At 31.0% G+C, this 115,343-nt stretch carries 110 protein-coding genes, 2 tRNA genes, 3 pseudogenes and 1 CRISPR repeat array (1 of these 116 cut by a window edge); of the genes and pseudogenes, 66 read left to right on the top strand and 49 right to left on the bottom strand.

The window, feature by feature from the left end; translation table 11 throughout:
• Positions 1–940, bottom strand: the 5' portion of a protein-coding gene (gene purT / locus SYO3AOP1_RS08090) for a formate-dependent phosphoribosylglycinamide formyltransferase (protein WP_012460232.1). It extends 239 nt beyond the left edge of the window; the window shows 940 of its 1,179 coding nt (coding positions 1–940); it begins with the start codon at positions 938–940; its stop codon lies beyond the left edge, outside the window.
• Between the two features lie 59 nt (positions 941–999).
• Here purT and SYO3AOP1_RS08085 point away from each other — a divergent pair, with 59 nt between their 5' ends.
• The 10 genes from SYO3AOP1_RS08085 (at position 1,000) to SYO3AOP1_RS08040 (ending at position 13,411) form a co-directional block, all read left to right on the top strand.
• Complete coding sequence (locus SYO3AOP1_RS08085) at positions 1,000–2,205, top strand: ABC transporter permease (RefSeq protein ID WP_012460231.1); 1,206 nt, start codon at positions 1,000–1,002, stop codon at positions 2,203–2,205.
• Complete coding sequence (locus SYO3AOP1_RS08080) at positions 2,198–2,869, top strand: ABC transporter ATP-binding protein (RefSeq protein ID WP_012460230.1); 672 nt, start codon at positions 2,198–2,200, stop codon at positions 2,867–2,869. The genes SYO3AOP1_RS08085 and SYO3AOP1_RS08080 overlap by 8 nt, the downstream gene beginning before the upstream one ends.
• Positions 2,870–2,915: 46 nt before the next feature.
• A complete protein-coding gene (locus SYO3AOP1_RS08075; protein WP_012460229.1) occupies positions 2,916–5,360 on the top strand; it encodes an ATP-dependent Clp protease ATP-binding subunit in 2,445 nt (814 codons plus the stop codon).
• A 5-nt stretch (positions 5,361–5,365) separates the two neighbouring features.
• Positions 5,366–7,726 carry an outer membrane protein assembly factor BamA gene (bamA, locus tag SYO3AOP1_RS08070; RefSeq protein ID WP_012460228.1) on the top strand — a complete coding sequence of 787 codons (2,361 nt, stop codon included), beginning with the start codon at positions 5,366–5,368 and terminating at the stop codon, positions 7,724–7,726.
• A gap of 245 nt (positions 7,727–7,971) precedes the next feature.
• Positions 7,972–8,469 (top strand): OmpH family outer membrane protein, encoded by a 498-nt coding sequence (locus SYO3AOP1_RS08065; protein ID WP_012460227.1) that lies wholly within the window; start codon positions 7,972–7,974, stop codon positions 8,467–8,469.
• Between the two features lie 10 nt (positions 8,470–8,479).
• Positions 8,480–9,415, top strand: a complete 936-nt coding sequence (locus SYO3AOP1_RS08060) for an Rpn family recombination-promoting nuclease/putative transposase (protein WP_012460226.1) — start codon at positions 8,480–8,482, stop codon at positions 9,413–9,415.
• Positions 9,416–9,462: 47 nt separating this feature from the next.
• Positions 9,463–10,443 carry a UDP-3-O-(3-hydroxymyristoyl)glucosamine N-acyltransferase gene (lpxD, locus tag SYO3AOP1_RS08055; RefSeq protein ID WP_012460225.1) on the top strand — a complete coding sequence of 327 codons (981 nt, stop codon included), beginning with the start codon at positions 9,463–9,465 and terminating at the stop codon, positions 10,441–10,443.
• Positions 10,444–10,752, top strand: coding sequence for a nucleotidyltransferase domain-containing protein (locus tag SYO3AOP1_RS08050; RefSeq protein ID WP_012460224.1), 309 nt, complete (start codon positions 10,444–10,446; stop codon positions 10,750–10,752).
• Entirely contained in the window at positions 10,749–11,123 is a 375-nt protein-coding gene (locus SYO3AOP1_RS08045; protein WP_012460223.1) for an HI0074 family nucleotidyltransferase substrate-binding subunit, read from the top strand. Before SYO3AOP1_RS08050 ends, SYO3AOP1_RS08045 begins: the two co-directional genes overlap by 4 nt.
• Positions 11,120–13,411, top strand: a complete 2,292-nt coding sequence (locus SYO3AOP1_RS08040; protein ID WP_012460222.1) for an endonuclease MutS2 — start codon at positions 11,120–11,122, stop codon at positions 13,409–13,411. Before SYO3AOP1_RS08045 ends, SYO3AOP1_RS08040 begins: the two co-directional genes overlap by 4 nt.
• Before the next feature lie 198 nt (positions 13,412–13,609).
• Here the strand turns inward: SYO3AOP1_RS08040 and SYO3AOP1_RS08035 are convergent, their stop codons facing one another.
• Genes SYO3AOP1_RS08035 through SYO3AOP1_RS08025 form a run of 3 tightly spaced genes read right to left on the bottom strand, consistent with a single transcriptional unit; the run spans position 13,610 to position 18,697 of the window.
• On the bottom strand, positions 13,610–14,638 hold the full coding sequence (locus SYO3AOP1_RS08035; RefSeq protein WP_012460221.1) for a hypothetical protein: 1,029 nt from the start codon (positions 14,636–14,638) through the stop codon (positions 13,610–13,612).
• Positions 14,635–15,783: a UDP-galactopyranose mutase gene (glf, locus tag SYO3AOP1_RS08030; protein ID WP_012460220.1), complete on the bottom strand. Its 1,149-nt coding sequence runs from the start codon at positions 15,781–15,783 to the stop codon at positions 14,635–14,637. The genes SYO3AOP1_RS08035 and glf overlap by 4 nt, the downstream gene beginning before the upstream one ends.
• A gap of 1 nt (position 15,784) precedes the next feature.
• A complete protein-coding gene (locus tag SYO3AOP1_RS08025) occupies positions 15,785–18,697 on the bottom strand; it encodes a glycosyltransferase (protein ID WP_012460219.1) in 2,913 nt (970 codons plus the stop codon).
• A 67-nt stretch (positions 18,698–18,764) separates the two neighbouring features.
• On the opposite strand from SYO3AOP1_RS08025, the gene SYO3AOP1_RS08020 reads away from it, so the two are divergent.
• The gene (locus SYO3AOP1_RS08020) at positions 18,765–19,994 is read left to right on the top strand and encodes a glycosyltransferase family 2 protein (RefSeq protein ID WP_012460218.1); all 1,230 of its coding nucleotides are present in this window, start codon (positions 18,765–18,767) and stop codon (positions 19,992–19,994) included.
• Positions 19,995–20,379: 385 nt separating this feature from the next.
• Here the strand turns inward: SYO3AOP1_RS08020 and atpC are convergent, their stop codons facing one another.
• On the bottom strand, positions 20,380–20,784 hold the full coding sequence (gene atpC, locus SYO3AOP1_RS08015) for an ATP synthase F1 subunit epsilon (RefSeq protein ID WP_012460217.1): 405 nt from the start codon (positions 20,782–20,784) through the stop codon (positions 20,380–20,382).
• Positions 20,785–20,904: 120 nt separating this feature from the next.
• On the bottom strand, positions 20,905–22,506 hold the full coding sequence (locus SYO3AOP1_RS08010) for a PEGA domain-containing protein (RefSeq protein ID WP_012460216.1): 1,602 nt from the start codon (positions 22,504–22,506) through the stop codon (positions 20,905–20,907).
• A 101-nt stretch (positions 22,507–22,607) separates the two neighbouring features.
• On the opposite strand from SYO3AOP1_RS08010, the gene SYO3AOP1_RS08005 reads away from it, so the two are divergent.
• Positions 22,608–23,957, top strand: a complete 1,350-nt coding sequence (locus SYO3AOP1_RS08005) for a glucose-6-phosphate isomerase (protein ID WP_012460215.1) — start codon at positions 22,608–22,610, stop codon at positions 23,955–23,957.
• Between the two features lie 345 nt (positions 23,958–24,302).
• On the opposite strand, the gene SYO3AOP1_RS08000 is transcribed toward SYO3AOP1_RS08005, so the two are convergent.
• A complete protein-coding gene (locus SYO3AOP1_RS08000; protein WP_012460214.1) occupies positions 24,303–26,705 on the bottom strand; it encodes a GGDEF and EAL domain-containing protein in 2,403 nt (800 codons plus the stop codon).
• An 87-nt stretch (positions 26,706–26,792) separates the two neighbouring features.
• Here SYO3AOP1_RS08000 and metG point away from each other — a divergent pair, with 87 nt between their 5' ends.
• From metG to SYO3AOP1_RS07980, 4 genes are all read left to right on the top strand, one after another.
• Positions 26,793–28,700, top strand: a complete 1,908-nt coding sequence (metG, locus tag SYO3AOP1_RS07995) for a methionine--tRNA ligase (protein WP_281340841.1) — start codon at positions 26,793–26,795, stop codon at positions 28,698–28,700.
• 25 nt (positions 28,701–28,725) lie between these two features.
• Positions 28,726–30,447 carry an NAD+ synthase gene (locus SYO3AOP1_RS07990; RefSeq protein ID WP_012460212.1) on the top strand — a complete coding sequence of 574 codons (1,722 nt, stop codon included), beginning with the start codon at positions 28,726–28,728 and terminating at the stop codon, positions 30,445–30,447.
• A 1-nt stretch (position 30,448) separates the two neighbouring features.
• Positions 30,449–31,663, top strand: coding sequence for a cation:proton antiporter (locus tag SYO3AOP1_RS07985; protein WP_012460211.1), 1,215 nt, complete (start codon positions 30,449–30,451; stop codon positions 31,661–31,663).
• Between the two features lie 570 nt (positions 31,664–32,233).
• Positions 32,234–33,220: an IS110 family transposase gene (locus SYO3AOP1_RS07980; RefSeq protein ID WP_012460210.1), complete on the top strand. Its 987-nt coding sequence runs from the start codon at positions 32,234–32,236 to the stop codon at positions 33,218–33,220.
• A 129-nt stretch (positions 33,221–33,349) separates the two neighbouring features.
• On the opposite strand, the gene SYO3AOP1_RS07975 is transcribed toward SYO3AOP1_RS07980, so the two are convergent.
• Positions 33,350–34,525 (bottom strand): cation:proton antiporter, encoded by a 1,176-nt coding sequence (locus SYO3AOP1_RS07975; RefSeq protein WP_012460209.1) that lies wholly within the window; start codon positions 34,523–34,525, stop codon positions 33,350–33,352.
• Positions 34,525–35,022: a cation:proton antiporter regulatory subunit gene (locus SYO3AOP1_RS07970; protein ID WP_012460208.1), complete on the bottom strand. Its 498-nt coding sequence runs from the start codon at positions 35,020–35,022 to the stop codon at positions 34,525–34,527. The genes SYO3AOP1_RS07975 and SYO3AOP1_RS07970 overlap by 1 nt, the downstream gene beginning before the upstream one ends.
• A 97-nt stretch (positions 35,023–35,119) precedes the next feature.
• Between SYO3AOP1_RS07970 and SYO3AOP1_RS07965 the strand changes: the two genes are divergently transcribed.
• Positions 35,120–36,442: a hypothetical protein gene (locus SYO3AOP1_RS07965; protein ID WP_012460207.1), complete on the top strand. Its 1,323-nt coding sequence runs from the start codon at positions 35,120–35,122 to the stop codon at positions 36,440–36,442.
• Between the two features lie 427 nt (positions 36,443–36,869).
• Here SYO3AOP1_RS07965 and SYO3AOP1_RS07960 read toward each other — a convergent pair whose 3' ends face one another.
• Genes SYO3AOP1_RS07960 through SYO3AOP1_RS07950 form a run of 3 tightly spaced genes read right to left on the bottom strand, consistent with a single transcriptional unit; the run spans position 36,870 to position 39,613 of the window.
• Entirely contained in the window at positions 36,870–37,748 is an 879-nt protein-coding gene (locus SYO3AOP1_RS07960) for a lysylphosphatidylglycerol synthase transmembrane domain-containing protein (RefSeq protein ID WP_012460206.1), read from the bottom strand.
• Positions 37,749–38,723 (bottom strand): glycosyltransferase family 2 protein, encoded by a 975-nt coding sequence (locus SYO3AOP1_RS07955; protein ID WP_012460205.1) that lies wholly within the window; start codon positions 38,721–38,723, stop codon positions 37,749–37,751. It lies immediately after the preceding gene.
• Positions 38,720–39,613, bottom strand: coding sequence for a tetratricopeptide repeat protein (locus tag SYO3AOP1_RS07950; protein ID WP_012460204.1), 894 nt, complete (start codon positions 39,611–39,613; stop codon positions 38,720–38,722). Before SYO3AOP1_RS07950 ends, SYO3AOP1_RS07955 begins: the two co-directional genes overlap by 4 nt.
• A 310-nt stretch (positions 39,614–39,923) precedes the next feature.
• Between SYO3AOP1_RS07950 and SYO3AOP1_RS09390 the strand changes: the two genes are divergently transcribed.
• The 4 genes from SYO3AOP1_RS09390 to SYO3AOP1_RS07935 are packed head-to-tail and all read left to right on the top strand — an operon-like array spanning position 39,924 to position 43,326.
• Positions 39,924–40,205: a hypothetical protein gene (locus tag SYO3AOP1_RS09390; RefSeq protein ID WP_156769263.1), complete on the top strand. Its 282-nt coding sequence runs from the start codon at positions 39,924–39,926 to the stop codon at positions 40,203–40,205.
• Between the two features lie 53 nt (positions 40,206–40,258).
• Entirely contained in the window at positions 40,259–41,680 is a 1,422-nt protein-coding gene (locus SYO3AOP1_RS07945) for a hypothetical protein (protein ID WP_012460203.1), read from the top strand.
• Between the two features lie 15 nt (positions 41,681–41,695).
• Positions 41,696–42,580 (top strand): zinc ABC transporter substrate-binding protein, encoded by an 885-nt coding sequence (locus SYO3AOP1_RS07940; RefSeq protein WP_012460202.1) that lies wholly within the window; start codon positions 41,696–41,698, stop codon positions 42,578–42,580.
• Positions 42,577–43,326 (top strand): metal ABC transporter permease, encoded by a 750-nt coding sequence (locus tag SYO3AOP1_RS07935; RefSeq protein ID WP_012460201.1) that lies wholly within the window; start codon positions 42,577–42,579, stop codon positions 43,324–43,326. Before SYO3AOP1_RS07940 ends, SYO3AOP1_RS07935 begins: the two co-directional genes overlap by 4 nt.
• 68 nt (positions 43,327–43,394) lie before the next feature.
• On the opposite strand, the gene SYO3AOP1_RS07930 is transcribed toward SYO3AOP1_RS07935, so the two are convergent.
• From SYO3AOP1_RS07930 to acs, 8 genes and pseudogenes are all read right to left on the bottom strand, one after another.
• Positions 43,395–43,673, bottom strand: a complete 279-nt coding sequence (locus SYO3AOP1_RS07930) for an HU family DNA-binding protein (protein ID WP_012460200.1) — start codon at positions 43,671–43,673, stop codon at positions 43,395–43,397.
• 407 nt (positions 43,674–44,080) lie between these two features.
• The gene (locus SYO3AOP1_RS07925) at positions 44,081–44,461 is read right to left on the bottom strand and encodes a PaaI family thioesterase (RefSeq protein WP_012460199.1); all 381 of its coding nucleotides are present in this window, start codon (positions 44,459–44,461) and stop codon (positions 44,081–44,083) included.
• 15 nt (positions 44,462–44,476) lie between these two features.
• Positions 44,477–45,088, bottom strand: a complete 612-nt coding sequence (locus SYO3AOP1_RS07920; protein ID WP_012460198.1) for a 3'-5' exonuclease — start codon at positions 45,086–45,088, stop codon at positions 44,477–44,479.
• Entirely contained in the window at positions 45,085–46,887 is a 1,803-nt protein-coding gene (locus SYO3AOP1_RS07915) for a putative nucleotidyltransferase substrate binding domain-containing protein (RefSeq protein ID WP_012460197.1), read from the bottom strand. The genes SYO3AOP1_RS07920 and SYO3AOP1_RS07915 overlap by 4 nt, the downstream gene beginning before the upstream one ends.
• Positions 46,888–46,940: 53 nt before the next feature.
• Positions 46,941–48,674 carry a cation acetate symporter gene (locus SYO3AOP1_RS07910; protein ID WP_012460196.1) on the bottom strand — a complete coding sequence of 578 codons (1,734 nt, stop codon included), beginning with the start codon at positions 48,672–48,674 and terminating at the stop codon, positions 46,941–46,943.
• Between the two features lie 3 nt (positions 48,675–48,677).
• Positions 48,678–48,992, bottom strand: a complete 315-nt coding sequence (locus SYO3AOP1_RS07905) for a DUF485 domain-containing protein (protein WP_012460195.1) — start codon at positions 48,990–48,992, stop codon at positions 48,678–48,680.
• Between the two features lie 24 nt (positions 48,993–49,016).
• Entirely contained in the window at positions 49,017–50,387 is a 1,371-nt protein-coding gene (locus SYO3AOP1_RS07900) for an OprD family outer membrane porin (RefSeq protein WP_012460194.1), read from the bottom strand.
• Positions 50,388–50,517: 130 nt separating this feature from the next.
• Positions 50,518–52,080: pseudogene (gene acs / locus SYO3AOP1_RS07895) on the bottom strand (acetate--CoA ligase); the annotation flags it as partial.
• A gap of 52 nt (positions 52,081–52,132) precedes the next feature.
• On the opposite strand from acs, the gene SYO3AOP1_RS07890 reads away from it, so the two are divergent.
• On the top strand, positions 52,133–53,368 hold the full coding sequence (locus tag SYO3AOP1_RS07890) for an IS256 family transposase (protein WP_012459106.1): 1,236 nt from the start codon (positions 52,133–52,135) through the stop codon (positions 53,366–53,368).
• Positions 53,369–53,377: 9 nt separating this feature from the next.
• On the opposite strand, the pseudogene SYO3AOP1_RS07885 reads toward SYO3AOP1_RS07890, so the two are convergent.
• A pseudogene (locus SYO3AOP1_RS07885) lies at positions 53,378–53,713 on the bottom strand (acetyl-coenzyme A synthetase N-terminal domain-containing protein); the annotation flags it as partial.
• A gap of 429 nt (positions 53,714–54,142) precedes the next feature.
• A pseudogene (locus tag SYO3AOP1_RS07880) lies at positions 54,143–54,409 on the bottom strand (transposase); the annotation flags it as partial.
• A gap of 46 nt (positions 54,410–54,455) precedes the next feature.
• Between SYO3AOP1_RS07880 and SYO3AOP1_RS09790 the strand changes: the two are divergent.
• The 8 genes from SYO3AOP1_RS09790 (at position 54,456) to SYO3AOP1_RS07840 (ending at position 59,664) form a co-directional block, all read left to right on the top strand.
• The gene (locus tag SYO3AOP1_RS09790; protein WP_041674605.1) at positions 54,456–54,668 is read left to right on the top strand and encodes a hypothetical protein; all 213 of its coding nucleotides are present in this window, start codon (positions 54,456–54,458) and stop codon (positions 54,666–54,668) included.
• Positions 54,575–55,690 (top strand): IS256 family transposase, encoded by a 1,116-nt coding sequence (locus SYO3AOP1_RS07870; protein WP_281340840.1) that lies wholly within the window; start codon positions 54,575–54,577, stop codon positions 55,688–55,690. Before SYO3AOP1_RS09790 ends, SYO3AOP1_RS07870 begins: the two co-directional genes overlap by 94 nt.
• A 435-nt stretch (positions 55,691–56,125) precedes the next feature.
• Complete coding sequence (gene trxA / locus SYO3AOP1_RS07865; RefSeq protein ID WP_012460193.1) at positions 56,126–56,935, top strand: thioredoxin; 810 nt, start codon at positions 56,126–56,128, stop codon at positions 56,933–56,935.
• Complete coding sequence (locus SYO3AOP1_RS07860; protein WP_012460192.1) at positions 56,935–57,546, top strand: outer membrane lipoprotein carrier protein LolA; 612 nt, start codon at positions 56,935–56,937, stop codon at positions 57,544–57,546. The genes trxA and SYO3AOP1_RS07860 overlap by 1 nt, the downstream gene beginning before the upstream one ends.
• A 10-nt stretch (positions 57,547–57,556) precedes the next feature.
• Positions 57,557–57,997, top strand: coding sequence for a hypothetical protein (locus SYO3AOP1_RS07855; protein WP_012460191.1), 441 nt, complete (start codon positions 57,557–57,559; stop codon positions 57,995–57,997).
• A 122-nt stretch (positions 57,998–58,119) separates the two neighbouring features.
• The gene (locus SYO3AOP1_RS07850; RefSeq protein ID WP_012460190.1) at positions 58,120–58,716 is read left to right on the top strand and encodes a serine/threonine protein kinase; all 597 of its coding nucleotides are present in this window, start codon (positions 58,120–58,122) and stop codon (positions 58,714–58,716) included.
• A gap of 2 nt (positions 58,717–58,718) precedes the next feature.
• The gene (gene rfbD, locus SYO3AOP1_RS07845) at positions 58,719–59,573 is read left to right on the top strand and encodes a dTDP-4-dehydrorhamnose reductase (protein WP_012460189.1); all 855 of its coding nucleotides are present in this window, start codon (positions 58,719–58,721) and stop codon (positions 59,571–59,573) included.
• Positions 59,574–59,592: 19 nt separating this feature from the next.
• Positions 59,593–59,664, top strand: a tRNA-Cys gene (locus SYO3AOP1_RS07840).
• A 71-nt stretch (positions 59,665–59,735) separates the two neighbouring features.
• Here SYO3AOP1_RS07840 and SYO3AOP1_RS07835 read toward each other — a convergent pair.
• Positions 59,736–60,149 (bottom strand): NUDIX hydrolase, encoded by a 414-nt coding sequence (locus tag SYO3AOP1_RS07835; RefSeq protein ID WP_012460188.1) that lies wholly within the window; start codon positions 60,147–60,149, stop codon positions 59,736–59,738.
• A gap of 322 nt (positions 60,150–60,471) precedes the next feature.
• Between SYO3AOP1_RS07835 and SYO3AOP1_RS07830 the strand changes: the two genes are divergently transcribed.
• The 9 genes from SYO3AOP1_RS07830 (at position 60,472) to SYO3AOP1_RS07790 (ending at position 69,769) form a co-directional block, all read left to right on the top strand.
• Positions 60,472–61,641 (top strand): FAD-dependent oxidoreductase, encoded by a 1,170-nt coding sequence (locus SYO3AOP1_RS07830; RefSeq protein WP_012460187.1) that lies wholly within the window; start codon positions 60,472–60,474, stop codon positions 61,639–61,641.
• A gap of 288 nt (positions 61,642–61,929) precedes the next feature.
• Positions 61,930–62,928: an NAD(P)H-dependent glycerol-3-phosphate dehydrogenase gene (locus SYO3AOP1_RS07825; RefSeq protein ID WP_012460186.1), complete on the top strand. Its 999-nt coding sequence runs from the start codon at positions 61,930–61,932 to the stop codon at positions 62,926–62,928.
• On the top strand, positions 62,925–64,148 hold the full coding sequence (locus SYO3AOP1_RS07820) for an MFS transporter (protein WP_012460185.1): 1,224 nt from the start codon (positions 62,925–62,927) through the stop codon (positions 64,146–64,148). Before SYO3AOP1_RS07825 ends, SYO3AOP1_RS07820 begins: the two co-directional genes overlap by 4 nt.
• Positions 64,135–64,800, top strand: coding sequence for a rhomboid family intramembrane serine protease (locus tag SYO3AOP1_RS07815; protein WP_012460184.1), 666 nt, complete (start codon positions 64,135–64,137; stop codon positions 64,798–64,800). Before SYO3AOP1_RS07820 ends, SYO3AOP1_RS07815 begins: the two co-directional genes overlap by 14 nt.
• Positions 64,801–64,805: 5 nt before the next feature.
• Positions 64,806–65,243, top strand: a complete 438-nt coding sequence (locus tag SYO3AOP1_RS07810) for a hypothetical protein (RefSeq protein WP_012460183.1) — start codon at positions 64,806–64,808, stop codon at positions 65,241–65,243.
• The gene (gene panC, locus SYO3AOP1_RS07805) at positions 65,243–66,085 is read left to right on the top strand and encodes a pantoate--beta-alanine ligase (protein ID WP_012460182.1); all 843 of its coding nucleotides are present in this window, start codon (positions 65,243–65,245) and stop codon (positions 66,083–66,085) included. Before SYO3AOP1_RS07810 ends, panC begins: the two co-directional genes overlap by 1 nt.
• A 9-nt stretch (positions 66,086–66,094) precedes the next feature.
• Positions 66,095–67,012: a MoxR family ATPase gene (locus tag SYO3AOP1_RS07800; RefSeq protein WP_012460181.1), complete on the top strand. Its 918-nt coding sequence runs from the start codon at positions 66,095–66,097 to the stop codon at positions 67,010–67,012.
• Positions 67,009–67,890, top strand: a complete 882-nt coding sequence (locus SYO3AOP1_RS07795; RefSeq protein WP_012460180.1) for a DUF58 domain-containing protein — start codon at positions 67,009–67,011, stop codon at positions 67,888–67,890. The genes SYO3AOP1_RS07800 and SYO3AOP1_RS07795 overlap by 4 nt, the downstream gene beginning before the upstream one ends.
• A complete protein-coding gene (locus SYO3AOP1_RS07790) occupies positions 67,874–69,769 on the top strand; it encodes a transglutaminaseTgpA domain-containing protein (RefSeq protein WP_012460179.1) in 1,896 nt (631 codons plus the stop codon). Before SYO3AOP1_RS07795 ends, SYO3AOP1_RS07790 begins: the two co-directional genes overlap by 17 nt.
• 226 nt (positions 69,770–69,995) lie before the next feature.
• Here the strand turns inward: SYO3AOP1_RS07790 and SYO3AOP1_RS07785 are convergent, their stop codons facing one another.
• The 17 genes from SYO3AOP1_RS07785 to SYO3AOP1_RS07710 all read right to left on the bottom strand — a co-directional run bounded on the left by SYO3AOP1_RS07785 (position 69,996) and on the right by SYO3AOP1_RS07710 (position 82,796).
• Entirely contained in the window at positions 69,996–70,205 is a 210-nt protein-coding gene (locus SYO3AOP1_RS07785; RefSeq protein WP_012460178.1) for a hypothetical protein, read from the bottom strand.
• A 223-nt stretch (positions 70,206–70,428) separates the two neighbouring features.
• Positions 70,429–70,974, bottom strand: a complete 546-nt coding sequence (locus SYO3AOP1_RS07780) for a hypothetical protein (protein WP_012460177.1) — start codon at positions 70,972–70,974, stop codon at positions 70,429–70,431.
• A gap of 100 nt (positions 70,975–71,074) precedes the next feature.
• Positions 71,075–71,372: a CRISPR direct-repeat array (repeat unit 30 nt; unit sequence CTTTATAACCCACACGGTTCAGATGTAACC).
• Positions 71,373–71,446: 74 nt separating this feature from the next.
• A complete protein-coding gene (locus SYO3AOP1_RS07775) occupies positions 71,447–72,304 on the bottom strand; it encodes a DDE-type integrase/transposase/recombinase (protein ID WP_281340681.1) in 858 nt (285 codons plus the stop codon).
• On the bottom strand, positions 72,301–72,582 hold the full coding sequence (locus SYO3AOP1_RS09785; RefSeq protein ID WP_281340680.1) for a helix-turn-helix domain-containing protein: 282 nt from the start codon (positions 72,580–72,582) through the stop codon (positions 72,301–72,303). Before SYO3AOP1_RS09785 ends, SYO3AOP1_RS07775 begins: the two co-directional genes overlap by 4 nt.
• A 235-nt stretch (positions 72,583–72,817) precedes the next feature.
• Entirely contained in the window at positions 72,818–74,101 is a 1,284-nt protein-coding gene (locus tag SYO3AOP1_RS07770) for an NADH-ubiquinone oxidoreductase-F iron-sulfur binding region domain-containing protein (protein ID WP_012460176.1), read from the bottom strand.
• Positions 74,076–74,558 carry an NAD(P)H-dependent oxidoreductase subunit E gene (locus SYO3AOP1_RS07765; RefSeq protein WP_012460175.1) on the bottom strand — a complete coding sequence of 161 codons (483 nt, stop codon included), beginning with the start codon at positions 74,556–74,558 and terminating at the stop codon, positions 74,076–74,078. Before SYO3AOP1_RS07765 ends, SYO3AOP1_RS07770 begins: the two co-directional genes overlap by 26 nt.
• A gap of 34 nt (positions 74,559–74,592) precedes the next feature.
• Entirely contained in the window at positions 74,593–75,540 is a 948-nt protein-coding gene (locus tag SYO3AOP1_RS07760) for a glycosyltransferase family 9 protein (protein WP_012460174.1), read from the bottom strand.
• Between the two features lie 11 nt (positions 75,541–75,551).
• On the bottom strand, positions 75,552–75,869 hold the full coding sequence (locus SYO3AOP1_RS07755; RefSeq protein WP_012460173.1) for a tetratricopeptide repeat protein: 318 nt from the start codon (positions 75,867–75,869) through the stop codon (positions 75,552–75,554).
• Positions 75,857–76,177 carry a helix-hairpin-helix domain-containing protein gene (locus tag SYO3AOP1_RS07750; protein ID WP_012460172.1) on the bottom strand — a complete coding sequence of 107 codons (321 nt, stop codon included), beginning with the start codon at positions 76,175–76,177 and terminating at the stop codon, positions 75,857–75,859. The genes SYO3AOP1_RS07755 and SYO3AOP1_RS07750 overlap by 13 nt, the downstream gene beginning before the upstream one ends.
• Positions 76,174–77,310, bottom strand: coding sequence for a DNA double-strand break repair nuclease NurA (locus tag SYO3AOP1_RS07745; protein WP_012460171.1), 1,137 nt, complete (start codon positions 77,308–77,310; stop codon positions 76,174–76,176). Before SYO3AOP1_RS07745 ends, SYO3AOP1_RS07750 begins: the two co-directional genes overlap by 4 nt.
• Positions 77,311–77,628: 318 nt before the next feature.
• Complete coding sequence (gene truB, locus SYO3AOP1_RS07740) at positions 77,629–78,480, bottom strand: tRNA pseudouridine(55) synthase TruB (protein WP_012460170.1); 852 nt, start codon at positions 78,478–78,480, stop codon at positions 77,629–77,631.
• Complete coding sequence (locus SYO3AOP1_RS07735; RefSeq protein ID WP_012460169.1) at positions 78,455–79,696, bottom strand: folylpolyglutamate synthase/dihydrofolate synthase family protein; 1,242 nt, start codon at positions 79,694–79,696, stop codon at positions 78,455–78,457. Before SYO3AOP1_RS07735 ends, truB begins: the two co-directional genes overlap by 26 nt.
• Positions 79,680–80,462, bottom strand: coding sequence for a prolipoprotein diacylglyceryl transferase (lgt, locus tag SYO3AOP1_RS07730; protein ID WP_012460168.1), 783 nt, complete (start codon positions 80,460–80,462; stop codon positions 79,680–79,682). Before lgt ends, SYO3AOP1_RS07735 begins: the two co-directional genes overlap by 17 nt.
• A gap of 9 nt (positions 80,463–80,471) precedes the next feature.
• Positions 80,472–81,005 (bottom strand): peptide deformylase, encoded by a 534-nt coding sequence (gene def / locus SYO3AOP1_RS07725; RefSeq protein ID WP_012460167.1) that lies wholly within the window; start codon positions 81,003–81,005, stop codon positions 80,472–80,474.
• Positions 81,006–81,016: 11 nt separating this feature from the next.
• Positions 81,017–81,679, bottom strand: coding sequence for a ribulose-phosphate 3-epimerase (rpe, locus tag SYO3AOP1_RS07720; protein ID WP_012460166.1), 663 nt, complete (start codon positions 81,677–81,679; stop codon positions 81,017–81,019).
• Positions 81,676–82,590 (bottom strand): TIGR00269 family protein, encoded by a 915-nt coding sequence (locus tag SYO3AOP1_RS07715; protein ID WP_012460165.1) that lies wholly within the window; start codon positions 82,588–82,590, stop codon positions 81,676–81,678. Before SYO3AOP1_RS07715 ends, rpe begins: the two co-directional genes overlap by 4 nt.
• Positions 82,587–82,796 carry a MoaD/ThiS family protein gene (locus SYO3AOP1_RS07710; RefSeq protein ID WP_012460164.1) on the bottom strand — a complete coding sequence of 70 codons (210 nt, stop codon included), beginning with the start codon at positions 82,794–82,796 and terminating at the stop codon, positions 82,587–82,589. The genes SYO3AOP1_RS07715 and SYO3AOP1_RS07710 overlap by 4 nt, the downstream gene beginning before the upstream one ends.
• A gap of 356 nt (positions 82,797–83,152) precedes the next feature.
• On the opposite strand from SYO3AOP1_RS07710, the gene SYO3AOP1_RS07705 reads away from it, so the two are divergent.
• The 5 genes from SYO3AOP1_RS07705 to SYO3AOP1_RS09385 all read left to right on the top strand — a co-directional run bounded on the left by SYO3AOP1_RS07705 (position 83,153) and on the right by SYO3AOP1_RS09385 (position 87,179).
• The gene (locus tag SYO3AOP1_RS07705) at positions 83,153–84,292 is read left to right on the top strand and encodes an alanine--glyoxylate aminotransferase family protein (protein WP_012460163.1); all 1,140 of its coding nucleotides are present in this window, start codon (positions 83,153–83,155) and stop codon (positions 84,290–84,292) included.
• A 15-nt stretch (positions 84,293–84,307) separates the two neighbouring features.
• Complete coding sequence (locus SYO3AOP1_RS07700) at positions 84,308–84,943, top strand: phosphoserine phosphatase PspA (RefSeq protein ID WP_012460162.1); 636 nt, start codon at positions 84,308–84,310, stop codon at positions 84,941–84,943.
• 18 nt (positions 84,944–84,961) lie between these two features.
• Positions 84,962–86,209: an ATP phosphoribosyltransferase regulatory subunit gene (gene hisZ, locus SYO3AOP1_RS07695; protein ID WP_012460161.1), complete on the top strand. Its 1,248-nt coding sequence runs from the start codon at positions 84,962–84,964 to the stop codon at positions 86,207–86,209.
• 87 nt (positions 86,210–86,296) lie between these two features.
• A complete protein-coding gene (locus SYO3AOP1_RS07690; protein WP_012460160.1) occupies positions 86,297–86,779 on the top strand; it encodes a peptidylprolyl isomerase in 483 nt (160 codons plus the stop codon).
• Between the two features lie 244 nt (positions 86,780–87,023).
• Positions 87,024–87,179 (top strand): hypothetical protein, encoded by a 156-nt coding sequence (locus tag SYO3AOP1_RS09385; protein ID WP_156769261.1) that lies wholly within the window; start codon positions 87,024–87,026, stop codon positions 87,177–87,179.
• 18 nt (positions 87,180–87,197) lie between these two features.
• Here the strand turns inward: SYO3AOP1_RS09385 and mqnE are convergent, their stop codons facing one another.
• Positions 87,198–88,319 carry an aminofutalosine synthase MqnE gene (gene mqnE / locus SYO3AOP1_RS07680; protein ID WP_012460158.1) on the bottom strand — a complete coding sequence of 374 codons (1,122 nt, stop codon included), beginning with the start codon at positions 88,317–88,319 and terminating at the stop codon, positions 87,198–87,200.
• A gap of 688 nt (positions 88,320–89,007) precedes the next feature.
• Between mqnE and SYO3AOP1_RS07675 the strand changes: the two genes are divergently transcribed.
• The 7 genes from SYO3AOP1_RS07675 to SYO3AOP1_RS07645 all read left to right on the top strand — a co-directional run bounded on the left by SYO3AOP1_RS07675 (position 89,008) and on the right by SYO3AOP1_RS07645 (position 95,230).
• A complete protein-coding gene (locus tag SYO3AOP1_RS07675) occupies positions 89,008–90,177 on the top strand; it encodes a nucleotide sugar dehydrogenase (protein WP_012460157.1) in 1,170 nt (389 codons plus the stop codon).
• A 387-nt stretch (positions 90,178–90,564) separates the two neighbouring features.
• A complete protein-coding gene (locus SYO3AOP1_RS07670) occupies positions 90,565–91,275 on the top strand; it encodes a 16S rRNA (uracil(1498)-N(3))-methyltransferase (RefSeq protein WP_012460156.1) in 711 nt (236 codons plus the stop codon).
• A gap of 17 nt (positions 91,276–91,292) precedes the next feature.
• Positions 91,293–91,721 (top strand): YMGG-like glycine zipper-containing protein, encoded by a 429-nt coding sequence (locus SYO3AOP1_RS07665; RefSeq protein WP_012460155.1) that lies wholly within the window; start codon positions 91,293–91,295, stop codon positions 91,719–91,721.
• Between the two features lie 12 nt (positions 91,722–91,733).
• Positions 91,734–92,711: a porphobilinogen synthase gene (hemB, locus tag SYO3AOP1_RS07660; RefSeq protein WP_012460154.1), complete on the top strand. Its 978-nt coding sequence runs from the start codon at positions 91,734–91,736 to the stop codon at positions 92,709–92,711.
• On the top strand, positions 92,701–93,600 hold the full coding sequence (locus SYO3AOP1_RS07655; protein WP_012460153.1) for a 5'-3' exonuclease H3TH domain-containing protein: 900 nt from the start codon (positions 92,701–92,703) through the stop codon (positions 93,598–93,600). The genes hemB and SYO3AOP1_RS07655 overlap by 11 nt, the downstream gene beginning before the upstream one ends.
• Positions 93,600–94,229, top strand: coding sequence for an endonuclease III (gene nth / locus SYO3AOP1_RS07650; protein WP_012460152.1), 630 nt, complete (start codon positions 93,600–93,602; stop codon positions 94,227–94,229). The genes SYO3AOP1_RS07655 and nth overlap by 1 nt, the downstream gene beginning before the upstream one ends.
• Positions 94,230–94,237: 8 nt before the next feature.
• On the top strand, positions 94,238–95,230 hold the full coding sequence (locus tag SYO3AOP1_RS07645; protein ID WP_012460151.1) for a bifunctional oligoribonuclease/PAP phosphatase NrnA: 993 nt from the start codon (positions 94,238–94,240) through the stop codon (positions 95,228–95,230).
• 376 nt (positions 95,231–95,606) lie between these two features.
• Here SYO3AOP1_RS07645 and fabZ read toward each other — a convergent pair whose 3' ends face one another.
• Both fabZ and SYO3AOP1_RS07635 read right to left on the bottom strand, forming a co-directional pair.
• Positions 95,607–96,038, bottom strand: coding sequence for a 3-hydroxyacyl-ACP dehydratase FabZ (gene fabZ / locus SYO3AOP1_RS07640; RefSeq protein ID WP_012460150.1), 432 nt, complete (start codon positions 96,036–96,038; stop codon positions 95,607–95,609).
• Between the two features lie 2 nt (positions 96,039–96,040).
• Positions 96,041–96,898: a UbiA-like polyprenyltransferase gene (locus SYO3AOP1_RS07635; RefSeq protein ID WP_012460149.1), complete on the bottom strand. Its 858-nt coding sequence runs from the start codon at positions 96,896–96,898 to the stop codon at positions 96,041–96,043.
• Between the two features lie 74 nt (positions 96,899–96,972).
• Here SYO3AOP1_RS07635 and SYO3AOP1_RS07630 point away from each other — a divergent pair, with 74 nt between their 5' ends.
• The 8 genes from SYO3AOP1_RS07630 to SYO3AOP1_RS07600 all read left to right on the top strand — a co-directional run bounded on the left by SYO3AOP1_RS07630 (position 96,973) and on the right by SYO3AOP1_RS07600 (position 102,742).
• Positions 96,973–97,464: a phosphate-starvation-inducible PsiE family protein gene (locus tag SYO3AOP1_RS07630; protein WP_012460148.1), complete on the top strand. Its 492-nt coding sequence runs from the start codon at positions 96,973–96,975 to the stop codon at positions 97,462–97,464.
• 39 nt (positions 97,465–97,503) lie between these two features.
• Positions 97,504–97,671 carry a hypothetical protein gene (locus SYO3AOP1_RS09450; protein ID WP_012460147.1) on the top strand — a complete coding sequence of 56 codons (168 nt, stop codon included), beginning with the start codon at positions 97,504–97,506 and terminating at the stop codon, positions 97,669–97,671.
• Positions 97,646–98,149, top strand: coding sequence for a hypothetical protein (locus SYO3AOP1_RS07625; RefSeq protein ID WP_012460146.1), 504 nt, complete (start codon positions 97,646–97,648; stop codon positions 98,147–98,149). Before SYO3AOP1_RS09450 ends, SYO3AOP1_RS07625 begins: the two co-directional genes overlap by 26 nt.
• A gap of 10 nt (positions 98,150–98,159) precedes the next feature.
• Positions 98,160–99,533, top strand: a complete 1,374-nt coding sequence (locus SYO3AOP1_RS07620; protein ID WP_012460145.1) for a phosphoglucomutase/phosphomannomutase family protein — start codon at positions 98,160–98,162, stop codon at positions 99,531–99,533.
• Positions 99,534–99,545: 12 nt separating this feature from the next.
• Positions 99,546–99,968, top strand: a complete 423-nt coding sequence (locus tag SYO3AOP1_RS07615) for a hypothetical protein (RefSeq protein WP_012460144.1) — start codon at positions 99,546–99,548, stop codon at positions 99,966–99,968.
• A 144-nt stretch (positions 99,969–100,112) separates the two neighbouring features.
• Positions 100,113–100,526 carry a hypothetical protein gene (locus SYO3AOP1_RS07610; protein ID WP_012460143.1) on the top strand — a complete coding sequence of 138 codons (414 nt, stop codon included), beginning with the start codon at positions 100,113–100,115 and terminating at the stop codon, positions 100,524–100,526.
• Positions 100,519–100,914 carry a thioesterase family protein gene (locus SYO3AOP1_RS07605; RefSeq protein ID WP_041674789.1) on the top strand — a complete coding sequence of 132 codons (396 nt, stop codon included), beginning with the start codon at positions 100,519–100,521 and terminating at the stop codon, positions 100,912–100,914. The genes SYO3AOP1_RS07610 and SYO3AOP1_RS07605 overlap by 8 nt, the downstream gene beginning before the upstream one ends.
• Positions 100,915–101,413: 499 nt before the next feature.
• Complete coding sequence (locus tag SYO3AOP1_RS07600) at positions 101,414–102,742, top strand: TldD/PmbA family protein (protein WP_012460141.1); 1,329 nt, start codon at positions 101,414–101,416, stop codon at positions 102,740–102,742.
• Between the two features lie 7 nt (positions 102,743–102,749).
• Here SYO3AOP1_RS07600 and SYO3AOP1_RS07595 read toward each other — a convergent pair.
• A tRNA-Leu gene (locus SYO3AOP1_RS07595) sits at positions 102,750–102,833 on the bottom strand.
• A 37-nt stretch (positions 102,834–102,870) separates the two neighbouring features.
• Between SYO3AOP1_RS07595 and SYO3AOP1_RS07590 the strand changes: the two genes are divergently transcribed.
• From SYO3AOP1_RS07590 to SYO3AOP1_RS07575, 4 genes are read left to right on the top strand one after another with little or no spacing between them, the layout of a single operon-like run.
• Complete coding sequence (locus tag SYO3AOP1_RS07590; protein ID WP_012460140.1) at positions 102,871–105,414, top strand: DHHA1 domain-containing protein; 2,544 nt, start codon at positions 102,871–102,873, stop codon at positions 105,412–105,414.
• Entirely contained in the window at positions 105,411–106,070 is a 660-nt protein-coding gene (locus tag SYO3AOP1_RS07585; RefSeq protein WP_012460139.1) for a response regulator transcription factor, read from the top strand. The genes SYO3AOP1_RS07590 and SYO3AOP1_RS07585 overlap by 4 nt, the downstream gene beginning before the upstream one ends.
• A complete protein-coding gene (locus tag SYO3AOP1_RS09780) occupies positions 106,063–106,383 on the top strand; it encodes a hypothetical protein (RefSeq protein WP_012460138.1) in 321 nt (106 codons plus the stop codon). The genes SYO3AOP1_RS07585 and SYO3AOP1_RS09780 overlap by 8 nt, the downstream gene beginning before the upstream one ends.
• Positions 106,384–106,436: 53 nt before the next feature.
• Positions 106,437–107,249, top strand: coding sequence for a HAMP domain-containing sensor histidine kinase (locus SYO3AOP1_RS07575; RefSeq protein ID WP_012460137.1), 813 nt, complete (start codon positions 106,437–106,439; stop codon positions 107,247–107,249).
• Positions 107,250–107,513: 264 nt separating this feature from the next.
• Here the strand turns inward: SYO3AOP1_RS07575 and SYO3AOP1_RS07570 are convergent, their stop codons facing one another.
• From SYO3AOP1_RS07570 to SYO3AOP1_RS07550, 5 genes are read right to left on the bottom strand one after another with little or no spacing between them, the layout of a single operon-like run.
• A complete protein-coding gene (locus SYO3AOP1_RS07570) occupies positions 107,514–108,749 on the bottom strand; it encodes a sensor domain-containing diguanylate cyclase (RefSeq protein ID WP_012460136.1) in 1,236 nt (411 codons plus the stop codon).
• A 10-nt stretch (positions 108,750–108,759) separates the two neighbouring features.
• Positions 108,760–109,971 (bottom strand): HDOD domain-containing protein, encoded by a 1,212-nt coding sequence (locus SYO3AOP1_RS07565; protein WP_012460135.1) that lies wholly within the window; start codon positions 109,969–109,971, stop codon positions 108,760–108,762.
• Positions 109,972–109,987: 16 nt separating this feature from the next.
• The gene (tatC, locus tag SYO3AOP1_RS07560) at positions 109,988–110,767 is read right to left on the bottom strand and encodes a twin-arginine translocase subunit TatC (RefSeq protein ID WP_012460134.1); all 780 of its coding nucleotides are present in this window, start codon (positions 110,765–110,767) and stop codon (positions 109,988–109,990) included.
• A complete protein-coding gene (tatB, locus tag SYO3AOP1_RS07555; protein ID WP_012460133.1) occupies positions 110,760–111,110 on the bottom strand; it encodes a Sec-independent protein translocase protein TatB in 351 nt (116 codons plus the stop codon). Before tatB ends, tatC begins: the two co-directional genes overlap by 8 nt.
• A 23-nt stretch (positions 111,111–111,133) precedes the next feature.
• Positions 111,134–113,704 (bottom strand): BamA/TamA family outer membrane protein, encoded by a 2,571-nt coding sequence (locus SYO3AOP1_RS07550; protein ID WP_012460132.1) that lies wholly within the window; start codon positions 113,702–113,704, stop codon positions 111,134–111,136.
• A gap of 88 nt (positions 113,705–113,792) precedes the next feature.
• On the opposite strand from SYO3AOP1_RS07550, the gene SYO3AOP1_RS07545 reads away from it, so the two are divergent.
• The 3 genes from SYO3AOP1_RS07545 to SYO3AOP1_RS07535 are packed head-to-tail and all read left to right on the top strand — an operon-like array spanning position 113,793 to position 115,065.
• Entirely contained in the window at positions 113,793–114,188 is a 396-nt protein-coding gene (locus tag SYO3AOP1_RS07545) for a transcriptional repressor (RefSeq protein ID WP_012460131.1), read from the top strand.
• A complete protein-coding gene (locus SYO3AOP1_RS07540; protein ID WP_012460130.1) occupies positions 114,172–114,762 on the top strand; it encodes a sulfite oxidase-like oxidoreductase in 591 nt (196 codons plus the stop codon). The genes SYO3AOP1_RS07545 and SYO3AOP1_RS07540 overlap by 17 nt, the downstream gene beginning before the upstream one ends.
• 12 nt (positions 114,763–114,774) lie before the next feature.
• Positions 114,775–115,065 (top strand): ferredoxin, encoded by a 291-nt coding sequence (locus tag SYO3AOP1_RS07535; protein ID WP_012460129.1) that lies wholly within the window; start codon positions 114,775–114,777, stop codon positions 115,063–115,065.
• Positions 115,066–115,343 lie beyond the last annotated feature (278 nt).

Below are 115,343 nucleotides of genomic sequence, written 5' to 3'. Positions count from 1 at the left end.
TATCTATCGGCAGTCCAAGTATAGCTCTTAAATGAATCTCAAACTCTGACATATTTTGAGTTATCATGGTCACCATTCCAGTATCATGTGGTCTTGGTGATATTTCGTTAAACCAAACCTCATCTTCTTTTACAAACATCTCACATCCAAAAATTCCATAACCACCAAGCTCATCTGTTATTTTTTTAGCAATCTCTTTTGCTTTGTTTAAAGCTGTTTGACTCATTGGATGTGGTTGCCAACTTTCCCAGTAATCTCCATCAACTTGCATGTGTCCTATCGGCTCGCAAAATAATGTTCCTTGATTTTTTGTTCTGACAGTTAAAAGAGTTATTTCATAATCAAAATTGATAAATTCTTCAATGATTACTTCGCCACTTTTTCCTCTTGCATTTTCTTGTGCATAATACCATGCTCTGTCAATCTCATCCAAGCTTCTAACAATTGATTGCCCCTTCCCTGATGAACTCATAATGGGTTTAACTACACACGGTAGTCCAATCTCTTTTACTTTTTGTCTGTATGTTTCTATATCTGATGCAAAAGCATATTTAGAAGTTTTTAAGCCCACTTTTTCAGCAGCAAGTCTTCTTATGCTTATTCTGTTCATTGTATGTTTTACTGCATTAGCACAAGGAACTATACTAAATCCTTTTTTCTCTAACTCTATCAAGGCATCTGTGTCTATTGCTTCAATCTCTGGAACGATAAAATCTGGTTTTTCTCTGTATGCTATATCTTTTATTAAATCACCATTTTTCATATCAATAACATAGTATCTATGGGCTATTTGTTGAGCTGGTGCGTTTTGATAACTATCTACAGCTATAACTTCTATACCGAGTCTCATAGCTTCAATGACAAACTCTTTTCCAAGCTCACCGCTTCCAAGAAGTAAAATTTTTGTAGCATTTGAAGATAAAGGAGTACCTATAATCATGACTTTCTCCTATGCTATAATTTTTTGATATAAAAAATATTTTAACATTAAGGAGCTGTATGCCGCTTTATCTGAAGATAGCACTAAGATATTTGTTTTCTACAAAATCTAAACTTTTATCTTTTATGTCTATTATTTCTATCATCGGAATAACTCTTGGAGTTGCTGCTTTAATCATAACTATGGCTGTGATGGGTGGTTTTATGTATGGAATAAAGTCTAAACTTCTTGAGACTGCACCACACATTATGATAGTAAAAGCCGACGGTAAATTCCAAGAGTATCAAGAAGTAGTACAAAAAATAAAAGATGTTGAAGGTGTTATTGATTATGAACCTTTTGTTTATTCTCAAGCTATAGCCGGAAAATCTTCCAATCTAATTCCTGTATATGTAAGAGGCGTGATTTCAGAAAAAGATAAGAATTTTATGGCTCTTGATAAAAAATTGATTTCTGGTAGGTATGATTTAACAGATGATAACATTATTCTTGGTAAGGATGTTGCTCTTGCTTTGAATGTTTGGGTTGGAGATAGCGTAAATATCGTGTCTCCGGTTGGAAGAAAAACGCCCATTGGCTTTTTACCAAAGCTTAAAGAGTTTAAGGTAGCAGGAATTGTTGAATTTGGTATTTATGAGTATGACTCAACGTTTGTATGTATGAGTTTAGAAAATGCTCAAAGCTTTTTTGATTTAAACGGTGCAATAACAGGTATTCAGCTAAAAATTAAAGACCCATTTAATCCAAGCATAGTAAAAGAAAAATTAGAAAAAAGATTAGATTTTCCTTACATCGTCAGGTCATGGACTGATATGAATAAAAGCTTATTCCAAGCTCTACAGCTTGAAAAGTTTGCAATGTTTCTTGTGATAGCTTTAATTGTAGTTGTTGCATCTTTTAACATTTCAAGCTTAATAGCAACAAAAAGCAGGGAAAAAAGAAAAGAAATTGCGATCTTAAAAACCATCGGAGCAGACAGCAATTTTATAAAAAAGATATTTATTTCACAAGGCTTGATAATAGGATTTATTGGAACATCTCTGGGTCTTATTATTGGTTTATCCGTAGTATACATAGGTGATACATTCCATTTAGTAAAACTAAATCCGGAGGTTTATTTAATAAATTATCTTCCAATGAAGATTTCAATTTTAGAAGTCTTTATAATTGCTTTATCTTCTATGCTTATATGCTTTTTATCTTCTTTATTTCCGGCTATTTCTGCATCTAAGGAAGTGCCTGCTGAGGTTTTAAGATATGATTAAGGCAGAAAATATTAAAAAGATTTATCAGACAAACGGCGATAGGGTTTTAGCTTTAAGAGGTATTTCTCTAAACATAGAAAAAGGTTCAATGGTTGCAATAATAGGGCCATCCGGGTCGGGAAAAAGTACGCTGTTGCACATACTTGGTGGTATAGATTATCCAACAGAGGGAAAAGTTGAGATTGACAGTGTAGATATTACAAATCTAAAAGATAAACAGCTTGCAGAATTTAGAAATAAAAACATTGGCTTTGTTTTTCAGTTTCATTATTTACTTCCGGAGTTTACTGCTTTAGAAAATGTCTCTTTGCCGGCTTATTTAGCAGGAGATAAAAATGCAGAAAGTAAAGCGGTAGATATACTGACAAAACTAAATCTAAAAGATAGAATAAATCATAAACCTTCTCAGCTTTCAGGCGGAGAACAGCAGAGAGTGGCTATTGCAAGAGCTATAATCAACAATCCAAAGGTTTTGATAGCAGATGAGCCAACAGGCAATCTCGATTCTCAAAATGCTAAGAATGTTATAATGTTAATCAAAGAGCTAAATGAGAGTTTTGATATGACTGTTATCATCGCAACCCATGATGTTGAAATAGCAAAATATTGTGATTATATTTACCATATAAAAGATGGTATGATTGAAAGAATTGAAAAAATATAAATTTGCATAAATTTAAAAGGCATAAATAAAAACGAGGTAAAAAGCGATGTTTGAAAAATTTACAGAAAAGGCAAGAAAAGTAATATTAACAGCAAGGGAGCATGCGTTAAAATACAAAAATAACTACTTAGGAAGTGAACATCTTCTCTTAGGGTTGATTGATGAAGATGATATTGTAGTTTTAGTATTATCTAAATTTGGTCTTTCCCCGGAAAAGGTAAAGAAAACTTTACTTTCTCAAATTCCAAGAGGTACACATACAGGAGAGATACTATTTTCTCCGGACGCTAAAAGAATATTAGAGTATGCAGTAGAAGAAGCAAGAATTTTACACCATCCATTTGTTGGTCCAGAACATTTGTTAATTGGGGTTGTTAGAGAAAAGTCCGGGCTTGGTGGAAGGGTGTTAAGAGGCTTTGGAATTGATGAGTATTCGGTAAGAAGAGAAATATTGTCAGTTTTAGGTGAAATACCACCACAAGAGCAGGTAAAACAAATACCTACACCAAACTTAGATAGATACGGAAGAGACCTTACTGCACTTGCAAAAGAAGGAAAGCTTGACCCAGTAATTGGTAGAGATAGAGAAATAGAGAGAGTTATTCAAATACTTTCAAGAAGAAGAAAAAACAATCCTGTTTTGATAGGTGAACCTGGGGTTGGAAAAACCGCAATCGTAGAAGGATTAGCACAAAGGATAGTAAGCAAAAAAGCACCAGAAATTCTCTGGAACAAAAGAATAATAGCTTTAGATTTAGCATCCTTAGTAGCAGGCACAAAATACAGAGGACAGTTTGAAGAAAGACTAAAAACAATTTTAAAAGAGTTAGAAAAAACACCTAACATTATACTATTTATAGATGAGCTTCACACAATGGTTGGAGCAGGTTCAGCTGAAGGTTCTCTTGATGCTTCCAACATGTTAAAACCAGCGTTGGCAAGAGGTGAGGTTCAAGTAATAGGTGCTACAACTTTAGATGAATACAGAAAGTATATAGAAAAAGACGGAGCATTAGAAAGAAGATTCCAGCCGGTCATTGTAGACCCACCAACTCCAGAAAATACAATATTGATTTTAGAAGGTTTAAAGCATAAGTTTGAAGAATTTCATAACGTTGAATACACAAAAGAAGCAATAGAAAAAGCTGTTGAGTATTCTGTTAAATACATACCTGACAGATACTTGCCAGACAAAGCTATAGACTTATTGGATGAAGCAGGAGCGTTAGTAAGATTAAGAGAGCTTGAATTGCCACAAGACCTTAAACAATTGGAAGAAGAAATAAAAAAGATAGAAGACGAAAAGACAAAAGCTATAAAAGAAGAAGATTTTGATAAAGCATCAAAGCTAAGAGATGAAGAGGTTAAATTAAGAGCTAAATTTGAGACACTTAAACTTAAATGGAAAGAAGAGCAAAAGGAAACCAAACCTAAGGTTACTGTTAGAGATATCGCAGAAGTTATAGCAAGATGGACAGGTATTCCAGTTGCAAGACTAACAGAAACTGATAAAGAAAAACTTCTGCATATAGAAGAAGAATTACATAAGAGAGTTGTTGGACAAGATGAAGCAATTACGGCTATAGCAAAAGCTATAAGAAGAAACAGCGTTGGCTTAAAAGGTAGACATAGACCTATCGGAGTATTCTTATTCTTAGGGCCAACAGGTGTTGGAAAAACAGAAACAGCAAAAGCTTTAGCTGAATATTTGTTTGGTAGAGAAGATGCTTTAATAAGATTTGATATGAGTGAATATATGGAAAAACATACAGTATCAAGACTTATCGGTGCACCTCCGGGATACGTAGGTTATGAAGAAGGAGGTCAGCTTACTGAAGCGGTAAGAAGAAAACCATACTCTGTCATTCTTTTTGATGAGATAGAAAAAGCTCATCCGGATGTATTTAATATATTCTTACAGATATTTGACGATGGAAGGCTAACAGACTCTCTTGGCAGGGTGGTTGATTTTAGCAACACTATCATTATTATGACATCTAACCTTGGTGCAAGAATGATTTTGGAAAGTGGTAAAATGGGATTTGAAACAAAATCTTCAATGCTAGACTATAAAGACTTAAAGAAAAACGTTTTAGAACAAGTTAAGAAAGCATTTAACCCAGAGTTTATAAATAGACTTGACGAAATCATAGTATTTAAACCATTAGACAAATCTGTAATTCAAGGTATAATAGATAAGCAAATTAAAGAGATAAACGAAAGGTTAAAAGAATGGGAAATAGAAGTGAAACTCTCTCCAGAGTTTGTAGAGTACTTAATAGAGAAGGAATTCAAACCAGAGTATGGAGCAAGAAGTATCAAAAGAGCTTTACAATCACAAGTGGAAGACTTATTAGCAGAGGAGATTTTAGCAGGAAAACTACACCCTGGCTCAGTAGTAGAAGTTGGTATGAAAGATGGCAAAGTAGTTTTAAATCCTGTAAAACAGAAGAAAAAATCCAAAAAGAAAAAAGAACTTCAGACAGCATAAAAAAAGTGGCGGCGCTTTCAGCCGCCGCCTTACTTTCATTATCTTACCTCTCAGACGCAGCAGAGCTAGAAACAATAACCCCACAGGTCAAAACACCATCCTTACAAGAAGAAGCATTCAAGGTTTATAAAATAGAAAAAATAGAAATTAAAGGTCTAAAATTTTTCAATGAAGAGATAATTAAACCTTTAATTCCATTTGGAAAGGGTGCTATAGTCACACGGGATAAAATAGAAAGCACAATAAGAGACCTTTATAAGCTTGGATACTTTCAAAATGTTGAAGCATATACAAGATACACCGAAAACGGAATTGATATAACCTTTGTTTTCACAGAGCTGCCAGTTGTTCAAAGAATTGATTTTGAAGGAAATAAGGCAGTTTCAAAAGATGATTTGATCAAAGAACTTGGTCTTGATTTAACAGAAAAATTAGAATCTGGCAGACCTTTACCGTTTTCAACTCTGGGACCAGAGCTACAAGAAAAGCTTTCATCGATAAAAAAAGGACTTGGTAGAGTTTTATCTAACGATGAAATAGGGCAGATGATAAAAAAGATTGAAAAACTTTATGAAAAGAAGGGTTATTACAGTCCAAAGATATCTTACTACTACAAAGGAAACACCTTAGTTTTTAAAATAGAAGAAGGAACTAAGGCTTACGTTGAAAAAATAAATATAGTAGGAAATAAAAACGTTAAAACAAAAGAAATTCTTTCTGTCATGGAAACATCTGAAAGAAATATATTAAAACTTAAGCTGCATCCAGCTTTAATAAAAGAGACTCTTTATGAGGATATAGACAGAATAAAAGACTTGTACATTAGTAAAGGTTTTTTAGATGTACAAGTATCAGAGCCTGAAATTACATTAGTAGATGGGAAAAAATACATCATCACAATAAAAATAGACGAAGGAGAAAGATATAAAGTAGGGTCTGTTAAGGTTGAAAACAATGACTTATTCACCACCAAGGAATTATTAGACCTACCAGATAGAAAAAGCATCAAGCCCGGTGAGTATTACAACTCTGAGAAAGTTGAGTTTATTAAGAAGCATATTTTAGATAATTATAACGACCTTGGCTATATATTTGCTAACGTTGAAGTAAACAAAATTGTAGATAAAGAGAAAAAACAGGTTGATGTAGTTTTTAACATAAACAAAGGAAATATTTATTATGTTGATAAAATCAAAATCTCTGGTAATTATGAATCAAGAGACTCCACTATCAGAAGAGAACTTAGATTGGCACCTGGAGATGTATTTAAAAAAGACAAACTTTTAAGGTCTCAAGCAAGATTATACAGACTTGGTTATTACGATATGATTGGGTTTGACCCACAGGTAAAGTCTGACAATGAGATGGATTTAGAGACAAAAGTAAATGAAAGATTTACAGGTCAAATGTCTATAGGTGCAGGATACAGCCAACAAACAAGCTTATCATTCTTTGCATCAATTAGAAAAGGAAACTTCTTAGGTACCGGCGATACTGCAGGGTTATCATTAACAGTTGGTTCAAAATACAGAAATAACTCTCTAAACTATCTACATAAATGGGCGTTTTATAAGCCGTTAGACCTTGGATTAAACTTATATGATTCATATGTAGACTATACAACGTTCATCTCTACAAAAAGAGGATTTTCTCCTACCTTATCTTATGAATTTAAAGAGTTTTGGAGAACAGGCGTTGGTTTAACCTTAGAAAAAGGCGAGTACAAAGATGTTTTAGATACTGCATCAACATACATTAAAAAACAAGTCGGAAAGTATGATTTATACTCAACCTACTGGTTTATAAACAGAAACTCAATAGACAATCCTATTCTTCCAACAAGAGGAAGTGATATAACATTGACACTTTCTGCCGGTACTGGAACAAGAGATTTTTATAAAGCAGTTTTTAGTGCTTCAAAAATTATTCCAGATAAGATTTTCTATACAGACTTTTTATTCTCTGTCAAAGGTACATTTGGATTTGTAGAAAAGATATCTAAAACGATACCACTTGACCAGCTTTTCTTTGTAGGTGGCGATTTTACAATTAGAGGTTTTGAATGGGGTAGAGCCGGTCCATTGGATGAAAACAAAGACCCGGCTGGGGCTAAAAGAGAAATTATTTTAAATTACCAGTTAGCACATCCAATTGTAGAAAGATTTTTATGGGGATATGTATTTTTAGACCAAGGTAAAGGCTATGACAAAGGCAATCCATTTTCTAACATGTATTACTCCACAGGTGTGGGCTTAAAAATCATTACTCCATTTGCACCAATAGAACTTTATTATGGTAAAGTTTTAAATCCACCATCCGGTATAAGCAGCTCAAGGTTTGGATTTATTTTAGGTACATTCTTTTAATGAAGAGAGAGTGTTGTAAAAATTTTTGTAAGCTTTTCCTTGATTGTCATCCTGAGGACGTAAGTCCGAAGGATCTCTTCTTTAAAAAGTGAGAAAGTGAATAAGTGAGAGAGAAAGAAAGAAGATTCTTCACTGACTTCAGAATGGCAGAGTATGAGCATGAAGGCAGAGATTCTTAATTGTAGTTGCAGATGACGAACATTTTTAAACTTAGTTAAAATTTGGTACATTAATAAGGAGGAGATATGATTAAAAAATTTTTAACAGTTTTAACTTTATTATTTTTAGCTTTTGGATACTCAAATGCAACAAATGTTGCTTATGTTGATATGGAAAAAGTGATGAATCAATCTGCAAAAGGAAAAAAGTATAAAGCAGAGTTGGATGCAAAGTTAAAATACTATCAAAATAAAGCAAAAGAACTACAAAACAAAATTGCATCTTTACAAAGCCAGCTAAACTCTTCAGCTTTAAATCAAAAAGCTAAAGAAGATAAGATGAAGGAACTTAGAGAAACAGCAAGACAACTTCAAAATCTTGAAATCCAGGCAAATGAAGAGCTTGCAAAAATGAAAGCAGAAGCAGAAAAGAAAATGGTAAGCGACATAAAAGCAATAGCGCAAAAAATAGCAAAAGATAAAAATCTTGATTTAATTCTTTACGGCGGTTTAATCAGCGGTGTACTCTATGCAGATAAAAAATTAGACATTACAGACGAAGTGCTTAAAGAATATAATAAGTAAATTATTAGCTATGAATGACTTACAACCTCACGACCAATTTTTTAAACAGATATTTTCTGAGCCAAAGAGAGTTAAAAGCCTGCTTGATATATTTTATTCAGAGCTATCTCAAAAGATAGACTTAGAAAGTATAAGATTATTAAACAGTGAAAAATACTCACAGAAGATTGGAAAATCACTTCTTGACCTTTTGTATGAATGCAAAATAGAAAACGAAAAAAGCTTTTTAAGAATCATTTTTGAACACAAATCATACATAGATAAAAACCTACCAAGTCAGCTTTTATACTACAATGGGATATTATGGGAAGAAACAGGAGAGTATAAAGAGTATCTACCAATAATTAACATTGTCTTGTATCATGGTAAAAGAAAATGGAATATACCAACCACACTACCAAAGACTAACTCAGAAATTATAGAAAGATTTTCAAACAAACTTAACTATCACTTAATAGACCTTTCAAAGGTAGCTGATGAAGAGATGATAAACAAGCTCTACGTAGATTTTTGTACAGCGTCAGCACTTCTTACGATGAAGCATATTTTTGAAGATTTAAAAAAGTATAAACATATCTTAAAGAAGGTTTTTGAACACTATCAAGATGGTTGTGTTTTTATCATTTTAGATTATATTTCAGTTGTAAACAACCCACAAGAAGTTGAAAATGTATTAAAGGAAATCTTGGGAGGTGAAAAAGAGATGACGACATTAACAGAAAAATGGAAAATGGAAGGATTGCAACAAGGTTTACAGCAAGGTTTACAACAAGGGTTAATAAAGGCAAAACAAGAAGATATTATAAAGCTAATCAAGGTTAGATTCGGTAATGTTCCTGAAAATGTAGGAAAATTAATTTCAGACATTAACGATTTAGAAGAATTAGATAAACTATTTACAAAAGCTATTTTGGCTAATAGTTTAGAAGAGTTGTTGAGAAAGTAATAAGTGCTGATAAAATATCCACACATTTTTAAGGAGTAAGGTAAAGTATGAAAATCTCAGAAATAGCAAGGCTTTTAAATGGAAAGCTTGAAAACTTTACACAAGACAAAGAGATTAAAAATCTAAAAAGCATTGAAACTGCAGCAGAAGATGATATTACATTTTTAAAGAACAAAAAAGATTTAGATAAAATAAAAGCCGGTGCTGTTATTGTTGGCTCTTTTATACCAGAGTTAAACATTCCGCAGATAGTTGTTGATAAACCGAATATAGCATTTTATAAGCTTATCGATATTTTTTATCCGGATGAGAAAAAAGAAGGTTTTATCTCTAATTTAGCTATTGTTGGTAAAAATGTTGAAATTGAGAAAAGCAGTCAAATACATGAGTATGTGGTCATAAAAGACAATGTTAAGATTGGAAAGAATTGTATAATACATCCTTTTTGTTATATCGGAGAAAATACTCAGATAGGGGACAACTGTATTTTATACCCAAACGTTGTAATTTATAAAGACACAGCTATCGGAAACAACGTGATAATTCATGCAAACAGCGTAATTGCCGCAGATGGTTTTGGATACTATCAAGAGGATGGAAAGCATAAAAAGATAAAACATATAGGAAAAGTCATCATTGAAGATGATGTAGAGATTGGAGCAAATACTACAATAGATAGGGCTATGTTGGATGAAACAGTCATAAAGAAAGGCACAAAAATAGACAATCTTGTGATGATAGGTCATAACTGTAAAGTAGGTCAAAATACGATTTTAGTCTCGCAGGTTGGAATTGCCGGAAGTTCTAAGATTGGGAATAATGTAATTCTTGCCGGTCAGGTAGGTGTTGCAGACCATATTACCATTGGAGATAATGTTATAGTGACTGCAAAATCCGGTGTAGGTAGCGATTTACCACCAAACGGCATATACGGAAGTTCTATAAATGCGATAGAGTGGAAAAAATGGAAAAGAGTTATTGCAATCCTTCCAAAACTTCCAGAGATTTTGAAAAAACTTGAGAAATAAATGAAATTAGAGCATTACTCGGAAGAAAAACTAAAAGAAGATATTTTGAGAATTTTGAGTAAACATTTAGATTTAAGTAGGTATAAAGTTTTTTTCTTTGGTTCAAGGGTAAAAGGAAATTCAGATGAAAGGTCTGACATAGATTTAGCAGTAGAGGGACCAAAAATTCCATCTCACATAAAACTTGAAATTCAAGAAGAGCTTGAAAATCTGCCAACTTTATATAAAATAGATTTCGTTGATTTTAACGAAGTTGACGATGATTTTAAAAAAGTAGCAAAGCAATTTGTAGAGTATTTATACCCATGAAGTTAGAAAAACTTACAATAGATTTAGAAAAAATTTTATTAAAGTTAGAAGAAGTTCTAAGCTTAGAAAAATTAGAAATAAACAGAGACTCGGCAATAAAAAGATTTGAGATAGCTTTTGATATAGCATGGAAGACTTTAAAGACTTATTTAGAAGAAAAATACGGCATTATTTGTAAATCTCCAAAAGGCTGTATAAGAGAAGCATTTACCCAAGGACTGATTGAATACGATGATTATTGGCTAAAAATAGTAGATTTACGTAATAGCACGGCTTACATATACAGCGAGTATATGGCAGATGAAGTTTATGAAGAGCTTCCAAAAGTATTGTTATATCTAAAAACACTTTATAATAAGATGAGAGAATGAGAGAAAGAGATTTAGAAAGTTTAGAGTATAGAAAGTTTTTAAACCTGCTTTCAAGCTATACCCATAACGAGATAACGAAAAATAAGATAAACAATCTAAAACCTATTACAAACAGAGAGTTTTTAGAGAGAGAAATAGCAAAAGCATCTGAGTTTGAATCCATCTTTTTAAAAGAAGGATATTTCCCACTTTCAGAATTTCCTGACATTACCCAAGCAATAAACCTTGCAAAGGTTGAAGATAGTATTTTGTCTCCTAAAGAGATTTTTGAAATCGGAGAAATTTTACGAGTAGTCAAGAATGTAAAATCTTTTTTATCAAACCATACTCTAAACCATCTTAAAAAGCTGTTTCAAAATCTTACTCCACTTAGAGAGCTTGAAAAGTTTATCACAGACAGCATAGACTCAGACTTTGCTGTAAAAGACAGTGCAAGTAAAGATTTAGCAAGGATTAGAAAAGAGATTAAAGAAGTTGAAAAGCTTATAAACAATCAGCTTGAAAAAATCTTGAACAATCCAAACTACCAAGACGCAATTCAAGAAAAGCTTATCACCTTAAGAAGAGATAGATTTGTCATTCCTGTAAAGTATAACTTTTCCCATAGAATAAAGGGCATCATTCAAGACAGGTCTTCTTCAGGAAATACAGTCTATGTAGAACCATTTGAAGTAGTACCGCTGAACAACAAACTCACAGATTTAAAACTCCAAGAAAACTTAGAAATTAGAAAAATACTGAGATTCTTAACAGACATAATTAGAACAAAAATTAACTTTATTTCAAACTCTTTTGATGCTTTGATTGAGTTTGACATTCTCTACACAAAAGCTAAATTTTCAAAAGCTTTTAACTGCAGATTTCCACAGATAGGAGAATCATATCAGCTTTATAATGCAAAACATCCTATCTTTTTACTTAAAGAAAAGCCATTTATTCCAATAGATATCTTACTTGACGAAAAGAGAGGATTGGTAATTACAGGACCAAATACAGGCGGAAAGACGGTAGCACTAAAAACAGCAGGACTTTTGTCTTTAATTTTTCAATCAGCCATAGCCATACCTGTTGATGAAGGAAGTAAAATTCCAATCTTTAACGGAATATTTATAGACATTGGAGACTATCAAAGTATAGAGGAAAATCTATCTACATACTCAGCACATATTAAAAACATAAGAGAGATGTTAGATTTAGCAAATAAAAACTCTCTTTTGCTATTTGACGAGCTTATACCAGGAACAGACCCAGATTTTGCATCAGCTATTGGTATAGCAATTTTAGACTATGTAAAAGAAAAAAACATAAGAGTAATAGCCACTACACACTTAAAGAAAATAAAAGCTTACGTATTAAACAACGATTACTTTAAGATAGCAGCAGTTGGATTTGACAAAGAGACCTTAACACCAACTTATAAAATTTATTACAATGCAGTAGGCGAAAGCATGGCGTTTTACATAGCCCAAAAGCTAAATTTACAAAAAGAAATCATAGAAAAAGCTAAATCTTTAATATCTAAGGATTTACTAAATTTTGAAGAATTAGCATCTAAATTTTCAGCGTTAATATCAGAATATGAAGAAAAAATTAAAGAGATAAACCAGTTAAAACAGCAATTAGAATTAGAAAAAGCAAAATACGAAAACTTAGCAAAACAGCTTGAAAAAGACAAAAAAGAAAAATGGAAAGAGAGCTTAAAAGAAATTCAAGATTTTGTTGAAAAAATAAGACAGGAAGGCTATGAAGTCTTAAAAGAAGTAAAAGAAAGGCAATCAGGAGCACCGTTAGAAAAATTTGTCAAAGAAAAGAAAAACATCAATATAAAAACAGAAGAAGAAATTAAGGCAGAAGAGATTAAAGAAGGTGATGTTGTAAGAATAAAAGGAAAAACTCAGGAAGGAACGGTTATTGCCATCAGAGAAGATAAAGCTAATGTAAACTTCGGTGGGATAAAAATATGGCTACCTTTAAATCAGCTAGAAAAAAGACAGCCTAAAGAAGAAAAGACAACCTTTAAAATAACCAAATCAAAAACAGATATAACCCCATCTATCAATCTAATTGGCAAGACAAAAGAAGAGGCTATAAAAGAGTTAGAAAAGTACATCGATAAAGTAATACTTGAAGGTTATACTACCTTTAAAATAATCCATGGCTATGGGGCAGGCGTTTTAAGAAATGCAGTAAGAGAGTACTTAGACAAACTTCCTTTTAAGCTAAAATACGAAGATGCACCATATCACGAAGGCGGTCTTGGAGTAACCATAGTTAGATTTGAAGAGTAGATAGATAGAATTTTTGATTTTTTGATTTATTATAAAGTAATATACCTTCTCAGGATGACAAACAAAAGGTTGAATGATACGCATTAAAGGAAGGATAACCTTGTATGTCATTCTGAGCGAAGCGAAGAATCTCCTCTTTTTGCTGAATTTCTCACCCGACGTATTATAAAGCAATATTTAAAGCAATATTGGTTTCTTTTACACTTTTACAAAAATCTTTTTTAAATCTTCAACAAATCTTTGCGGTTCGTTTTTTATAACTTCTCTATAATGCTCAAAATCTTTATATCTTTCTTCATAATTTTCAAAGCATTCTTTTATTTTATCTACAATCTTTGGAATATTTTCTTCCCTGTCTTCAAATTTATATTCATCAAAAATAGGAACATCTTCAAAAAATGCGGCAGAACCTCTTTTACCAGTAATTATGCAACAGCCCAAGATAGCAGCTTCTCTAGGTAGTCTATCTTTTCCAGGATGATTGCCAAAATCTATATATACTTTGGCTTTTTGTAAAGTTTCTATAACTTCTTCTCTACTCATATTTATCAATGGTATGAACTTTATATCTTTATTGCTTTCTATGATTTTTTTCGTAAAATTGTATCCCTTTTTTGGATTAAAAGCTACTATATCTTCCTTATTGGATATATCTGTTTCTATTTTTAAAAAATCTTTATTTAAGTAATCAGACAAATAATATTTATGCTCTAAGTTTTTAAAGTGATCAATAGCATAATGAGATTGAAATAAGTAGAAATTTGCAAGCTTTAATAGCGGATCCTTTTCATAAGGAAATTTTATTGCTAATTTTTCAATTTTATTAGAAAGTAAATCAAGTTTATTAAAATCTAAAAATAATATTTTTTCATAAACTTTAGATAAATAATAATTATCTACAGATAAAAACCAAACACCTTTTCTTATATTTTTGAAATGTTGAAGTAAATTTATTCCCTCCTGAATTTCAGGGACTATAATTATATTCTTTTTGTTGTCTTCAATCTCGTTTAATTTTGTAACAAATGGATTATCATATTTTTCATACTCTCTATGAACAGGATTTTTAAATTTACCATCATCAAAATTATAATAATACATATAAGCATCAATACTTAGATCTCTTCTTAAACGATAAGCCAGTTGATGCAAAAGCTCTGGTCCACCTGTCGAAACATTTGCAGGACAAGCTACAAAGATTTTAGTATCTTTATATATTTCAGTCATCTAACCCTCTTCTCAAATACTTCCAAAGCTCTTTTTACTACATCATCCATATCATAATATCTATAATCTGCTAATCTGCCTATAAGTATTAGACTTTCAAATTTATCTACTTCTTCTCTGTATTTATTATACAGCTCCTGATTTTCTTTTGTAAAAACTGGATAGTATGGTATATCTACGTTTGGCTGATAAGCTTTTGGATATTCTTTTAAGATGGTTGTTTTATCAGATTTTATAGGATGAATGTGTTTAAATTCTGTTATTCTTGTAAAGTCATAATCGTTGGGGTAGTTTACCACAGGGGCTTCTTGATAGTACTCTTGGTCCATACTCTCAAATTTTAATTCTAAACTTCTGTATGGTAGATATCCATATTTGAAATTAAATAATTCATCTATCATTCCTGTAAAAATAAGCTTTCCTTTATACTCTTGTTTCGTAAAGTATATTTTTTTGTTTTCATAATCAATGTTTATTAATTCTTTGAAGTCCGTGTTTAACATTATTTTAATGTTTGGATGATTCAACATTCTTTCAAAGATTTTTGTATACCCTTCTTTTGGTATAGCTTGGTATTTATCTGTAAAGTATCTGTTATCTCTACTTATGTAAATTGGCACTCTTGCTGTAACTTGTGGGTCTATATCTTCAGGCTTTAATCCCCATTGTTTTGCTGTATAGTTTTTAAATACTTTTTCATAGATAAAGTTTGCCAAAAATTTAAGGTCATCATCTTCTTCTCTTAAAAGCTCTAATATCGGTATTTTTGAGTTGTAATTGTATTTGTTTAATAGTTTAGTTTCTAATTTTTCTGCCAAGGTTTTTGGAAAAACTTCATAAAGTGTATTTAGATTAAATGGTATTGGTACTTTTTTACCATCTATAAAAGCTAAAACTCTATGGTGATACAATTGCCATTCTGTAAAATTTGATAGGTAATCAAAAACATCTTTATAATCTGTATGGAATAGATGTGGTCCGTATTTATGTATTATTATGTTGTTTTCATCTTTGTAGTCATAACAGTTTCCACCAATATGGTTTCTTTTTTCAATAATTAAAACTTTTTGATTTAATACATTGGCTATTCTTTCAGCTATCACACTTCCAGAAAATCCTGCTCCAATTATAATGTAGTTAAACATATTATCTTCCTATTTCCTTTATCTTCACCAACTCCAAAAACTCATCAAATAAATCCATTTTCTCCGAGTCCAATTTTAATTTTAAATACATCTTTTCAATATCATAGTCTATAATAACATCTTCTATATAACTTTCAAACTCTATCAGTCTATTTCCTATTTCTTCTTTGTCAAAATTACCTCTATTTACTTTCCCTTTTATCCTTTTACTAAAATCAAAAATACCATCCAAAATAGCTTGTTTCTTGTTATGCTCTGATTCGATATAGCTTTTTCTAATCTCACCTAAAGTGCTTGTCAGATAATCCATAAAATCATATTTATTATCTGCTGCATAATCAAGAATTAACAATCTATTTCTTATCTCATAATAATACCATAAAGGATATTTATTACTTTTATCTGTAGTACCTCCAACTTTGTGTCTAATAAATGTAAAAGGTGTATAAATTGGATTTATTCCGTTTTTTCTTAATCTTATAAGAAATTCATTATCTTCAAAGTATAAAAAGAAATCTTCGTTTATATATCCAACCTTTTCAATAACTTCACTTTTCATAAAGATGTTGGCACCTGATAAAAACTTTACATATCTTAAGCCGTAATCTTTTAAGTTTTCAGCTCCACCTAAGAATACATTGTCCCCTACATATTGAACATTCTCATCATCGTAATTTTTTATCTTACAAGTAACTACCGGAATGTCTGTATACTCTAAGGTCTTTAAAAGCTCCAAAGGTGTATTTTTTTCTATTTTCGTGTCCGGATTTAGCAGCCATATATATTCTGATTTTAAATTTTCTATAGCATATCTTATGCCTAAATTGTTTCCGCCTGCATAGCCATTGTTAATATTTTTTAGTAGATAACATTGTTTTGTTGTAGTTTCTCCAAACACTTCTTTTAAGATATTCTCAAGCTTATTAAACTCTTCTTCATTTTCAGAATTATCTACAACTATAAAATCTATGTTAGGATAATCAGAATCTACGATAGATTTGGAAAGACTTTTTATATATTCAGAAGAGAAATAATTAACCGTTATGATTGCTATTCTTGGCTTTAATTTTATTATTTTAGCCTTTTGTCTAAAAAAGTCTTTCGGCTTTTCTTTATCAGTAAATTTGAAAACATATCTGTATCTTCCGTCGGACAAGTCAAATGTATAAAATGGCTCTGTTTTCTTTAAATCTTTCATAAACAAATCTATTGGATTTGGAACGTTTCCATATCCGTATTTTTTGATTAGTTTTTTTAAAAAGTTGTATAAACTTAATTTATTTAAGTAATTAGCTTTTTTTATATCTTTTTCAAAAGATTTATGATTTTTATGTGCTATCAATACTGAAGGTAAAACATACTGTTTTAGATTTTTTTCTTGTGCTTTTAATGAAAAATCAAAGTCATCAAATCCAAGGATAAGGTCTTCGTCAAATTTTCCAAATTCTAAAAATCTTTCTTTTGATATTCCAATACAAAATCCTGACAAAAGAGTTGTATCTTCATGATATTGGTTGTAAATATACTTTAAAAATTTTTCATATCTTTTTAAGTCTAAAAATCTCAGGTTTGGAAGAATATATTTAGATAAATTATTTTTATACATTGCTATGTCAGAAACCGGACCAACCATTGCAACATGTTTATCTTGAAGCTCTTTGTAAAATCTGTTTAGCCAGTCTTTAGAGATTACAACAGTATCTGGATTTAAAAATACCAAATAAGGGTTCTTTGATAAATCAACTCCTTGATTTATAGCTTTAGAATATCCAAGATTTTCTGAATTTTTTATTATCTTTACTCTACTATCATTAAAAGATTCTACAATTTCAACCGTGTTATCTTTCGAATTATTGTCAACAACAATTATTTCATCATCTTCTATTAAATAAGAATCCAAAACTGATTGAATGCATTCTTTGATAGTATCTGAAGAGGTGTAAGAGACTATAATTATAGAAAATGGTTCTCTTTCAATTTTTAAATCTAAATTTGCATTGTAGATTTTGTTTAGCAATTGCTTTAAATCTTTGGAAAGTTTTCTGTCTGTTTTTATGTATTGGTAAAAGGCATCAATGTAATATAAATTTCTTGTAAACCCATCTTTGTATCTAAATAAATTTTCATCTATACCAAGACTACCAATAAATTCTTTTGTTAAAAAAGTTTGCCTCTCGATTGCTTCTTTAAGCATAGTTTTTATGTTAAGCTGATTATTTGTTTCATGCATTCTATGCAGGTTAGAGGCCTTATTACTTAAATAAACTTTTCCTTTTTTTGCTAAATTCATCCATAAAAACCAATCTGCATTAGCTTCAAAATCTATAGCATCAAATTTAAATAGCTCAAAATCTACTTTATCTTTTCTAAACATAAAACCTGAAAAACTTTCCATAATGTTAAAAAGCTTTTCTAAGGATTTTTCTATCAGCCACTTACCATTGACATAAGAATCATTAAAATATTTTTCATAAAATTCTAAATGGTTTCTTAATGCCGGCAAATAAATAACCCTTAATTTTTCATCTACAAATAAAGTTTTTCCGGCAGATATTACTATATCATCATCTTCTTTAAAAGGTTTGCTTAACTCTTCTAATGTATAAGGTGCAAGGATATCATCATCACATAAAAAATGGATTAAATCTCCTGACGCTAAGTAAAACAGATTTTTGTAATTTTCAGCCGGTCCAAGATTTTTCTCATTTTTATGATATTTTATAAAAGGATAATCTTTAGCAAACTCGTTTACAACTTCAAAATTCTTTTTGTTTATCTCTTCATTTGGATTATCATCTGCTACTATAACTTCATATGGTTTAATTGATTGATCTAAAATACTTTTTAAAGCTTCTCTTAAATACTCCGGTCTGTTATAAGTTGGAATTAAAACTGATATTTTTAAATCCGTCATTAAAAAACCTTATCTATTTTTTATTGATAAAATATAATACAATACTTATAAAAGGAGGGAAAATTATATGAATTTAACACTTGGGATTTTAAAGACCACTTCAGATTTTTCAAAAATTAATGATGTCTTGGAAGGAATTCAGGATAATTTAGAGTATTTTAATCAAATAATCTATACCGGCAATAAAGAAGATTTAGAAAATGCAGAGTTTGATTTTGTAGCTTTAGATCTTGATACAGATAATAAAGCAGTATTGAGAAATAAAATAATGGACAAATCAGAAAATGAGCTAATTCTTTGGATAGATAATGCGACTGTCTTGGAGTTTGACATGATACCGGAAATGATGGAAGTTTTAGAATCAAATCCGGATGCTGATATTATTTATACAAATATTGTCTACAAAGATATAGAAGGTAACGAAAGCATTAGAAAGCTAGAAGATGTATATGGAAAAGAGAATAATTTATTAATGACTTTGAAAATAGAAGATTATATTCCTGAGTTTGGAGTAATTATAAAAAAAGATTCTTTAGAAAGACTTGGAAAATTTGATGAAAGCTTTAAAGATTATGAATTTTACAGATTTATTTATGAAAATTTAAACAACTTAAAGTTAAAACTGTCAGAGTTTAACTATGTAGTAAAGTACTTATTAGAAACATTCATAGATACTTCTTATAGGAGTAAAGCTTTAAGAGATGCATTAAAAAAATATCCTTTACAAGAATTTTTCCCAAAGCTTGGATGGAATAAGAATGAAAATCTTGCTTTAGCAACTGCATATACGTCTATAGGAGATGTTTTAACTGATTATTATGATTTATACAATGCATCAGAATTTTACAGAAAAGCTGCATTAAGCTTTCATAATAAAATTACATTGTCAAAGTTGGTTCAAGCTTATTTTAACATGGGTCTTTTTGATGAGGCTAAAAAATTAGTTTCAGAAGAACAAGGATTTTCTCAAGAAGAAGTTAAAAATTTACAAGAGAATATAGGTCAAATACAAAGATTGATAGAAATGATAGAAAAATCTATTAATGAAGGAAATGTGCAAGAAATATTTAATCTAATAAACGAGATTGCTTCTGCTTATCAAGGTGCACCTTTGTATAATATTCTTGGTGTATTGGAGTATTATACAAATAATTTAGAAAAAGCATATCAATTTTTCTATAAAGCAGCAACATTAAATCCATTGAATGAAGATATAATCCATAATCTTACAGGTTTAGCAAACCAGCTTGGTAAACAAGAAGATGTGAAGGGTTTATTTGAAAGATTATTAGGTTGATGTTTTTATTTCAAATTTACAGTAATAAAGGTGGGTCAGACTGCTTGTAAAATCCTTACTTTATTATAGGAACGTCCCGCCACCTGACACAGGACTAAACGGGCAACTCATTAATTGTCCGCTAAATGCAACCTTATTTCCACGTCCCTAAATTTATCAATAACTTCAGAGAGGAATAATCCATTGTAAAGAACTTTCCAAGAATAGGAAAGACAATGGCTACCTTCAAAACTTGCTAATTAAAATTACTCCATTGGCTTCTTTTCAAAAACTTGGCTCGCATTGAAGGCTTTGCATATTTTTATCTTCTGTTTTCACTTATTCACCTACAAACTTAAATTTTATAAACGTTTTACCTCTCATTTACTCACCTTCTTACTCCAATTTAAACCTTAGCTGATGCAAGATTTAATAATGCTTGCGACCTTGATCTTTGTTTTTCGTAATGTTCTTTTTCTTCTTCTGAAAGATTTTCGTTTTGTAGTTTTTGATTAGCTTCTTCTAAAAGTTGTTTTTCGTTATCAACATTAATTTCATCAAGCTCAAAAACTTCTTCTACAAGAGCAATAACCTTGTCGCCTCTAACATCTAATACACCATAAGTCACCGCAAATTCCTTTACTTCTCCGTCAGCTTTCTCGATTCTTAACTTTCCAGGAGTTATATTTGTAAGTAGTAGCATATGGTTTTCAAGTATACCAATTTCGCCATCAGCCGTTGTAATTACCGTTTGATAAACATCACCGCTAAATACACTACCAGTTGGAGTAACTACATCCAATCTATACATTTTTCCTCCCTTTTTTAGAAAATTTAGAATTTAATTATACCATACTAACGTGAAAGGTAATAGGTGAGAGGTAAGAAGCAAAGAGACTCCTCACTTTCTCACCTAACCGCTACCCGCTTTTTACTCTATAGTTTGGACCCATTTTCTTAGTAATTTTCCATTGTACCAGAGGTCGATTGTTGGGTTTTCCACAGAAGATGCTGTGATTGTGATTTCTTCAGTTGCAAAAATAACAGATATTGGCTGTGCTGTAAAGTTGCTAATTGTGTAAAGCCTACTTCCATTGATATCGTAAACGTCCACAGTCTTGTCCGCCTTAGCTAAAGCAATTTTGCTGTTTGATGGGGATAAGTTAGCTGATAATACAGTTGTATTAGATGAAACATTTTTAAACACGCTTAAGTCAGCTAAATTTAAGACCTTAGCTTCTTTTGAAGCTATCACTAAATATTTACCATCCTTAGAAACTTGAATATCATTTATTCTTCCAGAAGATATATTTTCTGATTTCTCTATGTTATCTGAATTTGTATCAAATACAATTAATTTTCCGCTTTCTGTTCCTGTATAGATTTTGTTGTTATATCCTTTTACCACAGATAATGATTCATTTAAAGAAAGATCTTTAATTTTATTGCCGGATTTAGCATCTAATACAAATCCCTTACCGTCTTTTGAGAAGACATATACATTATTTCCACCTTTTCCAAAAGAAATTAAAGATGCATTTACGTCAAATACTTTATTTACAATTACAGAGGCTGTAGAATTGTCCCAAACAAGAATTTTTACAGGATTTTTCATGTCTTTATATTTGTATGCAAGTGCTTTGATAGGTTTTATTGCAGTTGTGAATTTTCCATCGTCAGAAATTGCAAAGATTGAGAATTTATCAAAGTTTCTTACATCCTCCGGATCCCATAAAGAGATATGTGGTTTTAAGTCTGTTATATCCCAGAAATAAATTCCAGCTTTTCCTAAGGATACAAAATATTTGTAATCTTTTGTCATGTATAATGGTCCATAAGCTTGAACAGGTGGAAGCTGAACATCTTCAAGGGTGTAATTAACATAAAACTCATCACCCTTTTTAACTTTTATAGTGAAAGTGTCTTTATATACATCTTTTTCTACAGTAATTTTGTGAACACCCTCATCAAGCTCAACGTTTTGTGGTGAAGTTCCAATTTCTTTTCCATCTACATAAATTTTAGCATCCTGTGGATTTGCGTTTAGATGAATAACAGCTTTTGTTAGATTTACAAATATAGACGTTGTCTTCCCGTATTCAATAATTACTTTTCTTGAAGTACCTACAGCTCCATGTTTAAAGATAATAAGATGTTTTCCAACAGGAAGATACTCTTTAAACGGAGTTGTACCGATGTAATTTCTTCCTTCCATAACAGTTGCACCTTGTGGTGTAGAGTCTGCTTGAAGAATACCAGTTGGCTTTGGATTGAATACTAATTTTGTTGTTTTATCATAATAAACCCAAACACCTTTTTGTGTATCTCTATCAAATTCTGTTGTTGCCACAGTAATGTCATAACTACCTTCTTTTAATTCCAATTCAAGGGGCGTTTTCCCAACATGTTTTCCATTAATGTAAACATCTGCATTTTTTGGCTCTTGAATAGAAATTTTTCCTTTACCTTCACAAGAAGAAAGGATAAATGACGAGAAGATAAGAAAAACCATAAACCATAAACCTTTTCTCATACCACACCTCTCAGTTTAGTTAATATTTGCTAACCATATTATAAAACAGAAAATTGATTTTTGTCATAAAATATTTTACATCAATATTCAAGGGGGATTTCATGATAAAAATAGATTTTACAAATGTTATGTCAGATTTTATTGGTGAAAAACATGGAATTTTATTTGAAGAGATAGAAGCTTATAAAGAAATTGTAAAAGAAGTACATGAGAAAATAAAAGAAGAGAGAGATAATAGCTTTTACTTTACTAAACTGCCATATCAACACACAGAAGAGATTAAAAAACTTGCTATAGAAATAAGAGAAAATTTTGATTACTTTGTTGTAATTGGAATAGGGGGTTCTGCCCTTGGAAATCAAATGATTCAAGAAGCAATAAACGGTTTTAACTATAATAATTTTAATTATCCAAAGTTTTATATCATGGATAATGTAGACCCGGAAAAAATAGGCAACATTCTTGACTTAATAGATATTAGAAAAACAATGTTTAACGTGATAACAAAATCCGGTTCAACTGTCGAAACAATTGCAAACTTTGCAATAGTTTTAACCACACTTAAAGATGAGTTAGGAGAAGATTATAAAGACCATCTAATATTTACCACAGACCCGGAAAAAGGGTTTTTAAGAAAGTTTGGGGAAAGAGAAGGAATCAAAATGCTTGACATTCCGCCAAAAGTAGGTGGAAGATTTTCTGTATTAAGCAATGTTGGACTTTTATCATCAGCTGTATGTGGAATTGATATAGACCTGCTTTTAGAAGGTGCAAGAAAAGCTGATGAACTTTGCATGAAAATTTCAAATCCATTAGAAAATCCTGCTTATTTAATCGGACTTATTCATTATTTAGCATGTGAAAGGAAAGGAAAACATATATCGGTAATGATGCCGTATTTTGAAAGATTATCATCATTTGTAGATTGGTATAGGCAGCTATGGGCTGAAAGTCTTGGCAAAGAAGGCTTTGGTCAAACTCCATTAAAGTCTATTGGAACAATAGACCAGCACTCTCAAATTCAGCTTTTTAGAGAAAGTCCAAAAGATAAAATTATTACTTTTTTAAGGGTTTTAGAAAGTAGTAGAGATTACAAAATCCCAAAAGATATTCCAGAAGAAATTGGATACCTTGCTAACCATTCATTGAAAGAAATTTTAGACATAGAATTAGAAGGAACAATAGCTGCATTGATTAAAAGCCAAGTACCGAACTTAACTATAACAATTGATAGATTGAATCATTACAATCTTGGAATGTTGATTTATATTTATGAACTTGCAACAGGATTTACTGGAATGCTTTATAAAATCAATCCATTTGACCAACCGGCTGTTGAAGAAGGAAAAGATTTTGCTTACGGACTTATGGGCAGAAAAGGATATGAGAAAAAGTTAGAGGAGTATAGAGAGTTAGTTAAAGAGAAGTATACATTAGAAATAAATGATTAGTATGCCTTGAGGGGTGAGAAATTAGTGATTTTCATAGAATTTAAAAATGAGATCCTTCGGACTTACGTCCTCAGGATGACAGTCAAAGGTTGAATGATAAACATTAAAGGAAGGATAACCTTATTTGTCATTCTGCAGCCGGCGAAGAATCTCCTGCTTTTATTGAATTTATCACCTGACGTGTATATTTATTAGAAATAATTGATCGGTATAGAAATTATTTAAGCCTTTGCCTTTATATTATTAATGATTAATAAAATATCTTCGGAAGGGTATTGATAAATTTTACAAAATCTAAGAAGAAATCTTTCGGACTTTGTCTCGTGAACCACTCCTGCTCACTTTTTACTCCTTAACTTCTTTTTCTGGTTTTCCAAATAGATATCCTTGCAAATAATCTACCCCAAGTTTTATAAGAATATCTTTCTCTTCCTCTAATTCAACCATTTCTGCCAACACTTTAATATTTTTATGTTTGGCAATTCTTATAATATTTTCAACTATAATTTGGTTGTCTAAATCTTGATGAATATTTGCAACCAATGAACCATCTATTTTGATTATATCAACATTAAAATGTTTTAGATATACAAAATTAGAATATCCGGCACCAAAATCATCTATTGCGTATCTAAATCCTAAGGATTTTCCGTACTGGATTAATTCTTTTACATTTTTAAAATCTAAAATAGCTTCTTCTTCTGTTATCTCTAAATAAACATTTTCAGGTTTTAAACCATTTGATACGCAAAGGTTATATAGATTTTCTAAGTTTCCACTTTTATAAATAAAATTTTTGGACATATTTAAGAATAAGCATTTATTCAATTTCTTTTCTGAAAAATACTTAATTGCTTTTTCTTGAATTATTTTATCTATCTCTTCAACAAGTCCGTACTTAATAGCATTATTTATAAATTGATATGCTGGAATGTATTTATTTTCTTTCTCATCGTAAATTCTCGCTAAAACTTCATAACCATATATATTTCCAGTTTTTGCTTCAACTATAGGCTGGAAAAATGGAACAAATCTGTCATTTTTTATAGCATCTAATATTGCATCTTTAAATTCAAACTCTAAACTAATAATTTTTTTTACTTCTTCGGGTATTAAATAAACAGCTTTATTTTTGCCTTCTTTTTTTGCTTTATAAAGAGCAATATCGGCAGCTTTTAAAAGTTCACTTGGACTATTTCCATGAATTGGAAACTCAGCTATACCTATGCTGACAGATATATAAATTTTATTATCTCTTACTACTACCGGCTTTTCTGAAATGGCTTTTCTAATATCTTCTGCTATATTTAATGCTTCTTTACCATCGGCATCTGGACTTAGGATAATAAACTCCTCTCCTCCATACCTACCTATAATATCCTGCTGTCTTCTTATATTTTTTAAAATTTTAACAATTTCTTTTAAAATTTCGTCTCCAAGGTCATGACCAAACGTGTCATTAATCCTTTTAAAATCATCCATATCAAGCATCAGTATAGCGAATTTTTTAGAATTTTCTATATTCTTTTGGATAAGTTCCATCATCTTTCTTCTATTAAAAACTCTTGTAAGAAAGTCATAGTTTGCAGTTCTGTAAAGTTTTATTACATAGATAAGGTTTGATAAGATTATTTCAAGGTATTCTAAATCTTCTTCATTCAGTTTATCTTTTCTAAACCCATGAAATTCAATATATGAATCACTATCTATATCTCTTTTTAAGATAATCTCATTAAAATTTCCAAGTTCAAGACTATTTTTTTGATCTTGTAAATACTTGTCAGAAAAAGATTTAACTTCTTCTGAATTATATTGATAAATCAAATAACTTCCTTTTAGATTTAAAATTTTATCTAAATTATTTAAGACAAATTTAGAAAATTTATTGAATTCATTTGTTGCTGATAATATTTTGGTTACTGTATGAAATACAAGGTAAATTTTGTCTTGAGATTTTATTAATCTAATTCTAAATTCTTCAAATTTTTCTGAAATTTTGGCAAGTTCATCTGAACCAAACTTGTGTAAATAAAACTTTACATATCTAATATCTTTCTTTTCAAGCTCATTAAGCTTGTATTTGATGTAATTCAATGGAAATAAAATTAATCTTCTTGCTATAAAATAAAATAGTAAAACAAAAAATAAAAATGACCCGCCGCTAATAATAACTATTTTAAAACCTTCAGTAAAAGCCATTTTTAGAATGGTTTCCTTTTTAATACAACCAGCTAAATAAAAATTTGAATTTTCATATTTAGAGTAAGCACAAATATTGTTTAAATTAAGATTGGTATCCGTAGCTAAGAAGAAATTTGGATTATAAATTGAAACTATACCATACTTAGACATAATTTGACTGTTTAAAAGTTTTTCATCTACAGCTGCAGCGTATTTTTTACCATCTTTCTTAAATTTAAAGTATATTACTTTGTCCTTTAAATAATACTTGTAGTTGTTTTTTAGAAAATCAGGAATTTTATCAGTTATGTATAACAAATAATCATTATCCATTGATTCGTTAATCATGTTAGGTAATGATTTAGAATACATATCTAATATTTGCTGACTTGACTCCTTTCTAATTTTAATAGCCAATTCGATTCCTTTTTTTGCCTTTCCAAGTTCACTGTCATATACATAATAAGAGACTAAAAATAAAGCAAAGATTGAAGAAATAAAAAATATTAAAATAAAAAGCAGAATAATCTTATTAGCAAAAGACCTTACCTTTAGAACTCTTTCCACGAAATAATTAAGCTTGAAACACCTCTTATTTTCTACCAAATTCACCCATACTTAAATGTTATAATTTTATTATCGTCTATTTTTAATATTAGTTTATCAGGAGTGAAAATGCAAGAGAAATTCTACGTCACAACACCAATATACTACGTTAATGATGTTCCACACTTAGGACATGCATATACTACTGTTGCGGCGGATGTTCTTGCAAGATATTATAGACAAATTGGAGTAAAAACATTTTTCTTGACAGGAACAGATGAGCATGGTCAAAAGATTCAAAAAACAGCAGAAGAAAAAGGAATTTCTCCAAAAGAGCTTGCAGATAAAACTCATTTAGCATTTAAAGAGCTTTGGAAAAAGCTTAATATCAGCTATGATAGATTTATCAGAACCACAGACCCAGACCACATAAAAGCTGTTCAGCATATCTTTCAAAAATGCTATGAAAATGGAGATATTTATCTTTCTGAATATGAAAGCTATTACTGCGTTGGATGTGAAGAGTTTAAAACAGAAACAGAGATAAAAGATTATGATTATAAATGCCCTATCCACTTAAAGCCTTGCGAAAAAGTCAAAGAAGAAAGCTACTTTTTCAGATTATCTAAATACACAGATAAACTTCTTGAATTTTACGAGAAAAACCCGGAGTTTATCTTGCCAGATTTTAGAAAAAATGAAGTTGTATCCTTTGTAAAACAAGGATTAAAAGACCTTTCTGTATCAAGGAAAAGAGACCGTGTAGCATGGGGTATCCCTGTTCCTTTTGACCCATCTCACACTATTTATGTATGGTTTGATGCACTTACTAACTATCTGACAGCTGTTGGATATCCAGAAAACCTTAACGAGTTTTGGCCTGCCGATGTTCATATAGTTGGTAAAGATATTTTAAGATTTCATGCTGTATATTGGCCGGCATTTTTAATGAGTGCAAGACTTGAAATTTCGAAAAAAGTCTTTGCCCATGGTTGGTGGACGGTAGAGGGTCATAAAATGTCTAAATCCCTTGGAAACGTAGTAGACCCATTTAAAGCAGCAGATGAGTTTGGCGTTGACAAGCTTAGATACTTTTTATTAAGAGAAGTTCCGTTTGGACTTGATGGTGATTTTTCTAAATCAGCTGTAATAAACAGAATAAACTCAGACCTTGCAAACGACCTTGGCAATCTTATATCAAGAAGCTTAACGATGATTCATAAATTCCAAAATGGAAAAATAGAAAAACCTTCTGTTTTCAAAGAGATAGAAGAAGAGTATAAAAATGTTTATTCTAAAACCTTGGAAAATTATAAAAATTTTATTCAAAAGTTAGAGTTTAGCAAAAGTCTTGAAGAAGTTTGGCAGTTTATAGATTGGCTTAATAAATATATTGTAAAAGTAGAACCTTGGAAGTTAAACAAAGAAGATAAAGAGTATCTAAAGACAACGCTTTACACAGTTGTAGATGGAATATATGCTGTTGTATGGATGCTAAACCCATTTATGCCACAAAAAATGGCAGAAGCTTTAAGTATGTTAAACATAAATGAAATCAAGAAAGATATTAAGCCTTATAGCTTTCCGGTAGAAATTACTATAAATCAAGTGGTTCCATTATTCCCAAGAATTGAGATAAAGGAGGAAGAAAAAAAGATGGAAGAGATAAAAAAAGAGGAAGTAAAACAAGAAGAATACATCACTATTGATGATTTTGCAAAAATAAAAATGAGAGTTGGAAAAGTGTTAGAAGCTGAAAAAGTTGAAAAATCAGATAAACTTTTAAAGTTAAAAGTAAGTCTTGGAGATGAAGAAAGAACAATAGTTTCAGGTATTGCACAGTATTACGAGCCTCAGGAACTTATAGGTAAAAATGTAATCGTTCTTGCAAATTTAAAGCCAAGAAAAATTTTTGGAATAGAGTCTCACGGAATGTTATTGGCGGCAAAAGATGGAGAAAGATTGACAGTACTAACTACAGATAAAGATGTTGGGGTAGGAAGTCCAGTTTCTTAAAGCTTAAAGAGGTTAAAAAGAGTCTATGAAAAAAATTAGATTAGCCTTAGCACAGATAAATCCAGTAGTTGGAGATTTTGAGTATAACTATAATAAAATCCTTGAATTTATTGAAAAAGCAAAGAAATTAGAAGCAGATATAGTAGCTTTCCCTGAACTTGTACTTACAGGGTATCCACCAGAAGACCTTATTTTAAAGCCAAGTTTTATTGAAAAAAATCTCCAACACTTAGAAAAATTAAAAGAAAATATTGATAACATCATTGCAGTTGTTGGATTTATAGATAAACAAGAAGATGTTTTTAATGCTGCCGCTGTGATTTACAATAAAGAAATAGTCGGAGTGTATCACAAGCAGTTTCTACCAAACTACGGCGTGTTTGATGAAAACAGGTACTTTCAAAAAGGAGATGGGCTATTACTTTTATCAATAGATAATTATAAAGTCGGAATATCAATCTGTGAGGATATATGGTATCCAGAAAATCCAGTCAATGATTATGCTATTCTTGGTGCTGAAGTAGTGATTAATATAAACGCATCACCTTACTCACAAGGAAAAGTCAAAAAAAGAGAAGAGATGTTAAAGGTTAGGTCAAGAGATAATCTAATTTCTATAGCATATGTCAATATGGTAGGTGGTCAAGATGAACTTGTTTTTGATGGAAACAGCTTAATTTTAGATGCACAAGGTGAGATATTAGCAAAAGCAGAATCATTTGAAGAAGAGTTATTATTGGCAGATATAGACCTTGACGAGATTTTTAGACTTCAGCTAAAAGATAACAGACTTAAGAATTTAAGATACTTAAAAAAACCTATAAATGTAAAAGAAGTTAGATTAGACTACAAAATCAAAAATAAAAATAATCAAATATCTCAAAAAATAGCACTTGATAAAAAAGAGATAGAAGATAATTATAAAGCTTTGGTTGTTGGGCTTAGAGATTATATAAACAAAAATGGATTTAAGAAAGTTGTCATTGGATTAAGCGGGGGAATAGATAGTTCACTTACAGCTTGCATAGCAGTTGATGCACTTGGAAAGGAGAATGTTAAAGGTGTTTTAATGCCTTCACATTATACTTCAAAAGAATCTATAGAAGATGCCATAGAGCTTGCTAAAAATCTTGATATTGAAACATTTACCATTCCAATAAAAAATATTTTTGATAAATACTTAGAAGAATTTCAAGAAATATTTAAAGGCTTAAAACCAGACACAACAGAAGAAAACCTTCAAGCAAGAATCAGAGGAAACATCTTGATGGCGTTATCAAATAAATTTGGTTGGATAGTTATCGCCACAGGAAATAAAAGCGAGATGAGCGTAGGATATTCGACATTGTACGGCGATATGGTAGGTGGATTTGCAGTTTTAAAAGATGTACTAAAAACAAAAGTCTATGAGCTAAGCTATTACAGAAACTCTATATCAAAAGTAATACCGGATAGAGTTTTAACAAAACCACCATCAGCAGAACTTAGACCAAATCAGACAGACGAAGCAGAACTTCTTCCATATCCTATTTTAGACCAAATTATACAGTTTTACGTAGAGCAGGACTTAACAGTTGAAGAGATTGTAAAACTTGGCTTTGAAGAGAAAGATGTGAAGAAGATAATAAACCTTATAGATAAAAACGAATACAAAAGAAGACAGGCACCGATAGGAATAAAGATTACAGAAAGAGCATTCGGAAAAGATAGAAGAATGCCAATAACAAATAGATTTAAAGAATTTTAAAATGGATTTACACTACCTTTTTTTAAGCTTAGCTATAATTCTCTTTGTTGGAAGAGTTTTTGGAGATATCTTCAATAAATTTGGTCTTCCTGGAGTTTTAGGAGAGATTTTAGCAGGTGTCATACTTGGTTCAAGCGTTCTTGGAATTATCTCTCCAAATGAGATCATAAAAGTTTTAGCAGAAATAGGAATTATATTACTTTTATTTAAAGTTGGTCTTGAAGCAGATTTTCATCAGCTAAGAAGAGTAGGAATTTATGCTTTTATCGTTGCTTTTGTTGGAGCTTTCACTCCAATGCTTCTTGGCACGCTGATTAGCTACTATATTTTAAATCTTTCCATGGCAACATCTCTTTTTATCGGCGGTACTCTTACGGCTACAAGTATAGGTATTACGGTTAAAGTTTTGGACGACTTAGGAAAATTAAATGAAAGATTTGCTCAAATAGTTCTTGGTGCTGCTGTTCTTGATGATATTTTTGGTGTAATAGTTTTAGCGGTTTTATATGAATATGCCAAAAAAGGAAGTATAGACATAAACGGAGCTGTAGTTTTAATAATTTATATAGCCACATTCTTCATATTAGCTCCAATTGTTGCTAAAATTCTTGCAAAGCTAATAAATATTTTTTATGAAAAACTTGAAAGTGATGAGTTTATTCCTGTTGCTATTATGTCAATGGTTTTTTTCTTTGCTTTTTTATCCCATGAAGTTGGCTCTCCGGAAATCCTTGGAGCCTTTACGGTTGGACTTGCCCTTTCAAGACGGTTTATAATTCCATTTGCACTTTTTTTAAAAGCTGAAGAGAAAGAAAAAATGATTATAAAAATAGAACATTCCACACTGCCAATTGTTTCAATCTTAACACCAATATTTTTTGTATCCATAGGACTAAGTTTAAACTTGAAAGTTATAGATTTTACTTCAATAGATTTTTGGAAAATCTCTACTCTGTTATTGATTGTGGCATTTGTTGGTAAGCTGATTTCAGGATTTTTAATTAAAGGCAGTTTAAATGAGAAAATATTAATAGGATTTTCAATGCTTCCAAGAGGTGAAGTTGGATTAATCTTTGCAGAAATAGGCAAGCAATCTAAACTTTTTGATGATATGCTCTATGCAAGTATAATATTTGTAGTCGCAATTACTACATTGATAGCTCCAATCAGTTTAAAGATTCTTGGAAATAAAAGAAAGCAAAAAGAGTTGTTTTAAATCTTACTATTAAAATAAAAATAAACTTTTAGCAATGGCTTTCTAGAGTGTGCTGTAAAAAATTTTTGTAAGTTTACCTTTGACTGTCATCTTGAGGACTTTAGTCCGAAGAATCTTCTCTTTTAAAAAGTGAGAAAATAAGAAGTGATGGGGGTAAGAAAGGGAGGAGATTCTTCGCTTACGCTCAGAATGACAGAGCAGGATATGAAAAAACCTGGAGATTCTTCATCGGCTGCAGAATGACACCATTATTTATTTCACTGTCATCCTGAGGATTTTAGTCCTAAGGATCTTGTCTTCCTTGTCATCGTATATTAAATATACTAAAAATTTTTTAAACTATAAGAGAATAAGTTTTATAATAATTATAGACATGGGAGAAAAAAAGAAGGACAGATCAAGTTTCTGTCATTGGTCTTTTAAGACCGATCAGGATGTTTTAGACTGTCCTTCCTCTACTTCCTAAAACCTGAATCAGAACATTAGGCTTTTAAGCCTGTATTTAACTACGATGATAGGTTATCAGGAAGTTTCTTTCATGTCAAGTATTTTATGAAAGGAGGTACTATTATGAACAGCTACAAAATTGTTATAGGAGTTGATGTATCTAAAAACTCATTCACTGCTACAGTTTTGTATGATAACAAGAAAGAAACTTTTGAAGTTAAATCTGACCCGGTTGAGTTTGAAATGAAAGTAAAGCCATTTTTGAAGAAGTTTAAAAAGTCAGATATGCTTATCATAATGGAGCATACGGGAGTTTACCATTTAAAGCTTGCTAATTATCTGTATGAAAATGACTATAATGTAGCAGTAATAAATCCATTTTCGATAAAGAAATTTATGGAAGCTAAAATGACAAGAGTCAAAACAGATAAAGCTGATTCATTCTTTATTGCAGAATATGGAAGAACGTTTTTCGATGGAGAGCTTTATAAACCAAAATCAGATGTAGAAAAAGAAATAGAAGTAAAACTAAAGATATTGGAAGACTTACAACAGCAGCTTACAATGCTAAGAAACAAAAGAGAATCGTTAACCTATGTACCAATGAAAAAATTGAAAGAGAATTTAGAATATTACGATGAGCTAATTAGAAAAATAGAAAAAAACATAAAAGAACTTGAGAAAGAGATAAAAGAATTGTCTAAGAAGAATTATCAAGAGGAATACAAACTTTTAAAAAGTATACCTGGTATAAGTGATAGGACTATAGGAATGATAATATCAGTATATGGAAATTTTGAAAGATTTAAGAGTGTAAAAGATATATCGAGTTTTATAGGAATTAATCCAAGCCCATATGAAAGTGCAGCATGTGTAAAGAAAAGTGTCCGGATAAAAAAGATGGGAAATCCATATGCAAGGAAAATATTATACATGGCAGCATTATCAGCAATAAGGTTTAACAAATACTGCAGAGAATTATACGAGAGGTTAGTAAGTAAAGGTAAGGCTAAAAAGTTAGCATTAGTAGCTGTAGCACATAAGTTATTAAGGCAAGCATATGGTGTATTAAAAAGCAGAAGACCATTTGATGAAAATTTTTGTACTTGACATTTAACATAGAACATCCTGAACGAAGTGAAGGATCTTCTCTTTTAAAAGAGAGGAAAAAGAAGATTCTTTCTATGGCTTTAGAATTACGGTCGAAATGTTAATTAATTTTTAGACCTGGTTAAAATTTTAAAGCACTTTCGATTTATTTTGCTTTGGTTTTACGATTAGCTTAGACAGTTTCGGTGCATATTGGGCAAAAAGTATACCTATAAAAGCCATGAAAAATATATATACACCAAAAAATGATAGATATGCTGCTGGAGAGAGTTTTGATATAACTATTGAAAATTCTCCTCTATTAATTATTGAAAAGCCAGCTGTAATAGAAGCTCTTTTAGAAAGTCCGTATATTTTACCCCCTAAATATCCGGTTAAAAATTTACCAACTGTAGAAATAACGATTAAAATTATCAAAGCCAAAATGGTTTTAATATTTAATAATTTTTCATCTAAAATAATATTTGCACCAAATAGAAAGAAAAATATAGCAACAGCAAGGTCTCTAATAGATAACATACTTTTTTCAACTTCTTCTGATTTTCCGGTTTCAGAAATTAACATACCTACTAAAAAAGCTCCTAATGCTTCAGATAAACCAAGTGAGTAAGTCAGGCCTGCAAAAGTTATAAGACCTCCAAAAGCAAACAATATAAATAAATCCTCGTTTAAAATCTTGTCAATCAATAAAGCAAGCTGATTTTTAAAGGTCATTGAGATTAGAAATACAAAGGAAAATACTGCCAGTATTTTTAAAGCTATTATTCCTATTAACACACCTTCTATGTTTTGTCCGGATAAAAATCCTGCCAAAACAGCCAACATTATCGGAGCAATAATATCTTCAAAGACCATCAAACCAAGAATCATTTCTGTTTCTGGGTTTGCAATTCTTTTTTCATCTACAATTATCTTAGAGGTTATGGCTGATGAAGATGCGTATGCTATTGCACCCCCTAATATAGAGACCAAAAACTCAAATCCTAATATATTTAAAACAATTACCGGAACGAAAAAATTAAAAAATAAATCTATAAAGCCAACAACCCATATTCTCTTTGCAACATCGATTGCTCTCGCAATATTAAATTCAAGTCCTAAATAGAAAAATAACAATACAACTCCTATTTCACTTAAATGTTCTAAGGTTTTATCTTCATGAACATATTTTCCGAAAATAATTCCAATAAATATAAAAAGTATAATTGTTGGAAATTTTAAGAATTTTCCCATTAAGCCAACAATAAATAAAACTAACGTAATTAATCCAAGACTTAATAAAAAATTTACCGATGTGTACTCCATTATCTTAGCTCACAAGCAGGGTAAAAGACTTCATAGAATTTTTCTATTTGTTGTTTATTCCCAACTAATACAATAGTATCTCCTTCTTTTAGGATTTCATCTGGTGATGGATTGGTTATTGTTAAATCTCCACGTATAATAGCAACGATTGATGCTCCAGTTTTTTTTCTTATTTCAGATTCTTTTATGCTTTTGTTTATAAGAAGAGAGCCTTTTTCCAAAGAAATCCATTCAATTATAAGATTTTTTAAGAACATTTCCTTTTCTTCTTTTGCTTCAGGTTTAAAGAATGTTCCCATTAATACAGAACCAAGCTGATTTGCTTCTTCCTCGTTAAGCACAAAAGAACATACAGGTTCATCGAAATCGCCTTTTTCAAAAAAGTAAATTTCTCTCTTCCCAGACAAATGAATGATTACAGATACCTTTTCCTTTCCTGTTGTAATAATTGAAAACTTTTTTCCTATACCTGGTAAGTCAACTTCTTTAAATTGCATTTTTTACTCCACAATTAGATTTTTATGTTAATTTAATTATACAAAATTTTTGACGAAAAGAAATTTATTAAATGTAAATGTTAAGGAGGTCTTTTTTATGAGCATTGCAGTAGTATCATACGATATAAAATTTGTAGAGAACTTGAATAGTTTGTTAAAAATAAATAATGTTGAAGTATATGGTGATAGTTTATCATTAATTAAAGAGTTTCCACAAAAAGATTTTAAAGTGATTATTTACGATACTTCGTCAGGAATCTTTGCAGAAGATGATCTGAAATATTTGATTGGAAAATTGGGAGGAAAATATATAAAATATTTCGTATTAACTGTTCCAGAAAACCCTATAAACAAAAAAAATTTCAGCGATGATATAGAATTTATATCAAAATCGGAATCTCTCACAATTCTACCAGAGATATTGAAAAACACCTTAATCCAAACAGAAGAAATTCAATCTCAGCAAGTTGGAAATTTAGCCGAAACTTTCGTTTCTGAAAAAGAAAATGAAACCGAAAATTTTGAAAATCAAAAATTTGAAGACTTATTTAATAAGACAGATTTATATAATATAGAGAAAGATTCAATTGATTTTGAACCTAATGTAATATCAACTAATGAAGAAGGAATAAAATTGGAAAACAAAGAAGAAAGTTTTGATAACTTCTCTACAATAACTATCCCATATGATACAGAATTTGAGAATAAATCTACTTCTGAAGAAAAAGTAGAAGATAAATCTTTATTTGAAATTGAATTTGGAAACATAGAGTTGGAACCTAATAATATATCTTTTAACGAAGAGAAAGAGGAAAACCTATTAAATTTAGATAATTTAATTATAGAAAAAGAGTTAGAAAACTTTAGTATTGAAGAAATTGGTATTGAAACTAAGATAGAAGAAAATATTGCAAAATCTTTATCTGAAGAGTTAAATGAAGGGATTCAAAAATACATGGAAGGAGATGAGGAAGAAGAAATTGAAGAAGAAAAATTAAAAGTAGTAAAAGCCAAAGAAGAAAAAAAAGAAATTATTACTAAACCTTTAACAGAGTTCATTCAAGAAGTAGAAAAAGAAAATAAAATTACAGGAGGAGAAGAAATCATGGTAACTAACTTTAATATTACTATTTCTTCAGAAGATATAAAGACGTTAGCTATGGAAATGGTAAAAGATATGTTAAAGAACGACAATGCCATGAATACAATTATTGATCACCTTCAGATAGACTTTCAAGATGAGGCTAGAAGAGAACTTGAGGAAATAAAAAATCAATTAAAATCATCTTTAGCAAAAGAAGCAGAGTTAATGATGAAAGAAGAAATTGAAAGAATGATAAAAGAAGAGCTTAAAGAATATGTTGCAGAAATTACTGCAAAAATAGTAAAAGAAAAATTAGATGCAATTTTTAAAGGATAAGGATAAGTTTAGTATTTTAATCTTAATATAGAATTTATACCTTGAGTGAGAAATTAGTAATTTTTATAGAATTTAAAAATGAGATCCTTCGGCATTACGGCCTCAGGATGACAGGAAAAGGTTGATTGATAAACATTAGAAAAAGGGCAATCTTATTTGTCATTCTGAGCAAAGCGAAGAATCTCATGCTTTTATTGAATTTTTCACCCAGTATAGAATTTATGTATTAATAAGTAAATTGGTGTTAAACATATCAGGTAGGGAATTCTACAAAATTCAAAAGATATAAGAGGTGAGAAGTGAGAAGTTAATAAAACTTTCTCGTTCGTCATCCGTCTTACTTTACCTATCTTTAGAACTTGATTAAGTCTGAAGGATATTCTTTTTAAATATCTAAAAGATTCTTAATTTCTTATCCAAAGTTCTGTTAATTCTTGCTTTTAAGAAATTTAAAATACACTATAGTCAAAACAAAGAGTAAACTACTTGAAAAAAGTATAAAAGTATGTACCAAAAAAGACAGTAAAAACGCTGTGTTTTTATCTATGTTAAACAAAAATATCAAACTTCCTGCATATCCGCTTTCATAGGTACCGATGCCTGCTATTCCATGAATGGGTAGGATGGTTGTCAAATCTGCAGCTGCTGATGCTAAAATTGTTTGGAAAAATGATATATCTATTTGAGTTGGTATAATAAAATAAAACGCTGTAAACTTCAAGATAAAAGTTAAAACAGATAACAGATAAATATATGCAAGGTTAGAAAATCTAAGTTTGTCTTTATTGTAGCTTTTGATTTTCTCATGTTTTATAAATTTTAAAATAAAAACAAAAACATAAAAGCTAAAAGGAATTACCAAAAATGATATTAAAGCTAAGGATAGAAATCCTTTAAAAGTTAAATAACTAAATGCAAAAACCGCCATCAAGCCAAGACCATCGAATATACGAGTAATGAGAAAGCTCATTGTTGAATCTACTATATGGACTCCTTCTTTTTTAAGAAGATAAAAAAAAGAAACTTCGCCTGTTCTAAAAGGTAGGATAATATTAAAAAATGTATTGTAAACCGTAAGTTTAAAAAGCTTGCTAAATTCTTTTAGGTCTAATGTAAAACTCCATCTGTAAGTTCTTACTAAATAGCTTAAAAAGTAAAAAAAGAAAGCGATAAAAAACTGATAAACCGATATCTGTTTAAAAATGTTTAAGAAGTTCTCAAAACCAATATATTTTTCAAATAGAACTATAAAAGCTATTGTAATGATTAATGAAAATATTAAATGAAAAAGCTTTTTTGTGTCCATTTATTGATGTTGAATTACTTCTTTTATTACATAAGGTTTTTTACCCTGAGACTCGTAGTAAGTTCTTATTATCAATTCAGCTATTAAACCTGTTGAAATAAGTTGAATACCTGTTAAGAAGAAAAGAACACCAAATATTAGGAGTGGCCTATGACCAATTGGTAGTCCAAGGCATATTTTTACACATGATAGATATAAAAGAATTAAAATGCCTAAGACGGAAAATAGCATTCCAAAACCACCAAAAATTCTAAGTGGTTTGTTTCTGTAATCAAGTAAAAACTTTACCCATATTAAGTCTAAAATTACTTTAAAAGTTCTGGATATTCCATATTTTGATTTTCCGTATATTCTTGGATGGTGTTTAACAGGTATCTCAGTAATCTTTGCTCCTACCAATCTTGCCAAAGCTGGCAAAAATCTATGCATTTCTCCGTAAGAGTCTAAACTTTTTGCAACCTCACTTTTATAAGCTTTTAGTGAGCATCCATAATCATGCAAATAAACTTTTGTTACTTTAGATATTAACCAGTTAGCTATTTTAGATGGTAAAGTTCTGCTTAAAAATGCATCTTTTCTGTCTTTTCTCCAACCACTGACTACATCATAACCTTCATTGATTTTTTCTAATAATCTTGGAATATCTTCTGGGTCGTTCTGCAGGTCTCCATCCATTGTTATAATTATTTCACCCCTTGCTATGTCAAAACCTGCAGCCATAGCAGCAGTCTGACCAAAATTTCTCCTAAAATTAACTCCAACCACATGATAATCTTTTTCAGCTAAATTTTTGATAATCTCCCAAGATTTATCACTACTGCCATCATTTACAAGAATGATTTCATAATCTTTATCATTCCACTGCTTTTTTAACTCTTCCATTACTGTTTTTATTTTTTCATATAAGATTGGCAAATTTTCTTCTTCGTTATAAATTGGAACTACTATCGAAACATAAATTTTATCTTTACTCATTTTTCACCCTTATTTAATATACTTAGTATAGAATTTCCATCATTATTTTTATCCTCAATAGTATTTGAATGTTTTTTATTTTCTTCATTTAAATTAATTTTCGATTTTGGTTTATCTAAAATTTCTAATAAATACTTTCTAATTTCTTCTTTTAATCCTGTATTATTTTCAGCAGACCTTAGGGCTTTTTCAAGGTAATATTTGGCAAGCTCATCATCTCCAAGTTCATGATAAACTTTTCCAAGCCTAAAATAGATTGATGGGTCATTTGCAACATAATTTAATGCTTTTGAGTAATATTCTCTGGTTTTTTTTAACATTTCCTTGTTATGGGCCGCATTGTATTTATCTAAATAATAATCTCCTAAGGTAATATACGCATTTACAAAATTGCTGTTAAACATCAAAGCCTTTTCTAAGTTAGATAAAAATAAATCTTCTTTGCCTAATTGAAGGTAAACCATACCAAGGTTATAATAAGCCTTTTCTTTTCCTGAATATGTAGGATTATTTATAGCTTTTTCAAAGTATTTTATTGCTTCATTGAACTTTTTTTGACTGGCCAGTAGAATTCCATAATTTGTTAATAATTCTGGATAATCAGGATATTTATCTATTCCAAGTCTGAAAATGGCTTCAGCCTTAGTAAACTCCCCAGCAAATTGATAAGCAAGGGCAAGGGCATTGTAGACCTCTGGTTTGTCATAAGATTTTAAGGCTTCTTCTAAATATTTAATTGCCATTGCATTATTTCCGCTGTTTAAGTAAGATATACCCATTTCGTATAAGTATTTTCCATCCCCGACTCTTAAATCAGATTCATATGATTGAGGATTAGCACAAGAACTTATTAAAATAGCTAAAGTTAAAGCAAAAAAATTCTTTTTCATAATTTTTATATTTTATCATAAGTTAGATTAATCAGCTATTGAGAATACGAGACTGTTCCAAAAATCAACAACGTCATTCTACAGCCGGCGAACAAATCTCCTTTCTTTTACCTCTCACTTATTCAATGTATGGGCAATTCATGAATTGCCTCTACTTACTTGCTCACCTTCTTTAAAAGAGAAGATCCTTTTTGACTAAAGTCCTCAGGACGACAAAGTCATCTAATGCTGTCATTCTGCAGCCGTGCAAAGAATCTTAATTTTTTTTAAATTTCTCATCCGACGCATATGTTATAATAACAATATCATCATGTTAAAACTAAGCAGATTTCTTAGCTTATTAATAAGCATAATACTATTAGTCGCAAATAGTTTAACCCTAACACACCATCATAAAGATGGAGAACATCATACAGATTGTCAGGTCTGCGTACTGCAATTAAACCAACAATCAGAAGACCCTAATTCTCTTGAATTTTTTTATGAGATACAAACTTTTAATCAAGACTTTCCAATAATATTCAAAACGTCGATCTTAAAATCTCAAAAAACATCTAACAAAAACCCAAGAGCACCTCCCGTATTGGCCTAATATCTAAGCTTTTTACTATTTAACTTTTTAAAATTAAAAGCAGGAGGTGTATTATGAAAAAATACTTACTTGCAACGTTGGCATTATTTACATTTTCATACGCAGAAAACGTAGAGGATTTAAAAAAAGAGCTTGAAAAACAAAGAGAGATTATAATCAAACTTCAAGAAAGATTGAACCAGTTAGAACAACAGCAGGAAGTTTTAAATCAGACAAAGGAGAAATTACAAAACTTACAAACAGAAAGCAGTATTGATAAAATACTATCTAACCCATTCTCGCAGGCTAAATTTGTTCCTGATATATCTTTGATTACAGATTTTTCTTATGTAAGCAGAAATCTTACGGATGACAGCTACAAATCTGTTCAAATTCCAGGATTTAATCACGGGTTTTTCCATGATGGGAAATCTCCATTGAATGCTGAAAGAGGCTTTAATTTCAATTATTCTGAAATGTATATATCTTCAACAGTTGACCCATACTTTGATTTGGTTGGTGTTTTTCATCTTCATAGAGATGGTTTTGAAATTGAAGAAGGATATTTTCAAACAAGAGACTTGCCCTATAACTTAAAGCTAAAAGGTGGTAAATTTTATAGCGAATTTGGAAGGCTAAATAAACAGCACCATCACATTTGGAACTTTGCAGATGCACCTTTGATATACAGAGCTGTTTTTGGAGAGGAAAATCTAAACGAAACAGGCATTCAGTTATCATGGCTTGCACCAACTCCATTTTATCTTTTAACGGGCTTTGAAGTCTTCCAAGGAGACAACGAGAATAACTTTAACAGAAATGGATTTGAAGTGTGTACTCAAATAAATACAACAACCAAAGAATGCACTTCAAACACATATATAAAAATTAACGATACTAAAAAGCCAAATCTATTTACGTTTTTCATCAAACCATCTTTTGATATAGGCAATACTTCAATCTTGACAGGTGTATCATACGCACAAGGAAAAACAAGAATTAACCATTTAGAAGATGACAACCCTCATGCAATATCTGGAGATACAAAAATTTATGGATTTGAGCTGACAGCAAGACACACATTAGATTCTTACAGATATTTACTTTTACAGTCTGAATATATCTATAGAAAGTTTGATGGAACAAGGTTTGGTTATAACGATAGTGGAGACATTCAAACTCCAAGACTTGAAAAAAAACAGGCAGGATTTTATGTCGAAGGAATCTATAAATTTGCCGAAAGATGGAGAGCTGGTTTGAGATATGATTTAATCAATAAAAATGATGTATTTGTAAACGGTAGAAACAAGAACCTGCCAGATAATATGTATAAATACTCTGCCATGATAGACTTTTTGCCAAGCGAGTTTTCAAGAATCAGACTTCAGTATAACTACGACAAAAGCTTGTTTATAGGAAATGATAGAAAACCTAACCATGAGATTATTTTACAGTTTAACTTGGCAATTGGTGCCCATGGAGCACACGGATTTTAAAAAGGAGGTTTTAAAATGAGAGTTCTATCGTTTTTATTAATTTTATTAACATTTGGATTTGCAGAAGCAGAAATTAAAGTAGTAGCAACATATCCATACATAGCAAGCATCACAAAGGAGATTGTAAAAGAGAAAGCACAGGTAGACTATTTAGCTTCTGGAAACTTAGACCCTCACTTTATCGTTCCAAAGCCATCTTTAACTGTAAAGCTTAGAAACGCGGATTTATTAATCATCAATGGAGCTGGTCTTGAAGTTGGCTGGCTTCCACCGCTTTTAAACCAAGCAAACAACAGAAAAATTAACCCTGGTTCAAATGGATTTTTAGACTTATCTCAGTATATTAATCTGATAGAAAAACTGGAGAACGTATCAAGAGTAATGGGAGACGTACATCCGGAGGGAAACCCCCACTTTCACTTAGACCCATACAATGTGTTGATTATCTCGCAAACTATTACAGAAAAACTATGCAAACTTGACAGTTCAAACTGTGATTATTACAAAAATAATCTATCTGACTTTAAGAAAAGATGGAATGAAAAATTAGCCGTTTGGAATTCAAAAATGGCAAACTTGAAAGGAGTAAAAGTTTATCAGTATCATAAGCTGTTTGATTATTTCTTAAAAAGATATGGCATTATCTCTGTAGACACGATAGAGCCATTACCCGGAATACCCCCAACAGCAAAGCATTTAGAAGAGCTAATCTCAAAAGCAAAATCTGAAAATGTGAAGATGATTTTACAAGATGTTTACCATCCTATCAAACCTGCAAAATACTTATCAGAAAAGACAGGTTTAAAAATTGTAGTCCTTCCTCATGACGTTGGAACAGTGGAAGAGGCAAAGGATATATTCTCTTTATTTGATACAATCGTTGAAAGGATGAATAAATGAGTGATATTTTAGTACCTGCATTGACTTTATCCATAGTTTTATTGGTTATCCATTCTTACTTTGGAATAGAAATAATAAAAAGAGGGATAATCTTTACTGATTTATCTATTGGACAAATGGCTGCTGCAGGAGCGGCAGTCTCTCTTTTCTTTTTTGAAGGTCAGTATAGATATTTAATCTCACTATCTTTTGCACTAATAACAGCTATTTTAATAACGTTTGCAACAAAAAAAGAAAAAGTTTCCGTAGAGGGCTTTATTGGACTGATTTATGCTCTTGGAATTTCTTTAATATTTATTATTATGTCAAAATCGCCTCACGGTCTTGAGGAGTTAAACAATCTGCTTGCATATGATATCTTGTTTGTAAATATGACAGAGGTTTACAAAACAGCTATTTTATATACAGTCTTAGGATTGTTTTTATTTGTGATTAACAGATTTACGGTAGGATTTATAAAAGAGATGTTATTTTTTTCTGTATTTTCAATTACAATCACAAGTTCAGTTTCATTAGCCGGCGTATTTGTCGTCTTTTCTCTCTTGATAGCTCCGGCGTTTACGGTTATGCAGTTTTTCTCTAAAAATTTAATTGTTTATGCTGTGATTTTAGGTAGTTTAATCAATCTTTTGGCAGTGTATTTATCTTATAACTTTGACTTGCCAACAGGCTACACTATCGTATTTTCTCAAACTTTTTTAGCGATATTGTCTTCTGTAATCTCATTTTTAAGAAGGTCTCACTGATTAAGCTTGAAGAAATAGTCTTGTGAATATGTTATAAAAAGGGAGGATTGACTCCTCCCATATAAATATTATTTCTTGTTTACTGCCTCTTTCAAAGATTTTGCAGCTGTAAATGCAACAACTTTTCTTTTTGGAATTTTGATTTCTTTACCAGTTCTTGGGTTTCTTCCTTTTCTTGCTTTTCTTTCTTTTACATTAAAAACGCCAAGACCAGGAATAGCTGTTCTTTCACCTTTTGAAAGAGCTTCTACTAATGCCTCGATAGCAACATTAACCGCTCTTTCAGCCTCTGATTTTTTTAACCCCGCTTTCTCCGCCACCTTTGCGATGAGCTCTGACTTTGTCATATCTATACCTCCTATAAATAATGATATCTAAGTTTACCAATATTATAATTGGTTTGTCAAGAGTTTGTACAAGTTATACCAGTTTGGGAAAATTCAAAAAATTATAAGTCCTTAACTTCGCTATTGGATTATGGAAGAAGATGGATATAAATGGTTATAAAGTAGCAATAGTAAAATTTATGGAAGCTAAAATGTAAAAACATATAAAGCTGATTTGTGTGATGTTAAGCTATGCTAAATAAAATGTAAGTAAGATTTTAACTCGGAGTAAATCAGCAAAAGTAAAAGACATAAAGAAAATATGAAATGCAATCCAACTCTGACTTAGCAGAAAAGAAATTAAAATAGAAAGCCTATCCAAGATTTATAGAGGTTAAAAATCAATGTCGAAGTCAAAGTTTTTCAACTTATTCCATCGTTAATATAGCATAGGTTCCTGTTGCATAGGCTACAAGGTCATTGTTTGAATACAGTTCTACCGTTGCAAAGGCTACACTTTTACCTAATTTTAAGACTCTTCCTATCGCTTTTAATTTTCCTTCCTTTGCCGGTTTTAGATAGTTAATTTTTATCTCAATTGTTACAGAAGTTTTATTCTCCGGTAAATTTGAAATTACTGCATACCATCCTGTGTTATCTGCTAAACTGGATATAACTCCACCATGAACGTATCCAAGATGTTGTAAATGGTAATCTTTAATATCTATACTTAATACTGCTATTCCTTGGTCTAAATCTTCAATAACAGCCCCTATATGTTCTAAAAAAGGAAGTTTAACTTCTTTCATAAGACACACCTCTATTTATTTATTTTTTAACTTTAAAAAAATCAGTGCTGTCATGATGGCATCGTTTAAAGCATCATGTTTTCCAAAGGTAGGTATGTCTAAATCTTTGAGGATAGAATCAAATCTTAAATCAACAAATCCCTGTGGAATTAAGCCGATTTTGTAATCGTAATAAAGTGCTGATACTTCTATCTGTTTGTTTGGCAATGTTGTTCCGGAGAGTTTTTTAAAATATTTGTTTATCATTGCAACGTCAAACTCTAAGTAATAACCTACAAGTGGTCTGCTTCCTATAAAATGTACAAATCTATCAACTGCTTCTTCTATTGGTATACCGGATTCAAGGTCTTTTTTTCTAAGTCCGTGAATTTTAATGACATCTTCGTTAATCTCTCTATCCGGTTTAACAATTACGTTAAACCTTTCATTTAATAGTATTTTATTATCTTTTATCTTTACTGCTGCGATTGACAAAATATCATCAACTTTTGGATTTAAACCTGTAGTTTCTGTATCAAATGCTACATACTCATTTTCCGGTGGCTCTTCAAACAGAAAGCTGTATTTTGGATTTTTTAATCGTTTTTTCTTATAGTAAAAACTTAATCTTTCTAATATGCTATTCATGATATGTAGTTTAGTTTAAAATGATTGATGATTAAATCTTTAAATTTGTTTACGATTTTAAAGGCGTCTTTTAGAAGGTCTTTCTCAAAATTTGAAAGTAAGTTGATGTTAATATAATCATCCGGCTGTTTGCCCATCTCCATCTTTCTTAGTCTCTCTCTCAGTCTTAAAGTAAGGAAAAATTCTAATGCTTCTATAAGCTCTGATGCAAACTCTCTGTTAAAAATGCCTACTTCTGACAGTCTTTTTATTCTTTCAAATGTATTAGTCTCTCTTATTTTGTTTTCAACTGCTAATGACCTTATGCCATGAACGATTGGAAAGATACCACCTTTTTTTATGTCTAATTCTCCTTTATGTTCACCCTTTTCTGTTTCAAAAGTGCCAAAAAATGTCAGTGGTGTTTTAAACTGAATGGTAGGAAGTGCAAAGTATGATAAAAACGTTTTATTATCTGAAATTTTTGAAAACATAAAGTCTATAAACTCATTATAAAGGTCTTCTCTTCCGATGATATGTTTAGCATCTATAAGAATGGCTAAGTTTAGCATATTTTCCGGTGTGATATGATTTATATAATCAATAATAGAGTTTTTAAACTCACTTATAGATTTTCTCCAATATGGATTTGTAATCATTACATTTCCTTTACACTCTGGATAGCCAAGCTCTTTTAGTGCTTCTATAAAGTTTTGCGAAATAGCTTCTAAATTTGGATTTTGATAGCCATCTTCAAGGATTAAGCCGTTGTCTTGGTCTGTTTTTAAAATCTGCTCTTCTCTTCCTTCGCTTCCCATAACGATAAGGCTTGAATGGTTTAAAAGCTCTACCGGTGCTGTAAGTAAAAATGCTTTTTTAAATATCCTTGTGTTAATCTCTGAAACGATTTTCATAATATGTCTTGTTCTTATTCCTTCTTTGTGAAGAATCTTTACAGTTCTTGCAATGGAATCTGAAAGGATTTTTAAATCTTTGATTGATTTTGCTCTTTCAACTCTCAAAGCTAAAAACTGTGGCTGATTAGAGTATAAAGACAGTAAGTCAACTTCGTTTAAAATGCCTATAATCTTACCGTTTTCTTCGACAACAACTCTTTTAATGTTATGTTTAATCATCAAAAATATTGCATCAAATAAAAATGAATCTGCATTTATTGTAATGAGTCCCTTTGTAGCTATTTTTTCAACGTTTTCAGAAGTACTTATATTTTGAAGTATAATTTTTTTTCTTATGTCTGAGTCTGTGATGATTCCATATTCACCATTTCCAAAATCAACGATAACCGAATAAGCTCCTTTTTCTGTCATTTCTTTGACTGCGTCATAGATAGTTGTATCTTTTGATACTATAACCGGCTGTTGGAGTTCTATCTCTTTTACTTTCAAAAAGAAGTACGGATTTTCTGAAGCTATTGAAGAAAGCTTTTCTTTTGTAGACTTTTTAAAGTACTCACAAAATCTTTCATTTTCGTTAACAAGCTTTAAGATTATCTTTTTGTCTATCTTGTATAAAATACTCTCTTCAAAGGCTTCAAAAATGTTTTCAGACCCGTTAATCACTCTGCTGACATCAAAAAAACTTCCTTGACCAAAGTAACCTACTTCATTGCCAAGACTATCTTTTTCAACAACTACTCCTTTCAAAACAACATAAAGATAATTATCAACATCTTCTATTTTTTGACCTTTTTTGTAATATTCAATGACTAAGTTATTTACAATCTCTGATAGCTCTTGATTGGTTAGAAGTTCAAATGGATAAATTTGTTTTAGATAAAGCTCTATATCAACGATGCTCATTATTTTACTCCTTTCGGTAAAAGGTGGGCAGATAAGCCCACCATAAAAATTAATTAATGATGTACAGCACCTTCTGCGCCTATACCTGTTTGAGTTCTAATATATTGTGGTTCAAATCCTTCTCTGTCTTCTTTTGCTCTTTGGCTGTTGTCAAGCTTAGAGATAAGTATTGTTAATACAAAAGTAGTTAGCATTGAGAAGATAGCCGGGTTTTTGAGTTTTATGATTGGTTCTGGATTTTTGAGTACATCAACCCAAACTGTCGGAGAGATAACGATTAAAACAAGAGCTACAACTAAGCCGGCAAGTCCGCCCCAGAATGCACCCGTTGTTGTTAAATTTCTCCAATAGATAGATAAGATAAGAATTGGGAAGTTAACAGATGCGGCAATTGCAAAAGCTAAACCAACCATAAACGCAACGTTTTGTTTTTCAAAAACAATTCCAAGAACGATTGCAAAGATACCAATGATAATTGTAGCTATTTTGGAAACTTTAACTTCTTTTTGTTCATCTTTTTCTTCTGCAAAAACGTTAGCGTAAAGGTCGTGGGATACAGTAGAAGCTCCGGCAAGTGTTAAACCGGATACTACTGCAAGGATTGTAGCAAAAGCAACCGCAGAGATGAATCCCATAAACGCAGGTCCGCCAACAGCTTCAGCTAAGTGAATAGCTGTCATATTTTCTCCGCCAATAAGAGCCTTTTTATCACCGATCAAGTTTTTAGTAGGATCGTTAGCATCAACTATTTTAGTAATTCCATCAACAACGATTTGTTTAGCATTTTGGAAGTATTCTGGATGTTGAATGAATAAAGCAATAGCACCAAATCCAATTATGAACGTTAAGATGTAGAAGTATCCAATAAATCCTGTTGCAAAGAATACTGATTTTCTTGCTTCTTTTGCGTTAGGAACTGTAAAGAATCTCATTAAGATGTGTGGTAATCCAGCTGTTCCAAACATTAAAGCAAGTCCAAGAGAGATAGCGTTTAATGGGTCAGAAACAAGACCACCGGGAGCCATTATCTTTTCACCTTTTGAGTGAACAGACACGGCTGTTTGGAAGAGATTTTCAAAACTAAATCCAAAATGAAGTAGTACCATAAACGCCATAAATGAAGCACCACCAAGTAGTAAGATAGCTTTTATAATCTGAATCCAAGTTGTTGCAAGCATTCCACCAAACGCAACGTAGATTATCATTAATGAACCAACAACTATAACAGCCGTTGAGTAAGGTAAACCAAATAACAACTGTATAAGCTTACCAGCACCAACCATTTGTGCGATAAGATAGAATGTTACAACAGACAGAGAACCAATTGCAGCAAGAATTCTTATTCTTCTTTGTTCAAGTCTAAAAGATGTTACGTCTGCAAAGGTATACTTTCCAAGATTTCTAAGTGGCTCAGAAAGTAAGAACATAACAATAGGCCAACCAACCAAGAAACCAATAGAGTAAAGCAATCCATCATATCCGGATGTATAAACAAGTCCAGCAATTCCAAGGAAAGATGCAGCAGACATGTAATCACCAGCTATTGCTAAACCATTTTGAAATCCTGTAATTCCACCGCCTGCTGTGTAGAAATCCTTAGCTGTTTTTGTTCTTTTTGCAGCCCAATATGTAATTCCAAGCGTTGCAGCAACAAAGATTATAAACATCGTTATTGCAAGTGGGTTTACAGCTTGCTTTTGAACCGGTCCTTCCACTCCGCCGGCTGCAAAGGCAAATCCTACAACAACTATACTTAGTAGATAAAACATTAAACTCCTTTTAGTCATAGCTTACACCTCCCTTGCATACTTTTGCTTTATTTTTTCTGTTAATTCATCAAAATCTTTGTTAGCTATATAAACATAGATACCTGTTAAAAGAAATGAGATTACGATCACACCAATTCCTATTGGAATGCCGATAGTTGTTACACCTTCTCCAAGTTTTTGAGCTAAAAACTCTTTGTTAAATGCAACCAACAAGATAAAACCAAAGTAAACTACAAGCTCAACCAATGTTAGGATAATCATTATCCTTGTTCTTTCCTTTACAAGCTTTTGAAAATCTGGGGCATTTTTGATTTTTTCAATCAATGTTTTGTTCATAGCCTTACCTCCCTTTTTAAATTATTAGAAATTATAATTTGCGATAAGTCTGTATTCTGTAAAGTTTTGACCCGGTACAAAGTTCCATGTGTAAATTCCTCTTGCCTTTAATTCAAGGTTTTTAATTAATCTACATTTCCATGTTAAGTCCCAGTTTGTTTCTGAAGCATCGTGGGTTCTATTGTAATACTGAGCTTTACTTCCTACATTGAAATACGAGTATGCAAGATGTAAGTTTAATCCTTTGATTATGTCAAAAGATGTTCCAACTTTCCATGCAGATGTATCGGCTACATAACCAAGTCTTGTAACAGTACCTTGTACAAATCCCGGTGTTCCGCCCCATGGAGTGATTAATCCACCGTTTAAAAGTTTTCCTTCATCTTTTCCGGTTTGAGAGTATGCCGCATAAAGATTAAAGTTTTCAACTACAGGTACTGGAACATTAAAGTTTACCTTAGCACCAAATAAATTCGCCCCAACTTCTTTTCCAAATATATTTTTAATGTTGTTTCCAACGTTTGTTTCGTTGATATACTGAGCTGACAATGTAGTTTTTACATCAGATAGTTTTAACGTATAATCACCTTGTAAGTATAAAATGTTAAGCATATCCCATGCGTAGTAGTCCCAAGCTTGAAGCTTTAAGTTTGGTATCCCTTCATAGATTGCAGCAATCACAGAAACACCGGCGTTTGCTTTTCCAATAGCTTGTTTACCCATGTTTAAGAAATTTCCTGTGTCATATTTAGCTAAGCCCTGATTAGGAGTAGTATATCCACCGCAACCATAACCTGATTGTAAACCTAAATTAGAACAAGCAGAATAAGCGTTTGCAAATGTTCCATATGCCATATTCCAAAAGTGTCCTGCTATGATGGTTGTTTTTGGAATATCTTTATTTGTGATTAATGCACCTTCAAAAAGGTTTGGAAGCATTCTTGCATCGTCCATGCCAGCCATTGGAGTGTTAATCTCTTGTCTTCCTATCTTAACAGCTGTGTTTTGATATTTGTAATCTAAATACAACTGACCGATATAAGTTACGCTTTTTCTATCTTTTCCAAATAAAGATGGGTCCATATGAGGGTTTCCGTTATACGGTGGATTATTTCGCCAACTTTCACGATTTGTGTTGATTCCGTTTGTAGTGTAAGCCATGATTCCAAATTTTAAGCCATTTACTGCTGCAGTCTCAAAGCCAAACTTTCCACCAATTGCAAAAGCTGACCTATCATTTTTACTGTTTACAACATCATAATCTCTGTCAATGTAGAAAGCCCTAAGCTGCCCCATGACCTTTGATTCTTTGAATGCGGATTCAAGGTCATTAGCTGCCATAGATTGGCTTACTGTAACTGATAGCAATGCTGCTGCTAAAAGTGTTTTTTTCATGTTAACCTCCTTTAAAAAATTTTTATTTAAAACACTGTTTTAATACTTTCTTTATAACATCGTTATACTTTGTTTTAAAAATCAATAAAAAAACCCTCCTTTCAGAAGAAGGAGGGCATTCAGAAAAATCTTATTCTTCTAATGTTGAAGTATCGCCAATTTCTAAGCCAAGTTCTCTTGCTTTTAACAATCTTCTCATTATTTTTCCGCTTCTTGTTTTTGGTAATTTATCAACAAACTCAATCTCATCAGGAACAGCTATTGGTCCAAGAACATCTCTTACAGTGTCTTTAATTCTTTCTTTTAACTCTTCTGAAGGCTCATATCCTTCTTTTAAGATTACAAACGCTTTGATAGATTCACCTTTGATTTCATTTGGCTTACCAATTACAGCTGCTTCTGCTACTGCATGGTTTTCTACAATAGCTGACTCAACTTCTGCAGTACCGATTCTGTGTCCTGCTACGCTCAAAACATCATCAGCTCTACCAACAACCATCACATAACCTTCTTCGTCTATTGCAGCTAAGTCTCCTGCTGAATAGTAGCCGGGTATTTCATTCCAGTATTTTTCATATCTTTCTGGCTCCCCCCAGCAAGTTCTAAGCATAGAAGGCCATGGGTTTTTGATTACCAAATGACCAACTTGATTTGGTGGCATTGGATTTCCTTGCTTATTTACTACTGCAACTTCAATTCCAAACATTGGTTTACCAGCTTTACCCGGTTTTGCAGGATAGCTTGGAACTGTTGTAATCATATGAGCTCCTGTTTCGGTTTGCCACCATGTATCAACGATTACCGCTTTTCCTCTTCCTATGTTTTTGTAGTACCATAGCCAAGCCTCTGGATTTATTGGTTCACCAACAGAACCTAAAACCTTCAGTGTTGACAAATCATACTTAGCCGGTATCTCATCTCCAAATCTCATTAACATTCTTATGGCAGTTGGTGCTGTGTAGAACACGTTAACGCCATACTTTTCTACATACTCCCACCAAATACCCGGATGTGGATACACCGGCACGCCTTCCATCATAATCGAAGTAACACCGTTAGCCAAAGGTCCATAAACAATGTAGCTATGACCAGTAATCCAACCTACGTCTGCCGTACACCAGTAAATATAGTTCTCTTTTAAGTCAAAAACATATTTTGAAGTCATATATGTATTAACCATGTATCCGCCAGTTGTATGAAGAACGCCTTTTGGCTTTCCAGTTGTTCCTGATGTATAAAGTATGAATAATGGGTCTTCTGCATCTTGAATCTCAGGCGGACAATCTTTAGATGAATTTTTGATAAGCTTGTAAAAATCTAATACGTTATGCTCTTCATACTCGTCCGAAAGCTCGTTATCTCTGTCCAAAAGTATTATTTTTTCTACAAAATCTAAATCTTTAATTGCTTCTTTTACTGTTGGAAATAATGGTATTTTTTTACCCCTTCTTTTTGTATAAGTTGCAGTAATTATAGCCTTAGCCTTAGCATCATCTATTCTGATTTTTAAAGCTCCTTCGCTAAATCCTGCAAAAACTACGCTATGTATAGCTCCGATTCTTGCACAAGCAAGCATTGCTATTGCAGCTTCAACAGTGTTAGGCATGTAGATAGAAACCCTATCACCTTTTTTAATTCCAAGAGATTTTAATCCATTTGCAAGTCTGCTAACTAAATCTAAAAGTTCACCGTAAGGGAGTTAAAATAATGTTGTGTCTAAATTAAATTTATAAGGAGGAATGATAATGGATAAAAAAGAATACTTTGAAAAAGTATTAAACAGATCCACAGAGGAATTAGTAAAAGAATTTTTCCCAAACGGTATAACAACCAAAGAAAAGATAGGTATAAGAAAGCTTTTAGAATCTGTTGTAGAACTGGTCATGAATCAGGAAAGAAATTTCTTCCTTGAAAATGATGAAGATAACAAAGCAAATGGATACTACGAAAGAAACCTAAATACTGGTTCTTTCAAGCTTAACATAAATGTCCCAAGAGATAGAAAGGGTAAATTTAGACCACAAATATTACCTGACCCTTACAAAAGAGTTGATGAAGATTATATAGACCTTCTTATGAGTTTGGTATCCAATGGATACTCAGAAAGCAAGATAGATTCTACATTAAAAAGCTTAGGCTTAAACTATTCAAAACAACATATGGATAAAATCAAAAAAGAGCTTATAGAAAGACTTAATGATTTTAAAACAAGAGAGCTTCCATCGGATGCATTTGTACTGTATATAGACGCATATCACTGTGATATAAAAGAGAAAAACAAAATCAGAAAGGCTTCTGTCTATGTAGTTCTTGGAATAGATTTACAAGGAAATAAAGATATATTTGGATTTTACACATTTTTCAGTAGTGAAAACAAAGCAGACTGGATAAAAGTATTCAATGATTTAATAGATAGAGGACTAAAAAGGGTAATGCTTATAGTAAGTGATGATTTTCCTGGGATAACAAAAGCCATAGAAACACTATTTCCTTATACAGACCATCAGCTATGTTTAGTCCATTTACAAAGAAACGTTAGAAATCAGATGGATAAAGAAGATTCACAAGTATTTAACAAAGAATTAAAAAACATAAAAGAAAACAGCTTAGATTATGAAGATGGATTAGAAAAATTAGATGATTTATGTAGTAGATTTAAATCTAAATATCCAAGCTTTATAAAACATATTCAATCTAACAAAGAGAGATACTTATGTTTTTTAAAATATCCAGAAAATCTAAGAAAGCACATATACACAACAAATCCAGTTGAAAGTGTTAATAGCATGATAGAGAAAGTAAGAATAAATTTAGGCGGATATTTTCAATCTGTAGACATTCTTGAGATAAATCTGCTTATACAGAGAGATAATTTAAAGAATGGAAAATGGAAAAAACCTATACCTGCTTTTAAAGGAGCTTCTTATGAAATTTTACAATTGTTTAATAAAAAGTTTTCAATCCAGACACAAAATTATTGATAAGTCTCCACCGTAAGTTACCTTTCTCTCATTTCCTTCTTCATCTACAGAGATAAAAGCCACCTTATTTCTTTTGCCATTTTTTACATGCCTGTCTATACAGTTATAAGTGATGTTTGTTTTAGCATTTACAAACCATTTTGCATAAGGATAGTTCCATTCTAAAACTTTGTCCCACTTTTGAAACCATTCTAATTCGTTAGCAATCTCTTCATAGAAAGCCTCTCTATTCTCAATAGACTTCTTGTAAAGAGATTCATAGTCTTTAACCCAAGCATTTTCTACTATCTCCTTTGGAGGATAGTATTTTTCATCAACCTTCAAAAGCAAATCTGCCTTTTCCATTTTTAAACCTCCTATAACAGAGTTTTATTTATTAAAATCAAACAGTATTTTACTGAAAATTAATTGTTTGTCAAATTTTTCCATATTTTTCAAACATTGTTTTATTAGAGATATTAATATGTTAAATATTAATTTAAAAAGATATTGAAATTAAGGTATTTTTTAATATAACATTGTTTGATTGCATATTTTTTATGCAACGATCTGGTATGAAATAAATGTTAAGAAATTTTAAAAAATAACATAAGATTTTGATAAATAAATGTTTTTAAAAATTACATTAAATTACGGTTGCAAAGTAATGGAAAATAGAACTTGTGTATTTTGATAACAATCAGATATACCTTGAGGTGAGAAATCGGAAATTTTCATAGAATTTAAAAATGAGATCCTTCGGACTAAAGTCCTCAGGATGTTCTATGTTAAATGTCAAGTACAAAAATTTTCATCAAATGGTCTTCTGCTTTTTAATACACCATATGCTTGCCTTAATAACTTATGTGCTACAGCCACTAATGCTAACTTTTTAGCCTTACCTTTACTTACTAATCTTTCGTATAATTCTCTGCAGTATTTATTAAACCTTATTGCTGATAATGCTGCCATGTATAATATTTTCCTTGCATATGGATTTCCCATCTTTTTTATCCAGCCACTTTTCTTTACACATGCTGCACTTTCATATGGGCTTGGGGAGTTAAAATAATGTTGTGTCTAAATAAAATTATAAGGAGGAGTAGTAATGAATAAAAAAGAATACTTTGAAAAAGTGTTAGACAGATCAACTGAAGAATTAGTAAAAGAACTTTTCCCAAACGGTATAACAACTCAAGAAAAGATAGGTATAAGAAAACTTTTAGAATCTGTTGTGGAACTGATTATGAACCAAGAAAGAAATTTCTTCTTGAAAATGACGATGATAACAAAGCAAACGGGTATTATGAAAGAAGCCTAAATACTGGTTCTTTCAAGCTTAACATAAATGTTCCAAGAGATAGAAAGGGTAAATTTAGACCACAAATATTACCTGACCCTTACAAAAGAGTTGATGAAGATTATATAGACCTTCTTATGAGTTTGGTATCCAATGGATACTCAGAAAGCAAGATAGATTCTACATTAAAAAGCTTAGGCTTAAACTATTCAAAACAACATATGGATATAATTAAAAAAGAGCTTATAGAAAGACTTAATGATTTTAAAACAAGAGAGCTTCCATCGGATGCATTTGTACTGTATATAGATGCATACCACTGTGATATAAAAGAGAAAAACAAAATCAGAAAAGCTTCTGTCTATGTAGTTCTTGGAGTGGACTTACAAGGAAATAAAGATATATTTGGATTTTATACATTTTTCAGTAGTGAAAACAAAGCAGACTGGATAAAAGTATTCAATGATTTAATAGATAGAGGACTAAAAAGGATAATGCTTATAGTAAGTGATGATTTTCCTGGGATATCAAAAGCCATAGAAACACTGTTTCCTTTTACAGACCATCAGCTATGTTTAGTCCATTTACAAAGAAACGTTAGAAATCAGATGGATAAAGAAGATTCACAAGTATTTAACAAAGAATTAAAAAACATAAAAGAAAACAGCTTAGATTATGAAGATGGATTAGAAAAATTAGATGATTTATGTAGTAGATTTAAATCTAAATATCCAAGCTTTATAAAACATATTCAATCTAACAAAGAGAGATACTTATGTTTTTTAAAATATCCAGAAAATCTAAGAAAGCACATATACACAACAAATCCAGTTGAAAGTGTTAATAGCATGATAGAGAAAGTAAGAATAAATTTAGGCGGATATTTTCAATCTGTAGACATTCTTGAGATAAATCTGCTTATACAGAGAGATAATTTAAAGAATGGAAAATGGAAAAAACCTATACCTGCTTTTAAAGGAGCTTCTTATGAAATTTTACAATTGTTTAATAAAAAGTTTTCAATCCAGACACAAAATTATTGATAAGTCTCCCCATGTCTATAATTACTATAAAACTTATTCTCTTATAGTTTAAAAATTTTTGGTATATTTAATATACGATGACAGGAAACCGCCAGTGATGTCATTCTGAGCGAAGCGAAGAATCTCCTACTTTTATTGAATTCCTCACCCGAAGTATTAAAATTTGATAAATCAGTGATGTTTTCTATTTTTTGAAAGACAAATTTTATATAATCCATTTTCTGTTTTTCTCTTAGTGAGAATGATATGTAATAACAATTGAGCTTCCAGAAAGTATTTATCTTTTACAAAAGTTTACATGTATTCACATACAATATCCTGTAAATAGCAGTAAAAAGATAAAACAAAATTTATTGAAAGAAAAGTTGAAGAGATTTATAATTTATAATATAAACGAATTTTAGTAAGGTAAACTAAATGTAGGAGGTTAGAAGAATGATAATAGATGTAAACTCTGAAAATTTTTCAGAAGTATTGGAAAAATCTTATGATAATGTGGTAGTTGTAGATTTTTGGGCACCTTGGTGTGGTCCATGCAGAGCTTTAAAACCAATCTTAGAAAAACTTGCAGGAGAGTTTGGCTTTATTTTAGCAAAAGTTAATACAGATGAAAATCCGGATATTGCACAAGAGTTTGGAGTTCACGGAATACCGGATGTTAGAATAATAAAAGATGGAAAAGTAGTTGATAAATTTGTTGGAGCATTGCCAGAAAGTCAAGTAAGAAAAATAATAAGCAAATATGTTAAATCACCAGCAGATAGAGTTATTGAAGAAGCGAACATGCTTATTTTAGCAGGCAACAGAGAAGGAGCGTATGACTTGTACAAAAGAGCAATTTCTGAGTATCCAGATAACAAAAAGTTAATCCTTGAAGCAGCAAAATTCTTCATTAAACTAAACAAGCTTGAAGAGGCAGAAGATTTATTAAACAAAATAAAAGAGTATGACAAAGAATACTTTACACAAGCACAAGCATTAAAAGAATTTATAGAACTTAAAAAAGAATGTGAAAATACAAATTTACAAACAGAACTTGATAAAATATTTGCCCAAGCATCATGCTATGCAGTTGAAGAAAATTATGAAGAAGCATTAAAATTATTTTTAGAAATAGTTAAGAAAGATAGAAATTATAAAAACGATGGTGCAAGAAAAGCTATGGTTTCCATATTTACACTGCTTGGAGAATCTAACCCACTTACAAAAGAGTACAGAAAAAAACTTGCAATGTGGTTATACTAATGAAAAAAATAGCTCTATTTTTAATACTCTTTATTGTTAATTTTTCTTTTGCAAAGGATATAGTAGAAGAACTTCAGAAAAAATTTAGTGAGATAAAAGGATTTCAAGCAGAAATTACACAAAAAACTTATCAATCTGGGTTTTCCAGCCCAGATATTTTTTATGGAAAGGTATTAGCAGTAAAACCAGACAAAATCAAAATAGAGTATACAAAACCATATAAACAGATTATTTATCTAAATGGTACCAAAGTAACTTTATACTCTGTAGAAGAAAATCAGGCTATCATAACATCAGCAGATAACAGTGTTTTAATAACAGAAGTTTTAGAAATGATTATCAAAAACAAATCTATCAAGTCTACCTTTAATGTATTAGAAACCAAAGAAACCAATGATACATATAAAATATCTTTAAAACCAAAAAACAACGCAGAAGTTAAAAAATTAGAACTGACAATAGATAAATCCAATCTATCATTAACTAAAATTTCAGCACAGGATACAGACAACAACATTATTGAAATAGAATTTGAAAAATTTAAATATTTATCCAATCCGGTAAATATAAATTTCAACCTTCCAAAGAATGTTAAGATTTTAAACAACTAAGGAGATTATAATGCTCAAAAAAGTCTCAATATCTTTAATTGTAGTTCTGACAGCATTAACTATCTTCTTTTATTTATACGGAAATCTAAAGTTTGCTGTTATGTTTTGTTTAATAGATATAACAGTTATTGTTTTTTCAATTCTCGTATGGTTTAACGATAAGTATTACAACGAGCAGATATCAGAGAGAATATTATCATTTCCATCAAAAGAAATGATAAAAGATATTCTAAAAAAGCAGTCAAACATGCTCAGGTTCGATAAATTTGAAGAATTAGAAGATGGGTACAAAATTTACAAAGGAAAACATTTAGTCGTAGAAGCCATTTTTGAAAAAGATGAAAATGGTAATATCTTGGTAGTTGATGGAAGATATGTAGTTAAAATAAAAGCTCCGGAGTATGTTCTGCATAATATAGACAATGAAATATGGAGTCATATAGGCAAGTAAAGTGATGAGTGAGAAGGTAAGAAGTGAGGGGTTGAAGGATGACAAGAAGGTTAGCCCCGTGTCAAGTTGGCGGGACGTTCCTGTAATAAATCAGGAAACTTAGGAGAGCCTGATATAAGGTTATGACAACATTCGAAAATATAAAAAATAAAATTGAAGATTTAAAAATTATTGGTGAAGGTTGGAGGGCTAAAGTTTACAGAGGGAAGTATCAAAATAAAGATCTATCTTTTAAGGTTGCATCTCAAGAAATCCATAAACATCCAATACAAAAAGAAGGACAAATTTTAAAAATAGTCAATCAGTATGGTATAGGCGGAAAGATTTTTTTAACCGGTGAAGATTTTATAGCGTATGAGTACATAGAAGGAACTCATCTTAACAAGGTTTTGAACGAAGAAAATTTTAAAATTCTTATAAGTCAGCTTTTAGACCAAGCGTATATATTAGATAAGCTAAAAATTGACAAAGGAGAGATGCACAAACCATACTCAAATGTTTTAGTTGATAAAAATTTAAAAGTGTATTTAATTGATTTTGAAAGAGCAACTAAAAGCTTAAAGCCAAAGAATGTTTTAAATTTAGTGCAATTTATAACAAGAGGAAAAGAAAGAAATGAAGAATTAATGGATATTTTAAAAGAATATAAAGAAAACCAATCAGAAGAAAATTATAATAAAATAAAATCGTATGTTTTAAATCTCAAAAGGGGTGCTTAAGTTTGAAATATCTAATCTTAGGTAAAAATGGACAGCTTGGAAAAGAGTTTTTAAAGACTTTAGAAAATCAAAAAAAAGATGTTATTGGATTATCAAGATTAGAGTGTAATATAACCAATTTTGACAAGTTAAACCAAGTTTTATCACAGTATAAACCAGATGTAGTAATAAACTCTGCAGCGTATAATTTAGTTGATGATGCTGAAAAACAATACTGGGAAGCAGTAAAAGTAAATAGCATTGCAGTAAAGAATTTAGCTTATTTATCTAACGTTTACAAATTTAGATTAATTCATTATTCAACAGATTATGTTTTTGATGGGAAAAAAGAGAATGGTCTTTATACAGAAGATGATGTACCAAATCCTTTAAATGATTATGGGAAAAGTAAATTTATGGGTGAAATTTTTCTAAGAGAAGAGACAGGAAATTACTTGCTTTTTAGAGTAAGCTGGGTTTATGGAGAAGGAAAGCAAAACTTTATCTATAAGCTTTTAACATGGGCAAAGAATAATGAATATTTGAAAGTAGCTTATAATGAAGTCTCAGTTCCAACATCTACAAGAACTATTGTAGATATTACACTAAAAGCATTAGATAATGATTTAAGAGGAATGTTTCATCTTACAAACTCAGGCTATGCTTCAAGATATGAATGGGCTAAGGAGATTTTTAGAATTAAAAAAATAGATAAATTTATCCTGCCAGTTTCAAAAGAAATTTTTAACCTTCCAGCGAAAAGACCAGATTTTTCAGCTATGAGCAATAGAAAAATCTCACAAATTTTAAATACAGAAATTCCCTATTGGAATGAAGAATTAAACGAATTTTTGAAAAATTATGAAATAGTGATATAATATTTATCCATCTTTTGATGGCCGGGTAGCCAAGTGGTAAGGCAGGGGACTGCAAATCCCTTATACGTGGGTTCGATTCCCACCCCGGCCTTTTTTAGTTAAGTGAGAGAGTGAATAAGTGAGAAAGTGAGAAAGTAAGAAGTGATAAGTTACATCTTCTACTTATAACAAGTTTATAAAATCTCTTAAAATCTTTTCGTGGTCAAAGACTAATCTATCAAACGGTATTTCTTCTAATTTATAAATCTTAGCTTCTTTTGCATCATCTTTACCTGCAGGAGTGCCGTAAGCTTTGCAGACAAAAACTACAGATACAGTATGAAATCTTGGGTCTCTTTTTGGGTCTGAATAAACATTAAAAAGTCTAACAATTTGTACGTTAAGATTTGTCTCTTCTTGCATCTCTCTAATTAAAGCATTTTCAACGCTTTCGCCAACGTCAACAAAACCACCAGGTAAGGCTAAGCCATGGGGTGGGTATTTCCTTTCGATTAAGACAATTCCTTTAAAATTTTCATTCTCATCAAAAACTTTAATTATTCCATCCACTGCTACGTAAGGTGTTTGAATAGCCATTTTACTCTCCTTTGTATTTTGTTATTTTGTTTAAAAACTTTTCGCCAATAACATATTTATATATTAACTTAGGATAGTCTTTGTATGGATGAGAAATTCAATAAAAGTATGAGGTTCTTCGCCGGCTGTAGAATGACACCATTTGGAAGTTCCTCATCATCCGAGAATGTAAGTTTGAAGGACCTTCTTTTTAAATTTTATAAAGATCATTAATTTCTCACCCCAATGGAATAAATCATTACATATGCATTAAATCATTTTGCATTTTGTATAATTTGGTATAATTTAGGTTAATGATTACTAACTAAAAGGGGGACGTGTAATGAAAAAAGTTGTTATTCTTGGTGGCGGTATTGCTGGCGTTGAATGTGCTATTTTCTTAAGAAAGTATAACTTTGAAGTTGAGCTTATTTCAGATAGAGACTATCTGTACATTTATCCAATTTCCATATGGATTCCAACGAAAGAGAAAAAACTTGAAGATGTAATTATTCCGATGCAAGATTTAGCAAACGCTCATGGATTTAAGTTTGTAAAAGACAAGGTGGTACAAGTAAATAAAGACAGTTTTACTCTTGAAAATGGCGGAGAAAGAAAGGATTTTGATTATCTTGTTGTTGCACTTGGTCAGCAAAAGCTAAAACATAAAGGTATTGAATATACTTATTCTATTTGCTCGACCCCTGAAGAAACCTTAGAATACACAAAAAAACTTGATGAACTTATAAATCAGAAAAAGGGTGGAAAATTAGCTTTTGGTTTTGGCGGCAATCCAAATGCTAAAGAAGCTGTAAGAGGTGGTCCTGTATTTGAAGTTTTATTTAATGTTGATTACTATCTGAGAAAGTTAAAAATTAGAGACAACTTTGAACTTACATTTTTTGCTCCTATGCCAAAACCCGGAGAAAGACTTGGAGAAACAGCTTTAAAAATGATGGATTCTATGTTTAAAAAACTTAATATTAAATCCATTACTGGAAAGAAAATAGTAGAGTTTACTTCTGATGGTGTTTTACTTGAAGATGGAACTAAAATTGAATCAGATTTAACTTTATTTACACCTGCTGGTGATGGTCATCCTGCTATAAAAGCCGGAAATTTACCACAAACAAACGCCGGATTTATTATTATAGAGCCCACTAATCAAGTCAAAGATTGTGAAGATATTTATGCAATTGGAGATAGTGCTGCATTAGAAGGTCCTGAATGGAAAGCAAAACAAGGACATCTAGCCGAAGTTATGGCAAGAAATACAGCTTATAATATTGCTTTAAAAGAAGGTTTAGAAAAAGGAAATCCTAAAACTTACATTGAACATATTAATATTCTCTGTCTTATGGATATGGGTAATGGCGGAGGTCTTGCATACAGGGATGATAAAAAAGCTATGCTAATACCACTTCCAATCATAGGACATTGGATGAAAAAAGGTTGGGGAATGTATTATAAGCTTTCCAAACTTGGTAAAATTCCAAGATTGCCTGGAATGTAAGAAGATAAAAATTGAATTTTGGTTATGATTTTCAAGCAATCATATTGATATAATACTATATAACCTACACGTTTGGTGAGAAATTCCATAAAAGTAGGAGATTCTTCGCTTCGCTCAGAATGACGAATAAGATTAATCTTTCTCTAATGCTTATCATTCAATCTTTTTTCCTGTCATTCTGAGGACTTTAGTCCGAAGAATCTCATTTTTAAATTTTATAAAAATCACTAATTTCTCACTCAAGTTATATTGATATAATACTATATAGACTACTTTACGGAGGAGAATTTGAATTTAGGAGTAATTGGTGCTGGCAGTTGGGGAACTGCATTAGCCCAGATTCTTAGTGTTAATTTTGAAAATGTTTTTATTTGGGATATAGATAAAGAAGTTTTAGATAGTGTTAAAAATTCAAACATAAATGTAAAATACCATCCGGATATTAAGCTAAATACAAACATTAAGCCAATATATGATTTACAAGAATTGATAAATATAAGCGATATTCTCATCGTAGTAATTCCTACTCAGTATATTAGACAGACACTATCGAAAGTAAAGATAGAAAATAAGCCCGTAATTTCTGCATCTAAGGGAATAGAAATAGAAAGTCTAAAGCTTGTGTCTGATATCATGGAAGAAAGTCTGGGTATTGATAGAAAATATATATTTGCTTTATCCGGTCCATCATTTGCAAAGGAAGTAATAAAAGGACTGCCAACGGCTGTTGTCTTGGCCGGAAATACAGAAATAGGTAATAAGCTTTTAAGTTATTTAAATACAAAGACTTTTAGAGTGTATCTTTCTGATGATTTGGTAGGTGCAGAAGTTGGAGGAGCTATTAAAAACGTGATAGCAATAGCTGCCGGGATTAGTGATGGACTTGGTTTTGGGAGTAATGCAAGGGCAAGTTTAATTACAAGAGGCTTGTATGAAATCAGTAAGATAGTAAAAATATATGGTGGAAATCCACAAACAGTTTACGGACTATCTGGACTTGGAGATTTAGTCTTGACTGCAACGGGAGAATTATCAAGAAATAGGACGTTTGGAATGCTTATTGGTCAAGGATACTCGGTAGAAGAAGCTTTAAAAAAAGTAGGTCAAGTTGTAGAAGGTTATACAACAGTAAAAGCAGTTTATGACATAAAAAATAAATACAATATTGAGCTACCAATATCTTATCAGGTTTATAGAGTTCTTTATGAGAATCTAAATCCAAAAGATGCTGCCATGGAGCTTATGAACAGAGGATACAAATTTGAATTTATGGAGGAAAACAAATGATAGATAAAGATTTTTTACCAGAAGAAAAGAAGATTACCTTAGGTTTAGCTTTTATTTTTGCATTAAGAATGCTTGGGCTATTTTTAGCTTTACCGGTGTTAAGTATTTACGCTAAGAATATGCCAGGTTCAGACGCATTTCTTGCTGGTCTTGCAATAGGTGCTTATGGTCTTACTCAAGCTATTTTTCAGATACCTTACGGGCTTTGGAGTGATAAGATTGGTAGAAAGCCAATCATAATAACAAGCACAATAATATTTATTCTTGGCAGCTTTTTATCAGCCTATGCTGCAAGTATAGAGAATATACATCTTTTAATTATTGGTAGATTTTTGCAAGGTATAGGTGCTGTTTCTTCTGTAGTTATTGCACTTCTTGCAGATATGACAAGAGAAGAGATAAGAACAAGAGCAATGGCTACTATCGGTGCATCTATTGGTATGGCGTTTGCTTTTGGTATGGTATTAGGACCACTGATTGCTTCTCATTTTGGTTTAGCCGGCGTATTTACATTTACAGGAATACTTGGTCTAATTTCTCTGCCTTACATAATCTTTGGAATAAAAGAGCCTCCTATAGTTAAACACCATGATGATGCGGAGTTTACATCTTCATATTTAGGCATTGTTTTAAAAGATAAAAATCTTCTAAAAATGGATTTTGGAATGTTTGTATTGCATATGACTTTAACGGCTGTATTTACAGCAGTTCCTATTATCTTTGCCCATCAGTATACGATTGATGTAAAAGATTTATGGAAAATTTACTTACTTATGTTTTTTGTAGGATTAACTATAATGGTTCCATCTACAATAATTGCCGAAAAGAAAAATAAAATAAAAGAAGTTAAAATGCTTGGAATTTTAGTATTGATAGTTTCATTTATAATGTTTTTAATGTTTAAAAATAACTTCTACCTTACAGTTTTAGCGATTGTTGTCTACTTTACCGGATTTATGATGTTAGAGCCAATCATGCCATCGTTGATGAGTAAGTATGCAAAACCGCATGTTAAGGGAACAGCTTCTGGAGTGTTTAACACTGCTCAGTTTGTTGGTGCTTTTGTTGGGGGTGCTGTTGGTGGATATTTATTAAAATTAGATGAATCAGCAAACTTTAATTTTATATTTTTAATCATACTAACCGTTATTTGGCTTGGTTTAGTTTCTACAATGGAGATGCCTAAGAAAAAAGAGGTTTTAAATAATGATACCAATTAAAGATGATGTACCTACAAGGTCATTCCCATTAATAACTTTACTTTTGATAGGTGTTAATGTAGGTGTTTTTCTTCATGAAATGAGTTTATCCGATGAAGAGCTTGAAATATTCGTTAGGACTTATGGGCTTCTTCCTCTTGACCTTATTCATTTTAATCTTTTAAATTTTATAACACATATGTTTATTCATGGAGATATTGCACATATTTTTGGAAACATGCTATTTTTATGGATTTTTGGCAATAATGTTGAAGATGCACTTGGAAAATTTAGATTTTTAATTTTATATTTTTTGTCCGGATTTGCTGCTGCAATACTTCAATCTGCAGTTGCTATATTAATGGGAGATATAAACATACCTATGGTTGGAGCATCCGGAGCAATTAGCGGTATAATAGCGGCTTACGGAAAGCTTTATCCCTTTGCAAGAGTTTATGCATTTATTCCACCGTTTATATTCTTCATTTTTGCTCTTCCTGCTTGGTTTTTTATAGGCTATTGGTTTGTTATTCAAGTTTTATCAGCCATGTTTATTCCAACATCTCTTGGCGGTGTAGCTTGGTATGCCCATATTGGTGGATTTCTTGCAGGTTGGTATCTAATAGATAATCTATACCCAAGAGCTAAAAAATTTGTGATATATACGAGGTAAAAACAATGAAAAAATTTATTTTTGGATTTGGGTTTTTATTAACATTGATAAGCCCATCTTTCAGCTCTTCTCAAAATGATTATGCTTGGATGGATAAATACTATCTTGTAGCGAGATTTACACCATATGATCCATCTTTACTTCAAAAAATGGATTTGGAATTATCTCCAAAACAGATTGAACTTATAAAAGCTGAGTATGATAAATACTTTCCAATAATGCTTGGAAAAGCAAGAATTTTAAAAGACAAAGAGGCAGAACTTACAGATGCAGTTTATAAATCTAACGACCCACAGAAAATAAAAAATCTTATTATCGAAATAGCAAAGTTAAAAACAGAGCTTACAGTTTTAGATATAAATTTATTTAAAGCAATTCAATCTATACTAAACAAAAGTCAAAACGAAAAGTTTATCAAATACTTAACATCCGGCAGTATGTGATGGAAGTAATTACAAATCCAGGCCAAATGCAAACTTTGATGCTATCTTTAAAAAAGCAAGGTAAAAAAATAGGCTTTGTTCCAACCATGGGCTATCTTCATGAAGGGCATCTATCTTTAATCAGATGCAGCAAAAAAGAAAACGATATTACAGTCGTTAGTATATTTGTAAATCCAATACAGTTTGGAGCCAACGAGGATTTCGGAAGATATCCAAGAGACTTTGAAAGAGATAAAAGTCTTTGTGAAAAAGAAAATGTAGATTATATATTCTATCCAAGCTATGAAGAAATGTACCCTGACGGGTTTCAAACTTATGTTGAAGTTGCAGAGCTTTCAAAAGGTTTGTGTGGAGATTTTAGACCGGGTCATTTTAAAGGTGTAGCAACAGTTGTAGCAAAGCTTTTTAACATAGTCTGTCCGGACAATGTATACTTTGGAAAAAAAGATTTTCAGCAACTTAAAGTTATTCAAAGGATGGTCAAAGATTTAAACTTTCCGGTCAATGTAGTTGGCTGTCCGGTTGTAAGAGAGCCGGATGGTTTAGCTATGTCTTCACGAAATAAATATCTATCCGATGAAGAAAGAGAATCGGCACTCAATATTAGCAAAGCATTGTTTGAAGCAAAAAGAATGTTTGAAGATGGAATAACAGACCCAAATCTTATAAAAGAAAGAGTAAGACAGATAATATCCCAAGCAAAACATCTAAAAGAAATTCAGTATGTAGAAATCGTTGATAGCAATACATTAAAGCCGGTAGATAAAGTAAAAAAATCGGACGTGTTGGCAGTAGCGGTATATATAGGAAATACAAGGCTTATTGATAATATTGAATTTTAAAGGTGATTTATGAGATTTGAGTTTAAAAACATAATAGACTTTTTATCAAGCTATCTTCACGGGAAAGAAAAAGCCATTGAGCTTACATTAATATGTTTATTTTCAAAAGGACATCTTTTGATAGAAGACTTGCCCGGCCTTGGCAAAACAACCCTTGCTATAGGAATAGCTAAAACCTTAGGGCTGGATTATGGAAGAGTACAAGCTACTTCCGACTTACTACCATCTGATATAATCGGAGTTTCCATATATAACAAAAACGCAAACGAGTTTGAGTTTAAACCCGGTCCTATTTTCAATAACATCATTCTTGTTGATGAGATAAACAGGGCAACGCCAAAAACTCAGTCAGCACTTCTTGAGGCAATGGGAGAAAAGCAGGTTACAGTAGATGGAAAAACTTATAAATTACCACAGCCATTTTTTGTAATAGCAACACAAAACCCGGTAGAACAGTATGGAACATTTCCCCTTCCAGAATCTCAGTTAGACAGATTTTTAATGAAAATCTCCATCGGATACCCATCAAGAGAGGCAGAAAAAGAGATTATCAAAGGTGGTAGTAAAAGAGAAGAACTTTATAAAATACAGCCTTTCATAACAAAAGAAGAGATTATAAAAATTCAAGAAGAGATTAAAAACGTTTATGTGTCAGATAAAATAGCTGACTACATCCTTGATATTGTATGGGCTACCAGGGAGAGTAAATATCTTGAGTCCGGTTTGTCAACAAGGGGAACTCTTGCAATCGTAAACACTGCCAAAACAAACGCGTACATGGAAGGTAGAGATTTTATCATTCCTGAAGATATTAAAAAACTTTATAAATATGTAATTCCACACAGAGTAATCTTCAAACCAGAGTATGAATCTCAAAAAGAAGAGATTATAAAAACAATCGTTGAAAGCATTCCAACACCTATATGATAAAGATAACAAAAGCAGGTTGGCTTTATATCCTCATTACCATAGTTCTTGGTATTGCTGCTGTAAACACAGGAAACAACTTACTATTTTTGATAGTTTCGACCTTACTTAGCTTTATGGGAATTTCAGGATATTTTGGAAAGAGAAATATATCTAAAATAGACATATGGGTAGAATTTCCGGAGGAAGTTTTTGCAAAAAAAGAGTTTTATCTAACCGTTAAAGCAATAAACAAAAAAGCCTTTATGCCAATGTTTTTGATTAAAGTATCAATAAACAATAAAAGTGTGCTAATTCCGTATGCAGAAAAATACGGAGAAGGAAAGCTAAAAATATCAGTTGTTCAAAGAGGTATTTTTATCATAAAAGAAGCCAAAGCCTGTTCAGTTTTTCCTTTTAACTTTTTTGAAAGATGTTTTACTGTAAAAGTAGATGCTAAAAAAGTAGTTTTTCCGGAGCCAAAAGAATGCAATTTATTTCAAATATCAGACTACAAATTTAAAGCTAAGCAAAAATCAGAAGGTCAGGTTATAGAAAAGCAAGGATACGAAGGAGACTTTTTAGGACTTAGAGATTACAATTTTGGAACGCCGGTTAAGTACATAGATTGGAAGGCTTCGACGAAATCGGAAAATCTAAAAGAAAAAGTCCTGTCATCCATCCAATCAACGCCAACCATAATAGAATTTGAAAAGATAAACATAGATTTAGAATCAAAAATATCCTGCATCACTTACTTAGCAGTAAATCATAAAAAGTTTGAAAACATATTTGTAAAAGTAGAAAATACAACCTATAATCTACAAGATAAATCAGATAGACATAAACTTCTTACAAAGCTTGCATTATACGGAATGAAAGATGAAGCTATCGGTTGAAAACATAGTTAAGATAAATGCTTACGTAGGAAGTCTATTTATTTTTCTTTTAATTTTTAAAGAAGTTAGTCTAGCATACAGCTTTATTTTTATAGCTTTATATGCACTTTCAGCCTACAAAGATTTTAAAAAGCCTTTAAACATAAATAGAACGTTTATAAACATTACCGGTATTTTATTTGTAATATTATTGGTTTTAAGAATAAATCCTGACAATATCGTTCAGCCTTCGGTGGAAACTCTTCTAGTCTTACTTGGTTTAAAACTTCTTGAAGAAAAAGCATTCAGAGATTACATGCAGATATATTTGTTAATTATTCTGCTTTTTGCAGGATACACAATTCTTTCAACCAGCATGATATTTTTACTATATCTTTTGATATTAATCTTTTTTATAAACGCATCAGTAATACTTTTAACATACTACCAGCAGAATAAAGAGATAGAGTTAGATATTAGCGTAATAAAAAGAATTTTGATAAAAACAGCTATTATTCCACTACTTTCTATTCCTTTCATGATTTTTCTATTTTTTACACTACCAAGAAGTAATTATCCATTCTTAAACTTTCTACAAGGTCAAGGAAAAGCTTCAACCGGATTTTCTCAAGATGTAAAACTTGGTGATGTTTCCAACATTCAAGAAGATGATTCTGTCGTAATGAGAGTTTCGGGAGAGAATATCGGAGAAATTTACTTAAGGGGTTTAACTTGGAATTACTTTGATGGAAAACAGTGGATGTCTAAGGATTTATTTTCAGCAGTTAAAGCAAGAAGATTGTTTGGTAAAAAATATGAATACACAGTTTACTTAGAACCACATTCAGATATTTATTTATTTACTGTCGAATATCCGTATGCAATATCACAGATAAGCGGCTATTTTATTACTCCAAGAATGGATAAAACATACGTTGTTGATAAACCTATATTTAACAAAATTAAATACTCGGGTATTTCTTTTATCAATGATAGATACTATGAAGAGTTAAAGTCTATGGATGAATACTTACAGCTTCCGAAATTAAATGAATCTATAATCAAATTAGCCAAAGATTTAAATGGAAATGACAAAGAAGAAACGGCAAAAAACATAGAGAAGTTTTTAAAAAGTTATACATACTCATTACAAAACCTATCTGTTAGCCAAGACCCTATTTATGACTTTCTGTTTGTAAAAAAGCAAGGAAACTGTGAATATTTTGCATCATCAATGGTTATACTGCTTAGGTTAAACGGCATACCTGCAAGGCTTGTAGGTGGTTATAAGACAGCTACTTACAACCAAACAGCCAACTACTACATAGTTAAACAAAAAGATGTACACGTTTGGGCTGAAGCATACATAAACAAGCATTGGATAAGATTTGACCCTACACCGGCAGCAAGAAATGCAATCATAGAAAGAGAGAAAAAGCTAAACAAATTTAAACTTTGGCTTGATACTATAAATTACTACTACACAACCTTTATCGTAAACTATGATTTTTCTAAGCAAGTTGAACTTTTCAATAAAGTTAAAAAAAGCTTTTCTAATATTAGAGACTCTAAAAAGATAGAGTTTAACTTTAACAAAAACTATCTCATTTTTACAATAATTTTGCTATTGGCAGGCTATTTAATATTTTTATCTATCAAATACTTAAAACAACCTTATGAAAAAAGATTGCTAAATATATTAAATAAAAGATTAAAAAAGTATGGCTATGAAAGAAAGGGAAACGAAGGATTGGAAGAGTTTATCTCAAGAGTAGAGAATGCAGAGCTTAAGCAAAAACTTTTAACATTTGCAAGAGAGCTTGAAAGTTATGTATATAAAGATAAAAAATTAAGCAAGGCTGATTATGAGAGATTAAAAAAGATGATAGAAAAATTATAATTTTACCAATCACTACTGCTTGAACTACTCCAAGAATCCCAAGAGGAGCTATCCCATGAGCTGTCCCAAGAACTCCAAGATGAGCTAAAAGAGTCATCAAAACTTGAACTTGAAAAAGAACTTTCGCAAATTGTATCATGGTAAATATTCCCGGGTAGACAAGCATAAGCAGGGTCTGTAAGATAGTCTGAAGAGTTTGAATTTAAATAATCGTCACTACCTGAAATTAAAGATGAGCTTTTTGAAGAGTCTGAATTATCGTCTGATACCAGTCTGATGAGTAATCGGTAAGATGATAAAAATTTCTTGAATCATCGTAAGAATAAAAAGAATCGGATGATACAGTACTATCAGATGATGTGATACCTTTAACTATTAAAGCTACTAAAATTAATATGAATAATCCGATTATAGTGAATAAAGGTGTTAAATCCATCTCAGCCACCTCCCTTTAACTTTTTACCAAAAGCTATCATCTCCATATGTAGGGCGAGAAATTCAATAAAATTGTGAGATTCTTCCCACGGCTGCAGAATGACAAATAAGGCGACTATAAACGTATGATGTGTAAGGGCAATTCATGAATTGCCCCTACCCTTACCTTGTCATCCTGAGGCCGCAAGGCCGAAGGATCTCCTTTTAAATTCTATAAAGATCGCTTATTTCTCACCAGGGTATTTTAACCAGGAGCTATCATCTCCGCTGTCCCACGAATTCCAAGAATAACCATTATCGTCATAGTTGTTATTGTCATAGTTATCATCCCATGAGCTACTACATGAAGAGTCTGAGTTATCAGAGCCTGTATCGTCACAGCTTGAAAAAATATTATAAATTACATCGTTATCACATTTATTACAGTCATCATTCAATATTAAATCATGAAGATGTTCTGCAAGTGCTGTGTCAGGTTCACGAGGATAATAGTAGTTGTAATAATTTCTACCAAAAAGCATTCCTGATCCAACCATTCCCAAGCCTGCCGCAGTTCCAATTAATCCGGCTTTTGCTATGTCGTTTAATATATCTGAATTATTCTGTGGCGGTGTATTCTGTGAAATATTTTGCGTAGTTGATGTATGTTGTGGAATATCTTGTGGTGGTTGCATATTAGAAGCTACATTTCTATTAGGCTCAATAACTCCAACTTTTCTAATCATTAAAATTAAAGCTATCAATGCGATTAAACCAATTATTAGCTCCATTTTAATTTTTCCCTCCTTTTTATAAATTTAAATTGTCTTCTTAATTTTGTAAACAGTTTTTTATAAAAAATCTGACTTTTTAGACTGACTTTAAAGTTGTCTTTATAACCTGCACGGTTCAGATATAACGAAGAAGGAGATGAAAAGAGAAAAAAAGTGATTTGGACTTTATAACCCACACGGTTCAGATGTAACCCAGAGAAGATTATGAAGAAATTGTTGAGAAAATAAAGACTTTATAACCCACACGGTTCAGATGTAACCAGGCACAAACGTAGTTTATGCGGGCGATGTATCAAGCCTTTATAACCCACACGGTTCAGATGTAACCCAGATATTGGTGAATATGTCATTGTAGCTTTTGATGCTTTATAACCCACACGGTTCAGATGTAACCCGTCAACTTTTAACTCAAAAGTAAATTCGTAAAAACCTTATTCAATTAACAATGTATAAAACATTATACCAAATTTTAAAAAAATCCGCAAGTTGATGTATAGGTCATACCAGTTTGGGAAAATTCCGGTTTTCTTGAATTTATAATATCACAAAAGTATGCAATAGGTGATTTTTTGTTTAAACTATGATGAGGTCTTTCTATGTTATACCATAGCATATACTCCATCATTTTTTTATTAAACTCATAAACATCTTTTAATTCATAATCTTCGTAGTACATGATAAATTCATCCTGTAATGTCCTATTCATTCTCTCTACATATGCTTGTCCTTTTGGATATCTTGGATAGTTAAAATAATGTTTTATATCTTTTTTCTTTAATGCCTTGCTAAACTCACCCAAGAATTCACTGCCATTATCTGTTTGTATACCTTTTATCTCAAATGGTATTGCTTTTATTAATTTCTCTAAAAAGTCCTTTGCGTTTTTACTGTTTAGCCTGTCATATGCAAAAGTAAAAGAGATTCTTGTTTTTACATCCTTGGCTACAAATATATAAACTTTTCTACCATTTACATATTCATGCTTTGTATCTATTTGTACCAATTCTCCTGGTTTTGTTGGTTTTTTGTCTTTATATCTATCTTTCTTTGTTTTCTTTTTATCTTCTTTCACTATTAGCTTTCCAGTTCTTCCGTTGATTGTGATTCTTTGCCTGGCGTACTCATGATTTAACTTCCTTTCCTCTTTAAGCATTTTTATTATATTTCCAATTGAACTTGCAGATATCGTAGGAATATTGTGCTGCTTGCAGAGTTTATCAAGTAAAACCTTTATTTTTTCTTTCCCAAGCTTAGGATGTTTCTTTCTTATTTCTAAAACTAATTGTTTATGTTTTTCTGTTATTTTTTGTAATTTTTCTAATTTCATTCCTTTTTTGATATATAACGATTTTTAAGAGATACAGGATTGTTATTACTGCTTTCATACTCTTTAATCCATCTGTATATGGTAGATTTTGATACACCAAAAGCTTCAACTGCAACCTTCACTGAATGTTTTAAAGCAAATTCTACTACTTGCAATCTAAAGATTATTTCTGGATGTTTTTCCATAACATCATCTAATTCTTTTACTTGTTTTAAAAGCTTTCTTTCAAGTGTATTAATTCTCTGAATGTAGGTAGATGTTCCTACTTTCTTTCTCATCTTTATCCCCCGATTTTCATAATTTTAAATTCTTATATTATATTTTCCCATATTTCTTTTAGCTTATACAGCGAAAAATTAAGACTGTTTAAGGATTCTTGTAAACTTACCTTTACGCCATCCTGAACGTAGTGAAGGATCTCATTTTTTAATGTTTTTTGTAAACATGAGATTCTTCGCCGGCTGCAGAATGACAGTGTGGATTTTTGAAACACTCTAAGCAGAAAAATAATATCTAAAAACACGCACCTGCTGGGCATTGTTTGTTAATGTGTGCTATAAATTCATCTTTGAATTTTCTTAAAGCATCCATTAATGCGTTTGGTGCAGAGTATCCAAGACCACATATGGAGCCAACTGGTATGTTTCTTCCCAAGTGTTCAAGATATTGCAAATCTTTTTCTGTTGCTATTCCTTCCTGAAATTTTTTAAGAATGTTTAAAAGTTCATAAGTTCCAATTCTGCAAGGTGTACATTTCCCACAGCTTTCATGATGAAAAAATTCAGCTATTACAATCAAACTATCTATGATACAATCGTCTTCTGCAAGAACTATAGTTGTTCCTGTGCCACCAAAACCTTTCGGAGAGTAGTCCATTGGAATGTCAAGGTCTCTTTCAGAGTATACGCCAAGTGCTCCTGCAAAAACAGCTTTAAATTTTTTTCCATCTTTCATTCCACCGGCTATATCAATCAACTCTCTAAGTGTAATATCCATCGTAAGCTCATAAACACCGGGTTTATTTACTTTTCCGCTAATTGGAAATAATTTTGGTCCATAATATCCGGCTGGTCCTATGTTCATATAATAGCTCTCATAAGTTATGATGATAGGAATGTTTGCCAATGTTTCAACGTTATTTACAACAGTAGGCTTTCCAAAAAGTCCTTCTGAAACTGGATAAGGTGGTTTTAATCTTGGATGTCCTCTTTTTCCTTCTAAGCTTTCTATTAATGCTGTTTCTTCTCCGCAGATATATGCTCCTGCCCCTCTGTAAACGCTTATATCAAAAGAAAAATCTGTTCCAAGTATATTTTTACCAAGAAAACCTCTTTCTCTTGCCTCTTTTATCGCATTTTCAAGGATTTTTGCCCCTGCCGGATATTCTCCTCTTATATAAATAAATCCTCTTTCTGCACCGATGGCATAGGCTGAAATAATCATACCTTCTATCAAAAGATGTGGGTCTCTTTCTATGATTATTCTATCTTTAAACGTTCCTGGCTCGCTTTCGTCAGCATTACAAACTAAATATCTTGGCTTTGGATTTGATATAGCAAAACGCCATTTTCTACCTGTTGGAAATCCTGCTCCACCTCTTCCTCTAAGTGTGCTTTCTTCTACAAGGACAATAATATCTTCCGGTGTAAATCTATTTAAAGCTTTTTTTAGTGCAGAGTATCCGCCAGTTGTAATATACTCTTCTATGTCCACAGTTCTTGGTTCCTTACATCTTCTAAGGAGTAAGTTTACGCTGCTGTATGTATGAAAATTAGGTATATTTGGATAGGATTTCATTCAACTTTTCCTCTGTAATCTTTGTTCCATCGTATAAATCATCATCTATCATAAATGCTGGTGCAACGCTACATGCACCTATACACTCAACAGTTTCTATGTAAAATCTACCGTTTTTACTTTCTTGATTTCTTTCTTCACATGTTAGTTTTTCAAAAAGTTCTATAAGTTTTTTACATCCCATGATATGGCAAGGCAGATTTTTGCAAACTCTAATATGATGCCTTGCATTTCTTTTAACTCTAAACATATCATAAAAACTAACGATTCTTTCAATCTGATTTAAAGGAACTTCAAGATAGTTGGAAAGCTCTAACATATGGTCTAAGCTTATGTCTCTAGACTTAGAGTATATCAAATGCAGTGCTTGTATGATAACCTGCTCTTTTGTCAAAAATTCTTTTTTATACTCTTCAATCTTATTTATAATTTCCGGTGTTAAGTATGTATATTCCAAGCTGTTTCCTCAAAATTAATAAAACACTGTTTTATTATATCAAATTTTTCAGCTTATTATAAACTTCTTGGGGAGAGATGGATGTTAAACATTCAAAAGTTTTATACTTACAGCTGTTTTGTCCGTGAAGCGAACAAGGCTGACATGGTAGATTTTTAAAGATATAATCTCCTTCATCTTTTAATGGTGCAAATCCAAAGTATGGATGAGTTGAGCCGTATATCATCAAAACTTTAATGCCAACAGCTCTTGACATATGGGCTATGGCTGAGTCGTTGCTTATAGTTGCCAATCCTTGTGATATTACAGTAATGGTTTCTCTTAAGGTTATTTTTCCTCTTAAATCTAAAACTTCTTTTGGATAGATGCTTTTATCCATCTCTAAATCTTCTTTAGAACCAACCAAAACAACATTAAATCCATTTTCAAGTAAAATCTCAGATAACTCTTTGTAGTACGGATAAACCTTACTTTTATACCTTGCACCTGTTCCAAGAGATATAAATTTTTGTGGCAAAAAGGTTTTTACTTTTTCAACTTCTTGGTTTGTGATAATTACTTTTGGTCTGTAATTTAAATTTTCTATACCAAGTTTTTTTAGTGGCTCAAGATATACTTTTAAAACATTGAAGTTTGGGTCTAAAATCTTTAATCTTCTTTTTAAAGACTGTTTTTTATATCTTAGAATTTTTGGATTGTATCTCAGCTTTAAGAAAAACCCAATCAAATAAGACCGTAGGTTAGAATGCAGGTCTAAAACATAATCGTATTTATCTAAGGATTTGGTAAAACTGTAAATATCTGAGATGCTTTTAAGTCTTGATTTATCGACAGCAATCAGATTTTTTATTCTATAGTCTTTTTCAAACACATCGCTAAATGGTTTAAACGTCAAAAAATCTACATTGTAATCTTTTTCATATAAAGGGTCTAAAACGACAGAAGATAGGATAACATCTCCAAGAGATGAAAATCTTATCACTAAAATTTTTTTTAAATCATTGTTTTTAATCTTTCAATCTCCTGTTTAAACTCTTCTACCATTGTTGGGTGGTTATACTTTCTTGCCTTTTCTATTCCTCTTTCGTATGTCTCTATAGCCTGCTCAATATCTCCAATGTTTATGTAGCATTGTGCCAACGTTCTGTATGCTGCTCCTTGGTCTTCGTACAAACTTAGATATTTTTTAAAGTATACAATAGCATCTTCATATAAACCTTGTTTGTATAACTCTAACGCTAATCCGTATAATCCAAGTGGATTATTTGGGTCTTTTTCTAATGCCTTTTTTAACTGCTCTATTCTGTCCATTTTGCTTCCTCGCTTATTTTAATGTATGGTTTTATTTTATCAAAGTTCTTTACCCATTTTAACTGATTTATATCTGTATAACCGCCTCTTATCTTTCTGTCTTTAATTATAAGCTCGGCTGTTTTTTCTCCGATGTAAGGAATTCTTTGAAGAGTGATAATGTCTGCGGTGTTTATATCTATTTTTAAATCATTTTCTGTAAACTTTGGCTTTGGATTTATGTTAATAGATTTTAAAGTAAATAGGAATAAAATTAACAATCCGATTATTAAGCTTTGGAATGATAAAAGCTCTTGGTTTATTTTCATAGTGCTTCTCTGCCTGTGATTGAAAATTCAAGTCCAAGCTGTTTTTCTATAAACTCAAAATCTGATGATGTAATTCTAACTTCGTTGTCAACTTTTTTAAGCTTAAAGGGATAGTTGTAGCCTAAGTAGTCCATATCTGCTAAGTAGTCTAATATATCCTCTTTTCTTATTGTTCCAAAATCTGGATTTTGATAAACTTCTATAAGATTTATAGCATTTTTTAAAGTATATTTTGCATAAAAAGACTCGATGTTTAGCTCATATAAAAAGCTAAAGATTTTATCATCTATTAGCTGAAGTTCTCCAAGGCTTGTTTTTAGTTTTTCTAAGTTCTGCTCAACGCTTTCAGAATATCCAAGTTCGTTAATGTAGTTTAAAAATAACTTTATGTCCGGCAGAGAATGATTTAACATGTCTGTTCCGGTGGAAGTTTTAGCCAATCCTATGATTAATGGTTTATGTTCTAATTTGAAAATGTTGTAAAGTGTAAAGAGATATTCATAATATGCAAATTTTGAGACTATGGCTTCTATATAATCTTTTCTTGGACTTTCTAACTTTGTAAAAATTGATTTGATAATATCATCTCTTAAAAAATACAAATCTGTTTCTTTTATTTTTTCTAAGTTTTCTTTAAAAAGCTCGTTAACGATAGTGTTAATTTGACTTTCTACTTCATTATCGGTAAACCAATTAGAAAGTGGAAATGGTATGATAAATCTTGATGTAATGGTTCCGTCAAAGATTATAAAATCTGGTTTTTCTTTTTTAGCAAGGTAAAGCAATGCTTTTGCTTCACACAAAAACATAAAAAGAGTTGCTAAGGTTTTAACATGCTCTGTTTTTTTAATTACAGTTGGAAATATATCTCCAATTGTAAAACTGCTTATATTTTCACTATTTAGATTTGTATTTTCTGCATACCCGGCAAATACGATTAGACTAAAGCCTAAGTAAGATTTTTGATAAAAAGACCCATCGGCTGCTAAATGATGAATTGGTTTAGGATTTGGATTGTATGCTGTCCATTTTGATTTTATCTCTTCTTCGTTGATTTTTTCTATATTTTGTTGTAAATACTCTCTAATTTTATCTTTCTTTTTTAAGATTTTTTCTAAAAGTTCAACTCTCATCTTTAGTGTCCTTGATTGGTATTTGAATGGCTTTATTTATTTTACATAAAAAATAAGCCTGTGTATAGGGAGGGCGTTCTGAAATTTTTTAAGTTGTAGAGTGTTTACGTAGGTATAACTTTACCTTTGCCAGTTATCCTGAGGACTTTAGTCTGAAGGATCTCCTCTTTTAAAAAATGAGAAAATAAGAAGTAATAGGTAAGAAAGGGAGGAGATTCTTCGCCAGCTGCAGAATGACGATCAAAAGGTTAATTAATTTTTAGACTTAGTTAAAAATTTGGAACATCCTCCTTAACTCTCACTTCTCACCCGACGTATTTACAAAACTATTTTTGGCTTTAAAATACAGTCTTTTATCTCTCCTATTCCTATCAGCTCGTGGTTTTCATTTAAAACCTTTATATCTTTTGATTCTATACAGTCAACTTTTATTTTTTGTCCATGTTTAAATCTTTTTTCATAATCTTGATTTAGTTTAATTTCCGGTAAGAAGTATAACGCATCTTTTAGGCTGATTAGCTTTATCTCGTTTGGATTTTTCTTTAATATTTCTTCAAAAGATAAAGCATCTTTTAAATCAAACTGTCCTATTTTAGTTCTAACTAAATCTGTCATGTAAGCTCCGCAGTCTGCTTTGTCTCCAATATCCTTTATCAAGCTTCTAATATAAGTACCTGAAGAACAGTCAACTTTTATTTTAAAGTATGGTAGATTTATCTCTAAGATTTCTATGCCGTATATTTTTATTAATACAGGTTTTAGCTGAACTTCTACTCCTTTTTTTGCAAGTTTATAAGCCCTTGTTCCACCTATCCTTTTTGACGAATACGGCGGCGGTGTCTGATAGTATTCTCCTACAAAAGAAAAAATTATCTCTTTTAACTTTTCTTCATCAATCTCAACAGGTTTTGTTTGTATAATTTTGCCTTGGCTATCGTATGTGTCTGTAATTTCTCCAAGTTTTCCCTCTGCTATGTACTGCTTATCAAGTTTTTGTAAATACTGAGTTATTTTTGTCCCTTGCCCTACTGTTAAAACCATCAAGCCCGATGCTGCATAATCAAGTGTGCCTGTGTGACCCATTTTTTCATTAAGATGTTTCTTTATCTTTATCACCAAATCGTTTGAAGTTATAAACTTTGGTTTATTTACTAAAAGTATTCCATCCATCTTTCAAGATCTCTCCTATTAAGTATAACGAACCTGTGATTAATATTATTGTATCTTTATCTACACTGTTTTTAAGCTCTTTAACTGCCTCTAAATGATTTTCTTTTACATTTTCAATGCCAAGATTTTTAAAATCTTCTGCTGTCATTGCTCTAGAAAATGGCATAACTGTAGCTATGTAGAAATCACTATTTTGCTTGATTATATTTATCATTTTTTCTGTGTCTTTGTCTTTCATGAATGAGAAGATAGTGAAAATCTTTTTATTTGGAAAGATTTCCTTTATTTCTTGAAATGTTTTTATAAGCCCCTCTTCGTTATGTGCTCCGTCAATTATGATAAAAGGATTTTTGCTAATAATTTCCATCCTTCCTTTCCATTTTGTATTGTAGAGTGCTTTTCTTATTATGTTTTCAACAACCGGTTGGTTGTTCTTGTCTAAAAATAGCAGGAAAGTTGTTAGCGCTAAGCTTGAATTTTCTATCTGTCTTTTTCCAAGCATTGATATTTCTAAATTTTCAAAGATATGCTCTTTAAATTTGTAGTTGTATTTATTAAAATCTATCTCTTTAACAAAGTAATCTATATCTTTGATGTAATACTCTTTTATCTTTCTTTCTTTAAGCCAATGGATAATTTCTGGTTGGTTTCTTCCTATTACAGCTGGTTTATCTTGCCTTGTAATGCCTGTTTTTTCATAGGCTATATCTAAAAGTGTGTTTCCGAGCATGTGCATATGGTCAAAGGATACATTTGTAATAACTGAAGTCTCCGGCTCTAAAACATTTGTCGAGTCCCACCTTCCACCAAGACCAACCTCTACAACCGCAATATCCACCTTTTTATCAGAAAAGTATTTAAAAGCTAAAAGTGTGCATGCTTCAAAATATGTAAGATTGTATTTTTCTATGATTGGTTTTAATTCATTGATGTAATTTTGTAATTTTTTATCGTCAATCTCCTTTCTGTCTATCTGCCATCTTTCGTTTTCTCTTATCAGATGCGGAGATGTAAACAGTCCTGTTTTGTAGCCATAGTGTCTAAGTAAACTCTCCAAGTATGCTGATGTTGAACCTTTGCCGTTAGTCCCTGCTACAAGAATAGATTTAAAATTTTTCTCCGGATTATTAAGTTCTTTTAACGCTGACCTTATTCTTTCTAATCCTGGCTCGATGTTAAATGCTTTTTTTTGAAAAAGGTCATACAGGTTTTGCATATCTTTTCTTCATATAAAAAAATAAAGCTATTCCTGATAACACCATTGATAAAGTGATTATCTGATTCCAAGTTAAACCAATGTATGGCAAAGGTGGTGTTACTCCACGCCAAAATTCTAATAAGAATCTTAAAAATCCATAAAGTATAAGATATAAAGATAAAATCTGTCCGTCAAAAGTTTTTTTTCTGTATGTGAAAAATAAAATGGCAAAGATTAAGAGATTTCCTATTGCTTCCGCCGGCTGAGTTGGATAAAGTGGTATGCCTTTTGGTGCTAAACAGTGTGGATCATTTGGAAAAATGATTGCAATATCTCTTAATGGTGAATCCGGTGGAACTGGTTTTCCATAGCAACAACCTGCAGATGTACATCCAAGCCTTCCAAAAAAGTGTCCTATTGGTATAGAAACACCCGCCACATCACCAAGCTTTAGTATTGATATGTTTTTATATTTTAAATACAATATAGCTGCTGCTAAACCACCTAAAAAACCGCCAAACCAATCAATTCCACCATTCCAAATTGCGAAAAAATCTAAAAATGAAGTAAAATCTTCACTGTGCTCTATTATATAAGCAATTCTTGCTCCTATAATACCACCTAAGACTATAAAAATAAAAGCATTTTCATAATCTTTCTCATTTATACCTTCTTTTTTAGCATGATAAAGTCCAACATAAAAACCAACTATAAGGCCAATAGCTGTCAAAACGCCGTATGTATGTATAGTGATACCACCAATACTGATTAAGTCTGGAAACATAATCTCTCCTTAAGCTTTTTCAAGCTCTTTCAAAGATTTTAAGTATTTATCTAACACAAGCTTTCTTTTTAATGGTGAAAGATAATTTATAAATGGGATACCGTTTAGATGGTCTATCTCATGCTGAAGTACGATGGCTAAAAACTCCGAGCTTTCTATTTCTACATCTTCACCTTTTTCATTTTTGCCAACTACTTTAACCCTTTTCGCTCTTGGGATTGTAATTTGAACACCTGGAAAGCTTAAACACCCTTCTGTTGATTGGACTTCTCCTTCTTTTTCGACAATTTTTGGATTTATCAAAACCATCTTTACCGGTGGTTCTGCTTCTTCTTCGCTTCTTTTTTCTCTTAAAGATGTATCGATAACTAAAATTTGATATGGAATGCCAATTTGATTTGCAGCAAGTCCAACGCCTTCTTCTTTATACATAAATTCCCACATTTTATTTATATACTCTTGTAATCTTTCATCAAAAAAATCTACTTCTTTTGTTGGCTCTTTTAAAATTGGATCTGGCCATGTTCTGATTTTATAATCCATTTTTAACTCCTTTAAACGCATATTTCCATTTTTCTTTTTAAATTAACAACATTCTCTTTAATATTTCCTTTAAATACAGCATTTCCGGCTACAAAAATATTTACTCCAAGCATAGATAAATAGTTTATATTATCTTGATTAACTCCGCCGTCTATTTCGATTAATATATCTGTTCTGTTTGTCTCTTCCATCAGTAGTTTTAATTTTTTAACCTTTTCTGCTGTTTGTGGAATAAACTTTTGACCACCAAAACCTGGATTAACTGACATAATAAGAACATAATCTATGTAATAAATAATTTCTTCTAAAGTGTTTACAGGTGTTGCTGGATTTAAAACTACTCCGGCTTTTACATCGTTAGATTTAATCATATCAACAACTCTATGGGCATGTATGGTTGCATCCATGTGAAAAGAGATCATATTTACTCCCGCTTTTATAAAATCTGGTATGTATTTTTCCGGCTCAACTATCATGAGATGTGCATCAAATGGTAGGTCTGTTATTTTCCTGATAGATTCAACCACCGGTGGTCCAAATGTTATGTTTGGAACGTAGCGACCATCCATTATATCTAAATGAATTATATCAGCTCCTGCTTCTTCTACTTCTTTTATTTGCTGTCCAAGGATAGAAAAATCAGCAGATAAAATAGATGGTGCCAATAGTTTCATACAGTTTTCTCCTTTTTTGCCTGTAGTTTCATCTTTAAACTGCAATATGAACAAATTCTATTCATAGACGGCTCTCCGCAGATTTCACACCTTCCAAGCTCTACTTTTTCTTCATAACTTTGAAGGATTGGATACATTTTTCTTAAAAATTCTGAATAAAATCTTAATTTTGTGCCTGGACTTTTTTCTTCAAGCTGTGATAAAAATAACTTATAGTCAATAGAAGTTGCTCCTACTGAGTATGGACATTCTTCTTCTATATACTCAATGCCTGATAAAATAGCATACATGGCACTTTCTTTCTCTGATATTTTACATAAAGGCTTTACTTTTCTTATAAATCCGTTTTCTTCTTTTAATACAGGATACTGTCTTTTTAGGTATTCAACGCTCCAATTTAAAGTGTTAGAAAACAAAACTGCTGCTTCATCATCTAAGTTGTGTCCTGTTGCTATTATGTCATATCCAAGCTCTTTGGCTTTTTTGTTCATAAAGTATCTTTTGATCGTTCCACAGATGGAGCAGGCTGGTCTGTTGTCGTATGTTTTCATCTCCGGAATGGTTGCTATCTCATCTTTAAGCTCAACAATATGAAGAGTTTTTCCTATCTTTTCTGCGAATTTTAAAGCCAATTCCTTAGACTTTTGAGAATAATCTCCTATTCCAAGATTTATATAAAAACCATCTACGTTGTATCCAAGCTTTGCAAGAGCATTCCATAAAGACAAACTATCTTTACCACCTGATACAGCTACTAAGATTTTACTGTTTTTATCAAACATTTTAAATTCTTTGATTGTTTTCTCAACTCTGTTGTCAAACCATTCTGAATAGTGGTCTTTACAGAATGCTAATCTATGCTGTGGAAGATAAACCTGTGCTTTTTTATCACATTTATAACATTTTCTCAAAACTTTCCTCCAGAAATTGCGTTAATAACTTTAACTTTGTCCGACGGTGTTATATACTCATCTAAATCAACTATTTCATCGTTTTTGACTACAAATGCATAATCTCTTGATAGATTTAACTTTTTTAGAATATCTTTTGCTTTTACTTTACTGCTTTCAAACTCAAGCTCTATTTTGTTGTTTCTATACTCAACTGTTATTTTCAAGTTTTAAAGCTCCTACTCATGATTTTTAAAATAATTTATTATAACTTAATATACCTTGGGGTGAAAAATTAGTGGTTTTTATAAAATTTAAAAAGGAGATCCTTCGGACTTACGTCCTCAGGATGACAGCGAAAGGTTGAATGATAAGCATAAAGGAAAGGTAGCCTCAGATGTCATTCTGAGCGAAGCGAAGAATCTCTTACTTCTACCCAATTTCTCACTCAAGGTATATTTTTAAATTCTTATATTATATTATCCCATACTTCTTTTAGCTTATACACTCTAAAATTTAAGTCCTGATATAAACTACATGGGTATGTGTTAAAATATTATTAAAACTTTCTTGGAGGAATTGATTGATTAAAGAAAGACTTTTTACACCCGGACCTGTGCCACTTCCACCGCAAGTTATCAAAGCATTAGGACAGCAAATAATCCACCATAGAACACCAGAGTTTACAAATATATTTTTACAAACAAGAGAAAAACTTCAAAAACTTTTTAATACACAAAGAGATGTTTTAATGTTTGCCTCTTCTGGAACTGGAGCAATGGAGGCATCTATCGTTAACTTTTTCAATGAAGGAGATAAAGTTTTAGTTATAAATGCTGGAAAGTTTGGGGAACGATGGAGAGACTTAGGAAATACATTTGGTTTAAATGTTATAGACTATCAAATCCAATGGGGTAAAACTTACGATAAAGAAGAGCTAAAAAAAATAGTAGAAAAAAATCCAGACATAAAAGGAATTTTGGTTCAGCATTCAGAAACATCAACAGCAACAGTCCATGACCTAAAATTTTTAGCACAGGTTAGCAATTCATTAGAAGACTGTTTATTGGTAGTTGACGGAATTACTTCTGTAGGTGTTTATAAAGTATATCCTGAAGAGATAGGGGTTGATATTCTTATAACAGGTAGTCAAAAAGCACTAATGCTTCCACCGGGTTTATCTGTTTTATACTACAGTGAAAAAGCAGAAAAAAGACTTGAAAGTAGCAAATTACCAAAATATTACTTCTCTGTAAAAGCAGAAAGCAAAAAACAAGCAAAAGGACAAACAGCTTACACGCCTGCTATAAATCTTATCATTGCTTTAAATGAAAGCTTAGATTTAATCTTAAATGAAGGTTTAGATAATTTAGAGAAAAGACATCACATACTTGCAGAGATGACAAGACAAGGATTACAAGAGATTGGATTAAAGCTTCTTTCAGAAAGCCCTTCAAACTCTGCAACTGCTGTATTTACACCGGAAGGTTTAGATGCTGATGTATTTAGAAAAGAGCTTTTAAAAATAGGAATCAGAGTTGCAGGTGGACAAGACCATCTAAAAGGAAAGATTTTTAGAGTGGCACATATGGGATACTTTGATTATCTTGACATAATAGAAGTTATCGCAGCTGTTGAAATTACACTAAATAAAATGGGCTACAAAGTAGAGCTTGGAAAAGGTGTTAGAAAAGCACAGGAAGTTTATTTAAATAACATATAACAAGGAGCTAACAAAGTGGTAAGAATTATTTTTGTTAGACATGCAGAAAGTTTATGGAATCCAATAGGAAGATATCAAGGAAGATTAGACCCAGAGCTTAGCGAAAGAGGACATAACCAAGCAAAATTGATAGCAAATGCTTTAAAAAAATACAATCCAACAGTTTTATACTCAAGTCCATTAAAAAGAACTTACCAAACAGCTGAGTATATAAGCAAAGAGTTAAACCTGCCAATCGTCAAAAATGAAGATATAATAGAAATAGACCATGGAGATTGGTCTGGATTGTTGGTTGAAGAAGTAAAAGAAAAATATCCGGAAATGTTTAGACAATGGCTTTTTGAGCCACATTTAGTCAAATTTCCAAATGGTGAATCTTTAGAGGATGTATTTAACAGAGTAAAAAAATTCTTAAAATATGCATTAGAAAAACATGAAAATCAGACGATTGTAGTCGTATCTCACACTGTACCAATTAGAGCAAGTCTTACGGCCGGATTAAATTTAGATATGGATAAGTTTTGGATTTTTGGATGCGATAATGCTTCCTACTCAATTTTAGATTACGACACAGTAAGACCTATACTCTACAAGCTTAATAATACTTATTATCTTGGAGATTACTTCGTTCCAGCATTAGATGCACTTTAAAAAGAGAGGATTTAAGATTTGAAAATAGACTTACCAAAAGGCGTAAGGACTTTTAATCCAAAAGAAAGTTTCATCTTAAGCTGGATTGAAAAAAATATAGAAGATAATTTTAAGCTTTGGGGGTATGAAAAAGTAATACTTCCGCTTCTTGAATACTATGATGCACATAAAAACGTTTTAAATGAAGAAATACTCAAAAATACTTTTAGATTAGTAGATAGATACGAAGGTGAAACCTTAATTCTGAGACCGGACTTTACAGTTCAGATTGCAAGATACATAGCTTCCTTGCAAGAAAAAGAATTTCCAATCAGACTTTACTACACTGGGGATGTTTTTCGGTACGTAGTTCCAAAAGGTGACAATCTTTATGAAAAAAAACAGATAGGTGTAGAGCTAATAGGCGTTGATAAGATAGAAGCGGACGCAGAAATAATAGCCATTGCTATCTCATCTTTAAAAAAACTTTCCATAGAAAATTTTCAGATTGATGTAAACAACGTAAAGATATTTAAAGCGATCACGAAAATCCTAAACCTTTCGCAAAACCAAACAAAAGAGTTGTTTTTATGTCTAAAAAATCGAGAAATCTATAATATACAAGCATTTTTAAAAGATTTTGATGTAAATAACAAGATAAAAGGTTTTATCTTAAACCTACCAAAATTAAACATAAAAGCTGATAAACTCAAAGAGTTAGCAGAGGAATATGAAGACATAGAAGATATTTCAAATGCTTTAAAAGAATTGATAGTAATTTATGAAATACTTAAGGAATACCAGCTTGATGAGTACATAGTTTTTGACCTTTGTGAGCCAAGAGAGTTTAGCTACTATACCGGAATCGTTTTTGAAATCTTTATTAAAGACTTTCCAAAGATAATTGGATACGGTGGAAGATATGATAATCTTTTAAGCAACTATAACGGCAGTCATCCAGCCACAGGTTTTGCTTTTGATTTGTTAGCTATTTATGACTATATCACAAAGACAACGGAAATAAAAAATGAAAAAGACTTTTACATAATTGACACAACGGAAGATAAAAAACTTGCGTATAATATAGCTAAAAACTTAAGAACAAAAGGATATACGGTAGCAAGGGATATAATAAAAAGAGATATTGATTTATCAATAGATTTCGCCTTTAGAAATGGATACAAAAACGTAATTTTAATTACAGTTGAAAATTCAGAAAAAAAGGTATATATTTTAAAGGACAAAAATAAAAAAGAAGAAGCAAGCTTAGAGGAGATTCTTAAGTAAAGACGGGGAAATAATAAAGTTCGTCTGTATTTAAGAATTGCCATATAGTACCAAAAGGTACTAAATATTTTTTTAAGGAGTTTCAGTATGGAAGTAGGAGACAGAAAGGTAGTTTCTTTTGAGTACACACTCAAAGACAAAGAAACCGGAGAAGTGATTGATGCAAGCGCAGGACAACCACTAACGTTTTTAACTGGTGTAGGAGAGATAATCCCAGGTCTTGAAAGCAGAATGTATGGCATGAAAGAGGGAGAAAAAAGAACGATTGAAGTTTTAGCAGAAGAAGCTTATGGTCCATCAGACCCTAACTTAATCCAAAAAGTTCCAAGAGAATACTTCCAAGGTATTCAACTTGAGAGAGGTTTGCCACTCCAAGCTCAAACACCAGAAGGTCAAATCATCAATATGGTAGTTGTAGATTTTGATGATAACACTGTTACTGTAGATTTAAACCATCCATTAGCTGGTGTAGACCTTGTATTTGAAGTAGAAGTTGTTAATGTAAGAGAAGCAACACCGGATGAAATTTTACACGGACACGCTCACGGAGCAGGTGGTCATCATCACTAAATGTGAATAAGTGAGGAAGTGAGAAGTATTTAAAATCTCAGCTCGAAGGTGTTCTAAAATTTTTGCAAGTTTACCTTTTTTGTCATCCTGAGGACGTAGGTCCGAAGGATCTCTTTTTAAAAAACGGGGGAAAAAAGAGATTCTTCGCCGGCTGTAGAATGACAATGTTGATTTTTGTAAGCAGCCTTATCTAACTTTCTATCTCTCACTATATTCCAAAAGCCTTAAAATTGTAACTATACCAATGGCTACAATCCAAAAGAAAACAACAAATAAAACTGTAAATTCTAAGCTAAGAAAAAATATTTTTAGTATTAGAAATAACAAATATGGGATCGCAACTATTGAAATAATAAAAACAACAGCCGTTAAAATAAAAACAAAAAATGCTATAAGATAATTCTTTAAAGTTAATTTTTTAGTCGTAAACTCTGACATGGTTATACAGCGTGTCTCTCTCTACAGGAATTTTTCCGGCTTCTTTAATAAGTCTTATTAATTTTTCTTTTTGCTGCTGGGTAGGAGATTTTGCACCTGCAAAGTGGGCTATCTTCTCTTCCATTACAGTTCCATCCATATCATCAGCTCCAAAGTTTAAGGCTATCTGAGCCGTTTTTTCTCCTATCATAACCCAGTAAGCCTTTATATGTGAGATATTGTCTAAAAACAGTCTTGCAACCGCAATTGTTTTTAAATCATCAATACCTGTAGTGTAATCACTTACCGGTAAATCATTGTTTTCAGGTTGATATGCAAGAGGTATAAAGCAGGTAAAACCGCCTGTTTCGTCTTGGAGCTGCCTTATTTTTTCCATATGGTCAACTCTATCTTTATAATTTTCTACATGTCCGTACAGCATTGTTGTTGTAGAATGTAATCCAAGCCTATGAGCTATTTTATGAATTTCTAAATATTTTTTGTATCCTAATTTTTTAGGTGCAATAATTCTTCTTACATCTGGAGAAAAAATTTCTGCCCCGCCACCCGGAAGGCTACCAAGTCCGGCTTCTTTAAGTTTTATTAAAACTTCTTCATAGTTTAAACCGGATAATTTAGAAAAATAATCTATCTCAACAGCAGTAAACGCCTTTATATGTAGTCTTGGAAAACTCTTCTTTATCAACGACACTATATTCAAGTATTTTTCAAAATCCCAATCTGGATGAAGACCGCCAACTATATGAACTTCTGATGCTCCATTTTCAACCGCATGTTTAGCTTTTTCTAAAATCTGTTCATAACTCATCTCATAAGCCTTTGGGTCATTTTTATCCATCTGAGCAAATGCGCAGAATTTACAATCAAGAACGCAGATATTTGTTGGATTTATCTGCCTATTTATTACAAAGTAAGTATATTTCCCGTTTTTCTTTTCTGTCACGTAATTTGCAAGAAATCCAATTGTCAATATATCGGTAGAATTAAAAAGCTTTAAAGCATCGTCAGAAGTTAGTCTTTTTTCGCTGAAAACTTTATCTATAATAGGAAAAAGCTCTTTATCTTGGGCTAAGGATAAAAACTCTTCAGTTGTTAGGTTCATATTCCAAGCTCCTTTATTTCATGAGATTTTGATATATGTCGGGTGAGAAATTCAATAAAAGTAGGAGATTCTTCGCTTCGCTCAGAATGACATCATTCGGAAGTTCCTCGTCATCCTGAGGACGTAAGTCCGAAGGATCTCCTTTTTAAATTTTATAAAAACTGCTAATTTCTCACCCAAGGCATTTTGATATTATAGCAAAGAATAAATATTTTGCAATGATTATAGAAGGGTGTTCCAAAATTCTAGTAAGTTTACCTTTCCGTGTCATCCTGAGGCTGTAAGCCGAAGGATCTCCTCTTCTGATTTTTGATTTGAAAAGAAAAATATGAGATTCTTCGCTTCGCTCAGAATGACGATGTTGGTTTTTTGGAACAGGCTCATGATTATAGAGAGAGTGTTCCAAAATTCCTGCAAGTTTTATAATGTATGTGTAAAACGAGTTTATTTTTGTCCGTCATCCTGAGGACTTTAGTCCGAAGGATCTCCTTTTTTAAAAATTGAGGAAAAAGGAGATTCTTCGCTCAGAATGACAGAACAGGGACATGAAGGCGAAGATTCTTCGTCGGCTGCAGAATGTCAGACAAGATAATATCTTTATCAATTTTTTTTTAAACACTCTCATGATTATAAATTCGAATTTGTTATAATTATATTACGTTATAAACAAAAAGGAGATAAAAATTTAATGAAAATAGCCGTTGCAGGTGCTGGTTATGTTGGATTATCTAATGCTATCTTGCTTGCCCAAAACCATCAAGTTGTAATTAAAGACATAGACCCTCAAAAAGTCAAGCTGATCAATGAAAAAAAATCTCCAATTATAGATAAAGATATTCAAGAATACTTAGCAACTAAAAATTTAAACATAAAGGCTACCTTAGACCCGCAGGAAGCTTACAAAGATGCAAAGTATGTAATAATCGCAACTCCTACAGATTATGATCCTATTACAAACTACTTTAATACAAAATCAGTAGAATCTGTCATAAAAGAAGTTTTAACAGTAAATCCTGATGCTGTAATGGTCATTAAATCTACTATTCCTATTGGATACACAGAAAGCATAAAGAAAAAATTTAATACAGAAAATATTATTTTTTCTCCTGAGTTTTTAAGAGAAGGTAAAGCTTTATACGATAATCTCTATCCTTCAAGGGTTGTAGTTGGTGAAAAAAGTGAGAGGGCAAAGGAGTTTGCAAATCTGTTGTTAGAAGGTGCTATAAAAAAAGATGTTCCGGTTTTATTTACAGGCTCTACTGAAGCAGAAAGTATAAAGCTTTTTGCAAATACATATTTAGCCATGAGAGTTGCATTTTTTAATGAGCTTGATACTTTTGCTGAAAGCCATGGATTAAATTCTAAAGAAATTATTGAAGGGGTATGTTTAGACCCAAGAATAGGCATGCATTATAATAATCCATCTTTTGGATTTGGAGGCTACTGCTTGCCAAAAGATACAAAACAATTAATGGCTAACTACTTAGAAAAAGGAATACCACACTTTTTAATCAAGGCTACAGTTGAATCAAACATTGCAAGGAAATACTATATAGCAGAAAAGATTATAAGCTTAAACCCAAAAATCGTTGGCGTTTATAGACTTACAATGAAATCGGATTCAGATAATTTTAGAGAAGCTGCAATTATAGATATAATTGAGTATTTAAGGGCAAAAGATGTTCAAGTTATAATTTTCGAACCTTTACTAAAAGAAAGTAAGTTTATGGATTTTGATGTTGTATCCTTAGAGAGATTAAAAAAAGAATCTGACATTATCCTTGCTAACAGATATAGCTCTGATTTAGATGATGTGAGAGAAAAGGTTTACACAAGAGATGTTTTTTATAGGGATTAGTAAATAGTTTGCAAAAAGGTTATTAGTTATATATGAAATTAAATGATACGAGAAAATGTTCTAAAATTTTTGCAGTTGCAGAATGTGCATGTAAATATAACTTTACCTTTGTTCGTCATCCTGAGGCTGTAAGTTGAAGGATTTCCTCTTTTAAAGAAGGTGAGAAAGTGAGAAAGTGAATAAGTGAGAGTTAAAAGGCGGAGATTCTTCGCTTCGCTCAGAATGACGATTAAAAGGTTAATTAATTCTTAGACTTAGTCAAAATTTTAAGCACCCTCAATGATATGAAGGTAAATAAGATTGTAAGAATAGAAAATTTAGTTTTAAGCTTAAGTTCATACGATTTAAGAAATTTCATACATTGCTTAGTTAAGGGATGAATTAAAAATGAGCTTACCGAGATTTATAGGAGAAAAAGAAGGTGATTACTTAGTTTTAAAAGACCAAGAATACAATCATGCTGTTAAAGTTTTAAGAATTAAACAAAACGATTTAATAGAAATCAATACATTAGATGGGAATGTTTATCTTGCTAAGGTGGAGGATGTTACTAAAAATCAGCTTATAGCCCTGCCAATAGAAAAAATCCCCGTTAAAGAAGAAGAATTTAAAATAACGTTATATCAATGTATGCCAAACCAACTTTCAAAGATAGATGAAATTATAGAGCCATTGTCACAGCTTGGAGTTTACAAACTAATCCCTGTAATATCCAAAAACTCAGCAGTAAAAGAGCAAGACGTAACCAAAAAACTTGAAAAATGGCAAAGAATAGCCCTTAACTCAATAAAACAGTGTAAAAGACCATTTCCATTGATTATTGAAAAACCTATAAAACTATATAATATTAAATGTAATGATGATTTAAAAGTTGTATTTTATGAAAAAGAGCAGCAAAATAAAGTTAAAATGCTTATGAATAATAATTTCAAAACTGCGTCAGTTTTTATAGGAAATGAAGGCGGATTTAAAGAAGAGGAGATTGAATATCTTAAAAAAGAAGGTTTTATTCCATTATCCTTAGGAGACTACATTTTAAAAATGGAAACTGCTATAATAATTGGAATATGTCAAATTAAGTGTATTTTAGAAAATTAAATTTGGAGGTAATAAAGATGAAAAAATTAATAGCACTCGGAGTACTTATAGCGTTTATGATTACAAGCTGTGCAGAAACTTACAGACCTTCTCAATCAACTTATGAAGGTGGTTTAATTGGAGCAGTTACAGGAGCTACAGCGGGAGCAATCTTAACTAGTGGGAACAAATGGAAAGGTGGTGTAATTGGTGGTGTAATTGGTGCCATAGCTGGAGCTACAATAGCAGAAATATCAAAAAGAGGAGCTGTAGAGGCAGTTCAAACTAACCAACCAGTAAGATATCAAACTGAAGATGGAAAGGTTGTATATCAGGCAGAACCGGCTGGATATGATGCAAAAACAAAGTGTCATAAAGTCCATGAGAAAATTTATGAAAATGGAAAATTAGTTAAAGACCAAATTAAGGAAGTTTGTGAGTCTGAAAAAACAGAAAGAAATTATTAATTAGGAGAGAAAATGTTCCCGGTCAATAGATTAAGAAGGTTAAGAAAAAATGAAAATATAAGAAGGCTTGTAAGAGAAAATTACCTTTTGGTTGATGACCTAATATATCCAATCTTTATAGAAGACGGGAAAGATATTAAAAAAGAAATACCATCTATGCCGGGAATATATAGATGGTCGTTAGATAGAGTCAATGAAGAGCTTGATGAAGTGGTAAACCTTGGGATTCCGGCAGTGCTTTTGTTTGGAATCCCTTCCCATAAAGATGAAGTTGGCTCGGACACTTGGAATGAAGAGGGAATAATCCAAAGAGCTATAAGGCATATTAAAAAACATTATCCAAATCTGTATGTAATAACAGATGTTTGTTTTTGTGAATACACATCACATGGACATTGCGGAGTACTACATGACCATGATGTAGACAATGATCTTACTCTTGAAAATACAAAAAAACAAGTAGTATCTCATGCAAAAGCCGGAGCGGATATGGTAGCTCCATCCGGTATGATGGACGGGGTTGTTAAAACCATAAGAGAAGCTTTGGACGAAGCAGGGTATAAACACATCCCAATAATGGCTTACTCGGCTAAGTATGCATCTTCTTACTATGGACCATTTAGAGAGGCAGCAGATTCAACACCTGCATTTGGAGATAGAAGAACCTACCAAATGGACCCGGCAAACAGAAGAGAAGCGTTAAGAGAAGTAGCCATCGATATAGAGGAAGGTGCGGACATTGTTATGGTTAAACCAGCATTGTCTTATCTTGATATCATAAGAGATTTAAGAAATACATTTAACGTGCCTATCGCAGCTTACAACGTTAGCGGTGAGTATTCAATGATAAAAGCAGCCGGCAAGCTTGGATGGATTGATGAAAAAAAGGTTATGCTTGAAACTCTTATCTCTATGAAAAGAGCCGGAGCAGATATAATAATCACATACTTTGCAAAAGAGGTTGCTAAGATACTGAAAAATGAAAAATAAAGTTTTATTAATAGACGGCTCATCTTATTTGTACAGAGCATACTATGCACTGCCACCTCTAACTGCTCCGGATGGAAGACCAACAGGTGCAGTGTATGGCTTTATAAGAATGCTTTTAAAAACATTATCAGTCTTTAACACTCCATACGTAGCCGTTGCATTTGACCTTCCCGGAAAAACTCTTCGCCATGAAAAATTCAGTGAGTATAAAGCAACAAGAAAAGAGACTCCTGACCCATTGAAACAACAAATCCCAATATTAAAAGAAATAATCCAGCTTCTTGGAATAAAAATTCTTGAAATACCCGGCTATGAAGCTGACGATATCATCGCTACATTGTCAAAAAAAGCAGAAAAAGAAGGCTACGAAGCTATTATAGTTACCCCTGACAAAGATATGAACCAGCTAATTTCAGACAATATAAAAATCTTTAATCCAGTAAAAGAAGAGCTTTTAGATAAAGAAAAAATCAAAGAAAAATACGGAATCCATCCACAGCAGTTTATAGACTATCTTACAATGATTGGCGATGCTGTAGATAATATTCCCGGTATAAAAGGAATTGGTCCAAAGACTGCTGCTGCTTTACTGCAAGAATTTGGAAGTTTAGAGAATATATTAGAAAATGTAGATAAATTAAAAGGTAAATTAAAAGAATCTTTCAAAGAATTAGACAAAGAGCAGCTTCAAAGAATGAAAGAAATAATAAAATTAGATGCCAACATTGAGATAAATATAAAAATAGAAGACCTAAAAAAATCAAAACCAGACTTAGAAAAGCTAAAACAAATCTTTCAAGAATTAGGATTTAAATCATTGTTAAAAGATGTAGAAAAAAGTAATTTAAAAATTAAAGAAGATAAGATAGAACAAAAGAGTTTATTCTGATGGCATTTACACAGCAGCAGTTAATAGAACGATTAAAAAAACATTTTCCTGACCCAAAGATAGAGTTAAATTATGAAAATGAATTTCAACTATTGATTGTCATCATTCTGTCAGCACAGACTACTGATAAAAAAGTCAATCAGGTTTCTCCAATTTTATTCAAAAAATATCCAACCCCCCAAGCCCTTGCAAACGCAGATTTAAAAGATCTTGAAGAAATAATAAAGCCACTTGGTTTTTATAAAAGAAAAGCAAAACTTATAAAAGAATGTGCTAAAGCAATTTTAGAAAAATTCAGCGGACAAATTCCAAAAACATTAGAAGAATTAACATCTCTTCCTGGCGTTGGGAGAAAAACAGCATCGGCATTACTTGTAAATGCTTATAAAATTCCTGCAATTGTAGTAGATACACATGTTAAGAGAGTTGCAAAAAGATTAAAAATAACTAATCAAACTAGTCCAGAAAAAGTAGAGAAAGATTTAACTAAATTCTTTTCAAAAGAAAATTGGGTTTATATCTCAAATGCCTTAGTGTTATTTGGTAGATACATTTGTACTGCAAACAAACCAAAATGTAAAGAATGCTATGTTTCTGATATCTGTCCTTATGAAAAAAAGAACTTGTGAGGTAAAAGATGGAAATGTCAATTCCAATAATAGAAAGACTCAAAAGAGAGGAAAAAGATATTCTTCTATTTACACATGAAAACCCCGATTGCGATGGAATCGGTAGCATGATAGCCCTTTATCTTTTCTTGAAAAAACTTGGTAAGAACGTTACAATGGCTATGAAAGACGATTTTCCTTTTGTTTGCGATTTTATGCCTGAAGTAAATGAAATAAAAAAACTACCAATAAATCATAAATTTTCTGTTGCTATTTTAGTAGATGCGTCAAGCAAAAAACGTGCCGGTGTAGAAATTTGTGCAGATGAAGTTATCAGAATAGACCATCACATCGGCGGAGAGTTTGAAAGTATTTATGATATCGTAGATGATTTTAGTCCTTCCACAACTGCTGTAATGACTTATGTATTAAGAAATTGGGATGAAAATTTGATAGATGAAAAAATAGCTACTGCATTATATGCGGGTTTGATAACAGATACGGGTTCTTTTAGATACAACAATACAACAGACAAAACCTTTGAAATAGCAGAATTTTTAGTCAAAAAAGGCGCAAATCCGCACCACATTTCAAAAATGCTGTTTGAAAGGAATAAAGTCAATGTTTTAAAGTTATTGACAAAAGCACTTTCTACATTGGAACTTTATCATAATGACCAAATAGCGGTTCTGACAGTATTTAGAGATTTTTTAAACGAAACAAATACAAAAGAAGAAGATACAGAAGGTTTTGTAAATTTTGCAAGAAGTATAGATACGGTTAAAGTTGCTGTTTTGATGATTCAAAGAGAAGATTTAAAAACGTGGAGAATTTCTATGAGAGGAAAGGGCGAGGTCGATGTTCAGAAAATAGCTCGTAAATTTGGTGGTGGCGGACATAAAGATGCATCAGGATGTAGAGTTGTTGGTTATTATGAAGATGTAAAATCTAAGTTGGTTGAGGCAATAGCGGAAAGTATTGATAATTTAGAGAAAATGCAAGTATTACAAGAGATTGTTTAACAATATTCTAAGATTTTTTTTAAGTTTACTTTTTCTGAGGTTATTCTAAATTCCTGTAAGTTGTATAAATGTATATGTAAAATGAGTAAGAGTGTTCTAAAATTTTTGCAAGTTTGCCTTTTTGTCATCCTGAGGCTGCAAAGCCGAAAGATCTCTTTTTTAAGAAAGAGCGAAAAAATGAGATTCTTCGCCAGCTGCAGAACGATATTTTAGAGGTACAAATATAGAGATTCTTCGCCGGCTGCAGAATGACGATAAAAAGTTAGTTAATTTTTAGACTTAATTAAAGTTTAAAGCACCCTCATATTTTTGGCATTATAGAAAGGATAATTGTTAAATGTTTTAAGAACTCTTTCAAATTTTAAAATTCTTAACCTTATTTCTTCTTAACTGCTGCCATTAAGATCGCCTCACAAACTACCTGGTCGTCAACCTTTGCAATGGCTTTAATCTTTCCCATAGATTTTTTTATATTGATGCCTTCAACTTCAAATATGATTTGGTCTCCTGGAACAACCGGCTTTCTAAATTTTGCTTCTTCTATACTTGCAAATAAAACTATCCCATCTTCTATGCCTGCTTTTTTAAGCATTAAATATGCTCCAACCTGTGCCATTGCTTCTATTATTAATACCCCTGGCATTACCGGATTTCCAGGAAAATGTCCCATAAAAAACGGCTCGTTTATAGTTACATTTTTTAAAGCTTTGATTTTCATGTTTTCTACATCAATCTCCAAAATTCTATCAACAAGTAAAAATGGATATCTGTGTGGTAAAACTTCCATTATTTTTAATACATCTTCCATTTTCAACCTCCGATAAAGACATCTAATAAAACGATTATGCTAAATATTATACTAATAAAACCATTAACTGTGAAAAAAGCTTTATTTATCTTTGACAAATCATTTTCTTTTATAAGTAAATGCTCATAGACCAAAAATCCACTCAAAATAAATAATCCTGCAAAATATATGTACGATAAATTTGCAAAAAATCCTGTTAAAATCAGACAAATGAATGTTATAAAATGGAAAGTTCTTGATATTAATATTGCATTTTTAATACCATATTTTACAGGGATAGAGTAAAGTCCAAAAGATTTGTCAAACTCATAATCTTGTAAAGCATAAAGAATATCAAAACCTGCTACCCAAAAAGCCATACCTATACCAAGAAATATTGCAGATATTTCAATACTGCCTCTTAAAGCTATGGAAACAGCAATCGGGATTAAAAAATAAACTAACCCAAGAATAAGATGAACGTAATAAGTAAATCTTTTCCCGGCAGGATACAATAATAAAAGTAAAATCACCATTGGAGACAACCAAAATGCAAGCATGTTTAATTTATAAGCAGAAAATATAAATATAATTGATGATATAAGTCCAAGAGCCATTATCTCGTTTGGTCTAACTTCACCTTTTGCGGATGGCCAGTTCTTTGTCCTTGGGTTCTTGGCATCTATTGGTCTATCAACAAATCTGTTAAAAGCCATTCCGGCGGTTCTTGCAGAAACTAAAGCTACTAAAATCCAAAATATCTTTTCCCAAGATGGAAATCCTTTTTCTATTATAAATACCGCTGATAACCCAAAAGGAATGGCAAAGATTGTATGGGAAAACTTTACTAACTCTAAATAGGTTTTAATTTTATTTATCACTTGTTTGCAAAACCTCGTTATGAAATTTATAATAAATTATAAACTATATTTGAAATAAAAAATTAGGAGAAAACATGAAATTTAAAGATATATTAAAAAATCAATTTCTACATGAAAAACTCGGGGATATTTTTGAGCTTTTTGAAGACATAATAATTGTTTTGCTAACAATTTTACTTTTTATTTTAAGTATCAACGCTTTATTTGATATCGGGTCAGCTTTATTCTCTGAAAAATACAGTTTTATTGAACTAATACCAAAATTCCTGTATGTATTTATTCTAACCGAGCTTTTTAGATTAATGATTGTTTATCTGACAGAAAGAAGAGTAGATACATCTTTAATCGTTAAAACAACGTTAATAGCAGTTTTAAGAGAAATAATTATTAAAGCACCTTATTTAAAATTCTATGATTACATAGGAATATCTATTCTTTTGGCTGTTCTTGGTTCAATGTATTATATTCCTAAGTATATATTTATATCAGAGAAAGATTTTAAACTAAAGAAAAATCAGAAAAAAATAAAAACAAAAGGAGTTAAAAAAATAGAAACTCAAATGTGATAAAATTAATAATTATTATTGTAATCAGAGGTCTTTAAAATGGAAACAGAAAGCAGTTGGATAGAGCTTGGCGGTATAATCTTTTTTACATGGATGGTTATAATAGTTGGATTGTTATGGGGACTTTCAATAAAAGCAAGCTATAATGAAGAAAAACAAAAGCAAAAGCAAGAGTTAAAAGATGAACAATCAAACCAAAACTCCTAACTATCCATTTATTGTCTTAACAGGATTTGGAATTATAGCTACGCTTATTTTCTTATTCATCTTTGTTTATCAAAAATCTGTCTCTACAGTTAGAGAAAAAGCAATAATGGAAAGAGCATATCCAAAGGTAAAACCTCAAGAGTACTACTATGAGCTAAAGAACATTGCATCAAAAAATGGCTTTACAGTTTTAGATATTCAAACAGATACAAATTATTTTTTAATTCAGCTTTATTCTAAAAACTATATAGAAAAAGCTAAAAATGTATCATTATCGCTTCCACCCATGACAGTCATTACGCTATCTATCTATGACCTTGGAGATGGAACTGCAGTTGTAGGGAACAATCCATATTTATGGAGAATTTTGGTAGAAGGAAAAGCCTCGGACTCCTTAGCAAAAGAATATTATGAGCTTGTAGATTTGATGCTTAATGATGTATACTATTCTCTAAAAGAAAAGAAAAAGAAACTATAAAGGGGATGTAATGATAAAGTTTGGAACGGATGGATATAGAGCTATCATCGGAAAAGATTTTACTTTTGAAGTCGTAAGCAAAATAGCACAAGCTCATGCAGACTCTCTCAAAGAAAGAAACGGCAAAAAAATAATCATCGGATATGATACTCGCTTTATGTCTTCTGATTATGCAGAACTTGTTGCGGAAGTTTTTTCTTCTAATGACTTTGAAGTAATTTTGTCAAATTCTGTCTGTACAACACCGGCTTTATCTTACGCAGCCAAACATTTAAAAGCAGATGAAGGAGTTATGATTACAGCATCTCATAATGGATACAAGTACAATGGATACAAAATAAAAGGTAGCTACGGTGGTCCGGCAACACCTGAGATTATAAAAAGTGTAGAAGATAGAATCGGAAAGAATGAAGTTAAAACAGGTAAAAAAGATTGGCAGCTTTTTGATGTAAAGAATTTATATTTAAATACAATAAAATCTTATTTTGATTATTCAATTTTTAAACAAAAAGAGCTAAAGCTTGTCCATGACCCAATGTTTGCAACTTCCATAGGTATGTATAATAAACTTCTTGAAGATACATTTATTGATGTAATCCAGATTAATCATATTAGAGACCCGTACTTTGGATTTCATCACCCGGAACCGATAGATAAAAATTTATCTTTATTAAAAGCTAAGGTGATAGCCACAGAAGCAGATATTGGCGTTGCAAACGATGGAGACTCTGACAGAGTTGGAGTTGTTGCAGAGGATGGAGAGTTTGTAAATACGCAGATAGCATATGCTTTGCTTTTATTGCATACAGTTAGAAATAGAAAAACTAAAGGTAGTGTAGTAAAAACTGTATCAACAACATATTTGGTTGACAGAATAGCAAAAAAAGAAAATATAAAACTTCACAAAACACCTGTTGGCTTTAAATACGTAGCTGATATAATGCTGAAAGAACAAGTAGCCTTTGGTGGAGAAGAATCCGGTGGATATGGTTTTGGATTTCATATTCCAGAAAGGGACGGCATACTGTCTGGTATGTTATTTTTGGAGATGATGATGCTTTACGGAAAACCGCTAACAGAAATAATAAAAGACCTATTTGAAGAATTTGGAGAATCCTACTATAAGAGAGAAGACCTAAAAGTGGAAGGAGATAAAGGTATAAAGCTTGTAGAAGATTTGAAAAATAAAGAAATAAAAGAATTTGCAGGCTTAAAAATTAGAGAGAAAGATTTAACAGATGGCGTTAAACTTATTTTTGAAGATGATAGCTGGATACTATTTAGAGCATCAGGAACAGAGCCAGTTTTAAGAATATACGTAGAAACTCCAAAATTAGAGCTTACAGAAAGAGTATTAAACGAAGGAAAACAATTAATTTTATAAAGGAGAGTAGCTATGGAAGAAATGTATCAACCATTTGAAATTTTATTAACAGAAGAAGGAGAGATTGTAGTTTTAGTAGAGCCGGAGAAAAATTTAATACCTCTATTACAAAAAGAATCTCTAAACGTAGAAGTGGATATTGATGTAGATTATGATGATGAAGATGAAGAGCTTTATCTGCTGATAACTGCATATATAGATGGTGCAGAAATTTTCTTTGCACTGCCTTATGGTGAAAGCTGGGAAGTATTGGCAGAAAAAGGAGCTTTTACAGTGGCATTCATTTCTGAAACTGACTTTGAAAAAGGCAACTTAGACAACACACCTACAATGACAATTCAATTAGATGATTTATTAATTGGATTTGTAGAAGGATGTCAAAGAACAGCCGAAGTCTTACTTGGAGAATCGGAAGAGCTTGAAGAAAGAGATTAATTTCGAAGATTCTTCGGATCAAAGTCCTCAGGATGGCAGTCAAAGGTTGAACGACAAGGCATTAGAGGAAAGATAATCTTATATGTCATTCTACAACCGGTGAATAATCTCTTATTTTGATTGTTTAAATGGGGGTTATTTAAGATGAAAATCGGAATTTGGTCAGTAGAAGATATTACAGGTCCATTTGATACATTTTTAGCAGAAGATGGAAATGTTTATGCTTTATTTGAGTATAAGAAGAAGGTAGTTGATAAACTTGTTAAAGATAAGCTTATGTATGAGCTGGAAATAATCGCATCCTATGAAGAAGCCGGACCAACTTTAGTTTTTTTAGTCATGACTGATGAAGCAGCGTTTATAATTCCTATTGCATATGGAGAGATGATTTATAAGCTATTAGAAAGAGGATATATAGTCATAGGATTTTTATCTAAAGAAGATTATGAAAAAAGGAGTAATAAACTTATTCCTATGGGTAAGATATTTTTAAGTGATAAACAAAAAGGATTTGTTGAAGGATTTCTAAGAATGAATGAAATTTTTTCAGATGAGTAAGTTAATCTATAAAAGAAAAGTTAATTTTTATGAAACAGACGCCCAGGGGATAGTACATCACTCAAACTATCCCCGGTATTTTGAGGAAGCAAGGGGATATTATTTAGAACATATAGGTTTTCCTTATCACAAATTAAGAGAAGAGTTAAGAGTCGATGTCGTTCTTCTGTCTTTAAACGTCCAATATCTAAAACCAGTCTATTTTGGCGAGGAGTTAGAAATCAGATTCTCTATCATAGAAAAAGATAAATTTTTCTTTAAATTTAAATATGAAGTTTTTTCAAATGAAGAATTAAAGACAGTTGGAGAGACGAAACACTGCTGTCTAAATAGAGATACAAGAAAAATAATTAAAATTCCACAAATTCTATACGAGAGAATGGTGTAAATTCTTAGATTACAGATACATTTAGGAAGTTTTATACATCAGGTTAGATATCGGAAATCTAGATAAAATTAAAAAGATACCTCCCCTTTTAGACTGAAATCTCCAAATTGAATGCAGGCTTATTGAAAAACAGATTAAATTAGTGTCTTTTTTCCTGCTGGCCCCTTTTACGTAATGCAACTTTATGAATTGCCTCTAATCACTTTCTCACCTTATTTAAAAGAGGAGATCCTTCGGACTAAAGTCCTCAGGATGACGGTCAAAGGTTGAATGATAAGCGTCAGAAAAAGGATAACCTTATTTGTCATTCTGAGCGAAGCGAAGAATCTCCTACTTTTACCGAATTTCTCACCCGACGTATGATATTATTATTTTTAGTCTGTTTATTTAATTTTTCAGAATTTCTTAATTTTCTTTACTTTCTCTAATCAAGGTAAAATTTAAATATGGCATACATGATAAGATATTAATAACAAAATTTTGTTTGGAGTAGGCTAATATGAGTTTAGAAAAAGTTATAGATATAGCAAAAAAAGAGTTAAAAGGCTATGGGTGGGAGATTTTTTATCTGAAAAATAAAAAGTTAAAATCTCAATCTAACGACCTTAAACTTGATAAAGTATCAGTTTCAGAAGATGCCGGATTTTCTGTTAGAGTATTATTTGGAAAGTCTCAAGGATTTGCATACTCTACATCTTTTGAAGAAAAAGATATAGCTGATTGTATTAAAGCAGCAAAAGAGCTTGCTGAGATTACTTCTGAAGATGAGGCTAACGGATTTGTTGAAAAGCTTGAAGAATCAGAAAAGATAGAATACTTTGACACTTTTGCAGTAAATCTTCCATACTCAGAAAAAGTAGAAAAATCTATTGAATTAGAAAGGCTTGTAAGACAAAAAGATGAAAGAATTAAAGCGGTTAGAAGCTCAACCTTTGTAGAAAATATTGTTGAAACAGTCTTAATAAATTCTTTTGGAGTAGAAATAAAAGAAAAGGGCACATTTTACTCAGCCATGGTGTCAGCTGTTGCACAAGAAGGTGAAGACAGTCAGATATCATGGAGTTTTAACGCTACAAGATTTTTATCAGACCTTGATTTAGACAAAATAGCACAAGAGGCAGTTTTTCATGCAGTATCTCTTTTAAACTCAAAACCAATAACTACTAAAAACATGACAATAATGCTACCACCACATGTAGCAGTTGAAATTCTTGACACATTCTCATCAGCATTTACAGCAGATGCTATGATTAAAAATAAAACTTTGTTTAAAGATAAAATAAATAAAAAAGTAGCAAAGGAAAAGTTTACGCTTGTAGACAACGGAAGACTTCCAAAAGGATTTAGTAGTTCCACATACGACGGAGAAGGGAACTTAAAAGGAAAGACAGTTTTAATAGAAAATGGTATTTTCAAAGGATTTTTACACAACAACTATACAGCTAAAAAAACAGGCTTAAAATCTACTGGAAACGCTGTAAGGTCTGATTTTAGGACTTTACCATCTGTTGGAATAACAAACTTTTATATAGAAAATGGTAAAGATGATATTAAAGCATTTTTAGACAACGCAGATGAAGTATTTTATATAATAGATTTAATGGGACTTCATACAGCAGACCCAATATCCGGTGATTTCTCTCTTGGAGCTTCCGGAATTATCTATCATAAAGGTGAAATCGTTAAGTCTGTAAGAGGTGTTACAATAGCCGGAAATATCTTAGATATACTAAATAACATTGTTCTTGTAGGAAATGATTTAAGGTTTTATGGAATTCTTGGCAGCCCTTCATTGATAGTTGAAAATATCACAGTAGGAGGAGAATAAGATAAAGTGCCCAGGGTGGGATTTGAACCCACACGCCCTCTCGGGCACTACCCCCTCAAGATAGCGCGTCTGCCAGTTTCGCCACCTGGGCAATTCAGAGATAAATATTATATCACAGAGAGGAAAAATTGCAAGTAGTAATACTTCAAAACGGAGCAGATTTAGACGAGCTTTCCTCAGCTTACGCTATAACTTTACTTAATCCAGATTTTAAAATCCTTTTACCAAACAGTTATGAATTAAAAGTAAAGAAAACGCTTGATGTATTCTCAGAAAAATTTAAAGATAAAATAATAAAAATAGATCAATTGGATATATCTAAAATAACAAAAGCCATAATAACAGACCATCAAACCTTAGATATAACACTTCCTGAAAATGTAGAGGTAGAGATATACGACCACCATCCAAAAAAAGCATACTCAAAAAAATATAAAACTCATCTTTATAAAACCGGAGCCTTAACAACTATTTTTGTAGAAAAATTAAAAAAAGAAAAAATCAAGATTGACAACATAGATGCAACAATCTTAGCCCTTGGGATATATGAAGATACAGGAGGATTTAAGTACAAAGGCACAACAATTAGAGATATAAAAGCTTATCAGTATCTTTTTGAAGTTGGGATAGATATAAACAGATTTACGAAAGTTATTCAAGATAGATTTGATTTACCAGAGTTGGAACTTTTAAAAGAACTACAAGTAAATGCAGAATCTTTACCTATAAAAGATTTTAAAATTTACATCTCACAAACTTCCAAAGGATATAACTATGATGTAGCAGGTATATTAAAGTATGTAAAAGTCTTTGAAGACGCCGATGCTTACTTTGTCGTTATTAATCAAAAGAACAAAAAAACCATAATTGGTAGGTCTGTTAATGAAAATATTGATGTTAATAAAATTTTAAAACATTTTGACGGTGGGGGTCATAAATACGCCGCATCAACCCAAATAACAGGCTTTTCCTACGAGGATATAAAATCAATCTTGATATTTTTTTTAGAAAAGGAATCATTCAGTTTTGAAAATCTGATAAAAGATGACTTACCTAAGATAAACTTTGATACTAAATTTAAAGACTTAGAGAATTTAGCAAAAACTTACAAATATATGATTGTTTTAGACAAAAACGAAAAATATGCAGGAGTTTTGACAAGCCAATCCGTTAAACTTGGATTAAAACATGGATTAACAGAAGAAAAAGCAATAACTTTTGCCGAAGATTGGTATGTTGTAAATTGCTCAGACCTAAACATTTTAAAGTTAAAAAAATTGATGGAGATAAATAGCGAAATTTTCCCGGTGATAAAAGACGGTAAATATATAGGTGTTATTTACAAAAAAGACATAATTAAACAGCTTTTAAAAGATATTCCGGAAGAAAATTTAACCCATTATCATCTAAAAACATACAATTTCAAACAAAAGCTTGAGAAATTCTTTCCAAAAATACTAATAGAAAAGTTTAAAGAGATTGGAGAGCTATCGCAAAAACTTGGATATAGAAGCTTTATAATCGGCGGAGTTGTTAGAGATATTATTTTAAATCGTCCAAATCTTGATGTAGATATCATTGTTGAGGGTGATGCACCTACTTTAATAAAAGAGTATGTAAAAGATAAAAACTATACTTTTTATATTTACAACGAATTTATGACAGGGCAGGTAGTAATTGAAAATGGTTTAAAGCTTGACTTTTCAACAGCAAGAAAAGAAGAATACCAATCACCGGGAGCATATCCAAAAGTTGAGAAAGCAACACTTTTTGAAGACTTATACAGAAGAGATTTTACAATAAACACCCTTGCCATAGAAATCACATCCTCAAACTATGGAATTTTAATTGATTACTTTAACGCAATAAAAGATATTAAAGAAAAACGAATTAGAATCTTACACTCTTTAAGTTTTGTAGAAGACCCAATTAGGATTCTTAGAGCATTGAGATTTGCAGGAAGGTTTAACTTTAAGTTAGAAAAAAACACTGAAAAACTTTTAACTTACAGTGTTGAAAAAGGATTGTTGTCAGTTGCACCAAGAGGAAGAATAAATTTAGAATTAAATCTTGCCTTTGAAGAAGAGAAAGCTATCGAGATACTAAAGCTTTATGATAAGTATAAAGTCTTAAATAAAATATTTACTCAGACACATATTGACTTAAAAAAAGAAATATTATTACAAAAACTTACAGATAATTTAGTTTTACTACAGCATATAAAACCTTACAATTACAGCAAAACAACAAACTTTTTATATGTCCTTTTATCTCACTTACCAACAGAGCTTATATATGAAAATCTTAAACTGTATCATTTTGATAAAGAAGCTAAGCTATGCGATAAATTTGTTCAAGATTTTAATGAGATTTTGAAGCTTGAAGACATTTTTCAGATTTACAAAATTTTGAAGAAAATAAATTTAGAATACTTACCGGCTATTTTAACTTTGGTAGATGAAGACAGATATAAAAAAATAATAAAAATTTTTGAAGTAGAGAAAAAACCGTTAATCAAAGGAGAAGATTTAATAGAACTTGGCTTAAAACCATCAAAGCTGTTTAAGAATATTTTGGAAGACGTATTTGAAAAACAGTTAAAAGAAGAGTTTAAAAATAAAGATGATGCTATAAAATATATAAAAAGTAAATATTTAGAGAGGATAATATGAAGATACTTTTAGTTGAAGATAATTTAGATTTAAATAATACAATTAGAGAGGTTTTAGAATTAAACGGTTATGTAGTAGATTCAGCTTTTGACGGAAAAGAAGCTTTAAATTTTATAGAGAATTCAAGTTATGATGTAATTATATTAGATTTAATGCTTCCGGATATTGATGGATTAGAAGTATTAAAAACTATTAGAAATAAAGGAATAGATACGCCAGTTATAATTCTTACTGCAAAAAACCAAACAAAAGATAAAATAACAGGACTTGATTTAGGAGCAGATGATTATATTACAAAACCTTTCGATGTTGATGAACTTCTTGCAAGAATAAGAGCCATTGGAAGAAGAGTGTCTGCTGAAAAAAAGGATATAGTTTTAATAGATAATTTAGAAATAGATTTAAAAAACAAAGTTGTTAAAAAATCTGGAAAATTCGTAGAACTAACTCCAAAGCTTTATTGTATTTTAGAGCAATTAGTAAGGAATAGAGGGAAAATTGTAAGTTATGAAACTCTATTAAGTAAATGCTGGGAAATAACGGAAGTACCTTCAAGAGAGACAATGAGAGCAAATATAAAAAATTTAAGAAAATTGATAGACCCAGACAAGAAAATTATAAAGACAATAGAAGGTGTTGGATATAGAATTGAATAAATTTCATTTAGATGAATTCCAAGCTGTAAGAATAAAGATAACTCTTTTACTTACCTTTATTATATCCTTGATTGCAGTTATTCTTTCATACTCTATATATCTTTCTTATGAAAATCAAAAATTAGTTGAGATTGAAGATGATATTAGGTCAAAACTAATTCAGGTTATTGATGCCATCGATAAAGATATTTCTCAAATATTTAAATTATCTACGGAAGAAAATACTTTTATTTGTCTATACAATTTGACAGACTATCAAAAACTCTGCATAAATAACTTAAATAACTTTCACATAAAAAAAAAAAATCAATAAATCCAGAAAATATTAAAATTTTTGAAGGAAGAAATCAATCTGGAAGTTTAATTTTGTATGGTTATAAATACAAATCTCAAAAAGAATATTTTATAGTGATTGGCAAAGATGAAGGTTATCTTAAAAATGATTTGGAAAAGCTAAAAAAATCGATTTTTTATTCAATCGTCCTTGTAATAATGCTATCAAGCTTTTTAGCTTACTCAGTTTCTGGAAGACTTTTAGAGCCAATCAAGAAAAATAAAGAAAACCTTGAAAACGTTTTGAATATAATCTCTCATGATTTAAGAACACCTATAACTATTATCAAAACTAATTTTTATTTGATGAAAGCAAAAAATTTTCAAAATATTGAAAATAATATAAATCAGATAGAAAAAAATCTTAATTATGTTCAAAATATACTAACAAACATAGAAGCTTTAAAATCTGTTGATAAAAAAGAGATTGAGGAAATTAATATAAATCATCTCGTAAAAGATGTTTTAGCTAAGTTTGAAAATAAGATTCAAGAAAAAAATTTAAGGATAGTATTTAGCGAAAAAGACCATATAAAGATTAACGCCAATTATATTGATATTGAAGTATGTTTTTCTAACTTAATTGAAAATGCAATAAAATATAACGAAAAAAATGGAATAATAGAGATTGAATTTGATAAATCAATAGTTAAGATCAAAAATACAGGGAAATCTATAAATAAACCTAAAAAAATATTTGAAAAATTTTACAGAGAAAACGATGCTGGAACTACAGAAGGTCTCGGTTTAGGATTATCTATAGTTAAAAAAATATGTGAAAAGTATGGTTTTAAAATAAGCTATAGCTTTAGAGATAACATGAATAATTTCATAATCAAGTTTTGATAAATAAGCTACGCATTGAGTGAGAAATTGGGAATTTTGATAATACTAAAGCCTTTAGAATAAGTGAAAAGCGATATATAACAAATTAAATAGGTGCCTTACTTCTCGCCTTTTACCTCTCGCTCCTTACCTTTATGTACGGGCAGTTCATGAACTGCCCAACATCCATTAATCCTCTACTTTCTCAATTTTAACACTCTATAGCTGCCCAAGAATCTTGTAATCTTTTGGATTTCTCACCCAAGTTATGAACAAATTTAATTTTTAAACTACTACCTTATTTCTTCCGGACTCTTTTGCTTTATAGAGCTTTTCATCTGCTTTTTTTATGATCTCATTAATATATTTTTCTTTATCTACTTCAGCTAAGCCAAAGCTTGCAGTTATTTTTATTTCTTTACCATCGTAATGTAGCGAGTTTTCTTCAAGGTCTTTCCTAATTCTTTCTACAATTTCTACAGCATCTTTTAATTCTGTATTTGGAAGTAAAATTAAAAATTCTTCTCCACCAATTCTAAATACATAATCAGATTTTCTTAAATTTCTTTTTATAATATTTACAAAATGTTTTAAAGCTTCATCTCCAGCAAGATGACCAAAAGTATCGTTAATTTTTTTAAAGTAATCTAAATCAGCCATGGCAAGTGTAATGGGAGCATCGGTTATTTGGGAAATTTCTAAAAGTTTTTGAATAATTATTTCAAAACCTCTTCTATTAAAAGCTCCTGTTAAAGGGTCTATCGACATTTCTAATTTTATGAATTTTGTATTTAAATACAAAAATTCGTTTCCTATCCAAATCATTATATTTTGAATATTTAAAATCATAAAGTAAAGGTCCTTAAATTTTTTGTTTTTCTTATAACTTTCTGCAATTTCAATTAGATTATGAAAATCTTTATGCAAGTGTTTCAAATCTTTTAAAATATGTTCTTCATCTATGTATTCTTTCCCTTTTTCTTTTAACCATATACCAAAAGCACAAGATTGATGCGATATATTACTAAATATTCCACCATCCAAAATGGAGTTTAAAAAATCTTTGAAATAATTAATATGAGCTTTAAAAGGGTTTGCAAGAAGTAAATGGATATCTTTGGAAATAATGTACTCTTCTAAAAATTCTAATCTATTCTTTAACAAAATTACCTCATTTTTTAAATACCCTATTGCCAAATGATTTTCCATTTCTTCGTATAACCTTTCAATTCTTTTTGCTTCTCTTAAATCGATAGCGTTTGGTAGGTGTGCTATAAAGTTTTTTCTCAAAAAATCAAAAATTGATATAGCTTCATTAAAAATAATTCCTAATTTAAAAAGGTCACAGCCTAATTGCTGGAATTCTGAAATTTTATTTTTATTTCTCAGTACATCTTTTACCAAGTATTTAATTTTTAAAAATGTTTCTTTACATATTGCAGATTTAAAATTTTTCTCTGCATATTTTAGTAGCCTAACAAATATAGTATCAATTTTTTCTTCTGAAAATTCAAATTCCATTTGTTACCCTCTAAATTAATTTTGAAAGGTTTTCAACCCATTTGTAGCTTTCAACAGTAAGTTCAGATATTTTATTTTTAGGAATATTAAAAATAGTTATAAATTCATCTATTTTACTTCTATCATTTTTTTCTATGGCTTTAACTAAAAAAAGTAGCTCTCCATAGTAACCTTTACCCTCCTTTATATCTTTTTCTAACTCCTCACTTAAATTTAGATGTCTTAGAATTGTTGAAAGCGGAGCTTTGAAGATTCTTTCTGCAAAGGATAAAATTCCAATTAAAAAAGCGGTTTCAGCTATGTTTATATCTTCATTTATTTCTTTACTTAATAATTCCATAAATTTTCCTCTAAAAAGTGTAGCTTTTACTACCTCCCTATCTGTATCTTTATTAGATACTGACATCATAGATATTAACATCAACCAATTTATAAGGTTTTTCTTTCCTAAGTATATAACTGCTCTATTGACTGATGTTATAGGGTTTCTTAAATAAAAAAATGAAGAGTTTACATATTTTAATAATGCTACACTTATTTCAGGGTTAGCTTTAATTACTTCTGCAACTTCATTTAAATCATCTTCTTCGTGTACATACCTAATTATTTTTAAAGTATCTATTTTGTTAAAAATATCAGTATCCGACTCTAATTTTTCTGGTTCTTTAAAAAACTCCCCTTCAAATAATTCAAATCCAAGATCTTTTGCTTTATTAAAATCATGTAAACTATCTACATTTTTAGCTATCAATGTAAATGGGAGTTGACATAAATCATGAATTAAATTTATTTTTTTATCAGAGAGGTTTGAAACGTCAATAAATATAAAGTTAAACAAACCTGAAAAAGATATTAAAAAATTAATATCAATATCTTCTAAACTATTTAAATCTATTGCATATCTATATCCATCATTTTTGTATTCTTTAACTTTCTCTTGAACATTTTTGGATTTAAGATTTGTATAATCAATCATAATAGTAAATATCTCTTTTGGTATTAAATTTAAAAACTCTGTAAAAATTAAGATATCTGAAGTTACTTTTATAAAAGCTTCTTTTCCAGACAAAATTGATACAATATCTATATCCGAGATTAACGAATATAATTTTTTAACCGTTTGCTTAAAATCTTCATTTTCATAATCATACTTTATTTCATATGCAACTAAATTTTGATTTTTGTCAAATATGGGAACTTTACATAAGTATATGTTTTCCATATTTTCCCTCCTATATTTACGCCTCTATTTTTTCTTTAACAGAAACTATTTCCTCTTTATACTTCATACTTTTTGGATATAAATATTTTGCCATAAGAATGGAAATTTCATAAAATAATATCAAAGGTATGGCAAGCATCAATTGGCTGATTGCATCCGGTGTAGGTGTAATTATTGCTGCAATAATAAAAGCTAAAACTATAAAATAAGGACGAGACTTCATCAAAAATTCCGGAGTTACTAATCCTAGTCTTGCTAATAAAGATAATATAACCGGCAGTTCAAAAGTTAATCCGAAAGCTAAAATCATTCTAAGGACAAAGGATATATATTCCTTAACTGAAAAGATAGCTTCTGCTCCAAGTTGGATATTACCAAAGTTAATAAAAAATCCAATTGCGACAGGTAGGACCAAATAAAATGAAAATAAACAGCCTATAATAAAAAATAGCGTAGTAAAAATGACAAAAGGAAAAACAAGTTTTTTTTCATGCTCATACAATGCAGGTTCTATAAATTTCCAAATTTGATAAAAAACGAAGGGAGAAACTAAAATAAATCCTGCAAGAAATGAAATTTTAAATGCAGTAAAAAATGGCTCAGTTGGAGATAAAAAGTATAATTTTAAGTTTGGGTTAACTTTCAGTAGTGGCATTTTTAAAATTTCAAATAAATAATTTGCTTTTGTAAAGGCTACTACCGTTCCAATAATGACAGCTAAAACAATTCTAATTAACCTTGTTCTTAGCTCTGCTAAATGCTCTGTTAGTGGTGCTTCAGGAAGCTGGTTATCCATTTATATTATCCTCGTTATTCTTTTCTCTTTTGAAAGTTATCTTCTCTCTTTCAACAGTTTTTACCGGCTCTGATTTTTTTATTTCTTTTTCAAACTCTTTTTCAAAATCAATTTTTACCGGCTCTTCTAACTTTTTTGTTATATCAGATTTTATGTCGTATTCTATTTCTTTAACAGATTTAAGGTCGGTTGCAACTGAAGATTTTACATCATCAACGGCAGATTTCAACTCTCTGTAAAACTTACCTAAAGACTTTGCTACTTCCGGAAGTCTTTGGGGTCCTAAAACTATTAAAGCTACGACTAATATGACTAATAACTCTTGGAATCCTATGCCAAACATTTTTAGCCTCCAATTATATTTTATCAGAAATCTAAACCGATGCTAAACTCTATTCTATGCTTATTTTCATTTGGTTTTGTGTCTAACTTTTTAGCATAATCAAATATTAAACTTCCAGCAGGCGTTGGAACGTAAATACCTATTCCGGCGGTTTTTCTAAAATAAGGATTTCTATATTCATTGCTTTTAGTATATACATTTCCAAGGTCTAAAAATGTTAAGAAATATAAATTATATTTTTGATATATTGGAAACCTTAAGTCGTTGTTTATTAATAAATAGCTATTTCCGCCAATTTTTTGCTTTCCTGATAATTCTTCAAAGCCAAAACCTCTCATATTTGCAATACCACCAAGAAAATATCTTTCAGCCAAAGGAAGCCCGTTTATACTTTTGAAAGAATAACCAGTAGAAAATCTTTGACTAAAGATAAAAAAGTCTAAAAATTCTTTGTAATATCTAAAAGAACCCTCTAAAGATTGATAATTAATATCTCCAAACGTTGTTTTAAAGTTTAAAATACTATAATACCCGCTTGATGGATTAATTCTATTGTTTCTATGGTCATCTGTTAATCCAAAACTTGTAGTTATCACTTTATAATTTTTCAGTGGTGTAAATATTCCTTCATTTGTGATGACGTTGTATTTCCTTTCTAATCTAAAACTACTTTTAACCCATTTATTATTTCTTTTTTCAAAAAACAAGTCATAACCTGAGCTTTTTAAATCATAATTTCTATGATATTGATTAAATAGAAATGTGGAGGCAAATCCGCTTAAATTCCATTTAAACAACCTATTTCCAAGAGAAAGTCTATAATTTGTTTGAAAGTTTGAACGTTCTATATAAGTAGAAAATTCATAACCGTAATTGAATAAGTTTCTGAGTATAACAGCAACAGAAGCTTTAAATTGTTGGTCTGTTGAATAACCAACACTGCCTTGCACTAATCCTCTTTTATCATCGTGAACGAAAATTGCTTTGTCAACTGTCTTTCTTTCTTCTTGAGGAAGAATTAATGGATTAATATAATCAAATAATCTTGATTCATATAGTCTAATTATCGAAACATCAAAATTTTCTTTTTCAAAATATTCTCTTTTAGGAAATTGTTTTAAAATTACATTTGGGTTAAGATGAAAGCTGCCATAAACAAATGTTAAACCACTTCTGTATCTTTGTCCAAGATTATAATCGTATGTAGCAATAACATCAATTCTATCGTTATTTTCTATCAAATCAGTCTGAAGTAATACCTCAGCATCCAAATATCCATCTTCCCTTGCCTTTTCTTTAAATTCATCTTGTAAATTTAATAATTCTTGTGGATTATAGATTTTTGGCAGTTTAAAATCCTTTTTGACTGAATAATTCTTTTGTTTTATTTCTTTAAGGATATATTTTTTTCCTTTTTTAAATTCTACTTTTAACGTAAGTTTATCTTCATTTTTTATTTCTTCAATCTTATAATTTGCCGAAATATATCCACTATCATAGAGTTTTTTTACTTGTTCCTGTAAATAGCTTAAAAGCTTGTTTTTATCATGAAAGTTGCCTGCAAATTTACTTATTTCTGATTTTATCTCTTCATAATCTGTATCTATAAAAATCTTATCTACCTTATATCTTTTACCTTCGTTGATATTAAAATTTATCTTAATATAAGGTTTTTCAGCCGACCCTTGATTTTTCTCCTGCTCTTCTACCTGAGTTATTATATCTACATCTAAAAACCCATTAGATTTATAGAAATTCATAAGATTTTCTTTTGATAGGTCAAGTTCATTATAATTAAATCCATTTTCTTTAAATGTTAAAAGATTCATTAATTGTTTATTGTCAAAGTTGTTATTACCGGTAAAGTTTATAAAATACCTGCTTCTTAAGTCTATGAGTATGTATATGTTGGCAAAATTATTGTCCACTTGTTCGATGTCTTGTAAAACAATAAAGGATTCAAAATATCCATTATTTTTTAAGTACTCGTTAAGTTTTTCTATAGATTCTTGCAATTTATCAAAATAAATCATATCCCCTTTTTTTAGATTTAGAACTTTTAAAAGCTGATTTTTATCTTCTTCTGAGATTTTTTGGTCTGATAAAAATATCACATCATTTAACTTTATTTTTCTCCCTTCATCTATGTTTAAACTTACAAACGCATTACCGTTTTCATCAAAGTTGGTTGATATGCTTGCATTTGCAAACAAATAGCCTTTTTCTGCGTAAAACTGTCTAATTCTAAGTGGAATTGTTTTTAAGGATTCACTATCTAAAGCACTATTTATTCTTAATCCTGTAATTCCTACTATTTCATCTTTCCAAAAAGATTTATTACCTTTTATGTCTATACTTTTTAAAAATGGCTTTCTTGTAATAAATATCTTATCATCTTTAATTTCTATCTTTTCAAAGTCGTTTGTTAATTCAAAGAGATTAGCCACATAATTTAGGTCATTTGTTATTCTTAAAATTTCTTCACCGTTATTTTTTGGTAAAGGGTAATTGGATATTATCCTTTCTTCAGCCTTTGCAAAGTATATAAAAAGCAAGATAAATAAAAATTTAATCTTTTTAATCTTTATTTTCAATTTCTATCTCCAAATATGGTTTAAATCATTTGAAAACAATTTATAACATATATTATTATATTTAATTCAGGATAAAGAGGTGGTTTTATTGCAAAGAAGAAGTACCAACCAAAGAAAAGTTGTATATGAAATATTAAAATCTACAGATATACATCCAACAGCAGATTGGATTTACGAAAGAGCAAGGAAAATTATACCAAACATAAGTCTTGGGACAGTTTATAGAAACTTAAAAATACTAAAAGACGAAGGTTTAATATTAGAATTAAATGATGGAAAACAAAGCAGATTTGACGCGAGAACGGATAATCACCTTCATTTTAAGTGTGAAATATGCAACAGTATTTATGATATAGATTTCAACGCTATTAGTTTACAAATTAATGATAAAATTTTAGACGTTTTTGATGTAAAAAGTGTTGATATTGTTTTAAATGGAGTGTGTCCAAAATGTATAGGAGATGAACGTGAAAAGGATAATTAGCCCAATAAACCTTAGAGAAGATAGACTTCCACCGGGTCAGCATTGGACGGATAGGTTAATCATTCTTGGAATATCTGACCCTCCAGAAGTAGATTTAAAATCTTATAGGTTAAAAATATTTGGAGAAGTAGAAGAGTCAGAAGTATTAACATGGGATGATATACTCTCTCTTGAAAAGGTTGAGCTTGTAGCGGATTTTCATTGTGTTACAAGATGGAGTTGTAAAGATGTTGTTTGGAGAGGCTTTCATGTAAATGAATTAAAAAATCTTGTAAAAATAAATCCGAACGTAAAATCTGTAATGATTCATTCCTTAGATGGATATACAACCAATGTTCCGATTGAGTATTTTTTTGATGAAGATGTAATTTTTGCTTATGAATTATTTAACGGACCGATTCCGGCTGATAATGGTTATCCACTGCGATTGATAGTGCCTAAGCTTTATTCTTGGAAGAGTGCTAAATTTGTAGCTGGAATAGAATTTATGCTTGAAGATAGACCTGGTTTTTGGGAGCAAAGAGGTTATCATATTTTAGGCGACCCTTGGAAAGAGCAAAGATATTCTGATTAAAGGAGAGTGAAAATGGGAAAATTAAAAGTTGTTGTTGATAGGACACTATGCGAAGGAATAGGAGTCTGCGTTCCTGAAGCACCAAAATATATAGTTTTAGACAAAAGACATAAAGCGGTAATAGTAAAGCCAGGAGATAACATCGAAGAGCTTTTTGCAAAAGTTTCTGAACTAAAAAGACAAGAAGCTGTATTAGATTTAACCATAGATGAAGAAGAGGATATTTTTAGAGCAGCGGAAGCTTGCCCTGTAAAAGCAATATTTATATATGATCCAGAAACTGGAGAACAACTGTATCCATAGGAGCTAAAATATGTTAGATAAAATTTATTCTTTATACGAAAGAAATGTAAAGTTTGTATTATTCATAGTTCCTGTAATTCTTTTTGCTGTAATGGCTTATTTATACATTAAAAGTTAGAGGTTTTAATTAAATACAAAATACAAAGCAATTGTCACTTCCTCACTTAATAACTTGAGACAAAACAGGAAGATTTTTACCTTATGTATGGAGAGAGCGTTCTAAAATTTTTGTAAGCTTACCTTTCCGTGTCGTCCTGAGGCTGTAAGCCGAAGGATCT

Origin of the sequence: Sulfurihydrogenibium sp. YO3AOP1, from assembly GCF_000020325.1 — a bacterium.
In the GTDB taxonomy this organism is placed as follows: domain Bacteria; phylum Aquificota; class Aquificia; order Aquificales; family Hydrogenothermaceae; genus Sulfurihydrogenibium.
Note: the sequence above shows the minus strand (reverse complement) of the source record. Positions and strands in the feature narration are given on the sequence as shown.

Coding starts and splice junctions, on each gene's coding strand:
- SYO3AOP1_RS08085 (WP_012460231.1), top strand. CDS start 1,000: ATGCCGCTTTATCTGAAGATAGCACTAAGATATTTGTTTTCTACAAAA.
- SYO3AOP1_RS08080 (WP_012460230.1), top strand. CDS start 2,198: ATGATTAAGGCAGAAAATATTAAAAAGATTTATCAGACAAACGGCGAT.
- SYO3AOP1_RS08075 (WP_012460229.1), top strand. CDS start 2,916: ATGTTTGAAAAATTTACAGAAAAGGCAAGAAAAGTAATATTAACAGCA.
- SYO3AOP1_RS08065 (WP_012460227.1), top strand. CDS start 7,972: ATGATTAAAAAATTTTTAACAGTTTTAACTTTATTATTTTTAGCTTTT.
- SYO3AOP1_RS08060 (WP_012460226.1), top strand. CDS start 8,480: ATGAATGACTTACAACCTCACGACCAATTTTTTAAACAGATATTTTCT.
- lpxD (WP_012460225.1), top strand. CDS start 9,463: ATGAAAATCTCAGAAATAGCAAGGCTTTTAAATGGAAAGCTTGAAAAC.
- SYO3AOP1_RS08050 (WP_012460224.1), top strand. CDS start 10,444: ATGAAATTAGAGCATTACTCGGAAGAAAAACTAAAAGAAGATATTTTG.
- SYO3AOP1_RS08045 (WP_012460223.1), top strand. CDS start 10,749: ATGAAGTTAGAAAAACTTACAATAGATTTAGAAAAAATTTTATTAAAG.
- SYO3AOP1_RS08040 (WP_012460222.1), top strand. CDS start 11,120: ATGAGAGAAAGAGATTTAGAAAGTTTAGAGTATAGAAAGTTTTTAAAC.
- SYO3AOP1_RS08035 (WP_012460221.1), bottom strand. CDS start 14,638: ATGACTGAAATATATAAAGATACTAAAATCTTTGTAGCTTGTCCTGCA.
- glf (WP_012460220.1), bottom strand. CDS start 15,783: ATGTTTAACTACATTATAATTGGAGCAGGATTTTCTGGAAGTGTGATA.
- SYO3AOP1_RS08025 (WP_012460219.1), bottom strand. CDS start 18,697: ATGACGGATTTAAAAATATCAGTTTTAATTCCAACTTATAACAGACCG.
- SYO3AOP1_RS08020 (WP_012460218.1), top strand. CDS start 18,765: ATGAATTTAACACTTGGGATTTTAAAGACCACTTCAGATTTTTCAAAA.
- atpC (WP_012460217.1), bottom strand. CDS start 20,784: ATGTATAGATTGGATGTAGTTACTCCAACTGGTAGTGTATTTAGCGGT.
- SYO3AOP1_RS08010 (WP_012460216.1), bottom strand. CDS start 22,506: ATGAGAAAAGGTTTATGGTTTATGGTTTTTCTTATCTTCTCGTCATTT.
- SYO3AOP1_RS08005 (WP_012460215.1), top strand. CDS start 22,608: ATGATAAAAATAGATTTTACAAATGTTATGTCAGATTTTATTGGTGAA.
- SYO3AOP1_RS07990 (WP_012460212.1), top strand. CDS start 28,726: ATGAAAAAAATTAGATTAGCCTTAGCACAGATAAATCCAGTAGTTGGA.
- SYO3AOP1_RS07985 (WP_012460211.1), top strand. CDS start 30,449: ATGGATTTACACTACCTTTTTTTAAGCTTAGCTATAATTCTCTTTGTT.
- SYO3AOP1_RS07980 (WP_012460210.1), top strand. CDS start 32,234: ATGAACAGCTACAAAATTGTTATAGGAGTTGATGTATCTAAAAACTCA.
- SYO3AOP1_RS07975 (WP_012460209.1), bottom strand. CDS start 34,525: ATGGAGTACACATCGGTAAATTTTTTATTAAGTCTTGGATTAATTACG.
- SYO3AOP1_RS07970 (WP_012460208.1), bottom strand. CDS start 35,022: ATGCAATTTAAAGAAGTTGACTTACCAGGTATAGGAAAAAAGTTTTCA.
- SYO3AOP1_RS07965 (WP_012460207.1), top strand. CDS start 35,120: ATGAGCATTGCAGTAGTATCATACGATATAAAATTTGTAGAGAACTTG.
- SYO3AOP1_RS07960 (WP_012460206.1), bottom strand. CDS start 37,748: ATGGACACAAAAAAGCTTTTTCATTTAATATTTTCATTAATCATTACA.
- SYO3AOP1_RS07955 (WP_012460205.1), bottom strand. CDS start 38,723: ATGAGTAAAGATAAAATTTATGTTTCGATAGTAGTTCCAATTTATAAC.
- SYO3AOP1_RS07950 (WP_012460204.1), bottom strand. CDS start 39,613: ATGAAAAAGAATTTTTTTGCTTTAACTTTAGCTATTTTAATAAGTTCT.
- SYO3AOP1_RS09390 (WP_156769263.1), top strand. CDS start 39,924: ATGTTAAAACTAAGCAGATTTCTTAGCTTATTAATAAGCATAATACTA.
- SYO3AOP1_RS07945 (WP_012460203.1), top strand. CDS start 40,259: ATGAAAAAATACTTACTTGCAACGTTGGCATTATTTACATTTTCATAC.
- SYO3AOP1_RS07940 (WP_012460202.1), top strand. CDS start 41,696: ATGAGAGTTCTATCGTTTTTATTAATTTTATTAACATTTGGATTTGCA.
- SYO3AOP1_RS07935 (WP_012460201.1), top strand. CDS start 42,577: ATGAGTGATATTTTAGTACCTGCATTGACTTTATCCATAGTTTTATTG.
- SYO3AOP1_RS07930 (WP_012460200.1), bottom strand. CDS start 43,673: ATGACAAAGTCAGAGCTCATCGCAAAGGTGGCGGAGAAAGCGGGGTTA.
- SYO3AOP1_RS07925 (WP_012460199.1), bottom strand. CDS start 44,461: ATGAAAGAAGTTAAACTTCCTTTTTTAGAACATATAGGGGCTGTTATT.
- SYO3AOP1_RS07920 (WP_012460198.1), bottom strand. CDS start 45,088: ATGAATAGCATATTAGAAAGATTAAGTTTTTACTATAAGAAAAAACGA.
- SYO3AOP1_RS07915 (WP_012460197.1), bottom strand. CDS start 46,887: ATGAGCATCGTTGATATAGAGCTTTATCTAAAACAAATTTATCCATTT.
- SYO3AOP1_RS07910 (WP_012460196.1), bottom strand. CDS start 48,674: ATGACTAAAAGGAGTTTAATGTTTTATCTACTAAGTATAGTTGTTGTA.
- SYO3AOP1_RS07905 (WP_012460195.1), bottom strand. CDS start 48,992: ATGAACAAAACATTGATTGAAAAAATCAAAAATGCCCCAGATTTTCAA.
- SYO3AOP1_RS07900 (WP_012460194.1), bottom strand. CDS start 50,387: ATGAAAAAAACACTTTTAGCAGCAGCATTGCTATCAGTTACAGTAAGC.
- SYO3AOP1_RS07890 (WP_012459106.1), top strand. CDS start 52,133: ATGGATAAAAAAGAATACTTTGAAAAAGTATTAAACAGATCCACAGAG.
- SYO3AOP1_RS09790 (WP_041674605.1), top strand. CDS start 54,456: ATGAATAAAAAAGAATACTTTGAAAAAGTGTTAGACAGATCAACTGAA.
- trxA (WP_012460193.1), top strand. CDS start 56,126: ATGATAATAGATGTAAACTCTGAAAATTTTTCAGAAGTATTGGAAAAA.
- SYO3AOP1_RS07860 (WP_012460192.1), top strand. CDS start 56,935: ATGAAAAAAATAGCTCTATTTTTAATACTCTTTATTGTTAATTTTTCT.
- SYO3AOP1_RS07855 (WP_012460191.1), top strand. CDS start 57,557: ATGCTCAAAAAAGTCTCAATATCTTTAATTGTAGTTCTGACAGCATTA.
- SYO3AOP1_RS07850 (WP_012460190.1), top strand. CDS start 58,120: ATGACAACATTCGAAAATATAAAAAATAAAATTGAAGATTTAAAAATT.
- SYO3AOP1_RS07835 (WP_012460188.1), bottom strand. CDS start 60,149: ATGGCTATTCAAACACCTTACGTAGCAGTGGATGGAATAATTAAAGTT.
- SYO3AOP1_RS07830 (WP_012460187.1), top strand. CDS start 60,472: ATGAAAAAAGTTGTTATTCTTGGTGGCGGTATTGCTGGCGTTGAATGT.
- SYO3AOP1_RS07820 (WP_012460185.1), top strand. CDS start 62,925: ATGATAGATAAAGATTTTTTACCAGAAGAAAAGAAGATTACCTTAGGT.
- SYO3AOP1_RS07815 (WP_012460184.1), top strand. CDS start 64,135: ATGATACCAATTAAAGATGATGTACCTACAAGGTCATTCCCATTAATA.
- SYO3AOP1_RS07810 (WP_012460183.1), top strand. CDS start 64,806: ATGAAAAAATTTATTTTTGGATTTGGGTTTTTATTAACATTGATAAGC.
- panC (WP_012460182.1), top strand. CDS start 65,243: ATGGAAGTAATTACAAATCCAGGCCAAATGCAAACTTTGATGCTATCT.
- SYO3AOP1_RS07800 (WP_012460181.1), top strand. CDS start 66,095: ATGAGATTTGAGTTTAAAAACATAATAGACTTTTTATCAAGCTATCTT.
- SYO3AOP1_RS07795 (WP_012460180.1), top strand. CDS start 67,009: ATGATAAAGATAACAAAAGCAGGTTGGCTTTATATCCTCATTACCATA.
- SYO3AOP1_RS07790 (WP_012460179.1), top strand. CDS start 67,874: ATGAAGCTATCGGTTGAAAACATAGTTAAGATAAATGCTTACGTAGGA.
- SYO3AOP1_RS07785 (WP_012460178.1), bottom strand. CDS start 70,205: ATGGATTTAACACCTTTATTCACTATAATCGGATTATTCATATTAATT.
- SYO3AOP1_RS07780 (WP_012460177.1), bottom strand. CDS start 70,974: ATGGAGCTAATAATTGGTTTAATCGCATTGATAGCTTTAATTTTAATG.
- SYO3AOP1_RS07775 (WP_281340681.1), bottom strand. CDS start 72,304: ATGAAATTAGAAAAATTACAAAAAATAACAGAAAAACATAAACAATTA.
- SYO3AOP1_RS09785 (WP_281340680.1), bottom strand. CDS start 72,582: ATGAGAAAGAAAGTAGGAACATCTACCTACATTCAGAGAATTAATACA.
- SYO3AOP1_RS07770 (WP_012460176.1), bottom strand. CDS start 74,101: ATGAAATCCTATCCAAATATACCTAATTTTCATACATACAGCAGCGTA.
- SYO3AOP1_RS07755 (WP_012460173.1), bottom strand. CDS start 75,869: ATGGACAGAATAGAGCAGTTAAAAAAGGCATTAGAAAAAGACCCAAAT.
- SYO3AOP1_RS07750 (WP_012460172.1), bottom strand. CDS start 76,177: ATGAAAATAAACCAAGAGCTTTTATCATTCCAAAGCTTAATAATCGGA.
- SYO3AOP1_RS07745 (WP_012460171.1), bottom strand. CDS start 77,310: ATGAGAGTTGAACTTTTAGAAAAAATCTTAAAAAAGAAAGATAAAATT.
- truB (WP_012460170.1), bottom strand. CDS start 78,480: ATGGATGGAATACTTTTAGTAAATAAACCAAAGTTTATAACTTCAAAC.
- SYO3AOP1_RS07735 (WP_012460169.1), bottom strand. CDS start 79,696: ATGCAAAACCTGTATGACCTTTTTCAAAAAAAAGCATTTAACATCGAG.
- lgt (WP_012460168.1), bottom strand. CDS start 80,462: ATGTTTCCAGACTTAATCAGTATTGGTGGTATCACTATACATACATAC.
- def (WP_012460167.1), bottom strand. CDS start 81,005: ATGGATTATAAAATCAGAACATGGCCAGATCCAATTTTAAAAGAGCCA.
- rpe (WP_012460166.1), bottom strand. CDS start 81,679: ATGAAACTATTGGCACCATCTATTTTATCTGCTGATTTTTCTATCCTT.
- SYO3AOP1_RS07690 (WP_012460160.1), top strand. CDS start 86,297: ATGGAAGTAGGAGACAGAAAGGTAGTTTCTTTTGAGTACACACTCAAA.
- SYO3AOP1_RS09385 (WP_156769261.1), top strand. CDS start 87,024: ATGGCTACAATCCAAAAGAAAACAACAAATAAAACTGTAAATTCTAAG.
- mqnE (WP_012460158.1), bottom strand. CDS start 88,319: ATGAACCTAACAACTGAAGAGTTTTTATCCTTAGCCCAAGATAAAGAG.
- SYO3AOP1_RS07675 (WP_012460157.1), top strand. CDS start 89,008: ATGAAAATAGCCGTTGCAGGTGCTGGTTATGTTGGATTATCTAATGCT.
- SYO3AOP1_RS07670 (WP_012460156.1), top strand. CDS start 90,565: ATGAGCTTACCGAGATTTATAGGAGAAAAAGAAGGTGATTACTTAGTT.
- SYO3AOP1_RS07665 (WP_012460155.1), top strand. CDS start 91,293: ATGAAAAAATTAATAGCACTCGGAGTACTTATAGCGTTTATGATTACA.
- hemB (WP_012460154.1), top strand. CDS start 91,734: ATGTTCCCGGTCAATAGATTAAGAAGGTTAAGAAAAAATGAAAATATA.
- SYO3AOP1_RS07655 (WP_012460153.1), top strand. CDS start 92,701: ATGAAAAATAAAGTTTTATTAATAGACGGCTCATCTTATTTGTACAGA.
- nth (WP_012460152.1), top strand. CDS start 93,600: ATGGCATTTACACAGCAGCAGTTAATAGAACGATTAAAAAAACATTTT.
- SYO3AOP1_RS07645 (WP_012460151.1), top strand. CDS start 94,238: ATGGAAATGTCAATTCCAATAATAGAAAGACTCAAAAGAGAGGAAAAA.
- fabZ (WP_012460150.1), bottom strand. CDS start 96,038: ATGGAAGATGTATTAAAAATAATGGAAGTTTTACCACACAGATATCCA.
- SYO3AOP1_RS07630 (WP_012460148.1), top strand. CDS start 96,973: ATGAAATTTAAAGATATATTAAAAAATCAATTTCTACATGAAAAACTC.
- SYO3AOP1_RS09450 (WP_012460147.1), top strand. CDS start 97,504: ATGGAAACAGAAAGCAGTTGGATAGAGCTTGGCGGTATAATCTTTTTT.
- SYO3AOP1_RS07625 (WP_012460146.1), top strand. CDS start 97,646: ATGAACAATCAAACCAAAACTCCTAACTATCCATTTATTGTCTTAACA.
- SYO3AOP1_RS07620 (WP_012460145.1), top strand. CDS start 98,160: ATGATAAAGTTTGGAACGGATGGATATAGAGCTATCATCGGAAAAGAT.
- SYO3AOP1_RS07615 (WP_012460144.1), top strand. CDS start 99,546: ATGGAAGAAATGTATCAACCATTTGAAATTTTATTAACAGAAGAAGGA.
- SYO3AOP1_RS07610 (WP_012460143.1), top strand. CDS start 100,113: ATGAAAATCGGAATTTGGTCAGTAGAAGATATTACAGGTCCATTTGAT.
- SYO3AOP1_RS07605 (WP_041674789.1), top strand. CDS start 100,519: ATGAGTAAGTTAATCTATAAAAGAAAAGTTAATTTTTATGAAACAGAC.
- SYO3AOP1_RS07600 (WP_012460141.1), top strand. CDS start 101,414: ATGAGTTTAGAAAAAGTTATAGATATAGCAAAAAAAGAGTTAAAAGGC.
- SYO3AOP1_RS07585 (WP_012460139.1), top strand. CDS start 105,411: ATGAAGATACTTTTAGTTGAAGATAATTTAGATTTAAATAATACAATT.
- SYO3AOP1_RS07570 (WP_012460136.1), bottom strand. CDS start 108,749: ATGGAATTTGAATTTTCAGAAGAAAAAATTGATACTATATTTGTTAGG.
- SYO3AOP1_RS07565 (WP_012460135.1), bottom strand. CDS start 109,971: ATGGAAAACATATACTTATGTAAAGTTCCCATATTTGACAAAAATCAA.
- tatC (WP_012460134.1), bottom strand. CDS start 110,767: ATGGATAACCAGCTTCCTGAAGCACCACTAACAGAGCATTTAGCAGAG.
- tatB (WP_012460133.1), bottom strand. CDS start 111,110: ATGTTTGGCATAGGATTCCAAGAGTTATTAGTCATATTAGTCGTAGCT.
- SYO3AOP1_RS07535 (WP_012460129.1), top strand. CDS start 114,775: ATGGGAAAATTAAAAGTTGTTGTTGATAGGACACTATGCGAAGGAATA.